The 115,343-nt window shown below is 66.5% G+C and carries 96 protein-coding genes and 3 tRNA genes (2 of these 99 cut by a window edge); 61 read left to right on the top strand and 38 right to left on the bottom strand.

Annotation, left to right across the window (positions count from 1 at the left end; all coding sequences use genetic code 11):
- Positions 1 to 1,171: the 5' portion of a CocE/NonD family hydrolase gene (locus tag VZC37_RS16460; protein ID WP_431309431.1), read on the bottom strand. 815 nt of this gene lie to the left of the window's left edge; 1,171 of the gene's 1,986 nt are visible here — the first part of the coding sequence; its start codon is at positions 1,169 to 1,171; the stop codon falls past the left edge of the window.
- Between the two features lie 195 nt (positions 1,172 to 1,366).
- A complete protein-coding gene (locus VZC37_RS16455) occupies positions 1,367 to 2,014 on the bottom strand; it encodes a YqgE/AlgH family protein (RefSeq protein WP_330433635.1) in 648 nt (215 codons plus the stop codon).
- A 51-nt stretch (positions 2,015 to 2,065) separates the two neighbouring features.
- On the opposite strand from VZC37_RS16455, the gene VZC37_RS16450 reads away from it, so the two are divergent.
- Complete coding sequence (locus VZC37_RS16450) at positions 2,066 to 3,397, top strand: MFS transporter (protein WP_330433634.1); 1,332 nt, start codon at positions 2,066 to 2,068, stop codon at positions 3,395 to 3,397.
- Here VZC37_RS16450 and VZC37_RS16445 read toward each other — a convergent pair.
- The 3 genes from VZC37_RS16445 to VZC37_RS16435 form a co-directional block, all read right to left on the bottom strand.
- Positions 3,357 to 3,947, bottom strand: a complete 591-nt coding sequence (locus VZC37_RS16445) for a hypothetical protein (RefSeq protein WP_330433633.1) — start codon at positions 3,945 to 3,947, stop codon at positions 3,357 to 3,359. The genes VZC37_RS16450 and VZC37_RS16445 overlap by 41 nt on opposite strands.
- Before the next feature lie 65 nt (positions 3,948 to 4,012).
- On the bottom strand, positions 4,013 to 4,327 hold the full coding sequence (locus VZC37_RS16440; protein WP_431309425.1) for a hypothetical protein: 315 nt from the start codon (positions 4,325 to 4,327) through the stop codon (positions 4,013 to 4,015).
- A 190-nt stretch (positions 4,328 to 4,517) separates the two neighbouring features.
- A complete protein-coding gene (locus VZC37_RS16435) occupies positions 4,518 to 6,272 on the bottom strand; it encodes a hypothetical protein (protein WP_330433632.1) in 1,755 nt (584 codons plus the stop codon).
- A gap of 664 nt (positions 6,273 to 6,936) precedes the next feature.
- Between VZC37_RS16435 and VZC37_RS16430 the strand changes: the two genes are divergently transcribed.
- From VZC37_RS16430 to VZC37_RS16415, 4 genes are all read left to right on the top strand, one after another.
- Positions 6,937 to 7,260 (top strand): hypothetical protein, encoded by a 324-nt coding sequence (locus VZC37_RS16430; RefSeq protein ID WP_330433631.1) that lies wholly within the window; start codon positions 6,937 to 6,939, stop codon positions 7,258 to 7,260.
- A gap of 257 nt (positions 7,261 to 7,517) precedes the next feature.
- Positions 7,518 to 8,801, top strand: coding sequence for a pentapeptide repeat-containing protein (locus tag VZC37_RS16425; protein WP_330433796.1), 1,284 nt, complete (start codon positions 7,518 to 7,520; stop codon positions 8,799 to 8,801).
- 72 nt (positions 8,802 to 8,873) lie between these two features.
- Positions 8,874 to 9,584, top strand: coding sequence for an 8-oxoguanine DNA glycosylase OGG fold protein (locus VZC37_RS16420; protein ID WP_330433630.1), 711 nt, complete (start codon positions 8,874 to 8,876; stop codon positions 9,582 to 9,584).
- Entirely contained in the window at positions 9,581 to 10,024 is a 444-nt protein-coding gene (locus VZC37_RS16415; RefSeq protein WP_330433629.1) for a DUF8453 domain-containing protein, read from the top strand. The genes VZC37_RS16420 and VZC37_RS16415 overlap by 4 nt, the downstream gene beginning before the upstream one ends.
- A gap of 304 nt (positions 10,025 to 10,328) precedes the next feature.
- Here the strand turns inward: VZC37_RS16415 and VZC37_RS16410 are convergent, their stop codons facing one another.
- Positions 10,329 to 11,039, bottom strand: coding sequence for a DUF2510 domain-containing protein (locus tag VZC37_RS16410; RefSeq protein WP_330433628.1), 711 nt, complete (start codon positions 11,037 to 11,039; stop codon positions 10,329 to 10,331).
- A gap of 189 nt (positions 11,040 to 11,228) precedes the next feature.
- On the opposite strand from VZC37_RS16410, the gene VZC37_RS16405 reads away from it, so the two are divergent.
- Positions 11,229 to 11,534 carry a hypothetical protein gene (locus VZC37_RS16405; protein WP_330433627.1) on the top strand — a complete coding sequence of 102 codons (306 nt, stop codon included), beginning with the start codon at positions 11,229 to 11,231 and terminating at the stop codon, positions 11,532 to 11,534.
- Positions 11,535 to 11,545: 11 nt separating this feature from the next.
- A complete protein-coding gene (locus VZC37_RS16400; protein WP_330433626.1) occupies positions 11,546 to 12,637 on the top strand; it encodes an aminotransferase class V-fold PLP-dependent enzyme in 1,092 nt (363 codons plus the stop codon).
- 39 nt (positions 12,638 to 12,676) lie between these two features.
- Here VZC37_RS16400 and VZC37_RS16395 read toward each other — a convergent pair whose 3' ends face one another.
- Together VZC37_RS16395 and VZC37_RS16390 are read right to left on the bottom strand one after the other, a co-directional pair.
- Positions 12,677 to 14,212, bottom strand: a complete 1,536-nt coding sequence (locus tag VZC37_RS16395; RefSeq protein WP_330433625.1) for a glycerol-3-phosphate dehydrogenase/oxidase — start codon at positions 14,210 to 14,212, stop codon at positions 12,677 to 12,679.
- On the bottom strand, positions 14,209 to 14,817 hold the full coding sequence (locus tag VZC37_RS16390) for a TetR/AcrR family transcriptional regulator (protein ID WP_330433624.1): 609 nt from the start codon (positions 14,815 to 14,817) through the stop codon (positions 14,209 to 14,211). Before VZC37_RS16390 ends, VZC37_RS16395 begins: the two co-directional genes overlap by 4 nt.
- 20 nt (positions 14,818 to 14,837) lie before the next feature.
- Between VZC37_RS16390 and VZC37_RS16385 the strand changes: the two genes are divergently transcribed.
- Complete coding sequence (locus VZC37_RS16385) at positions 14,838 to 15,791, top strand: diacylglycerol/lipid kinase family protein (RefSeq protein ID WP_330433623.1); 954 nt, start codon at positions 14,838 to 14,840, stop codon at positions 15,789 to 15,791.
- A 139-nt stretch (positions 15,792 to 15,930) separates the two neighbouring features.
- Here the strand turns inward: VZC37_RS16385 and VZC37_RS16380 are convergent, their stop codons facing one another.
- Entirely contained in the window at positions 15,931 to 17,364 is a 1,434-nt protein-coding gene (locus tag VZC37_RS16380; RefSeq protein ID WP_330433622.1) for a CCA tRNA nucleotidyltransferase, read from the bottom strand.
- 145 nt (positions 17,365 to 17,509) lie between these two features.
- Here VZC37_RS16380 and VZC37_RS16375 point away from each other — a divergent pair, with 145 nt between their 5' ends.
- The 3 genes from VZC37_RS16375 to murJ are packed head-to-tail and all read left to right on the top strand — an operon-like array spanning position 17,510 to position 25,330.
- Positions 17,510 to 18,673, top strand: coding sequence for an NUDIX hydrolase (locus tag VZC37_RS16375; RefSeq protein ID WP_330433621.1), 1,164 nt, complete (start codon positions 17,510 to 17,512; stop codon positions 18,671 to 18,673).
- A complete protein-coding gene (locus tag VZC37_RS16370) occupies positions 18,666 to 21,479 on the top strand; it encodes a hypothetical protein (protein ID WP_330433620.1) in 2,814 nt (937 codons plus the stop codon). Before VZC37_RS16375 ends, VZC37_RS16370 begins: the two co-directional genes overlap by 8 nt.
- Complete coding sequence (murJ, locus tag VZC37_RS16365) at positions 21,476 to 25,330, top strand: murein biosynthesis integral membrane protein MurJ (protein WP_330433619.1); 3,855 nt, start codon at positions 21,476 to 21,478, stop codon at positions 25,328 to 25,330. Before VZC37_RS16370 ends, murJ begins: the two co-directional genes overlap by 4 nt.
- Here murJ and VZC37_RS16360 read toward each other — a convergent pair.
- Positions 25,268 to 26,302, bottom strand: a complete 1,035-nt coding sequence (locus VZC37_RS16360; protein WP_330433618.1) for a sterol desaturase family protein — start codon at positions 26,300 to 26,302, stop codon at positions 25,268 to 25,270. The two genes, murJ and VZC37_RS16360, sit on opposite strands and share 63 nt — an antisense overlap.
- 118 nt (positions 26,303 to 26,420) lie before the next feature.
- On the opposite strand from VZC37_RS16360, the gene VZC37_RS16355 reads away from it, so the two are divergent.
- The 6 genes from VZC37_RS16355 to VZC37_RS16330 all read left to right on the top strand — a co-directional run bounded on the left by VZC37_RS16355 (position 26,421) and on the right by VZC37_RS16330 (position 31,619).
- Positions 26,421 to 27,122: a TetR/AcrR family transcriptional regulator gene (locus VZC37_RS16355; RefSeq protein ID WP_330433617.1), complete on the top strand. Its 702-nt coding sequence runs from the start codon at positions 26,421 to 26,423 to the stop codon at positions 27,120 to 27,122.
- 93 nt (positions 27,123 to 27,215) lie between these two features.
- The gene (gene sigM, locus VZC37_RS16350; protein ID WP_330433616.1) at positions 27,216 to 27,776 is read left to right on the top strand and encodes an RNA polymerase sigma factor SigM; all 561 of its coding nucleotides are present in this window, start codon (positions 27,216 to 27,218) and stop codon (positions 27,774 to 27,776) included.
- Between the two features lie 148 nt (positions 27,777 to 27,924).
- The gene (locus VZC37_RS16345) at positions 27,925 to 28,689 is read left to right on the top strand and encodes an anti-sigma factor (RefSeq protein ID WP_330433615.1); all 765 of its coding nucleotides are present in this window, start codon (positions 27,925 to 27,927) and stop codon (positions 28,687 to 28,689) included.
- 143 nt (positions 28,690 to 28,832) lie between these two features.
- Entirely contained in the window at positions 28,833 to 29,825 is a 993-nt protein-coding gene (gene trxB / locus VZC37_RS16340) for a thioredoxin-disulfide reductase (RefSeq protein ID WP_330433614.1), read from the top strand.
- Positions 29,826 to 29,885: 60 nt separating this feature from the next.
- On the top strand, positions 29,886 to 30,224 hold the full coding sequence (gene trxA, locus VZC37_RS16335; RefSeq protein ID WP_330433613.1) for a thioredoxin: 339 nt from the start codon (positions 29,886 to 29,888) through the stop codon (positions 30,222 to 30,224).
- Between the two features lie 216 nt (positions 30,225 to 30,440).
- Positions 30,441 to 31,619: an N-acetylmuramoyl-L-alanine amidase gene (locus VZC37_RS16330; protein ID WP_330433612.1), complete on the top strand. Its 1,179-nt coding sequence runs from the start codon at positions 30,441 to 30,443 to the stop codon at positions 31,617 to 31,619.
- 65 nt (positions 31,620 to 31,684) lie between these two features.
- Here the strand turns inward: VZC37_RS16330 and VZC37_RS16325 are convergent, their stop codons facing one another.
- The 9 genes from VZC37_RS16325 to rpmH all read right to left on the bottom strand — a co-directional run bounded on the left by VZC37_RS16325 (position 31,685) and on the right by rpmH (position 38,870).
- Positions 31,685 to 32,515 carry a hypothetical protein gene (locus VZC37_RS16325; RefSeq protein WP_330433611.1) on the bottom strand — a complete coding sequence of 277 codons (831 nt, stop codon included), beginning with the start codon at positions 32,513 to 32,515 and terminating at the stop codon, positions 31,685 to 31,687.
- A gap of 140 nt (positions 32,516 to 32,655) precedes the next feature.
- The gene (locus tag VZC37_RS16320; protein WP_330433610.1) at positions 32,656 to 33,705 is read right to left on the bottom strand and encodes a ParB/RepB/Spo0J family partition protein; all 1,050 of its coding nucleotides are present in this window, start codon (positions 33,703 to 33,705) and stop codon (positions 32,656 to 32,658) included.
- A gap of 82 nt (positions 33,706 to 33,787) precedes the next feature.
- Positions 33,788 to 34,735 (bottom strand): ParA family protein, encoded by a 948-nt coding sequence (locus VZC37_RS16315; protein WP_330433609.1) that lies wholly within the window; start codon positions 34,733 to 34,735, stop codon positions 33,788 to 33,790.
- A gap of 146 nt (positions 34,736 to 34,881) precedes the next feature.
- A complete protein-coding gene (gene rsmG, locus VZC37_RS16310) occupies positions 34,882 to 35,613 on the bottom strand; it encodes a 16S rRNA (guanine(527)-N(7))-methyltransferase RsmG (RefSeq protein ID WP_330433608.1) in 732 nt (243 codons plus the stop codon).
- A gap of 178 nt (positions 35,614 to 35,791) precedes the next feature.
- Positions 35,792 to 36,478 (bottom strand): Jag family protein, encoded by a 687-nt coding sequence (locus VZC37_RS16305; protein ID WP_330433607.1) that lies wholly within the window; start codon positions 36,476 to 36,478, stop codon positions 35,792 to 35,794.
- A gap of 117 nt (positions 36,479 to 36,595) precedes the next feature.
- Complete coding sequence (gene yidC / locus VZC37_RS16300; RefSeq protein WP_330433606.1) at positions 36,596 to 37,903, bottom strand: membrane protein insertase YidC; 1,308 nt, start codon at positions 37,901 to 37,903, stop codon at positions 36,596 to 36,598.
- A gap of 3 nt (positions 37,904 to 37,906) precedes the next feature.
- Complete coding sequence (gene yidD / locus VZC37_RS16295; protein WP_330433605.1) at positions 37,907 to 38,254, bottom strand: membrane protein insertion efficiency factor YidD; 348 nt, start codon at positions 38,252 to 38,254, stop codon at positions 37,907 to 37,909.
- Positions 38,251 to 38,673, bottom strand: a complete 423-nt coding sequence (gene rnpA / locus VZC37_RS16290) for a ribonuclease P protein component (protein ID WP_330433604.1) — start codon at positions 38,671 to 38,673, stop codon at positions 38,251 to 38,253. Before rnpA ends, yidD begins: the two co-directional genes overlap by 4 nt.
- A gap of 53 nt (positions 38,674 to 38,726) precedes the next feature.
- A complete protein-coding gene (rpmH, locus tag VZC37_RS16285; protein WP_330433603.1) occupies positions 38,727 to 38,870 on the bottom strand; it encodes a 50S ribosomal protein L34 in 144 nt (47 codons plus the stop codon).
- Positions 38,871 to 39,409: 539 nt separating this feature from the next.
- Between rpmH and dnaA the strand changes: the two genes are divergently transcribed.
- From dnaA to VZC37_RS16235, 10 genes are all read left to right on the top strand, one after another.
- Positions 39,410 to 40,927, top strand: coding sequence for a chromosomal replication initiator protein DnaA (gene dnaA, locus VZC37_RS16280; RefSeq protein WP_330433793.1), 1,518 nt, complete (start codon positions 39,410 to 39,412; stop codon positions 40,925 to 40,927).
- A 536-nt stretch (positions 40,928 to 41,463) separates the two neighbouring features.
- On the top strand, positions 41,464 to 42,627 hold the full coding sequence (dnaN, locus tag VZC37_RS16275; RefSeq protein ID WP_330433602.1) for a DNA polymerase III subunit beta: 1,164 nt from the start codon (positions 41,464 to 41,466) through the stop codon (positions 42,625 to 42,627).
- 68 nt (positions 42,628 to 42,695) lie between these two features.
- The gene (gene gnd, locus VZC37_RS16270; RefSeq protein WP_330433601.1) at positions 42,696 to 43,619 is read left to right on the top strand and encodes a phosphogluconate dehydrogenase (NAD(+)-dependent, decarboxylating); all 924 of its coding nucleotides are present in this window, start codon (positions 42,696 to 42,698) and stop codon (positions 43,617 to 43,619) included.
- A gap of 1 nt (position 43,620) precedes the next feature.
- A complete protein-coding gene (gene recF / locus VZC37_RS16265) occupies positions 43,621 to 44,805 on the top strand; it encodes a DNA replication/repair protein RecF (protein ID WP_330433600.1) in 1,185 nt (394 codons plus the stop codon).
- On the top strand, positions 44,802 to 45,377 hold the full coding sequence (locus VZC37_RS16260; protein WP_330433599.1) for a DUF721 family protein: 576 nt from the start codon (positions 44,802 to 44,804) through the stop codon (positions 45,375 to 45,377). The genes recF and VZC37_RS16260 overlap by 4 nt, the downstream gene beginning before the upstream one ends.
- A 346-nt stretch (positions 45,378 to 45,723) precedes the next feature.
- A complete protein-coding gene (gyrB, locus tag VZC37_RS16255; RefSeq protein ID WP_330433598.1) occupies positions 45,724 to 47,802 on the top strand; it encodes a DNA topoisomerase (ATP-hydrolyzing) subunit B in 2,079 nt (692 codons plus the stop codon).
- A 139-nt stretch (positions 47,803 to 47,941) separates the two neighbouring features.
- On the top strand, positions 47,942 to 50,428 hold the full coding sequence (gyrA, locus tag VZC37_RS16250; RefSeq protein WP_330433597.1) for a DNA gyrase subunit A: 2,487 nt from the start codon (positions 47,942 to 47,944) through the stop codon (positions 50,426 to 50,428).
- An 86-nt stretch (positions 50,429 to 50,514) separates the two neighbouring features.
- On the top strand, positions 50,515 to 51,348 hold the full coding sequence (locus VZC37_RS16245; protein ID WP_330433596.1) for a DUF3566 domain-containing protein: 834 nt from the start codon (positions 50,515 to 50,517) through the stop codon (positions 51,346 to 51,348).
- Positions 51,349 to 51,412: 64 nt separating this feature from the next.
- Positions 51,413 to 51,489, top strand: a tRNA-Ile gene (locus VZC37_RS16240).
- Positions 51,490 to 51,496: 7 nt separating this feature from the next.
- Positions 51,497 to 51,572, top strand: a tRNA-Ala gene (locus VZC37_RS16235).
- A 70-nt stretch (positions 51,573 to 51,642) separates the two neighbouring features.
- Here VZC37_RS16235 and VZC37_RS16230 read toward each other — a convergent pair.
- Positions 51,643 to 52,089: an ABZJ_00895 family protein gene (locus tag VZC37_RS16230; RefSeq protein WP_330433595.1), complete on the bottom strand. Its 447-nt coding sequence runs from the start codon at positions 52,087 to 52,089 to the stop codon at positions 51,643 to 51,645.
- A 153-nt stretch (positions 52,090 to 52,242) separates the two neighbouring features.
- Here VZC37_RS16230 and VZC37_RS16225 point away from each other — a divergent pair, with 153 nt between their 5' ends.
- The 4 genes from VZC37_RS16225 (at position 52,243) to VZC37_RS16210 (ending at position 56,956) form a co-directional block, all read left to right on the top strand.
- A complete protein-coding gene (locus VZC37_RS16225) occupies positions 52,243 to 52,749 on the top strand; it encodes an enoyl-CoA hydratase (protein WP_330433594.1) in 507 nt (168 codons plus the stop codon).
- Positions 52,750 to 54,108: 1,359 nt separating this feature from the next.
- On the top strand, positions 54,109 to 54,786 hold the full coding sequence (locus tag VZC37_RS16220; protein WP_330433593.1) for a DUF8176 domain-containing protein: 678 nt from the start codon (positions 54,109 to 54,111) through the stop codon (positions 54,784 to 54,786).
- 67 nt (positions 54,787 to 54,853) lie between these two features.
- A complete protein-coding gene (locus VZC37_RS16215; protein WP_330433592.1) occupies positions 54,854 to 56,125 on the top strand; it encodes a hypothetical protein in 1,272 nt (423 codons plus the stop codon).
- A gap of 111 nt (positions 56,126 to 56,236) precedes the next feature.
- The gene (locus tag VZC37_RS16210; RefSeq protein WP_330433591.1) at positions 56,237 to 56,956 is read left to right on the top strand and encodes a hypothetical protein; all 720 of its coding nucleotides are present in this window, start codon (positions 56,237 to 56,239) and stop codon (positions 56,954 to 56,956) included.
- Between the two features lie 615 nt (positions 56,957 to 57,571).
- Here VZC37_RS16210 and VZC37_RS16205 read toward each other — a convergent pair.
- Both VZC37_RS16205 and VZC37_RS16200 read right to left on the bottom strand, forming a co-directional pair.
- Positions 57,572 to 58,072 (bottom strand): DUF4190 domain-containing protein, encoded by a 501-nt coding sequence (locus VZC37_RS16205; RefSeq protein WP_330433590.1) that lies wholly within the window; start codon positions 58,070 to 58,072, stop codon positions 57,572 to 57,574.
- A 667-nt stretch (positions 58,073 to 58,739) separates the two neighbouring features.
- Entirely contained in the window at positions 58,740 to 58,922 is a 183-nt protein-coding gene (locus VZC37_RS16200; protein ID WP_330433589.1) for a hypothetical protein, read from the bottom strand.
- Positions 58,923 to 59,046: 124 nt separating this feature from the next.
- Between VZC37_RS16200 and VZC37_RS16195 the strand changes: the two genes are divergently transcribed.
- Both VZC37_RS16195 and VZC37_RS16190 read left to right on the top strand, forming a co-directional pair.
- Entirely contained in the window at positions 59,047 to 59,568 is a 522-nt protein-coding gene (locus VZC37_RS16195; protein WP_431309243.1) for a peptidylprolyl isomerase, read from the top strand.
- Entirely contained in the window at positions 59,565 to 60,512 is a 948-nt protein-coding gene (locus VZC37_RS16190) for a rhomboid family intramembrane serine protease (protein ID WP_431309430.1), read from the top strand. Before VZC37_RS16195 ends, VZC37_RS16190 begins: the two co-directional genes overlap by 4 nt.
- Before the next feature lie 6 nt (positions 60,513 to 60,518).
- On the opposite strand, the gene VZC37_RS16185 is transcribed toward VZC37_RS16190, so the two are convergent.
- Entirely contained in the window at positions 60,519 to 61,025 is a 507-nt protein-coding gene (locus VZC37_RS16185) for a PH domain-containing protein (RefSeq protein WP_330433586.1), read from the bottom strand.
- Between the two features lie 100 nt (positions 61,026 to 61,125).
- Positions 61,126 to 61,416 (bottom strand): cell division protein CrgA, encoded by a 291-nt coding sequence (crgA, locus tag VZC37_RS16180; protein ID WP_330433585.1) that lies wholly within the window; start codon positions 61,414 to 61,416, stop codon positions 61,126 to 61,128.
- 211 nt (positions 61,417 to 61,627) lie between these two features.
- Between crgA and VZC37_RS16175 the strand changes: the two genes are divergently transcribed.
- Positions 61,628 to 62,311 (top strand): aminodeoxychorismate/anthranilate synthase component II, encoded by a 684-nt coding sequence (locus VZC37_RS16175; protein ID WP_330433584.1) that lies wholly within the window; start codon positions 61,628 to 61,630, stop codon positions 62,309 to 62,311.
- A 10-nt stretch (positions 62,312 to 62,321) separates the two neighbouring features.
- Here the strand turns inward: VZC37_RS16175 and pknB are convergent, their stop codons facing one another.
- The 7 genes from pknB to VZC37_RS16140 all read right to left on the bottom strand — a co-directional run bounded on the left by pknB (position 62,322) and on the right by VZC37_RS16140 (position 71,984).
- Positions 62,322 to 64,247 carry a Stk1 family PASTA domain-containing Ser/Thr kinase gene (gene pknB, locus VZC37_RS16170; protein WP_330433583.1) on the bottom strand — a complete coding sequence of 642 codons (1,926 nt, stop codon included), beginning with the start codon at positions 64,245 to 64,247 and terminating at the stop codon, positions 62,322 to 62,324.
- An 86-nt stretch (positions 64,248 to 64,333) separates the two neighbouring features.
- Positions 64,334 to 65,743, bottom strand: a complete 1,410-nt coding sequence (locus tag VZC37_RS16165) for a serine/threonine-protein kinase (protein ID WP_330433582.1) — start codon at positions 65,741 to 65,743, stop codon at positions 64,334 to 64,336.
- Complete coding sequence (locus tag VZC37_RS16160; protein ID WP_330433581.1) at positions 65,743 to 67,248, bottom strand: penicillin-binding protein 2; 1,506 nt, start codon at positions 67,246 to 67,248, stop codon at positions 65,743 to 65,745. Before VZC37_RS16160 ends, VZC37_RS16165 begins: the two co-directional genes overlap by 1 nt.
- Positions 67,245 to 68,675 carry an FtsW/RodA/SpoVE family cell cycle protein gene (locus VZC37_RS16155; protein WP_330433580.1) on the bottom strand — a complete coding sequence of 477 codons (1,431 nt, stop codon included), beginning with the start codon at positions 68,673 to 68,675 and terminating at the stop codon, positions 67,245 to 67,247. Before VZC37_RS16155 ends, VZC37_RS16160 begins: the two co-directional genes overlap by 4 nt.
- Positions 68,676 to 70,118 (bottom strand): PP2C family protein-serine/threonine phosphatase, encoded by a 1,443-nt coding sequence (locus VZC37_RS16150; protein ID WP_330433579.1) that lies wholly within the window; start codon positions 70,116 to 70,118, stop codon positions 68,676 to 68,678.
- Entirely contained in the window at positions 70,115 to 70,582 is a 468-nt protein-coding gene (locus VZC37_RS16145; protein ID WP_330433578.1) for an FHA domain-containing protein FhaB/FipA, read from the bottom strand. Before VZC37_RS16145 ends, VZC37_RS16150 begins: the two co-directional genes overlap by 4 nt.
- Before the next feature lie 178 nt (positions 70,583 to 70,760).
- The gene (locus VZC37_RS16140; protein ID WP_330433577.1) at positions 70,761 to 71,984 is read right to left on the bottom strand and encodes an FhaA domain-containing protein; all 1,224 of its coding nucleotides are present in this window, start codon (positions 71,982 to 71,984) and stop codon (positions 70,761 to 70,763) included.
- A 455-nt stretch (positions 71,985 to 72,439) separates the two neighbouring features.
- Here VZC37_RS16140 and VZC37_RS16135 point away from each other — a divergent pair.
- Positions 72,440 to 72,525, top strand: a tRNA-Leu gene (locus tag VZC37_RS16135).
- Positions 72,526 to 72,733: 208 nt separating this feature from the next.
- Positions 72,734 to 74,203: an APC family permease gene (locus VZC37_RS16130; protein WP_330433576.1), complete on the top strand. Its 1,470-nt coding sequence runs from the start codon at positions 72,734 to 72,736 to the stop codon at positions 74,201 to 74,203.
- A gap of 14 nt (positions 74,204 to 74,217) precedes the next feature.
- Here VZC37_RS16130 and VZC37_RS16125 read toward each other — a convergent pair whose 3' ends face one another.
- Together VZC37_RS16125 and VZC37_RS16120 are read right to left on the bottom strand one after the other, a co-directional pair.
- Entirely contained in the window at positions 74,218 to 75,243 is a 1,026-nt protein-coding gene (locus VZC37_RS16125; protein WP_330433575.1) for a GAF domain-containing protein, read from the bottom strand.
- Between the two features lie 4 nt (positions 75,244 to 75,247).
- Entirely contained in the window at positions 75,248 to 76,633 is a 1,386-nt protein-coding gene (locus tag VZC37_RS16120) for a cytochrome P450 (RefSeq protein ID WP_330433574.1), read from the bottom strand.
- Between the two features lie 342 nt (positions 76,634 to 76,975).
- On the opposite strand from VZC37_RS16120, the gene sigM (VZC37_RS16115) reads away from it, so the two are divergent.
- From sigM (VZC37_RS16115) to VZC37_RS16095, 5 genes are all read left to right on the top strand, one after another.
- Positions 76,976 to 77,512: an RNA polymerase sigma factor SigM gene (gene sigM, locus VZC37_RS16115; RefSeq protein WP_330433792.1), complete on the top strand. Its 537-nt coding sequence runs from the start codon at positions 76,976 to 76,978 to the stop codon at positions 77,510 to 77,512.
- Between the two features lie 195 nt (positions 77,513 to 77,707).
- The gene (locus tag VZC37_RS16110; RefSeq protein ID WP_330433573.1) at positions 77,708 to 78,415 is read left to right on the top strand and encodes a hypothetical protein; all 708 of its coding nucleotides are present in this window, start codon (positions 77,708 to 77,710) and stop codon (positions 78,413 to 78,415) included.
- A gap of 235 nt (positions 78,416 to 78,650) precedes the next feature.
- Positions 78,651 to 79,463, top strand: coding sequence for an SDR family oxidoreductase (locus tag VZC37_RS16105; RefSeq protein ID WP_330433572.1), 813 nt, complete (start codon positions 78,651 to 78,653; stop codon positions 79,461 to 79,463).
- 38 nt (positions 79,464 to 79,501) lie between these two features.
- Complete coding sequence (locus VZC37_RS16100; protein WP_330433571.1) at positions 79,502 to 80,764, top strand: acyl-CoA dehydrogenase family protein; 1,263 nt, start codon at positions 79,502 to 79,504, stop codon at positions 80,762 to 80,764.
- Positions 80,761 to 81,366, top strand: coding sequence for a TetR/AcrR family transcriptional regulator (locus VZC37_RS16095; protein ID WP_330433570.1), 606 nt, complete (start codon positions 80,761 to 80,763; stop codon positions 81,364 to 81,366). The genes VZC37_RS16100 and VZC37_RS16095 overlap by 4 nt, the downstream gene beginning before the upstream one ends.
- A 529-nt stretch (positions 81,367 to 81,895) precedes the next feature.
- On the opposite strand, the gene VZC37_RS16090 is transcribed toward VZC37_RS16095, so the two are convergent.
- The gene (locus VZC37_RS16090) at positions 81,896 to 82,855 is read right to left on the bottom strand and encodes a phosphotriesterase family protein (protein WP_330433569.1); all 960 of its coding nucleotides are present in this window, start codon (positions 82,853 to 82,855) and stop codon (positions 81,896 to 81,898) included.
- 121 nt (positions 82,856 to 82,976) lie between these two features.
- Here VZC37_RS16090 and VZC37_RS16085 point away from each other — a divergent pair, with 121 nt between their 5' ends.
- Both VZC37_RS16085 and VZC37_RS16080 read left to right on the top strand, forming a co-directional pair.
- Positions 82,977 to 84,311 (top strand): sulfatase family protein, encoded by a 1,335-nt coding sequence (locus tag VZC37_RS16085; protein ID WP_330433568.1) that lies wholly within the window; start codon positions 82,977 to 82,979, stop codon positions 84,309 to 84,311.
- 145 nt (positions 84,312 to 84,456) lie between these two features.
- Entirely contained in the window at positions 84,457 to 84,903 is a 447-nt protein-coding gene (locus tag VZC37_RS16080) for a histidine phosphatase family protein (RefSeq protein ID WP_431309424.1), read from the top strand.
- Positions 84,904 to 84,925: 22 nt separating this feature from the next.
- Here VZC37_RS16080 and VZC37_RS16075 read toward each other — a convergent pair whose 3' ends face one another.
- Positions 84,926 to 85,570 (bottom strand): TetR/AcrR family transcriptional regulator, encoded by a 645-nt coding sequence (locus tag VZC37_RS16075; RefSeq protein ID WP_330433567.1) that lies wholly within the window; start codon positions 85,568 to 85,570, stop codon positions 84,926 to 84,928.
- 103 nt (positions 85,571 to 85,673) lie between these two features.
- Between VZC37_RS16075 and VZC37_RS16070 the strand changes: the two genes are divergently transcribed.
- Positions 85,674 to 87,089 carry an NAD(P)/FAD-dependent oxidoreductase gene (locus tag VZC37_RS16070; protein ID WP_330433566.1) on the top strand — a complete coding sequence of 472 codons (1,416 nt, stop codon included), beginning with the start codon at positions 85,674 to 85,676 and terminating at the stop codon, positions 87,087 to 87,089.
- Positions 87,090 to 87,285: 196 nt separating this feature from the next.
- Complete coding sequence (locus VZC37_RS16065) at positions 87,286 to 88,386, top strand: transporter substrate-binding protein (protein WP_330433565.1); 1,101 nt, start codon at positions 87,286 to 87,288, stop codon at positions 88,384 to 88,386.
- On the opposite strand, the gene VZC37_RS16060 is transcribed toward VZC37_RS16065, so the two are convergent.
- Positions 88,357 to 89,871, bottom strand: a complete 1,515-nt coding sequence (locus VZC37_RS16060) for a helix-turn-helix domain-containing protein (RefSeq protein ID WP_330433564.1) — start codon at positions 89,869 to 89,871, stop codon at positions 88,357 to 88,359. The two genes, VZC37_RS16065 and VZC37_RS16060, sit on opposite strands and share 30 nt — an antisense overlap.
- Before the next feature lie 337 nt (positions 89,872 to 90,208).
- On the opposite strand from VZC37_RS16060, the gene VZC37_RS16055 reads away from it, so the two are divergent.
- The 12 genes from VZC37_RS16055 to VZC37_RS16000 all read left to right on the top strand — a co-directional run bounded on the left by VZC37_RS16055 (position 90,209) and on the right by VZC37_RS16000 (position 105,333).
- A complete protein-coding gene (locus VZC37_RS16055) occupies positions 90,209 to 92,257 on the top strand; it encodes a hydantoinase/oxoprolinase family protein (RefSeq protein WP_330433563.1) in 2,049 nt (682 codons plus the stop codon).
- A gap of 34 nt (positions 92,258 to 92,291) precedes the next feature.
- Positions 92,292 to 94,304, top strand: a complete 2,013-nt coding sequence (locus tag VZC37_RS16050) for a hydantoinase B/oxoprolinase family protein (RefSeq protein WP_330433562.1) — start codon at positions 92,292 to 92,294, stop codon at positions 94,302 to 94,304.
- Positions 94,305 to 94,415: 111 nt separating this feature from the next.
- Positions 94,416 to 96,032: a purine-cytosine permease family protein gene (locus tag VZC37_RS16045; RefSeq protein WP_330433561.1), complete on the top strand. Its 1,617-nt coding sequence runs from the start codon at positions 94,416 to 94,418 to the stop codon at positions 96,030 to 96,032.
- Between the two features lie 344 nt (positions 96,033 to 96,376).
- The gene (locus VZC37_RS16040; protein WP_330433560.1) at positions 96,377 to 96,901 is read left to right on the top strand and encodes an MSMEG_0572/Sll0783 family nitrogen starvation response protein; all 525 of its coding nucleotides are present in this window, start codon (positions 96,377 to 96,379) and stop codon (positions 96,899 to 96,901) included.
- Between the two features lie 19 nt (positions 96,902 to 96,920).
- Positions 96,921 to 97,820 (top strand): carbon-nitrogen hydrolase family protein, encoded by a 900-nt coding sequence (locus tag VZC37_RS16035; protein ID WP_330433559.1) that lies wholly within the window; start codon positions 96,921 to 96,923, stop codon positions 97,818 to 97,820.
- The gene (locus VZC37_RS16030) at positions 97,813 to 98,127 is read left to right on the top strand and encodes an MSMEG_0570 family nitrogen starvation response protein (protein WP_330433558.1); all 315 of its coding nucleotides are present in this window, start codon (positions 97,813 to 97,815) and stop codon (positions 98,125 to 98,127) included. Before VZC37_RS16035 ends, VZC37_RS16030 begins: the two co-directional genes overlap by 8 nt.
- The gene (locus VZC37_RS16025) at positions 98,124 to 99,401 is read left to right on the top strand and encodes an MSMEG_0569 family flavin-dependent oxidoreductase (RefSeq protein WP_330433557.1); all 1,278 of its coding nucleotides are present in this window, start codon (positions 98,124 to 98,126) and stop codon (positions 99,399 to 99,401) included. The genes VZC37_RS16030 and VZC37_RS16025 overlap by 4 nt, the downstream gene beginning before the upstream one ends.
- Before the next feature lie 8 nt (positions 99,402 to 99,409).
- Positions 99,410 to 100,882 (top strand): AMP-binding protein, encoded by a 1,473-nt coding sequence (locus VZC37_RS16020; RefSeq protein ID WP_330433556.1) that lies wholly within the window; start codon positions 99,410 to 99,412, stop codon positions 100,880 to 100,882.
- Positions 100,879 to 101,934: an MSMEG_0568 family radical SAM protein gene (locus VZC37_RS16015; RefSeq protein ID WP_330433555.1), complete on the top strand. Its 1,056-nt coding sequence runs from the start codon at positions 100,879 to 100,881 to the stop codon at positions 101,932 to 101,934. The genes VZC37_RS16020 and VZC37_RS16015 overlap by 4 nt, the downstream gene beginning before the upstream one ends.
- Before the next feature lie 4 nt (positions 101,935 to 101,938).
- Positions 101,939 to 103,375, top strand: coding sequence for an MSMEG_0567/sll0787 family protein (locus VZC37_RS16010; RefSeq protein WP_330433554.1), 1,437 nt, complete (start codon positions 101,939 to 101,941; stop codon positions 103,373 to 103,375).
- Positions 103,376 to 103,390: 15 nt separating this feature from the next.
- Entirely contained in the window at positions 103,391 to 104,224 is an 834-nt protein-coding gene (locus VZC37_RS16005; protein ID WP_330433553.1) for a carbon-nitrogen hydrolase family protein, read from the top strand.
- 2 nt (positions 104,225 to 104,226) lie between these two features.
- Positions 104,227 to 105,333, top strand: coding sequence for an MSMEG_0565 family glycosyltransferase (locus VZC37_RS16000; RefSeq protein WP_330433789.1), 1,107 nt, complete (start codon positions 104,227 to 104,229; stop codon positions 105,331 to 105,333).
- 265 nt (positions 105,334 to 105,598) lie between these two features.
- On the opposite strand, the gene VZC37_RS15995 is transcribed toward VZC37_RS16000, so the two are convergent.
- Positions 105,599 to 106,783 (bottom strand): alkaline phosphatase family protein, encoded by a 1,185-nt coding sequence (locus VZC37_RS15995; protein WP_330433552.1) that lies wholly within the window; start codon positions 106,781 to 106,783, stop codon positions 105,599 to 105,601.
- A gap of 81 nt (positions 106,784 to 106,864) precedes the next feature.
- Here VZC37_RS15995 and VZC37_RS15990 point away from each other — a divergent pair, with 81 nt between their 5' ends.
- Positions 106,865 to 110,251 carry a DEAD/DEAH box helicase gene (locus tag VZC37_RS15990; protein WP_330433551.1) on the top strand — a complete coding sequence of 1,129 codons (3,387 nt, stop codon included), beginning with the start codon at positions 106,865 to 106,867 and terminating at the stop codon, positions 110,249 to 110,251.
- Between the two features lie 608 nt (positions 110,252 to 110,859).
- Here the strand turns inward: VZC37_RS15990 and VZC37_RS15985 are convergent.
- The gene (locus tag VZC37_RS15985; protein WP_330433550.1) at positions 110,860 to 112,605 is read right to left on the bottom strand and encodes a SulP family inorganic anion transporter; all 1,746 of its coding nucleotides are present in this window, start codon (positions 112,603 to 112,605) and stop codon (positions 110,860 to 110,862) included.
- 153 nt (positions 112,606 to 112,758) lie between these two features.
- Here VZC37_RS15985 and VZC37_RS15980 point away from each other — a divergent pair, with 153 nt between their 5' ends.
- The 3 genes from VZC37_RS15980 to VZC37_RS15970 form a co-directional block, all read left to right on the top strand.
- Positions 112,759 to 113,937, top strand: a complete 1,179-nt coding sequence (locus tag VZC37_RS15980; RefSeq protein ID WP_330433549.1) for a low temperature requirement protein A — start codon at positions 112,759 to 112,761, stop codon at positions 113,935 to 113,937.
- A gap of 136 nt (positions 113,938 to 114,073) precedes the next feature.
- The gene (locus tag VZC37_RS15975) at positions 114,074 to 114,877 is read left to right on the top strand and encodes a Mesocentin (RefSeq protein ID WP_431309429.1); all 804 of its coding nucleotides are present in this window, start codon (positions 114,074 to 114,076) and stop codon (positions 114,875 to 114,877) included.
- 78 nt (positions 114,878 to 114,955) lie between these two features.
- Positions 114,956 to 115,343 carry the beginning of an alpha/beta hydrolase family protein gene (locus tag VZC37_RS15970; protein ID WP_330433547.1) on the top strand. 563 nt of this gene lie beyond the right edge of the window, so only the first 388 of its 951 coding nucleotides appear in the window; it begins with the start codon at positions 114,956 to 114,958; its stop codon lies beyond the right edge, outside the window.

The following is a 115,343-nucleotide window of genomic DNA, read 5'->3' as shown; positions in this document are numbered from 1 at the left end:
ACTTGTCGAACCAGGCTTTCTGCAGGACGTCGAGGCGCGGTGGTGCACCGGCCCGGCCCTGAGCGCCGCCGATGGTGAGGTGATAGCCGTCGCCCATGATGAGCTGTTTGCGGCCGGGAGGCAGCGGGATCTTGTCGTACATCCGGACCTCGCTGTTGGTGAAGAGGTCGAACCAGCCGCCGTAGATGAAGGTCGGGGTGGTGATGCGTTCGGCCCGATCCAGCCATGCGGTGCGTGGTTCCGATCCCGACCGCAGGAGTTTCTCCATCTCGGGCGGCACCGACGGGATGTCCGGGGTGAGCAACGCCGCGAACAGTTCCGGGTAGAAGGTGAACGGGTCGGAGATGCGGTCGGCGAGCCACTTCCAATCGAAGGTGCCGTTCAGCATGGACGCGACATTGGGCACCATCTTGGTGGTGTTGACCAGGGTCAGCCACATCGGCAGGAATCCGACACCGAGCGCACCGCCGGGCGCGACGATGTCGCGGATCAGGTCCCCGCCGGGTTCGACCGGGAAGATCGCCTCGAGTGCCTCCGGGTTCTTGTTGGCCGCCTGGATCTGGTTGATGGCCGAGTAGGAGACCCCGGACATCCCGACCTTGCCGTTCGAAAAGCCTTGTTGCGCAGCCCAGTCGATCACCTCGACGGTGTCGCGCTGTTCTCGGCTCTGGAACACGTCCCACGTGCCCTGGGAGAAGCCGGTGCCGCGGACGTCGACCACCACCTGGGTGTACCCGCTCCGGACGAGGTCTTCATCGACCAGGAACGTGCGCGCCCCGCCGTCGGTGAGGCCGCCGGTGAAGTGCGAGATGTCGGCGATGTCGCGGATCGGTGCGGCGATCTGACCGATCCCGTTGACGAGCTGCGTGAGGAACGGCCCGAGCACCGGGTTCTGGGTGGCGGCGGAGCCCACAGCGGTGATGAGTTTGGTGTACGGCGTCATGTTGACGATGACCGGATGCTTCTTCGCCGTCGCGCGGCCGGCCTGATCGGCGGGCCGATACACGTTGGCGCGCAACACTGTTCCGTCACTCATCCGGATCGGCACGTCCCAGGTGACCGCCACGCCCGGATAGGGCTGGGGTCCGTCGTGGGAGGCCACCCATCGAGCTGCCGGTGCGCCACCACTCGGCGGCGGCGCCGCGCCCGCGGTCGCCGGAACCAACACCATCAACACACCGAGGGCCGCGATCACCGCAGCCCGCGCCACGGCTCCCGCCCGCATTACTGTTCCCGCCCGCACGTCGCCGAACCCCCCGTTCAGATGTGACCCCAGCCGAGTTGACCAACCGAGTTGGCCAAGCGACCGAAAGGTAACAGAAAGGTGTGCGCTATGTCACCGTTCGTACAACGGTGGGTGTGCGTCTCAGTTGCGGCTGATGTCGATCGGGTGCGTCGCGAGCAGCGGCGTCGGCCATGTCTGGCGTCGGAGCACCGCACCCCACAGGTCGGTGGTGGTCGGCGCGAGCAGATCCTTGGCGAGCGCGGAGGCGAGGATCCAGCTGTTCTGTTCGAGCTCGCCGTCGAGCTGACCGACACCCCACCCCGAGTAGCCGGCGAACACCCGCACGCCGTCGAGCACCGCGGAGAGCTCTTCGGGGTCGGCGTCGAGATCGACGAGCACGACACGGCCGTCCACCGGGCGCAGGGCCTCGAAGCCGGTGATGTCGGCGCCGAGTTTCACCACTCCGAGACAGAGAGCGGCGTCCTGTTTGACCGGACCTCCGACGAAGAGGGCCCGCGGGGATGCGGACAGATCGGCCCACTGCGGCAGCAGATTGTGCACGGCCGTTTGGCTCATGCGGTTGAGGACGACCCCGAGGCTGCCGGCGTCATTGTGCTCCATGACGTAGATGACGGTGCGGGCGAACGTCGGCTCGAGCAGATCGGTCGCGGCGAGAAGCAGTGTCCCGGGCCGGACGCGGCGCGCGGCGGGCGCATCGCGAGGCGAGCCCTCGGCCCCCTCGGAGTAGAACTCGGGGGTCGGTTCCTCTGACTCGTCGCCGGCGGCCACCCCCTCATCATGGCATGGCGGGCGGGTCGAGGTCGGTACTCTGAATCAGTGATGTCTGGGTCGCCCCATGCGACCCCCGGTCTACGGGGGTTCATTCGTTCACTGGGCCATTCACCCGGCCTCGGACGACTGCTCGCGGTGCGCCTGACCAGCCAGATCACCGATGGTGTTTTCCAGGCTGCGCTGTTCGCGTCCATCCTGTTCAACCCCGAGCGACACGCCGATCCGTTGGCCGTCGCCGGTGGCCTCGCGGTGCTGTTGTTGCCGTACTCGCTCATCGGCCCGTTCGCCGGCGCGCTGCTCGATCACTGGGACCGCCGCAATGTCCTCATGTACGCCAACGTGATTCGGGCCGGACTGATCGCTCTGGTCGCCGTGTGTATCGCGGCAGGCGCCAGCGAGACCGTGGTGCTGATCGGTGCGCTCGCCGTGACCGGCGCCAGTCGGTTCGTCGCATCGGGGCTCTCGGCGTCGTTGCCGCATGTCGCGCACCGCGACGTGATCGTGGCGACCAACGCGTTGTTCACCACCCTCGGGGCCGGGATGCTCGCGGTGGGCGCCGGCATCGCGGCGGTGCTGCGCGCGATCTTCGGTCCGGACAACTCCGGCAGTGCGTTCACCACCCTGGGCGGCGTCGTGATCGCGTTGATCGCCGCGACGATCGCGCACGGGTTCGGCCGTCTGCAGCTCGGTCCCGACGAGCCCGACGATCCCGGACGGTCGGCGGTGCACGCGATCACGGTCGGTCTGGGTCACGGTGCGCGGGCGGTGGCGCACTCGCGCACAGTGTCGGCGGCGTTGTCGGCGATCGGCGCGCATCGGCTGGTGTTCGGGATCAACACCTTGATGCTGCTCGTGTTGAGCAAACAGGCCGGGCTCGGCGACGGCCTCTTCGGTGTCACTGTGGTCGCCGGCTTCACGGCGGGCGGCGCGTTCCTCGCCGCGGTGGTGACGCCGATCTCGGTGGAGCGGTACGGCCGGCGGCCGACGTTGGTCGCGGCGATGCTGATCGGTGCGGTCGCCGAGCTCTCGCTGATCACCTTCAATCCGGTGGTGTTCTGCATCGGCGCCTTCGTGCTGGGTCTCATCGGTCAGATGGCGAAACTGTGCGGCGACGTCGCGATGCAGGTCGACATCGGCGACATGGTGCGCGGACAGGTGTTCTCGGTGCAGGACGCCGTGTTCAACATCGCCTACGTGGGTGCGGTGACCCTCGCGGCCGTTGCCATCCCGCCGGACGGGCGATCGGTGGGACTGCTCGTCTTCGGTGTGGTCCTGTATCTCGTCGGCGCGGTGGTCGTGCGGGTCGTGCACACCCCGCCGCACCACGGCCCGCTGGCCGTCACCGACCCTCGAATCGAGGCGACCGGGCATCAAAGCTGACGTCGGCGCGGCCGTCGCCGTCGGAATCGACGAGCACCCGATCGAACCGCCCGTCGCCGTCGGAGTCCACGTAGAGACGTTCGGCCACGGGGACACCGCCGCGGCGCGTACCGACGAGTTCGATGTCGTCGGTTCCGTCGCCGTCGAGATCTGAGGCCACGACGATAGTGTCGGCGGCCTCGGGCGGTTGGGGCGGCTCGGGTGGTGGTGCCGGATCCACGACACGGCCCGGACGCGGAGGTGGTTCGTCGCGGTCGGGATCGTTGCGGTCCGGTTCGGACCGTGCCGCCGGCTCACCCCACACGCCGCTCCCGTCGTCGCCGTAGAAGTCGTCGGGTCGTCCGTCGTCGTCGCGGTCGAGTGCCACGGTGTCGGCGATGCCGTCGGCGTCGGTGTCCCACATGGCGTCGTCACGGCGGCCGTCGCCGTCGAAGTCGAGTGTCACCGCGTCGAGTCGTCCGTCATGGTCGACGTCGGTGTCGGGCGCCGACACCCACGAGGTGGTTGCGCCGTCCCCGGTCCCGAACAGGTACTCGATGGGGTCGTCCATGCGGTTTGGACGCAGCGCTACCGTCGCAGGTTCCACCCGCCGGTTCTGGGGCCCCGCCGTCGGGCTCAGTGGTGGCGGTGGCCGGGCAGGTGATCGGATTCGATCGTCATCTTCGGCCACGGCGGCTGACGCAGCACCGCGGCCGAGCCCAGCGCGGCGGCGATCAGACCGGTGATGACGCCGATCATGGCCACCCGGCCCGAATCCACCACCGGGGTCCACGTGGTGGTGCCGTCGGTGATGGTGAGCGCGCCGACCGTCACCGGCGCACCGCGGAAGCCGCGGCGCGACACCGGAATCATCGTGGTGCGCTCGTCGATGACCATGGGCTCACCGAGAAACCGGCCGCGGCCGACCTCGGGGGCGGGTGGAACCGACATCGGGTCTCCTTGTCGTCGGGGGACTTCGGGCTCGGTCCCGGGCGGCCGGGATCGATCCGTGCAGATCAAGTATCGGCACCTCGGCGCGATCGCCGGGTCGACGTCCTCCTTATTGGGTGAGAGGGAGATCAGCATTGCATGGGCTGTTCGGTAATACAGCGTGGCGACTTCTCCCGACGCGCGACGGCGCTTATGTGTCAACCGCTTCCGGATTGGGGTCGGTGGTGTCACCGATGCTGGAGGAGTCCACCCAGACTCTGTGAGCGTCTCCGACGGTGAGAACGCGCGTGGCTTTACTGGATGAGTCGTACGGTCTGAGGATGACGGCGGAACCGTCGACAGAGTCGACGGTCGCATCGAGAAAGGATGCGACCAGGCCGAGATCGTGCTCGCTGTCGTCGAGCGTGACGGTGAGCGGGGTAGTGACGGCGACGTTGATGCGTGCACCCGGTATGAGCGCGGGACCGTCGACGGCATCGACGGTGAAGCCGAAGGGCGCCCAGGTCGCTGTGGCGGGCCTGCCTTGCAGCAGCGTCGCGGCCTCGAAGAGGCGTTTGAGATCGGGTGTGGAGACTTCTGCGGGCATGCGGAGTAGATCGGTGCAGTGCTGCTGAATGATGCTCAACGCGCTAACGACCCTAGCTGTGAGATGTAAATCGGAGTCGCGGGCGTGCTGCAAAGGTGTGCCGAAGCCGTATCGGCGGGGACCGTGGCTCGGGCTGATACCGATACAGACGTCACGCTCCAGTGCATCCATGAACGCGAAGGAGTCGATGAGATCGGCCGGAAGTCGCCCGCTGACGTCCCAACTCATGCTGATTCGGGCGTCAATCTCGTCGACTCCCGGCATGTGCCTAACCTCGAGCGTGAACAGTTCGGCGTCATCGGCCCACACGGTTCGGAGCCCTCCGCGGACGCCCGTACTCGACTCGGTTCGATGCAGTAGCAGTTCAGCAACAACTGCGCCGCCCGGATCACGGGCACCGATGATGAGTCTCGGAGGCGAGTCTTGCTCACCGCCCTCAGACGAACTGGCTCCAATGCGGATCTCGGCGCTGTCCACAACGCCACCCAGGTTCCCCGGCATATCCAGCTCGGCTGACGCCGCGTCGGCCGGAATATGAACATCAGTTCCGAAATCGAGGAACTGCTCAAAGCTCTGAGCGAGTTCGGGATTGCCCGCGGTGTTGACCCGCACCCTTGTGGTGACAGGCCGCTCGTCGAGGGCGGCCAGAAATTTAGCGTAGACCTTGATATGGAGCCATAGAGGGCCTTGCTGCTCAGCGGCCACGGCGACGAGCCAAGGCTCCTCCGTCATCACGGGCGGACCGTCAGAGGTCTCAAAGTGGTAGCGGAAGTGCGGGTCATTGTTAGCGGCGCGTGCGAGGGTTCTGATGCGTTCGCCAACGTCGCTGGGCTGCAGCCGTTGATCAGGCGTGGCGGTCCCGTCGCCACGGATGATGGCAGTGAGGTCGGCGAGCTGTTCAACTAGGCGGTCCTTGCCTCCGTTGAGGTAGTAGTCGACAAGGTCAGGGTGGCGACCGGCGAGAATATCAAGCTGAGTGAGGCCCATCCACGACCACGACGTGATCATCAGTGACGTGACCACCTCAGCGATCTGCGCGAAGTAGCCGGGGCTAGGGTCGCGTGGAGTCACCAGATGCCACTCGGTGATCTCCCACCCTTCCGAGGTGGCTGTATCTGCAACGCTGTTGAGCGATTTCCTCACCTGACGAAACTCGGTGTTATTGAACTTTAGCGCAAAGTTCTTGACTTGAAACACTTTTCGGCGCGCTTCGCCGTCTGGTACGAATATGTCGATACCACCATCTGGCCCCGGCGTGAACTTCTGCCCTGTCGGGTTGTCAGCGCAAACGAGCATCGCGACGGTGTGCTCCAGTTCGCCACTGTCGAGTCGTGACCAAGGGATCCGCGCAGTTGACATGACTCTTTGTACCGCAACAGGACAGGGAGCGAGAAGCGCGGGATGATGCCAACCCGGCCATCGATGTCGGATAGCCGCGAGAACTCAATAGATTTCAATCCGCATTGTGTTACTTGGGACGAAGTATGTTCCTGCACAACGCATTCGGGCAGAGAACTATGATCCTGTCAAATATCGGTTTACATCCACGCGGCAAGTATTATTTGACACCCTTGCGAGTGACAGCGAAGGTGAGACTGTGACACCCAACCTGGGACACTCCCTCGCCGGCATCGTCGATGACTACAAGCAGCGCTCCGGGCTGTCGGATGCGCCGATCGCAACCAAGTTCGGCATGAGCCGGATGATTTTTTGAATCTGTGGCGCAGAAAGATTCGCGCACTGCCGAGCCACGGCAACCTGGTCGCGGTTGCTCAGGTGACTGGCACGTCGTATCGGGCCGTGTTTGATGCCGCGCTGGCCGACTGCGGATACCTCGCCACTCCCCCGCCGGGGGACGAGGTGTTGCTGGACGGGATCGTGGCGATGTCCCGCACTTCGGCGGCCTGTTGGGGCGCTCGGTGACACCATCAGAAGCAGCACGCCTCAAGACCGCGTGGCAAGCCGGCAGGCCACGCACTCTGAACTCCATCGCCGACGCCCTCGACCCCCAGGACGGCATCCGATGAGCAGTCTCGACGCGCCACTCAACGATCTGCACGACCAACTCGAGGCACTGCAGCGCACGGTCCTCAGTCTGGAGCGCGACTATCGCGCACTGGCTGAGCGCGACGACCTTGCCGTCTACGATCTCGGTGACGAGATGACACCCGGAGAGTGCATCGCTCGCATCAGCGGGCGCTGGCGGCGCTACGCCGCAGCATCAACGATGCCGAAACAAGGCGCTCGGAGGCGAAGGAAGTCGCTTCACGCCTTTCCATCGTTCATCGCCAATAGGCCACGCAGCCATGAACGTAACAGAAATGTCGCCTCGAAACCGGTGGCGTGACCTGCACCTACATCGAGTAATCTTGGGGACCGAATTGGTCGAGCACAACAGCCCGATTGCCGACATCCTTCAGCCGTCCACAACAAGGCCATGATTTATTGCTTCCGCAAGATCAGTCCAGGCGCAGAACCCAGCTGATTGTTCCGTTCATCGACCAGGGGACTGATCGGCCGGACCGGGCCGCATAGTCGAACACAGACACTCGGTCACGGCACAGAACGCGATGGACGCCGTCAGAACGCCTAATCTGCTTGACTGTGGAAGCCGAAAGAGCTGCAGACGACGCCGCCGCTGCAGGCAGCAACGCGACGCCCAAGGGACCCGACCTGACTGGCGCCGACTTGGCTGGTAGGAATCTCAGGCAAGCGGAGCTAGCCCACGCGCTCATGTACGGCGCAACACTCGCCGGCGCAGACCTAACGGGGGCTCAACTGCGCCACGCAGATTTGCGGTACGCGAATCTGACAGAATGCAACCTCGCGAGTGATCCCCATAGGAGGGCAGACCTCACTCACGCAAGGCTGCGCGGTGCGGAACTCATACGCGCTAATCTCGAGGGTGCAGACCTCTCCGACGCCGATCTGAACCTCGCCAACCTGACCGGCGGCATATTTGACCACGCAATAATGCGTCGTGCATCATTTTTCTCCGCAAATCTCAGCGATGCGCGCTTCGTCGGCACATACATGCCTCAGGCATACCTGGCCGGCGCGAACCTAGCCGACGCAAACTTCGCGGGCGCCGACCTCACGGGAGCCAATCTGGTTGGCGCGAACCTAGTTGGTGCGAATCTGGCATCGACGAACCTCTCTTTCGCCGACCTTACTCGCGCGAATCTGGCGGGCGTCGACCTGACGGCCACAAAACTCACTGGCGTGAAAGCAACCACCGCTGCCTACCCCGTGGCAATTTTAGAGATTTCCGTTGATATGGAGGCCGATGCCGACCCGGAGAGTCTGGCCTATATCCTCCACGCCATCGCCACTCTCTGCGAACTCGTGTCATCGCTATACGGTTTCCTGCCGACGTCGGACACCCAGACTCCAGATCAGATCGAAATCGTCACCTCGAGGATGACCTACGGAAGTCCCCTGGTCACCTGGCTGATAGAGAACTGGCACTACATCGCAGGTACAGGTGGGCTCGGCGTCGCGGCTCACCAAGTTAGACGCGATGTACTCAAGGGTAAAGACAGTAGGCTTTTCAATTTGAGTAAGTTGATTGGCCGCAAGACAGAGCGTGTCGCATGGAACGAAGTTCGTGATACGGCTAATCGCGAAGAGATTTTGCGCCTCACGTCCGCAATCGCCAAGCACAATGCGGACGTAGCCGAACACCAAGCTAGATATGTGGAAGCAGTACTTAAAATTGACGCAATGACTAAAAGTGACGCCACTGATAGTCTCTTTCAACAGCTGGAGGCCATCGATGTTGGGACACGGGAAGAGATTAGACGCGCCGTCGAGGCACTAACGCCCCTGATAAATCGAGGAATTGAGATCCGAGCGCTGAGACTGGAGCCCGATGCTGAACAACAGTGATGAGGAAGCTGGCGAGCGTTCCTCCAGATGATCGTCACCTGCCCTTATCCCTAGACGTGAGGAGCCGCGAGTGTGTCAGTCACCGACCTGAGCACGGTGCAGTTGCCGGCGGCCGCTCGTGCATGGGTGGCCAGCGCTGACCCGGCGACCGCCATTGTTGAGCATCGAGTGACTGTCGCGCGCCAATGGTGGGTGACTGAGTTGGCTGCGCACGGTTTCGGCGATGCGATCCTGAGCGACTCACTGACTCGCGGGGATGTGTTCTCGCTCGCAGGTCATGCGCTTAAGTCCCCCGAGGCGGCGTTGGTGCTGCTGTGGAATGCCCTGGCGTGGGGTAGCGGAACGAAGAACCGCAACAACAGAACCCGTGTGACGTCCATCGCCGCCGATCCACACGCCGCAGGTGAACTACTTCAAGAGGCAATGCGGTTGAGTCGGACCGATCCCGAATCCGCATACGAGATGCTCTATCCGCGAAACGTCCCCGCGATTCGTGGCCTTGGTCCCGCCTTCTTTACCAAAGTCCTGTACTTCGCCGGAGGGGGTGCACCCGACCACCCCTGCCTGATCCTCGACGAGCGCGTTGCTCGCTCCTTGCGAGCGGCGGGCTGGCAGTCACTTCCCATCAAGAACTGGCTGCCCTCGGCATATCGTCGCTACGTCGATCTGGTTGACCGGTGGAGCCGCGAGTACGACATCCCACGTCCCGACCTCATCGAACGATGGCTGTTCGATGAGGCCGGTCGAGAGTCCGGACAGATCGAGCCGATAAGCAGAGAGTGAAGGAAGCAACACTGATGGAGTCTGTATTGCCGTGGGTCACTGCCATTGGCGCCGGTGTGACAGCGCGGGCGACCGTGGGGCTCGCTCTTGTCGCCGCGGCGACTCTCGGCGGCGCGCAGACGCAGTTACAACTGCTGCGTGAGCAGGCGGTGCGCGAAGGCCGCCCCTACGTCGTTGCGGAGGTTGTCCCTGGACTCCACGGCGCCGGCTTCACCGATCTGGTTGTCGCGAACACTGGGCGAACGATCGCTCACGACGTGACTGTTGACGTTGGACCGCTGACGAAACGCAACGGCGATGATCACATCAGCGATGCGCTGCACCGATATCTGTCGACACCCCGCACGCTGGCCCCAGGAGCTCGTCACCGGGTCATGTGGCGCATGGAGCCACACAGCCGAATGAGCGAAGCCGGACCGGAGCAGACCGTGCAGGCGTGATCGGAACAGTCTCGTATCGAGACGACGAGAAGCGCACGTACAAAGAAAGCTACGAGCTGTCGGTCGACACGATTATCGATGCGATGCCAGTCCCGACCGAGGGGCCGAAGGTCACCAGCAATTCGCGGACGAGTACAGATACAGACCTAGCGAACATCGACCGCGCTATCCGCACCCTCAACCAGCATGTTGGCGAGCTACGGCGATAGCAGCGCCCAGCTTGCCGCAACCGACCATCTCCCCTCGTGGAACGACCATGGTTGGCATCGAGGCGCTCGCAGCGCGGCGATGTCACTGTCATGACTCAGCCTGTCGTGCCGTACTGCTCGATGATGTTCACCTCGACTTCCGGGGCGGTCATGCTTCCACCCATGGTGGTGTCGTAGGTGACTGAGCCGGTGATCTCGACCCACATTGTCACGAGGTCGTCTTCGACGATCTCCGAGAACGAGGCGAGTCCGGCATTGGCAACGGTGTTGACGTCCATGTCGTACCACTCGACCTGCTGGCCATCGGTCTGCACACGGATCGCGCTCGAGCCCATCGCGGAGTCAGCCTGCACGACGTAGCCGTAGACAACGTACTTTTCGCCGATGTGTGCATCCGGGTTCTTCACGACCAGCTGCCAGGTGCGCGAATCAGTCTGCTGATAGCTCGACTTGTCGAGTTGCGCTGCCCGCTGCTGGGATTCACGGGAGGCCTCGGCTTCCAAGGCCGCTGAGTTCGCCCGTTCCTGTGCCTCTTGCTCGGCCGGCGAGAGCGTCTCAACGGGGACCAGTGTCGTCCCGGTGCTCGACGTGTCCGCTGAGTCGTCCTCGGACTCGTCACCGACGACTGACCCGACCACACCGATCACCACCAAGATGGCCAGGACGCCGAGCAACCACTTCCAGTTGTTCGACTTCTTGGTCTCCACTCGGCGGGTCTGTGCGGTCCACTGATGTCCGTCCCAGTAGCGGATGGTCTTCGGAACTTGCGGGTCCGGATACCATCCGGGCGGGTGGGGCTGCGTCATCGGGCCTTGCGCTCCTGTTCACAGAATCAATGCATGTGACTATCTCGCATGAGCTATTACCCGTTACCACCAGATCCGTCTGTAGCCCGAACGTTCTAGTGGCAGGACGGCCGCCATCGGTTCTGAACCGGCGTGGTCACCGAGGCTGTCTCTGGACTGGTCGTATACGACTTGCTCGACGCTGCCCGCTTGGTCGCGGCCACACCGCGTGTTGCGGTGCGGGTGGACTTCTTCCGGGTGCGTGTTGGTGGCGGCGACGGCGCCGGCGCCTCGAACAGGGCGGGTCCGCTCACGCGGTACTCGTTGCGGACTCGGTCGGCGCTGAATGTGGTGGTGGGTGAGGTGCTCCTCGACGACGACACCCTCGCGACATGGCAGCGCGACCCGGTGCTCTCGGTGCTGGGCTCGTTGTGGCAGCTGATGGGTCCAGACCGCGTCGCTGCCATCAGCACGGAGCATCGGGGTGTATGTCGGGCACCTCCGGACGACCGGTAGGTTCAGGGTCTATGTACGTGAGCGAACTGGGTGAACAATGGCGCCGCTCCCGCCTCCGCCCGGAAGTCGTCCACCTCGACTCCGCGGCCGCCGGCCGATCGTCCAACGCCGTCATCGGGACGATCTCGGCACACCTGTGGCGGGAGACCGAACGCGGGTCGTACATCGCGGCCGAGGATCGCGTCGAGGAGATCGCCCGCGACAAGCGGGATCTCGCCTCCCTCATCGGCCACACCGCCGACGAACTCGCGTTCCGGGAGAGTGCCCGCGCCGCACTGCGCGCACTGCTCACCTACTGGAATCTGCCGATCTCCACCACCGTGTGGGTGGCCAAGAACGAGTTCGGCCCCAACCTCGTCGAGTTCGAACGCCGCGGCTTCGCCGTGCGTCCCCTGCCCGACGCCGACATCGCCGGCCACGTCGACACCGACGCGCTCGAGAACATGCTGCAGTTCGAGCAACCGGACTTCATCCACATCTGCCACATCGGCGCGATGTCAGGAATCGTCCAGCCCGTCACCCGGATCGTGGAGATCGCGCACGCCGCGGGGGTTCCCGTCGTCGTCGACATGGCGCAGACCGCCGGGCACACCCCGACGGTGACCGGCGCCGACGTCGTCTACGGCACCAGCCGCAAGTGGCTGGCGGGTCCACGCGGGGTCGGGTTCGTCGCGGTCCGCAAGGATGCGCTGCGGCCGGTGGAGATCGAGAGTTCGGAGGCGTTCGTCGCCGGCCGCCTCGGACTCGGCATGGCGGTGTCGGAGGTGCTGGGCATCGGCCAGCAACGTGTCTTCCGGGAGCTCGCACTGATCGGTCGAGCCACCCGCGAACGCCTCGACGGCATCGGCAGCTGGGAGGTTCTCGAACCCGTCGACGAGCCGTCGGCGATCACCACCCTGGCCCCGCCGCCGGGCTGGCAGCCATCCGACGTCGCGGCCGCCCGCGCGAAGCTGCTCTCCCTCGGCATCCTGGTGACCTGCGCCGACTCGTGGCGTGCACCGTTGACCACCGAGCAGTCGCTGCTCCGGGTCAGCCCGCACCTCGACGTCGAGCGCGAAGACCTCGACAAACTCGCCGACGCGCTGCGGACGATGGGCTACTGACCTGCGCAGGAGTGACCGGCAGCTCCGTCGGAGACGGGATCAGTGAGCGCCGAACTTCTCCACGATCTCGGTGACGGCCTGCCGCGCCCGGTCCGCGTCGTCGCGGACCAGACCGATCCGCGTCCGCCGGTCGAGCACGTCGTCGACGCACAGCGCACCCTCGTGGGTGACCGCGAACTCCACCTCCGCGCGGGTGACGTCGAGGTCGTCGGCGATCGGTTCCAGCGGCCGGTCCACCATCGCCGACGACATGACCTTGGCCGCTTCCGACCCGAACCGGCTCACCATCGACGACGGCAATCCCGCTCGACGGCCCTTCCCCGTCGCGCCGATCAGCGGGGTGCTGGTGGTGATGCACGAGCCCGCCTCGAGTCCGCCCGCACGCACCGCGGCGTCGACGGCGTCCTCGGCCATCCGCCGGTAGGTTGTCAGCTTGCCGCCGAGGACACCGACGAGGGTCCCGTCGTTCACCTGAATCCGGTGCCGTCGCGACAGATCGGCGAGACTGCCTGAATCCGTTGCGTTCTCGTCGTCGGAGTCCACGAGCGGTCGCAGACCGGCGAAGGTGCCGATGATGTCGTCGCGTGTCAAGGGCCGGTCGAGGGCCACGTTGATCGCATCGAGCAGGTATTCCACTTCGTCGTCGGACGCCTGCGGGACATCCGGGATCGGCCCGGGCGCGTCCACATCGGTGAGACCGACGAACACCCGTCCGAGTGGTTCCGGAAGCGCAAACACGAAGCGCGACAACGACCCGGCCACCGGCACGGTGAGCGCACCGGCCGGATTGCCGAAACGCTCGGCGTCGAAGATCAGGTGGGTGCCACGGCTCGGCCGGACACGCAGTGTCTGGTCGACGTCGCCGGCCCACACACCCGTCGCATTGACGACGGTCCGGGCGGACACCGTCAGCGTCTCCCCCGTGCAGCTGTCGGTGAGTCGCGCTCCGGTGCCGGTCACCTGATCGGCGCGGGTGTAGGTGCAGATCGACGCGCCGAACGCCGCAGCGGTCCGCGCGACCGCGACGACGAGACGGGCATCGTCGACGAGTTGTCCGTCGGAATGCGCGAAGGCTCCGCGAAGACCGCGCCGCGACGTCTGCGGGCACAACGCCAAAGTCTCGTCGACCGAGAGCCGGCGGGGACCCGGCAGCACGTCGGTTGGGGTGCGCGCGGCGCGGCGCAGAACGTCGCCGGCGCGGAGACCCGTGCGGATCAACGCGGTGGTGGCCCGCGATCCGTGATCCGGCACCACCTGCGACAGCGGCCGGATCAGGTGCGGGGCAATGGTCGTCATGAGATGGTGTCGCTCGACCGCGCTCTCATAGGCGATCGGGAACCGGCCACCGGCCAGGTACCGCAGACCGCCGTGCACCAGTTTGCTGCTCCACCGCGACGTACCGAACGCCAGGTCATGCGACTCCACCAGCGCGACACGCAAACCCCGCGTCGCCGCGTCGAGCGCCACCCCGGCACCGGTGATCCCGCCGCCGATGACCAGCATGTCGAGCGGGCGCTCCTGCTCCGCGAGGTCGGCGAGCCACCGCCGACGATGGGCGGCGTCGATGACGGTCATCCGGGAATCGACGGCAGGTCGCCGTCCGGCCGACGCAGATACGACGACAACGCGTAGTGCAGTTCCCGGCTCCAGTCGTCTCCGAGGATCGACTCGACCAGGGCGCGCGACTGGATGGACGTCTGCGTGATCAGCAGCACCATCGCCGCCAGCTTCTCCGGCTCGCCGTCGCGGACCTGCCCGCGGCGCTGGCCGTGCGCGATCGCGTCGGCGAGGATCGCCAGGACACCCTGCTGACTGGTGCCGAGGCGGTCGAAGACGTACGGCGTCATGAACTCGCGCTGGGAGCGCCACAACGCCGCGACCAGTTCGTCGTCGCGCAGGGCCGCGGCCACCCGGACCACCAGATCCACGGTCGCGTCGAACTCGGCGGTCCGCAGCGGGGTGACGTCGGTGACCGCGGTGACAATGCCCATGACCTCGCGGGTGAGCAGTGCGCGGGTGATCTCCGACATGTCCGGCCAGCGCCGATACACGGTGGGCCGGCTGACTCCTGCCTCGCGGGCGACCTCGGCCAGGGTCACCTTGCGCCCGCCACTACGGATCAGGCAGGCGCGGGCCGCGTCCAATACCTGATCACCGATGTCCGCTTTACAGATTGACATGATGTGTAACATCGTAACCTATGGCAGCCCCGCCCCCCGACCGTCACGCGGATAGCGTGCGGGTCAGCCATGTCACCGTGCTGGCCAATCCGCACGCGCGGCATGGCGCGGGACGGTCCATCGCGGACACGGCCGTCGCCGAATTCGCGGCTCGCGGGGTGCAGGCCACGGTCGTGATCGGCCGGGATGCGCAGGACGCCGCCGAGCAGGCCGGCAAAGAGGCCCGCGGTGACTGCGACGGGATCGTCGTGGTCGGCGGGGACGGCACCATACGGCTCGCGATCGAGGCGACCTTCGGTACAGGCAAACCGCTCGGGATCATACCGGCCGGTTCCGGCAATGACGTGGCCCGCAATCTGGACATCCCGCGCGACGACGTCGCCGCCGCGGTCGAGGTGATCGTCGCGGGTTGCACGCGGTCGGTCGACCTCGGCCGGGTCACGTTCCCGGACGGACAGTGTGCGCTGTTCTCCACGGTCGCCGCGACCGGTTTCGACGCGTCGGTGACCGCCCGCGCGGTCGAGATGTCGTGGCCCAACGGTCAGGCGCGCTACACGCTCGCCGCCCTGCGCGAACTTATCGGGCTGCGGTCGCGGCACTACGAGATCCGCGTGGACGACCTCGAGGTCGACGACGACCTGGTGTTCGCGGCCATCGGCAACACCACCTCCTACGGCGGCGGCATGCAGATCACCCCGGCCGCGTCGATGACCGACGGTCTGATGGACCTCACCCTGGGCCGCCGACCCTCACGACTTGCCCGGCTGACCGTCGCCCGCGTGTTCCCCAAGGTGTTCAGCGGCCGCCACGTCGATCATCCGATGGTCCGCACGATGCGCGGCAAGGAGATCGAACTCTATTGCGACCCACCGGCTCTCGTGTCCATCGACGGCGACGTCGTGGGCGAGTTGCCGGCGGTGTTCGAGGTGACGCCCGGCGCGGCGACGTTCTTCGCGCCCACCCCCGGCCGCTGAGGAGCGAGCTTGCGAGCGGCACCGCCCTGAGTAGCGAGCTTGCGAGCGTATCGAAGGGTCACGAAGGGCCCTCACGTGGGCGGCCCTTCGTGACACCCCTCCGCAAGCTCCGGGGTTCCTCAGGGACCAGGTTGGGGGCCTACTGTTGCGCCCACCACTCGCGCAGCGCCTCCTCGGCTTCGTCCCGCGACAAAGGGCCCCGGTCGAGACGCAACTCCTTGAGATAGCGCCATGCCTGGCCGACCTTCGGTCCCGGCGGCAGATCGAGGAGCTCCATGATCGCGTTGCCGTCGAGATCGGGTCGGACCCGTTCGAGATCCTCGGCGGCCTGCAGATCCGCGATCCGGTGCTCGAGGTGGTCGTAGTTCTCCTGCAGCCGACGGGCGCGGCGGCGGTTACGGGTGGTGCAGTCCGCGCGCACCAACTTGTGCAGCCGATCGAGCAGTGGCCCGGCGTCAGTGACGTACCGCCGGACCGCGGAATCGGTCCAGGCACCGTCGCCGTACCCGTGGAACCGCAGATGCAGGAACACCAACTGCGACACGTCGTCGACGACCGCCTTGGGATACTTCAGGGCCCGCATCCGCCGACGCACCATCTTGGCGCCGACGACCTCATGGTGATGGAAGCTGACGCCGCCGCCGGGCTCGTGCCGTCGGGTCGCCGGTTTGCCGATGTCGTGCAGCAGCGCCGCCCACCGCAGCACCAGGTCGGGATCGCCGTCCTCGAGATCGACCGCCTGCCGCAGCACCGTCAGCGAGTGCTGATACACGTCCTTGTGCTGATGGTGTTCGTCGATGGTCAGCTTCATCCCGGGCACCTCGGGCAGGACGCGCTCGGCGAGACCGGTGTCGACCATGACGTCGATCGCCTCGAGGGGATGCTCCCCGAGGATCATCTTGTCGAGTTCGGCGCGCACCCGTTCGGCGGTGATCCGATCGATCTGTTCGGACATCGCGGTGATGGCATCGAACACGCGGGGCGCCACCCGGAAGCCGAGCTGGGATACGAACCGGACGGCCCGCAGCATCCGCAGCGGGTCGTCGTTGAACGACTCCTGCGGGGTGGCGGGGGTGTCGATCACGCCGGCGAGCAGCGCGGTGAGCCCGTCGAGCGGATCGATGAAGTCGGCGGCGCCGTCCGGGCCGATCCGAACCGCCATCGCGTTGATGGTGAAGTCCCGACGCACCAGGTCGTCGTCGAGGGAGTCGCCGAACACCACCTCGGGGTTGCGGCCGACCCGGTCGTAGGAGTCGGCCCGGAACGTGGTGATCTCGACGGTCGCGTCGCCTTTTCGGGCGCTGACCGTGCCGAACGCGATTCCGGTGTCCCACTGCGCGTCGGCCCAGGAGGCCATCAGCGCGGTGACCTGATCGGGTCGGGCGTCGGTGGTGAAGTCGAGATCGCCGCCGAGCCGGCCGAGCACCGCGTCCCGCACCGATCCGCCGACCAGATACAGCTCGTGGCCGGCCTCGGCGAACACCGCTCCGAGCGAACCGAGCACGTCGGACAGACCACGCAGGGTCACCGCCGCGCCGGCCAGCAGGCGGGTACGGCGTTCCGGGTCGGTCACGGCAAGTCAGCCTACCGTCGCGGCATCCTCACCCCGCAATCCTGGTGAAACGGCGCACACACCGACGACCATCCGCACCGACACCACCGCCGCAGCGCGGCCCATCCAGGCAAACGGCAGGTGGCCAACGGCTAGCATCGGAAACGTGTCCGCCGACCCCTCCACCGACCCCTCTGACGTCTCCGCCGACGTCACGGCGGGTGCGCGCGGTCCGAGGGATCCCGAGCGGAACCAGGCGCAACAGGATTCCGAGCGGGTGTCGAACCCTTCTTCCCGGCGGCAGGTGACACCGGGCGACCTGGCGCGCGCGAACTCACGCGGCACCGCGACGGCCACCGATGACCCGAGTGGGACGGGTCGTCGCGGGCGGCGGGGCCGCCGTCGCCGGGGACGCCGACCGCCGCATTCCAACAGCACCGAGACCCCGCACGACGAGGGCAAGTCCGCCGACCGCGCTGACGGCCCCAATCCCGGCCAGATGCCGAAGCGGGCGGGCGGCGGTGGACACGTCGAGGAGGAGCTGCATCCGACCCACACCCGGGTGTCGCCGCCCAAGCCGTCCGACCTCGTCGCGGTCACCGCGAAGATCACGAAGACCGGTCTGACCCACACCGTCAGCGCCGACGCGACCACGTCGGCGACGAAGTCGAAGAACCGCCGCCGCAACGGCAAGGGCGTCAACGGCGGCCAGGAACGCCTGCGCACCGTCCGCGAGACGTCGGCGGGTGGCCTCGTCATCTCCGATCTCGATCTCCCGGCCGCCGAACTGTGCGCCGCCCTGATCGGCCGGATGGACCGGCGGGGACGGATGATGTGGTCACTGCCCAAGGGCCACATCGAGACCGGCGAGACGGCCGAACAGACCGCGATCCGCGAGGTGGCCGAGGAGACCGGCATCCGCGGCACCGTCGTGGCACCGCTCGGCAAGATCGACTACTGGTTCGTCAGCGAGGGCAAACGCATCCACAAGACGGTGCACCACTATCTCCTGCGCAGCATCGGTGGCGAGCTGTCGGACGCCGACTACGAGGTCAGCGAGGTGGCGTGGGTGCCGCTCGACGAGTTGCCCCGAAAGCTCACGTACTCTGACGAGCGGCGACTGGCCCGGATGGCCCGCGGCGTCATCGCCGACCTCGCCGCCGACCCCAATCGGTTGGCCCAATCCGAGGCCGAGAGCATTCGCACCGAACCCAACGCCTATGAGAGAGCCGCAGCCGCACGCAATCAGCGCCGCAACGAACCGTTGCCCCCGGCGCGGTCGCGTCGGCGTCGGCGGCGGTCGCGCCGTCCGCCGGCCGGCGATGCCTGACCCGCGGCGCGTCCGCCTCTGGTCTCGTCTGCGTCGCTCGGCACCCACCTGGGTGGCGATCCTCGCCGTCGTCGGCCTGTGCGCACTGGCCGGGAATCCGGCCGCCGGGCTCGCGGACGCCGCGCCGGTGTCCGACGACGTCGGCGACGACTCGGAGGGCTTCCTGCGCCTGTCGATCGACGAGATCACCCCGTCGATCGTCACCAGCAGCGGTGGCGCCGACGTCACCGTGACCGGGCGATTGGAGAACATCGGCGACCGGATGCTGCAGAACCTGTCTATCCGCGTCGAACGGGGCGAGGCGATCGACGACGCGGCCGGGTTGCGCAGCAGCCTCGCGGTGCGGCCGGTGCCGGTCAGCGCGGCCACCGCGTTCCGGCCGCTGGCCGACGAACTCGGCCCCGGTGACACCGACACGTTCAGCTTCACCACCCGTCTGTCGGCCGTAGACGGCCTGAACATCCAGCGCACCGGCGTCTTCCCGATCAACGTCAACGTCAACGGTCTCCCCGACTACGGCAACCCGGCCAAGCTCGCGCAGTCCCGCACCCTGCTGCCGGTGCTGTCACTGCCGCCCGACCCGACCCGCGCCGAGCAGTACGTCGATCCGAGCACCGACGTCGACGGCGCAAACATCGACAACGATCTCGGCGCCGACGGATCGGTGTCCGCGGACCTGTCGAGTCCGGCACAGCTGACCATGTTGTGGCCGTTGGCCGCTCCGCCGCAGCTCACCCCGGGTGTGCTCGGCGGCAACACCGAACCGGTCCGTCTGGTCGGCGAGGATCTCGCCCGGTCCCTGTCTGCCGGCGGCCGGCTCAACACCCTGCTGGCGGCCGCGGCATCGGTGGCCGGCGAGCCCACCGACGGCGACGACGACACAGGCGACGACGGGGCAGGCGACGACCCCGGTGCATCGGAGACGGCGCCGGCGAGTCCCCCGGCATCGTCGCCGACCGAGTCGGCATCCCCCTCCCCCGGTTCCGCGCCCTCCTCCGGCTCCGCAGTGCCCACGCCGGACGAAGCCGCGCCCGCCGCCGGCCAACAGTCCCGGCTCGCCCAGAGCATGTGCCTGGCCGTCGATCCCGACCTGCTGGTGACGGTGCGCGCGATGTCACTGGGCTACGTCGTCTCCGACGACCCACTGGACCCGACGTCGCCGACCACACCGGGCACCGGTCAGCCGGCCGCCCTGCAGTGGCTGACCGAGCTGCGTGAGCTGGCCGCCGGGATGTGTGTGGTGGCCCTGCCGTTCGCCCAGGCCGACCTGACGTCGCTGTCCCGCGTCGGTGACAGCGGGCTGACCGCGGCCGCGCTATCCAGCCCCGCCGACATCGTCGACGCGGTGCTCGGTGTGCGCAGCGTGCGCGGTCTGGCCGTGCCCGCGCTCGGCACCGTTGACGCCACGGGTGCCGAGGTCCTCCAGGACGCGTCGGTGGGCAAGGCGGTCACCTCCACCAGCAGCGTCGAAGCCGAACGCCCGAACGCCGCGGGCGGCTACCAGGTCGGCGACCTCACGGTGCAGACCACGGAGGCACCCGTCACCGCGGCGCTCGCAGCCCTCGGAGCCAACCCGCAGACCACTCCCCTGACCCCCGCCGACGAAGAGGTGTCGTTCGTCGGAGAGTCTGACGCGGCCCGCCGGCAGAGCGCGGTCGCCGCCCTCGCCTACCCGGCGATCGACGCGCCCGGCGACACCACCCCCAGCAGCAACGGCAACAACAACGGCGACGCCACCGCGGGACGCGGCGAGTTCGTGGTGCCGCCGACCTACTGGGCGCCGTCGGCCGACGACACGAACGCCCTGTTCACCACCGCGACGCTGCTGCTCGAATCGGGTGCGGCCACGCCCGCTCCGCTGGCCGACGTCGTCACCCGGCTCGACGAGACCACCACCCCCGCCCGGCTCGTGCGGCCATCCGGCATCGGTCCGCTCTCCGCGCTCGGCATGTCCGTCACCGATCCGGTCGCCGCCGAGATCGAAGAACACGCCGCGCTGTCCTTCCAGCTGCAGGCATCGCTGATGAGCTCCGCCGACGTCGCCGCGACCCCGGAACGGTATGTGGCGCCGCTTCGTGAGGACATGCTGCGCGCGATCCGCACACCCGACACCACCTCCCCCGCCCTGCGCGCCGAGTTGCGTGGTCAGCGCGCGGCCCGGCTCACCGCGGTGGACGCCACGCTGCAACGGATGCGCAATGCGGTCACCATCCTCGATCCGGGCGGCCGCTACACCCTGGCGTCGGAACGCAGCCCGCTGCTGCTCGTGGTCCGCAACGACCTGTCCCTGCCGATCCGGGTACGGATCGACGTCGACGCGCCACCCGAGCTCGACGTCGGCGACCTCGGGGTCATCGAGATCCCGGCGCGCGGCACCCGCCAGATCCAATTGCCCACCCGCGCGGAGACATCGGAGGAGGCGATCACCGTGACGATCGGGCTGACCACATCCAGCGGCATCTCCGTCGGTTCGCCGATCCGGTTGTCGGTGAATGCCAACGCCTACGGCAAGCCGCTGTTCTGGGTGACGATCGCTGCCGGTGTCGCCCTGGTCCTGCTGGTCGCGCGCAGGCTGTGGCATCGTTTCCGCGGCGAGCCGGATCCCGCCGACCAGGACCGGCCCGATCCCGACGAACACGACCGGCTGCTCGCCCGCGCCACGTATCAGGAGCGGCGGCGCAACCTGGAGGCCGAGAACATCCCGTACGACGACCCCGACCCACTCGACGCCGGCAGCGGTGTCGACGCCGGGACCGAGGACCAGGAACCCACGACGACGAGCACGAGCGACGGGGACCGGCGATGAACCGGCCGGGTCCTCCGCCGCCGCGCCGCGCCCAGCCCCGCCGGATCCCGGCGGGCGGGATGCCGCCGGGGCGGACGCAACCGGGTTCGCCGGCGCGGCCTGATGGCCGCGGACCTGATCCCCGCAGACCTGATCCCCGCGGGGGCACCGACCTCGACGACTCGCCCACCGGCCTCGAGCGCGACTCCGACGCCAGCATCCTCAAGACCAGCGGTTCCATCGCGCTCGCAACGCTGACCAGCCGCATCACCGGCTTCATCCGCACCGTCCTGGTGCTGGCGATGCTCGGTCCGGCGATCGCGTCGGCGTTCCAGGCCGCCTACGTGCTGCCCAGCATGATCGCCGAGGTGGTTCTCGGGGCGGTGCTCACCGCCATCGTGATCCCGGTGCTGGCGCGCGCCGAGGCCGAGGACGCCGACGGCGGCAAGTCGTTCATCAACCGCATCTTCACCCTGTCGGTGGCCACACTCGGCGTCGCGACCATCATCGCGCTGATCGCGGCGCCCCTGCTCACCTTCCTCAACGTCGGCGACGGCGACGTCAACCGCGACCTCACGACCGCGCTGGCCTACCTACTGCTGCCGGAGATCCTCTTCTACGGCCTGTCGGCCCTGTTCATGGCGATCCTGAACATGAAGGGCTTCTTCAAACCCGGTGCCTGGGCGCCGGTGCTCAACAACATCATCCAGATCGCCACCCTGGTGCTGTACGCGATCATGCCCGGAGAGATCACCCTCAACCCGGTGCGTATGACCGACCCGCAGCTGCTCGTGCTCGGTATCGGCACCACCCTGGGTGTGGTGGTGCAGGCCGCGATCCTGCTGCCCTGGCTCAAGCGCGCGGGGGTGCGGCTGCGCTTCGAGTGGGGTCTCGACGCCCGACTGCGCCGCTTCGGCAACATGGCGCTGGCCATCGTCCTGTACGTGGCCATCCTGCAGGTCGGGATGGTCATCACCTACCGCATCGCCGCCCATGCGGATGCGTCCGGCATCAGTGTCTACGCCACCCACTGGCAGCTGCTGCAGCTGCCGTACGGCGTGCTCGGCGTGACGATCCTGACCGCGATCATGCCGCGACTGTCGCGCAACGCGACCGCCAACGACGACGACGCGGTGGTCGCGGACCTGTCGCTGGCCACCCGCCTGACAATGGTCGCGCTGGTCCCGATCGTCGCGTACATGACCTTCTTCGGACCCGCCATCGGCATCGCGGTGTTCAACTTCGGCCGATTCGACGCCGATACCGCCTCGCAGCTCGGTTCGGTGCTCGCGTGGGGCGCGTTCACCCTCATCCCGTACTCGATGACGCTGGTCCAGCTCCGGGTGTTCTACGCGCGCGAGGACGCCTGGACCCCGACCGCGATGGTCCTGGGCATCACGGTGGTCAAGGTGGCCGCGTCGCTGCTGGGCCCGGTGCTGTTCTCCGACCCCGAACTCGTGGTGCGATGGCTGGCGCTGTCGAACGGTCTCGGCTACCTCGTCGGCGCCATCGTCGGCCACTTCCTGCTGCGCAAACGACTCGACGGCGCACGACTGACCGACGTGTCGCGCACCACGGTCGTCACCCTGGTCGTGTCGGTGGGCGTCACCGGCATCGTGTGGCTGGTCTCCGAGCTGTCCGGACTGCACCTGCTGAGCACCGACGTGGGCAAGATCGGGTCGCTGGTCTACCTGGGCCTGACCGCCGTCGTCGCACTCGGCGTCACCTACGCCGGCCTGGCCGCCGCCCGCCTCCCCGATGTCGTCTCGATCGGGACCACCGTGCGCCGCGTCCTGGGCAGATTCATCCCTGCCTTGGCGCCTCCTGAGACGCCGGTAAGAGAATCCACTCCAACGATCACGGTTGCGTTTCCGCAGACGTCCACCGACGAATCGCTCCCGTACTCTGGTCAAGTACAGGTGCTCCGGAGATTCGACCGGGGCACTGCCACATGGCAGTCGTACTCGGTTCACAGCGGTGGAGCCGCGCGCCTTCGCGATGGTGGCGAGATGCGGATCCACGCGCCCCGCGACATGCGCTATCGCAGGAGAGGAGTTCGGCGCGTGAGTGACAACGAGATCGGGACCACGCAGGACACCGAGATCATCCCGGACTCCCCGTCCGACAAGGGTGGTTCGGTCAGCGTCGACGATCGGTCCGTGCCGACGCAGTCGCAGACCCCGGCGTCGAAGGCCACTGACCAATCCGCCTCCGAGGCCACGTCGGCCGACGCCGAAAAGTCCGGTGCGGCAACGCAATCTGCGCAGACCGCACCACCGGCCTCCCCCACCGGCCCGGCGGGGTCGTCGACGCCCCGACCGCGCGGACCGCGCCTGGTACCGGGCGCCGCCGTCGCCGGCGGACGGTATCGCCTGCTCGAACATCACGGCGGGACCCGTGGACTGCAGTTCTGGCGCGCCCTCGACATCAACCTGGACCGTGAGGTGGCGCTGACCTTCGTCGACGCCGACCAGCTCGCCGCACCGCCGCGGCGTGGCGAGACGGCCAAGGTCACCGACGACGGACCCCAGGGAGTTCTGTCCCGAACCCTTCGCCTCGGACAGATCTCGTCGGCCGGGGTCGCACGCGTCCTCGACGTCGTGCGCGGCTCGTCCGGCGGCATCGTCGTCAGCGAGTGGGTGCCCGGGTCGTCGCTCACCGAGGTGGCCCGCTCTGAGCCCTCCCCGATCGGTGCGGCCCGCGCCGTACGTGCGCTGGCCGCGGCCGCCGAGGCCACGCACCGATCCGGTGGCGCGTTGTCCATCGATCACCCCGATCGCATCCGCATCAGCACCGACGGCAACGCGGTCCTCGCGTTCCCCGGCACCCTCGCGGGCGACGACAAGTCCACGGACGTCCGGGGACTCGGCGCGGTGCTCTACGCGTTGTTGATGGCCCGGTGGCCACTGGACGGACGGACCGGTTCCCGGCTGGTGACCACCGCCGACACCACCGAACCGGTGGGCGGGCTGCGGATCGCCGAACCCGGCGAGGACGGCAACCCGGTCGAACCGCGTGCGGTGCGCCCGGACACGCCGTTCGAGATCTCCGCGGTCGCCGCCCGCGCCCTGGACGGTCGTCGTGGCATCCGCACCGCGGGAACGGTGCAGCACGTGCTCGACCAGGCCACCGTGCTCGACCTCAACACCGACATGTTGCCGGTGATCGAGACCGGCGAGGCACCGATCGCGATGAGTCCCCCGGCGACGCGCACCTCATCGACCGAGTCCGAGCCGACCGGTCGGCGCAACACCGCGCTGATGGCCGGCGCGGGCCTGCTCGCGCTGTTCGTGATCATCGCCGTCGTGGTGTGGGCGACCAACATCTTCGGCGGCGACGACGGCTCGTCCGACATCGACTCCATCCTGCCGACGACTTCCGAGCCGGCCGCCCCGACCGAACAGAACCAGGGTGCGCCGCCACCCGCGGCACCGGCGCCGATCCCGCTGCGTGGAGTGAGCGTGCTCGACTTCTCCAGTCAGCCACCGGACAGTTCGGCCAATGTCGCGAACGTGATCAGCGGGACCGCTCCCCCGTGGAGCACCGCCACCTATCGGGGCTCACCGGATTTCGGCGGCCTGAAAGACGGACTCGGGTTGATGTTCGACGTCGGCGGTGAGCAGGCCGTCCGTACGGTGACGATCCGCACGCCCACACCCGGTTTCGCGGTGTCGCTGCGGACCGCGTCGTCGGCGCAACCCACCTTTGCCGACACGACCGAGGTGGCCACCGGTCAGGTGTCGCAACCGACCACCACCATCACCATCCCCGAACCCCAGGCGAGCCCGTTCCTGATGATCTGGCTGACGTCACTGCCCGCCTCCGGCGGAGGATTCCAGGCGCAGATCGGTCAGGTCTCGATGGCGGGCTGATCGCCCGCTGACCCCGCCGACGGAACCCTGTTTTTCGCCGACAGCACCCGATTTCGCGCCGACAGAACCCGGATCCGCACCCTCCGGCGCCCATCCGGGTGGTCCGAACACGAATCCGAGGCGCTGACGTAATCCCTTGGCGCCACGCACATCTCGTGCGATGGCTGCATACTCGTGGGTTTGCAGGTGCCAGATGTTGTAGGTGTCGACCGGAGTGGTCAGTCCGTAGGTCGGACGATGTTCCTCCGCGGCGAAGCTGCCGAAGATCCGATCCCAGATGATCAATGTGCCGCCGTAGTTGCGGTCCAGGTAGTCGCGGTCACTGCCGTGATGGACACGGTGGTGTGACGGCGTGTTGAAGACGAATTCGATGGGACGCCAGAGCCTGTCGATGTGTTCGGTGTGAATCCAGAACTGATACACCAGATTCAGCGAGTACGCGATGAAGACCAGCACGGGTGGCACGCCCAGCAGGGGGAGTGGCAGCCACATGAGGATCCCGGCGCTGTTGTTCCACTTCTGCCGGAGCGCGGTGGTGAAGTTGAAGTACTCGCTGGAGTGATGGGCCTGATGGGTGGCCCAGACCAGACGGACCCGGTGGGCCAAGCGGTGTTCCCAGTAGAACAGGAAGTCGAGTCCGACGATGGCGATGACCCATGTGTACCAGGCATCGGCGGGCAGTTGCCACGGTGCCACGTACGCGAAGATCGCTGCGTATGCCAAGAGTGCCAACGCTTTCCAGCCCGTGCTGGTTCCGATCGACACGATTCCCATCAGCAGACTCGCGCGTGAATCCCTCGGGTTGTAGGTGCCGGGATCTGCCGGAATCCGTTGTGCCCGTTGCGAAGGACGCTCTTGGTCGGTGTGGTCCAGGCGCCACGCGGCCCACCATTCGAGCCCGACCATCACGACGAAGAAGGGGATGGCGAGGACCGTCGGCTCACGCATCGCCTCCGGGAGGAGATCGATCATGGAGACTCCTGACTCGTGCCATTATCTGACATGCGCGCGTGTCAGATAACTGAATGTCTGACACGGTAGCGTGTCAGATGATCAGCTGTAAAGGGTGCCGACACGAGGAGCCGTCCTGATGAGCAGCGCCGAGGGTCGTCGCTACGGTGGCGCCGACGCCGACCAACGTCGTGACCGGCGACGCGCGGAGCTGATCGTGGCCGGCCTGGAACTGTTCGGCACGGAGGGCTTCGCCAACGTCTCGGTGAAGCGGATCTGTGACCACGCCGGGCTCACCCAGCGCTACTTCTACGAGTCCTTCCGCGACAGGTTCGCGCTGTTGGCGGCCGTCTACGACGACTGTGTGGCATTCGCCCGCGACGCCACGATCAGCGCCGGCGCCGAATTCGTCGCGGGCGACAGGGGAGAGGGGACCCGAGAGGCGGGCATCGCGGCGGACGACGCGGCAGCCGTCGCCCGGGCGACCCTCGGCGCCTTCGTGCGCACCCTGGCCGACAACCCGACGCGCGCCCGGGTGATGCTCGTCGAGGTCGTCGGCGTGAGTCCGGACATCGAGCGGCAACGACTGGCGGCGATCCACCGGTGGGCCGATCTCATCCTGTCTCTCGCGTTGGGGGAGCGGTCGGCCGATCGGTCGCAGCGGCTGACCGCGATCGGGCTCGTCGGGGCCGTCACCCAGCTCCTGGTCGATTGGTATACCAGCACGGCGGGGGAGTTCGCACCCGGCGATGTCACCGAGAGCGATCTGTTCGAGCTCGACGCGATTCTCGACGTCAGTGTCGACCTGTTCGTCGCGGCATACCGGAATCTTCTCGGGTGACGTCGATCCACAGGGTTGTCGGTGTCCCCAGATCTGTGGACAACGCGCAGGTCAATGGCACATCGGGAGTTCATGTCCGTTAACCTTCATCGCATGCCTCGGGGGAGCATCGACGCGCGCAGCGACGAGGATCTGCTGCTCGCACACGTGCACGGAGACCCGGGGGCATTCTCCACGTTGGTGGAACGTCACCACGCATATCTCTGGTCGGTCGCATGTCGTACGAGCGACAACCCCGATGACGCGGCGGACGCGCTGCAGGATGCGCTGATGAACGCCCACCGGATGGCCGAGCAGTTCCGATCCGACGCGAAGGTCACCAGTTGGCTGCACCGGATCGTCGTCAACGCGTGTCTCGACCGCATTCGCCGCAACCGTGTCCGCCTGTCCGTGCCGATTCCCGAGTTCGACGTCGCGCCACTGGCCGACGACCGGGACCAGATGGCGGCCGTCGACCTGTCGGTGTCCATCGGCCGCGCCCTGGATGCACTGCCACCTGATCAGCGTGCGGCCGTCGTGGCCGTCGACGTCGAGGGACTCTCGGTCAAGGAGGCCGCGGAACGGCTCGGCGTCCCGATCGGCACCATCAAGAGCCGCTGCGCCCGCGGTCGGCTCCGTCTGGCGCAGTCCCTCGGTCATCTCCGGAACTCCTGATCACACCGGCCCCACGTCCATCGTCCCGATCACATCCGATCCCGATGGAACCGGACCGTGGCCCGGTGCGTCCTAGAGTGGACGAGCACGATCACCGCCCCCGACCAGGGGGCTGATCGGATGGCCAGAGAAGTGGGAGAGTGGAGCGATGGTCCCGCCGGGAGCAGACAACGACCGCAGTGACGCGTCGCGCCTCCCGCAGCCCCCGTTCTCCGTCGACCTGCTCGCCGATCTGCACGCGGACGCCCTGCCACCCGACGTCGCCGACCACGTCCGATCTCATCTGCCCGACGATCCACATGCCCGGTCGGTGCTGGCGGCGCTCGACCGCACGACCGCAGTGCTCCGCGACGCCCCGCCCGACCCGGTTTCCCTTCCCCCGGCGGTGGCCGCGAGAACGACCGACACCCTCGACCGGATCAGCGCCGACGTCGCCGCCGCGGGCGGGCACACGGCGGTGCCACTGACGCGCCCGGATCGGGGAGACGCGAAGCGCTCTCGCCGCCTCGCGGTCGCCGGGCTGGTGGGTGCCGCCACGGTCGCCGTGGTGGTGGCGGTGTCCGTCGGCCTCTTCCGCTCACCAGCCCCACAGGAGCCCGCCCAGCAGGCGCAGCCGACCGCCCCGTCGGCGACCTCCGGGCCAGGGGAGCGGATGGCGATGCTGTCGGTCCTCGGTCGCGACGACGCGGCCCCGTTCGGTTCCGAGGCGGAGCTGCGACGCTGTACCGCCGCGAACGACGTGCCCGAGGGTACGGCCGTGGTGGGTTCGGGTCCCGTCACGCTGCGCGATCGGCCGGCCGCGGTGATCCTGCTGGCCACCGGTGTCGCCGGCGTGTTCGATGCGCTGGTCGTGGGCCCCGACTGCACCACCGGCAATCCCTCGACCATCTCGCGCACTCTGATCGGCAACTGACCCCGTCGGGCAGATAGATGTGACGCGTCCGGCACGCCCGCGACCGCGGGGAACATCTGCCTTTACCCTGATGTTGACAGAGCCGAGAACCTAGAGACGCGGCAGCACACCCCGACGACCCGCGTCGTCGACACGGAGGACGGATGACCCACGCAGACGGCCAGCAGATTCACGACCTGATCATCATCGGATCGGGTCCCGCCGGCTACACCGCAGCGATCTACGCGGCACGCGCCGAGCTCGCACCGATCGTCTTCGAGGGCACCCAGTTCGGTGGCGCCCTCATGACGACCACCGAGGTCGAGAACTTCCCGGGCTTCCAGAACGGAATCCAAGGGCCGGCGCTGATGGACGAGATGCGCGAGCAGGCCATCCGCTTCGGCGCCGACCTGCGCATGGAAGACGTCGACACCGTCCGGCTCGAAGGCCCCGTCAAGGAGGTCGAGGTCGGCGGTGAGGTGTTCCGCGCCCGCGCCGTGATCCTCGCGATGGGCGCCGCCGCCCGTTACCTAGGCGTCGAGAACGAGCAGGAGCTCCTCGGACGCGGAGTGTCGGCATGTGCCACCTGCGACGGCTTCTTCTTCAAGGACCAGGACATCGCGGTCATCGGCGGCGGCGACTCGGCGATGGAGGAGGCGACATTCCTCACCAAGTTCGCGCGCAGCGTCACGCTGATCCACCGTCGCGACGAATTCCGTGCGTCGAAGATCATGCTCGAACGCGCCCGCGCCAACGACAAGATCCGATTCGTCACCAATTCGGCAGTGACCTCGGTGGTCGGCGACGGATCGGTCACCGCCCTCGGCTTGACCGACACCGTCTCCGGTGACACCAGCACGCTCGAGGTGACCGGCATGTTCGTCGCGATCGGCCACGATCCGCGCAGTGAGCTGGTCAAAGGTCAGATCGACCTCGACGCGGAGGGCTACGTGCAGGTCGACGGCCGCACCACCTACACCTCGGTGCCCGGGGTGTTCGCCTGCGGCGACCTCGTCGACCACACCTACCGGCAGGCCATCACGGCCGCCGGCAGCGGGTGCTCGGCCGCGATCGACGCCGAACGCTGGCTCGCCGACCAGGGCCTGGCCGCGCCGTCGGTCGAGAGCGACATGTACGTCGTCGACGCCACCGCCTGACAGCCTGCCTGCCTGCCTGATCTCACAATCACCCATCCGAGAAGTCCATAGGAGGACACCATGGGAGCAAACACCGTCGCCGTCACCGACGCCACCTTCGCCGACGAGGTCCTCGGCTCCGACAAGCCCGTGCTCGTCGACTTCTGGGCGACCTGGTGCGGCCCGTGCCGCATGGTCGCGCCCGTGCTGGAGGAGATCGCCCGGGATCATGGCGACAAGCTGACCGTCGCCAAGCTCGACGTCGACGAGAATCCGGCCGTCGCGCGTGACTTCAAGATCATGTCGATCCCGACCATGATCCTGTTCGAGGGCGGCAAGCCCTCCAAGACGATCGTCGGTGCCAAGGGCAAGGCCGCGCTGCTGCGCGAGCTCGACGACGTCGTCGGATCTCCCGCATAAATCAGCGACCAGGGAAGACGACGTTCCGCCCGCGGCGGCAGTCATCCCGTCAACCGATGATGGCGCCCCGAGCGGCGCCATCATTTGGTCGTGCCGTCACGACCTGAAAGAATGCCTGGTGTTTGCGCCGGTGCGCGGTGAGCACCGACCGGGGGGACGCTGACACCCATGCCGAGACCCGTGCCACGACCGCACCGAACGAACGAGGAGTTGCCGATGCCGCTGTTCCGCCGCGGGGATCATGGCTCGGCTGTCGCCGAGATCCGCAACATTCTCGTCGGGCTCGGGCTGCTCACGTCCACCCCCGCCCCGGACAGTCTCTCCGGCACGATCAGTGGTTGGCATCCGCCCGAGGCGGTGTTCGACGACGCCTGTGATCGCGCCGTGCGCGCGTTCCAGCAACAGCGCGGGCTCATCGTCGACGGCATCGTCGGCCCGGCGACCTATCGGGTGCTGCGCGAGGCCTCCTACCAGCTGGGCGCCCGGGTTCTGCTGTACCGGCTGTCCGCACCGATGGTCGGCGACGATGTCGCCACGCTCCAGGGTCGCCTCCAGAACCTCGGCTACTACACGGGTCTCGTCGACGGCACGTTCGGAGAGACCACCCACAACGCGGTGTGCCTGTACCAGAGTGAGTTCGGCCTGTCCTCGGACGGCATCTGCGGTCCGTCCACCCTGCGATCGCTGGAACGTCTCGGTACCCGCGTCACCGGCGGGTCGCCGCACGCCATCCGCGAGGAGGAGCACGTCCGTCGGTCCGGTAAGCAGCTGGCCGGCAAACGCATCCTGATCGACCCGGGTTCCGGTGGGCTACATGAACTCTCGACCGGCGCCCGCGCCGAGACGGAGTCCGCGGTGCTCTGGGATCTCGGGGCGCGGCTCGAAGGCCGGATGTCCGCGGCCGGGATGGAGACGTTCCTGTCGCACGACGGTCGTGGCCGTCCCGGCGACGAGGAACGCGCCCGGGTCGCGAACATGGTGGGCGCCGACCTCATGGTCTCGCTCCGATGTGGCCACTACCCGAACGAGCGCGCGCATGGTGTCACCTCGTTCTACTTCGGCAACTCGCACGGTTCGTTCTCCACGATCGGCCGCAATCTCGCCGGCTTCGTCCAACGTGAGATCGTCGCGCGCACCCCACTCACCGACTGCCGCACACACGAGCGGACCTGGGATGTCTTGCGCCTCACCAGAATGCCGGTGGCACTCATCGACGTCGGCTACATCACCAACTCGAATGACGTGGCCACCCTCGACGACGCGCAGATGCGGGATGTCATCGCCGAGGCGATTCTCGTCGCGGTGAAGCGGCTCTACCTGCTCGGCGAGGACGACCGTCCCACCGGCTCGTTCACCTTCGCCGAACTTCTTGCCGCCGAGCGTCTTTCGAGCTGAATCTCAGTAATTTCTTCCGGCGCTGTCGGATTCGGTGGTGTCGGATTCGGCTCTGCCGGACGCGCCTAGCGCCGACCCACCGGAACAGCTGCTTCGCGTTCCCGGCCAGCCAGATCGAGTGCGGCCATCACCACCAGCTTCTCGAGGGCGTGTTCCACCTCGTGCTTCCAGCCCAGACCTTCGTCGAGCTCGAGCCGGAACCGCGGGAAGCGCGGATGGGACGCGACGACGTCGAATCCGGAGTCCTTCAGGAAGTCCGCGTCGATGATGCACTGCAGACACAGACCCTGCTGCGGGCTGTCGTGCATGGTGCGAGAGATCTCGACGATCGCCTCGTCGGCCCACTGCCGCATCTCACTCGTCATCGTCTCGAGCGCACCCAGGTCCGCGACGTCGTCCGGGTGCGCAGCCGGTGCCGGCCCCGCCGTTCCGGTCTCGGTCTCACCCGGGACCCGCACCACGCCGAACGCCTCGATGGCCCGGACGCCGCGACGTACCAGATCGGTGACGACCGAGTCGAGCAGAATCGGTGCCGCCTCCTCGAATCCTGGCTCGGTGCGGATGGAGGTCAGCAGGACCGCGTCCGCACTGACCGGCGAGGTGGGGAAGAGGGTCGACCGCGGCACTCGTCGCGGCGGCGCATAGAACGCGTTCCCCACGACGTGACCGGTCTGGCCATCGACCGCGACCTGCGCGCAGGTGCCCCATTCGAGCATGACCCCGGAGATCCACGCCTCCTTGTCGAACTCGCTCTCGAAGGACCCGAAGTCGCCGAAGATGCTCTTCTCGGTGTCGCGGGTCGACGCCGGATCGACCTCCCAGAAAACGCATCGCCGCGTGTGCAGCGGCAGTGTGTCGAAGGATTCGAGATCGAGCCGGGTCACCGCGAGGTTCATGCCGTCGGCCTCGGTCCGCGGTCGCGCGAAGCGTCGAAAGTGATGTCCGACAAAGGGTTTCGTACTTTCACTGTCGTCCTCGCTGGTGAAGTGTCACTGTGACGTAACGTGCGGGTACCTGGTGTGCGCCGATCAGCCCGTCATCCGGCCTTCCCGGGGTCGATCACGCCGACGATCCGCTCGAGGTCGTCCACCGATCCGAACTCCACCACGACTTTGCCCTTTCGCTTCCCGAGACTGACTGTAACCCTCGTGTCCAGTCGATCGGACAGCCGTTCGGCGACGTCCTGGAGTCCGGGCATCTGCATCGGCTTGCGCTTCGCCGGTCCGGCGGGGGAGCCGGGCCGGTCGTCACCGCGGTTGGCCAGGGTCACCGCTTCTTCGGTGGCTCGTACCGACATGCCTTCGGCGACGATCCGGGCGGCCAGTGCCTCCTGAGCGTCGCTCCCGGTCTCGAGGGACAGCAGGGCTCGCGCATGGCCGGCGGACAGCACCCCGGCGGCGACGCGGCGCTGGACCGGGATCGGCAGCTTCAGCAGCCGGATCATGTTGGTGATGAGTGGTCGGGACCGGCCCAGGCGGTTGGCCAGTTCCTCGTGGGTGACGCCGAACTCGTCCAACAGTTGCTGATAGGCGGCCGCTTCTTCGAGTGGATTCAACTGCGCGCGGTGAATGTTCTCCAGCAGCGCGTCGCGAAGCAGATCGGCGTCCGCTGTCTCCCGCACGATCGACGGGATGGTGTCGAAGCCGGCTTCCTTGCTGGCCCGCCACCGGCGTTCGCCCATCACGAGTTGGTACCGGATGCCGTCGTCTGTCGGCGTGGGGAGTGGTCGCACCACGATGGGCTGCATCAGCCCGAACTCCTTGATGGAGTGCACCAACTCGGCGAACGCTTCCTCATCGAACACCGAGCGCGGCTGCTTCGGGTTCGGCTGGATCTGCGACGGCGGGATCTCGCGATACACGGCCCCGACGTCATCGGACACGACTGCTTCGGTCACGCCGTCCACGTCAGCCGGCGTCGACGACGGATCGTCGACCGCGACACCCCGGCCGATCACGACGTCCGCGGCAGCCGCACCCAGTCGCGGGCCCGTCGGCCCGGCGCCCTCCGGGGGACCGGTCGGGATCAGAGCGGCCAGTCCTCGGCCGAGGCCGCCTCGACGCTGTGCGGAATCTCGCTGACTCACTGTTGTCCTCTCCCGATGTTTCCCGTGAAACCGCTTCCCCTGAAACCGTCTCCCGTGACCTTGTTTCCCGTGAAACCGGCGGTCATGCCGACACAGCCCGCAGCGCGATCTCCCGCGATGCGTCCAGGTAGCTCATCGCGCCGCGTGAACCCGGGTCGTATTCGATGATGGTCATCCCGTAGCCGGGCGCTTCCGACACCTTGACGCTGCGCGGGATGATCGTATTGAGAACTGTCTCGCCGAAGTGCCGGCGAACCTCCTCGGCCACCTGATCCGCGAGTTTGGTGCGTCCGTCGTACATAGTGAGAACCACCGTCGACACGTGGAGTCCCGGGTTCAGATGCGCCTGCACCAGCTCGATGTTGCGGAGTAGCTGACCCACACCCTCCAGCGCGTAGTACTCGCACTGGATCGGAATCAACACCTCTTTCGCGGCGACCATGGCGTTGACCGTCAGCAGACCCAGCGACGGGGGACAGTCGATCAGCACGTAGTCGATGCCGAGTTCGGTCAGTACGTTCTCGTCGATGGCGTTGCGGAGACGGTTCTCGCGCGCGACCAGAGACACGAGTTCGATCTCGGCGCCGGCCAGGTCGAGTGTCGCGGGGACACAGAAGAGCTTGTCATTGTTGGGGCTGCGCTGGATCGTCTCCTTCAGCGACACCTCGCCCAGGAGCATCTCGTACACCGACGCGAGATCGGGGACCCGGTGATCGATGCCCAGCGCGGTGCTGGCATTTCCCTGGGGGTCGAGATCGATGACGAGCACGCCCAGTCCGTGCAAGGCGAGACCGGCCGCGATGTTCACCGTGGTCGTGGTCTTGCCGACGCCACCCTTCTGATTGGCGATCGTGATGATGCGCGGCGATGACGGCCGGGGGAGCTCACCGGCGCCGCCCGGAGTCAGCACCTGACTCGCTCGAGCAGCTGCGGCCGCAATCGGGGTGTCGTCGTACCCGGGGACCGATGTGGGGGAGGAGCTCCCACCGATGGACGTTTCACGTGAAACACTTCGGTCCTGTTCGACCACGCCTGGACTCCTTCGCCCGACTACGAATCCTCCGACACCGCCATCCGTCGCATCCGAGGCTGAGGACTCCGCGACATCGACGGCCACCGATCGATCATCGGTCTGACGTCCATTCTGCGCCCTCCGCGGACTCCACACCAATCCGATCACCTCTTCCTCTTCGACGCGCCCGCGCGTCGCTTCGACGCGCCGGACGTACCTCGTTTCGTCCCGACGACGACGGTCGTCGGAACCTCCAACGCCTCGACACCGCACTGTTTCACGTGAAGGTCGACGATCCCCAGGCGCCGCGCGGCGTCACCGTCGCGGGCGATCTCCTCTTCGGCAGACGACCCCTTGATCGCGATCAGTCGACCCCCATCCGCGATCAGGGGAGCGGACCACTTCGTCAATCGCTCGAGCGGCGCCACCGCTCGCGAGGTCACCACGTCGGCGCCGCCGACTTCTCCGCGGATCGACTTCTCCTCCGCGCGTCCCCGGATCACCCGGACATCCAGCTCCAGTTCGTCGACGATCCGTTGGAGGAAGTCGCTTCGCCGCAGCAGCGGCTCCACCAGAGTGATGCGGAGATCCGGACGCGCGAGAGCGAGCGGAATCCCCGGCAGCCCGGCCCCGCTACCGATGTCGACGACGCTCACCGACGGCGGCATCGCCTCACCGATGACCGCGCAGTTGAGTATGTGGCGTTCCCAGAGGCGGGGGACCTCGCGAGGCCCGATGAGTCCCAGCACGACTCCGTCTGTGGCAAGCGACGCGCAGTACGCCTCAGCCCGATCGACGGTTGCGCCAAACAGTCGTGACGCAACGTCCGGTGCCTCCGGTGGAGAGTCGTCCGCGCCGGGCACTCCAGCGTCACCGTCCCGTTTCACGTGAAACATCCTTTCACTGCGTCGGTGTCAGCTGCCCATCCCGCGCCGTGTTTCACGTGAAACCAGGTGTCGCCGTTTCACGTGAAACAGTCGTCGCGAAGCTAACTACAGGCGTGTAATTCTCCCGCCAGAAACAACAAAGTCCCGGCCACGGGCCGGGACTCTGCTGATGATATCGGGAGGTACGTCAGGCGCTCGGGAGGACCACCACGCGACGCTTCGGCTCCGCGCCTTCACTCTCGCTCACGACGCCATCGACCGCAGCCACAGCGTCATGGACGATCTTCCGCTCGAACGGAGTCATCGGATCCAGCTCCTCGCGGACACCAGACTTGACCACACGCTCGGCCACTTCGGTTCCGAGCCGGGCAAGCCGATCACGGCGATCCGCACGCCAGCGGGCGACATCCAGCATCAGGCGGCTACGGACACCGGTCGACTGCTGCACGGCCAGACGGGTCAGCTCCTGCAGCGCGTCGAGCACCTCACCCTTCCGCCCGACGAGCCGGTCGAGATCGTTGCCACCGTCGATGCTCACCACAGCGCGGTCACCGTCGACGTCGAGATCGATGTCCCCGTCGAAGTCCAGCACGTCGAGAAGCTGCTCGAGGTAGTCGCCGGCGATCTCACCCTCTTCGACGAGACGATCCTCCTCGTCGGCCTCGGAGCCCTCGTCATCGGAATCCGTATCCGCATCCGCGTCTTCGGCGACGGAGTCGTCCTCGGCCGATCCCGTGCTGTCCGAATCCGCAGCGGCGGGGTCGGTCCCGTCCGTCACGGTCGCTGCCGTCCCGGCTTCGGTCGCCTCACCGGCCGCCGGGTCGGCGACGTCCTGGATCTCGCGCTCGTCGTGCGCGGCGGTCTCTGCTGTCATCTCACATTCCACCTAACTGTGCTTCTCATCCAACGTCTGTCACACACTCGTCGGGGCTGGGGGAGTGGCCACCCGCTCTGCTGTCCCAGAGGAACAACTGCCTGCGATCCCTCGCGGTCAATGCCGTCCGCCGGGACGGCCGCCCTTCTTCCGTCGCGACGCACCCTTGCGGTTCTTGGCCGCGACATGCGCGGTACCCGATTTCTGGGCCGACGGTTTCGCGCCCGGCGCCGGCTTCTGGCCGGCCGGAGGGGACTGCGGGTTGGCAGTGGTTTCACCGGACTCCGAGGTGACCTCATCGGCGACGTCGGTCTCCGCCGCCTCAGATTCGGTCACATCAGTGCTCGGTGACGCGGTGCTCGCGGCGGCCTTGGATCGGTCCATGCCCAGCAGCCGCTGAAGTCCGGCGAAGGGACCGGCCGGTGCGGTGGCCACCGCCGTCGACGACGCAGCGGTGTCGTCGACCTCGTCCACGGCCTCCGTCGTATCCGACGGCTTCTTCGCGCGATCGGGACGCACACCGGGTTTGGGCGCGTTCGCCTTGAGCTTCTCCTGCTTCGCCAGTTTGGCGGCTTCCTCTTCCTTCTCGATGCGGCCGAACACGATGTGCTGCTGACCGTAGGTCCAGAGGTTGTTGCTCATCCAGTACAGGAGGATCGCCACGGGGAAGAAGGCACCGGTCACCAGGATGCCGAGCGGGAAGATGTAGAGCGCCAGCATGTTCATCATGCGGGTCTGCGGATTCTCCAGAGCCGCTTCCGGCTGCCGAGCGACCGACGCACGGGAGTTCATGTGCGTGGCGATCGAGGCGATGATCATCATCGGGACCACCACGATGACGATCTGGGTGCGGGTGAAGTCGATGGGCGATCCGGGCTCCACGAACGCCTGGAACTCCGAGACCGGCTCGGTGATGTACGACGACAGCGGGACCCCGAACAGACGCGCGTCGAGGAAGTTCTGCACGAGTTCCGGACTGAACGCGTAGTTGCCGACCGCTCGGGTCTCTTCGGCCGTCATGCCGGGCTGCCCGAAGCCGGTTGCCATCCGGTTGAACGACCGCAGCACGTGGAACAGGCCGATGAAGACCGGGATCTGCAGCAGCATCGGCAGGCAGCCGAGCAGCGGGTTGAACCCGTGCTCCTTCTGCAGCTTCTGCATCTCCTCGGTCATCTTGACCCGGTCTTTGGCGTACTTCTTACGAATCGCCTGCAGCTGCGGGTTGATCTCCTGCATCTTCTTCGTGGTGCGGATCTGTCGCACGAAGGGCTTGTAGAGGATCGCGCGCAGCGTGAACACGAGGAACACCACCGACAGCGCCCATGCCACGCCGTCGCCGCCTGGGGAGTCCGGCGTGAGATGGCTGAACAGCCAATGCCAGACCCACATGATCCAGGAGACCGGGTAGTAGATGAAGTTCAGCACGGGTCAGTTACCCCTAACCTCTGACGGTGTCGGTTCGTCGACAGTTCGATCACTGGTGATGAAGAGTTGGCGGAACCCGCGCTCGGGAACCGGGTCATAGCCTGGCTTGTGCCAGGGGCCGCACTTGAGCAGCCGGAGCACCGACAGCCACCCGCCGTAGAAGAAGCCGTGTCGGGTCAGGGCCTCCACGGCGTAGGCCGAACATGTCGGCTCGAAGCGACAGGTCGGCAGGCGCATCGGCGAGATGAAGGTGCGGTAGAGCTCGATCAAGAAGACGATCGCCCGGCGGGGCAGCAGATGGAGCCGGCGGGACAAAGTCATCGCGTCGTCGGCGTCTTCGGTCGAGCTCATCGAAGGATCCGATCCTCGGTGTTCGCGAACGCGTCACGCACCCGGCGGCGCTCGAGCGCCTCGACGAGTTGACTCGCGAGCTCGGGACTGTCGCAGTCCGCCGCGGATGGCCGGGCCCGCACGACCATCATGGTCTCGGTGATCGGGAACCGGTCGCGGCTGGTCGCGAACGCGGCCCGCAGTCGTCGCGCGACGCGGTGACGCACGACGGCATTGCCCACCGCCTTGCTGACGATGAGACCGAGCCAGGGGCCGCCGAAGACGGCCACGCCGGTGTTGCGCGGATCCCCGGGGTCGGTCGGGACCGTACTGAGGGGGAGCACATGGACGACGAGGTCACGTGTCGTCACCCGCACACCGGCTCTCAGCGTGCGATCGAAGTCGGACCCACGTGAGATCCGATGCGCTGCAGCCACCATCGATACGAATGACCGGCGGTGGTCACGCCACCGCCGGTGACATCGCAGTCGACTCAGGCCGTGAGCTTCGCGCGGCCCTTGGTGCGGCGACCGTTGACGATTGCCCGTCCGGCGCGCGTACGCATGCGCAGGCGGAAACCGTGGACGCGTGCGCGGCGACGGTTGTTGGGCTGGAAGGTCCGCTTTCCCTTGGCCATGGGTGACTCCTTGTGCTCATGTGTGATCTCACGCCGACAGCACGCGCGAACCACATCCATCTTGGTGGTCTGCTGATCCCGGTGCGGTGCCGAACTGACGTCGGGTGGATGACCTGGGCCATCACGCAAATCCGTCACCTGGATGACCAGTCGAGACTACTGAGTACGCCCCCGCAAATCAAACGAGCGGATACCGAGCCCGATCATGGTGACGCCGACCACATCGGCAGCCGTCACCGGCGGTTTCCGGCGCCGCCCGTGCGGGCCGACCGGCGGGTTGTCACTCCGATGATCGTAATCCGCCGATTCACTTTGTCGGGGGCGCTGCACTCTGTTAACTTCGGCGCAGACTCAACGGCGCAGATTCGACACTGGAGACGATTCAGTGGACCCTCTTCCGGCCGCCATATCTCGAGCTACCCCCAGATCTGTACACAGCTGTGGACAACCATGTGGACAACTCGGCGCACGTGCGGCAGGGTGGCATGCTCATGACCGACGCTGGTCGTTGGTTCCGGCAGCAGGAGGGGCGCAGCACCGTGGTGAGTGACCGTGATTCGTTCGGTGAGGTCTGGCAGAGCGTGGTCGCCGAACTCAACGACGATGCCTCCGCTCACCACCACGAGCCGCTGACCCGCCAGCAGAAGGCGTGGCTCTCCCTCGTCCAGCCGTTGACCCTCGCCGAGGGCTTCGCTCTTCTCACCGTTCCCACGCCGCTGGTGCAGGAGCAGATCGAACGTAATCTGCGTGACACGATCCGCTCGGCGCTGAGTCGACATCTCGGTCAGCCGGTGGATCTCGGTGTCCGGATTGCCACCCCGATGGTGGAGGATCCCGTGCCCGAGGCACCGGCACCGGTCACGTCCCATCATTACGATCCGACCGTCGCCGCCGTCCCGACGAGCGCGCCGACCCCGGCGACCGCACCGACCGGATTCGACGGCCGCGCCGACCGCCCGGCGCCGTCCGACGCGTCGGACTGGTCGACCTACTTCGCCGAGCGGCCCACCGCCGGGCAATCACCGTCGAGCGCCAACCTCAGCCCGAAGTACACGTTCGACACCTTCGTCATCGGCGCCTCCAACCGGTTCGCGCATGCGTCGGCGGTTGCCGTCGCCGAGGCTCCCGCCCGCGCCTACAACCCGTTGTTCATCTGGGGGGAATCCGGCCTGGGCAAGACGCATCTGCTGCATGCCGCCGGCCACTACGCGCAGCGGCTGTTCCCCGGCATGCGGGTGAAGTATGTGTCCACCGAGGAGTTCACGAACGACTTCATCAACTCGCTGCGTGACGACCGCCGGGTGGCGTTCAAGCGCCGTTACCGCGACGTCGACGTGCTGCTGGTGGACGACATCCAGTTCCTGATCGGCAAGGAAGGTATCCAGGAAGAGTTCTTCCACACCTTCAACACGTTGCACAACGCCAGCAAGCAGATCGTCGTCTCGTCGGATAGACCGCCGAAACAGCTTGCCACCCTTGAAGATCGGCTTCGCACCCGATTCGAGTGGGGCTTGATCACCGACGTCCAGCCGCCGGATCTCGAAACCCGGATCGCCATCCTGCGCAAGAAGGCGCAGATGGACAACATCGCGGTCCCCGACGACGTCCTCGAGTTGATCGCGTCGAAGATCGAACGCAACATTCGCGAGCTCGAGGGTGCGCTGATCCGGGTGACGGCATTCGCGTCGCTCAACAACGCCGAGCTCGACAAGGCGCTCGCCGAGGTGGTGCTGCAGGCGCTGCTGCCCAACTCCGGCACCCTGGAGGTCAGCGCCGCAAGCATCCTGGCGATCACCGCCGAGTACTTCGACATCTCGGTGGAAGAGCTGCGGGGGCCCGGCAAGACCCGCTCCATCGCGCAGGCCCGGCAGATCTCCATGTACCTGTGTCGTGAGCTGACCGACCTCTCGCTGCCGAAGATCGGTGAGACGTTCGACCGCGACCACACGACGGTCATGTACGCCGAGCGCAAGATCCGCAAGGAGATGGCCGAGCGACGCAAGGTCTACGACCACGTCCAGGAACTCACCGCCCGCATCAAGCAGCGCGCGGTCTGACGGTCCCTTCGACCCGAAACCGTCAACTCTCAACTCGAACCACAGGGTTTGTCACCCCGGGATCCCAGGGATCCCGGGTTCGTCGTGCGCCGAATCGGTTCATCACCAGCTGTGGATAAACCTCGGGATAACGGTGGACCGCGTGTGCACCGACCGTGGACAGAGACCGAACAGTCCGCTCGCCGCCCACAAGGCGGCGGATCCCCTCACGTGTTGTCCACGAACCATCCACACGTGGCGACGGCGGATGACCTGCACGGAAACGCTGTGGTGCACAGATCCACAGCCCCTATGACTGAGATGGATCCCTCTCTAAAGAGAATCTTTCAAAAGAAGACCTTGTGCACAGTGAGCGCGGACCGTCCGTCCGACGTCGTGTCGCCGACCGCGCACTTCGCCCCCATTCGCTCCCCGTCTGGCAGGCTCGTTCTACAGTTGGAATCCCATCTGGAAATCCCACCGATCCTCAGAATGTGCTCGGCGGTCGAAGGTGGGTGTGGCGAGAGCAGCTGAACAGAGAAGGGCAACCACCCAGCATGAAGTTCCGTGTCGCGCGTGACGAGTTCGCAGAATCAGTTGCCTGGGTCGCCCGTAGCCTGCCGGCCCGTCCGCCCGTCCCAGTGCTCGGATGTGTGGTTCTGACGGCCGACGAGGGCCTCGAGGTGTCCGGGTTCGACTACGAGGTCTCGGCCCAGGAATCGATCGCCGCCGAGATCGCCGAACCCGGCAAGGTCCTGGTCTCCGGGCGGCTGCTGGCCGACATCACCAAGGCGCTGCCCAACAAACCGGTCGACGTCAGCCTCGACGGTTCGCGGGTTGCCATCACGTGCGGCAGCGCGAAGTTCTCCCTGCCGACCATGCCGGTGGAGGATTACCCCGAGCTCCCGGAGTCGCCGGCGGTGACCGGCACCATCCCCGCCCAGGTGTTCGCCGAGGCGATCGGCCAGGTCGCCGTCGCCGCCGGCCGCGACGACACCCTGCCGATGCTCACCGGCGTGCGGGTCGAGATCGAGGACAACCGCGTGGTCCTCGCCGCGACCGACCGGTTCCGCCTCGCGGTACGTGAACTCGAATGGCAGCCCACCGGCGCCGGCACGACCGGCGCAGTGCTGGTCCCGGCCAAGACGCTGTCGGAGAGCGCCAAGACCGCGGGCACCGGCACCGGCGAGATCTCCCTGGCGTTCGGCACCGGGTCGGGAATCGGCGGCGAAGGGATCCTGGGCATCCTCGGTGAGACCAAACGCACCACCACCCGACTGCTCGATGCGGAGTTCCCGAAATTCCGTCAGCTGCTGCCGGCCAGCCACACCGCGGTCGCCACCATCGACAGCGCGCCGCTGCTCGACGCGATCAAGCGTGTCGCGCTCGTCGCCGAACGTGGGGCCCAGGTGCGCATGGAGTTCAGCGAGGGTCTGCTCGTGCTCACCGCCGGTGGCGACGAGGCCGGCAAGGCCGAGGAGGAGCTGCCGGTGCAGTTCCACGGCGAGCCACTCACCATCGCGTTCAACCCCGGCTACCTGCAGGACGGTCTCTCGGCGATCGGTGTGCCGACCGTCGACTTCGGATTCACCACCCCCAGCCGGCCCGCGGTGCTGCGCCCGTCCAGCGGTGAGGAACCGGTCGCCGACGAATCCGGCGCCTTCGTCGCCCCCGACAGCGTGTTCACCTACCTGCTGATGCCGGTGCGTCTACCGGGCTGAGGCCCGCGCTCGGCACGACCCGACCCACGAAATCGGCGAATCTGCACCAACCGACCGAAGGAACGTGAATGCAACTCGGGCTCGTCGGCCTCGGAAAGATGGGCGCGAACATGCGCACCCGCATCCAAGAGGCCGGGCACCAGGTGGTCGGTTACGATCCGCGACCCGAGGTCTCCGACGTGGGATCCCTCGCGGAGATGGTGGCCGCGCTCGACGCGCCGCGCGCGGTGTGGGTGATGGTGCCCTCCGGGGATCCGACCCGCAGCACCATCACCCAACTGGCCGGGGTCCTGGAATCCGGCGACATCGTCATTGACGGCGGCAACTCGAAGTACACAGATGACCTGCCCCACTCACAGTTGTTGGCGGAGAAGGGCATCGGCTACCTCGACTGCGGCGTCTCCGGCGGAGTGTGGGGATTGCGCAACGGATATGGCCTGATGGTCGGCGGCAGCGACGGTGACGTCGCCCAGGTCATGCCGATCTTCGACGCCCTGCGGCCACCGGGTGAACGGGCGGACGGTTTCGTGCACGCCGGCCCGGTCGGCGCCGGACATTACGCCAAGATGGTGCACAACGGCGTCGAGTACGGGTTGATGCATGCCTACGGCGAGGGCTACGAATTGCTCAGCGCCGAACCGCTGATCACCGATGTCGAGGGCACGTTGCGGGCCTGGACACAAGGGACCGTGGTGCGGTCGTGGCTGCTCGAACTGCTGGTCCGCGCACTCGAAGAGGACCCGGGTCTGTCCGAGATATCGGACTATACAACCGATTCCGGTGAAGGCCGCTGGACGGTCGAAGAGGCGATCCGGCATTCGGTGCCCGCCAATGTCATCTCCGCGGCCCTGTTCGCGCGCTTCGCGTCCCGCCAGGACGAGGGCTCACCGGCACTGAAAGCCGTGTCCGCGCTGCGCAATCAGTTCGGCGGGCACTCGGTTCGTGACACCGCCGGCCGGTCGGTCGGCGAGTCCGGAACCCCGTCCACCTGACGTGTTCGTTCGCGAGTTGGCACTGCGCGACTTCCGTTCGTGGCGGGAGATCGATCTGACCCTGCGCCCCGGACCGACGATCTTCGTGGGCCGCAACGGTTTCGGCAAGACGAATCTGCTCGAGGCGGTGAACTATCTCGCGACCCTGCGGTCGCATCGGGTGAGTACCGATGCACCGCTGGTGCACAGCGGCACATCCTCGGCGAGTGTCACCGGGACCGTCGAGAATGTCGGCCGCGAACTGACCGTGCAGGTGCAGATCAATGCCGAGGGCGCCAACAAGGCCACGGTCAATGGCAGTCCGGCACGTCGGGCCCGCGACATCCTCGGCATCCTGCGTGCGGTGATGTTCGCGCCGGAGGACCTGCTATTGGTCCGCGGTGATCCGTCCGACCGCCGACGATTCATCGACGAACTGGTCGCGCAACGCGGACCCCGTTGGGCCGCAGCCCGTTCCGACTACGATCGAGTGCTGCGTCAGCGGTCGGCGCTGCTCAAGACCGCCGGGGCCGCGTTGCGGCGAGGTGGGTCGGACGCCGACTCGGTGATCAGCACGCTCGATGTCTGGGATGGTCAGCTCGCCGATCTCGGTGGTCAGGTGACCGCCGCCCGCATCGAGGTCCTCAACGACCTGCGGCCGCACGTGACCGAGTCGTATGCGTCGATCGCCCCACACTCGCGGCCGGCGACGATGCGGTATCGAGCGGCGGCCGGGCCGGAGATCGCCGTGGAGTCCGTCGACGCGTCCGACATCACCGAGATCCTGCTGGGGCGACTCGCCGAGCTGCGGAGCAAGGAGATCGACCGCGGTGTGAGCCTGGTCGGACCGCACCGCGACGACATCGACATCGTCTTGGGTGACGAAATCGCCAAAGGCTTCGCCAGCCATGGCGAGTCCTGGTCATTGGCGCTCGCGCTGCGACTGGGATCCGTGGAACTGGTGCGTGCCGAGGGGATCGAACCGGTCATCATGCTCGACGACGTGTTCGCCGAACTCGACGCGCAGCGCCGTGCCCAGCTCGTCGCGTTCACCGAGTCCGCCGAACAGTTGCTGGTCACCGCGGCGGTCCCCGACGACATCCCCGACACGATCGGCGGTGCGCGTGTGAGTGTCGGCGTCGTGGAGGACAATGGGCAACGGCACTCCGTGGTCAGTGATCTCATGCCAGGGGAGGACGCGGGATGAGCGATTCGGAACCGGCCGGGCGTCCGGCAGAACCATCGTCTGGCCATTCGTCCGGTCATTCGTCCGGCTATGAACTGGCCCGACGTGCGCTCGAGGAGGCCCGCGCCGCAGCCCGCGCCGAGGGCAAGTCGGTCGGTCAGGGCAGGTCGTCGCCGGTCACGGATCGTCGTCGGACGACCGTGCGCCGCCGCAGCTGGTCCGGGTCCGGCCCGGACTCCCGGGATCCGCAACCGCTCGGTCGGCTCGCGGGGAGCCTGGCGCGCGACCGAGGCTGGCAGTCGCAGATCGGGCAGGGCACGGTGTTCGGGCTCTGGGATCAGATCGTCGGACCCGACGTCGCCGCGCATGCGAGGCCAACCGCATTGCACGACAACGTGTTACACATCGCGGCCGAATCGACCGCCTGGGCGACGCAGCTTCGGTACATGCAGGGGCAGATCCTCGCGAAGATCGCCGCGGCGGCCGGCGACGGCATGGTCACCAGTCTGCGGATCACCGGACCGAAGCAGCCGTCGTGGCGCAAGGGCCCCCGGCATGTGCCCGGTCGCGGGCCGCGCGACACCTACGGGTGACGGGGACGGTGTTCGCCGGACAGGTTCCACGGAAGGGTCTGCGGTAGCGAGCCAGCGTTCGCCAGACGGCAGAATCCGGTCCCGGCCACAAGTGGACCGGCATCGAACGAAAAAAATCGATCTGTGAGGTTGTTAGCGGCCCCGGATGACCGTTTCTGGTCGGGTGAGGCAGTAGTATGGATGCAGTTGTCCCGACAGGGGTGGACATCGACCGGGTTGCATGCCCGGGATGCATACCGATCTCGTCCGCGCGACCACGCGGATGGGGCAGGCGTGTGTCCATGGGTCGTGTGTCCGGTTCCGTCCTGTCGGTTTCACCGAGACAGAACAGGAGCGGACGCACCTCGTGGCCGACACCAACGACACCAACGGGTCCGACAGCGCTGCGGCGAAGAAGGCCCGGAAGTCCAAGAAACCGGGCGAGTACAGCGCGGATTCGATCAGCATCCTGGAAGGTCTCGAGGCGGTCCGCAAGCGGCCCGGCATGTACATCGGTTCCACCGGTGAGCGTGGCCTCCATCACCTGATCTGGGAGGTCGTCGACAACTCGGTCGACGAGGCGATGGCCGGCTACGCCAGCAAGGTGGAGGTCACGCTCCTCGAGGACGGTGGCGTCCAGGTCGTCGACGACGGTCGCGGCATCCCCACTGACATGCACAAGACCGGCAGCCCGACCGTCGAGGTCGTCATGACGCAGTTGCATGCCGGCGGCAAGTTCGATTCCGACGCCTATGCGGTGTCCGGTGGTCTGCACGGTGTCGGCATCTCCGTGGTGAACGCGTTGTCGACACGTGTCGAGCTGGAGATCAACTACGGCGGCTTCCACTGGGAGCAGGAGTACAACAACGCCAAGCCCAGTCCGCTGGAAAAGGGTGACGCCACCCGCAAAACCGGTACCACCGTGCGGTTCTGGCCGGATTCCTCGATCTTCGAGACCACCACGTTCAGCGCCGAGACGGTGGCGCGCCGCCTGCAGGAGATGGCGTTCCTGAACAAGGGCCTCACCATCACGCTCACCGACAACCGGCTCAGTGACGAGGCCGCGGTCGCCGAGGCGGAGATGGATCCCGAGGGTGACGACGCCGCGGAGACCATCAAGTCCGAAGAGGAGAAGGCGCAGAAGGCCGCGAAGGTCCGCACCCGCACCTATCACTACCCGGACGGGCTGGTCGACTACATCAAGCACCTCAACCGGACAAAGAACGCCATCCACAACTCGGTGGTCGGCTTCACCGCCAAGGGCACCGGCCACGAGGTGGAGATCGCGATGCAGTGGAACGCCGGCTATTCCGAGTCGGTGCACACGTTCGCCAACACCATCAACACCCATGAGGGCGGCACCCACGAAGAGGGCTTCCGCGCGGCGCTCACCAGCACCGTCAACAAGTACGCCTACGACAAGAAGTTGTTGAAGGAGAAGGACGGCAAACTCACCGGCGACGATATCCGTGAGGGTCTGGCCGCGGTCATCTCGGTCAAGGTGGGTGACCCGCAGTTCGAGGGTCAGACCAAGACGAAGCTCGGCAACACCGAGGTGAAGAGCTTCGTGCAGAAGACCTGCAACGAGCATCTCGCGCACTGGTTCGAGTCCAACCCGGCCGAGGCCAAGATCATCATCAAGAAGGCGGTCGATTCCGCGCAGGCCCGCATGGCCGCCCGCAAGGCGCGAGAACTGGTGCGCCGCAAGACCGCAACAGACATCGGTGGACTCCCCGGCAAGCTGGCCGACTGCCGCAGCAACGACCCCACCAAGTGCGAGGTCTACATCGTGGAGGGCGACTCGGCCGGCGGTAGCGCCAAGTCGGGACGCGACTCCATGTACCAGGCGATCCTGCCGATCCGCGGCAAGATCATCAACGTCGAGAAGGCCCGCATCGACCGGGTGCTCAAGAACACCGAGGTCCAGTCGATCATCACGGCGTTCGGCACCGGCATCCACGACGAGTTCGATCTCGCCAAGCTGCGCTATCACAAGATCGTGCTGATGGCCGACGCCGATGTGGACGGCCAGCACATCGCGACGCTGCTGCTGACCTTGTTGTTCCGGTTCATGCGGCCGCTCATCGAGCACGGTCACGTCTACCTGGCGCAGCCGCCGCTGTACAAACTCAAGTGGCAGAAGAGCGAACCGGAGTTCGCCTACTCCGACCGCGAACGGGACGGCCTGCTCGAGGCCGGTCGCGCCGCCGGCAAGAAGATCAACACCGACGACGGTATCCAGCGTTACAAGGGTCTCGGCGAGATGAACGCCAAGGAACTGTGGGAGACCACCATGGACCCGGCCGTGCGCGTCCTGCGGCAGGTCACCCTCGACGACGCCGCGGCCGCCGACGAACTGTTCTCGATCCTGATGGGCGAAGACGTCGCCGCACGCCGCAGCTTCATCGCCCGCAACGCCAAAGATGTTCGCTTCCTCGACGTCTGACCCTCTTATCGCTGGTTGAGGTGCGAGGAGCGCCAGCGACGAGCCTCGAAACCTCCGCTGCCGATTCCCCGGGTGGTTGAGGTACGAGCCTCGAAACCACCACGACCCGCCCGCCGACAGTCTGAACGAAAGAGATCCCATGACTGACACCACACTGCCCCCCGCCGGGGGAGAGGGCGACCGCATCGAACCGGTCGACCTCGGCCAGGAGATGCAGAACAGCTACATCGACTACGCGATGAGTGTCATCGTGGGTCGTGCGCTGCCGGAGGTGCGGGACGGCCTCAAGCCGGTGCACCGCCGACTGCTCTACGCGTCGTTCGACGCCGGTTTCCGCCCCGACCGCAGTTACGTGAAGTCGGCGAAACCCGTTGCGGAGACGATGGGTAACTACCATCCGCACGGCGACAGCGCGATCTACGACGCCCTGGTGCGCCTCGCGCAGCCGTGGTCGATGCGGTATCCGCTGATCGACGGACAGGGCAACTTCGGGTCGCGCGGCAACGACGGCGCGGCCGCCATGCGTTACACCGAGGCCCGGCTGACGCCGTTGGCGATGGAGATGTTGCGGGACATCGACAAGGAGACCGTCGATTTCATCCCCAACTACGACGGCAAGACCAACGAACCGACGGTGCTGCCGTCGCGGATCCCGAACCTGCTGATCAACGGATCCGGCGGCATCGCGGTCGGTATGGCCACCAACATCCCGCCGCACAACCTCAACGAGGTTGCCGCCGCGGTGTTCTGGGCGCTGGAGCATCCCGACGCCGACGACGAGTCGTTGCTCAACGCCTGCATGGAGGCGATCAAGGGTCCCGATTTCCCCACGGCCGCACTGATTGTCGGGAGCCAGGGCATCAAGGATGCCTACACCACCGGCCGTGGCAGCATCCGGATGCGCAGCGTGGTCGACATCCAGGAGAACAAGGGCACCACACAGCTCGTGGTGACCGAGCTGCCGTATCAGGTCAATCCCGACAACCTGATCCAGTCGGTTGCCGAGCAGGTGAACGAAGGAAAACTCAAGGGCATCAGCCGGATCGAGGATCAGTCCTCGGATCGCGCGGGCCTGCGCATCGTCATCACTCTGCGTCGCGACGCGGTCGCCAAAGTGGTGCTGAACAACCTGTACAAGCACAGCCAGCTGCAGACCAGTTTCGGTGCCAACATGCTGTCCATCGTCGACGGTGTGCCCCGCACGTTGCGGTTGGATCAGATGATCCGGTACTACGTGGCGCACCAGATCGACGTGATCGTCCGTCGCACACGGTATCTGCTGCGCAAGGCCGAGGAACGCGCCCACGTGTTGCGCGGTCTGGTCAAGGCGCTCGACGCCCTCGATGAGGTGATCGCGCTGATCCGCTCGTCGGCCAACACCGAGGCCGCGCGCACCGGGTTGATGGATCTTCTCGACATCGACGAGATCCAGGCCGACGCCATCCTGGCGATGCAGCTGCGTCGTCTGTCGGCGTTGGAGCGACAGAAGATCATCGACGAGCTGGCCGAGATCGAACGTGAGATCGCCGACTACAAGGACATCCTCGACAAGCCGGAGCGGCAGCGCGCGATCGTTCGGGACGAGCTCACCGAGGTCGTCGAGAAGTACGGCGACGAGCGTCGCACCAAGATCATCGCCGCCGACGGCGACGTCAGCGACGAGGACCTCATCGCGCGCGAAGAGGTGGTCGTCACCATCACCGAGACCGGCTACGCCAAGCGCACCCGCTCGGATCTGTACCGCAGTCAGCGTCGCGGCGGCAAGGGAGTGCAGGGCGCCGGCCTCAAGCAGGACGACATCGTCAAGCACTTCTTCGTCAGTTCCACCCATGACTGGATCTTGTTCTTCACCACCAAGGGCCGGGTGTATCGCGCCAAGGCGTACGAGCTGCCCGAGGCCAACCGCACCGCGCGCGGTCAGCACGTCGCGAACCTGCTGGCCTTCCAGCCGGAGGAGCGGATCGCGCAGGTCATCCAGCTCAAGACCTACGAGGATGCGCCGTACCTGGTGCTGGCCACCCGCAACGGTCTGGTGAAGAAGTCCAAGCTGGTCGACTTCGACTCCAACCGGTCCGGCGGCATCGCCGCGATCAACCTGCGCGGCGAGGACGAGCTCGTCGGGGCGCAGCTGTGCAGTGCCGACGACGACCTGCTGCTGGTGTCGCAGAAGGGGCAGTCGATCCGGTTCCACGCCGACGACGAGGCGCTGCGCCCGATGGGCCGCCAGACCTCCGGTGTGCAGGGCATGCGCTTCAACGGCGACGACCTGTTGCTGTCCCTCAACGTGGTCCGCGACGGCACCTATCTGCTTGTTGCGACGTCGGGCGGCTACGCCAAGCGCACGGGCATGGACGACTACCCGGTCCAGGGCCGCGGCGGCAAGGGTGTGCTGACGATCCAGCACGACCGTCGACGTGGCGAGTTGATCGGTGCGCTCATCGTCGACGACGACTCGGAGCTGTATGCCATCACCTCGGGTGGCGGCGTCATCCGAACGGGTGCGAAACAGGTCCGCAAGGCCGGCCGTCAGACCAAGGGCGTGCGCCTGATGAACCTGGACGAGGGCACCACCGTCATCGCCATTGCGCGCAATGCGGACGAGCCGGACGAAGAACCCGCCACGTAGGCCAGGATTGCGGCCAGTGGTGACCGGGATCGGCCACTGCTAGCGGTTAGTGTGGGTCATACGACCACCGAATGAGGGATGTGCCAGTGAGCTCACCGAACACACCGGACGACAAGAAGCCGAGCAACGGGGACTCCGGTCCCCACGCGGCCTCGGGTCCGGGGCAGCAGGGGACTGCTCCCGGTGGCCTGGTGCCGCCGTGGCAACGCGGGCCGAACGGGGCGGGTCACCAGTCGGATGCACCCAACGGGTCGGCGCGCCAGCCCGGTCCGCCGCCGCGAGGGATCGTCACCGCGGCGGCGAGCATGGCCGGCCAGCAGGCACCGATCACCAAGCTCGACGATCCGCGTGAAGCGGGTGCCTCGCGTGGCGGTACGACCACCAAGACCGACACCCACGGTGAGAAGTTCGTCGAGTCGCCGACGCGCAACATCGACCGCGACGACCTGCCGGCCGAGAAGCTGCCCAATCTCGACGCGATCCATCACGTGAACGATCCCGCGCCTGCACCGGCTCCCGCGCCGCAGCGGTCGGCACCCGCCGAGATCGGTGCTCGGCCGCTTCGGGCGGCGGTGCAGCTGCGTCGGATCGATCCGTGGGCGACGTTCAAGGTCGCGGCCGTGTTGTCGGTGGCCGGGTTCCTCATCTGGATGATCTCCATCGCCGTGCTGTATCTGATTCTCGACGGCATGGGTGTGTGGGATCAGGTCAACAGCTCGTTCGGCACGTTGGTGACCGCCGACGGCTCCACCAGTGAGGGCGACATCATCGGTGCCGGCACCGTGTTCGGCTGGGCGACGCTGATCGGTGCGATCAACGCCATCCTGCTCACTGCTCTGGCCACCGTCGGCGCCTACATCTACAACTTGTGCGCCGATCTCGTGGGTGGTGCCGAGGTGACTCTCGCCGACCTGGACTGAGGGGCTCTGACCACCCGTTTTGCTCCTGCGACCCCCGGTCGGGTAATCTCTCACTTCGGTTCACGGGCCTATAGCTCAGGCGGTTAGAGCGCTTCGCTGATAACGAAGAGGTCGGAGGTTCAAGTCCTCCTAGGCCCACCACGAACCCGGGGCCTTAGCTCAGTTGGTAGAGCGCCGCCTTTGCAAGGCGGATGTCAGGAGTTCGAATCTCCTAGGCTCCACCACCTCGTCTCAATCACACCACCTTGCTTGGAGAAGCAAGGTGGTGTTGTGCATTCGGGGTGGTGCTGTCACTCAGCCTTGGCGTTCGAGTTTCCGTTCCCGGCTTGCGAGCATCCGTTTGGTCATCGGGCCGTAACCGAACCAGATCAACAGGTAGTTCAGCGCGAAGCCGACCGCCAGAATCCCGATGGTCAGCGGCCACCCCAGCGAGTCCTCGACCTCAGTTGTCAGATCGGGTATCGCGACCACCATGACTGCCAGGGTGATCGCGGCGAGAACGATCGAGATCGCGAACGACCCGTAGATGAGTGCGCTCTTCTCCGCCTTCGACGGCAGGCGCTCATGATCCGCGACGAACCGGTCGCCGGCCAACATCGCTGCGAGCATCGGCACGATCACCGATGCGCCTGAGCCGATGTCGATGAACTCACCGATCGCACCGACGATCAGCGCGAGCACGGCGTAGGACCCGGCGAACCAACCCAAGTACTTGCCCAGCGACATGGCGGTGATCGACATGGCGGTGATGATGTCAGCTCCCGAAGACGTTGTCCCGCTTCGATGACCTGGGTCGGCTGTCTTGTCATTCGCGTAGTCGACCCTGCCGTCGTGCATGCGGTTTGCGATCCCGCGCCGAGCGTGTATTAAGTTTGACGGGTTGTTGACGATTCGATGGGGGTCTCGATCATCGTGCGTAAGCTGTTCTCGGCGTTGCTCGCCGTTGTCGTGGGAGCGTTGACGCTTCTGGGGGTTGGTGCCGTGTCGGCGGAGCCGCAGTTGCCGCGAATAGCGCTGTACAGCGATAATTTCGGCACCGTCGGCAATCACGCGGGCTGCCGTGGAGCGATGCATGTGGGTGTTGTGGCGCCAAAAGGAACTCGCGGCAAGATCCGGATCACGGTCACGTCTCACGGCTTCACGGGTGACGGAGTCGGTTGGCGAAGCAATCCGCGCTGTCGGATTCTGCTGTCGTTCAATGAGATCAGTCCGAATCACCCCCTCAGTCGGGAGACTTTCCACTCCGTTTCCTTCGGTCCTCGTCCGGGGCAGAAGTTCGTGAAAGAGATCAATTCAGGTTCAGGACCCGCCGGCTTTGGAGTTGCGACGTACGTGCCTGATCAGCCCGTGCGCGTTCCGGTCCCGTACGGCGGAGTCAGCTTCCTTACTGTTGTTCCGTAATACCGATCCCGACTTGGGTCCGACGGACCGGACCGAATGAGCTGACTCTTGGACGTCCCGAATCGGCACCAAGCGGTTGCTGGACTTAACAGCGGTCATGTTGGCGGATCCCCAAGGGCGTTGTCCCGCTTCGATGACCTGGGGCGGCTGTCGTGTCATTCGCGTAGTCGACCCCGCCGTCGTGCATGCGGTTTGCGATCCCGCGCCGAGCGTGTATTAAGTTTGACGGGTTGTTGACGATTCGATGGGGGTCTCGATCATCATGCGTAAGCTTGCTGGGCTGCTTTTCGCGGCGGTCGTTGGAAGTGCTTTGACATTCTCGGGTGCCGGTAGTGCAGCTGCGGATGCGCCGATACCGATGGTGTGGACCATCGCGGGCGACAACTTCGGCACATTCGGGGATCACGACTATTGCCGCGGGGCCTTGCACGTTGCGTTCACAGCGCCCAGAGGCAAACCTGGCCACGTCCGGACGACGGTTACTTCGCACGGTTTCACGGGAAACGGACCCGGATGGCAGCGAAACCCCAAGTGCCGAGTGACGCTGGTTATTACGCAGATAACCCCCACCTCGTTCTACAAGAAGACCTACGTTCCAGTGTCGTTCGGAAAGAAGCCCGGTCAGCGGGTTTCGCGAATCCTTGATACGGGATCGGGGCCCGCAGTCATCGGGGTCGCGGGATATGCGTACGGAACCGGCGGCAACCAGGCGCAGTCGTACGGTGTCGAGTCGCGGATGTGGGTTCCCTGACGATCGAGCACGTCCGCCGAGTGGTCGCGGTTGCCGGCTGAGACCAGGAGTCATCCGATCGAATGAAATGATCAACCATTCGAACGTCTGGAGTGCTCCTCACCCAGCAGACGCGGTGAACCCGATGGCACACTCCGCATGTGGACGATTATGAGATCGGAACCACGATCCGCTATCGTGCAGCAAGCATTGTCGGGGTGAGGATAGTGATGCGTGTTATCGGGGGTCGATGGGACCCGGGGGTCGAAGCCAGCGACCGTGACCAGCCTGTTTGTGCGCACTTCAGCCATGGGACGCTGCCGAGTATCTAGCCGCTCGCGACGCACCGCCGCAATTCCGTTCGTGCCCTCACCCCTACACGTCGGACCTGGCGCTGCGTTCGGGTGTTCCTCTCCTCTCCGACGTGCAGTCGACGGGAGAACCCAATGACCGGACCTCACAATTGGCTTGATGACGTGCCATCCTGGCCCGCGGGCCAAGGCTTTCCTGCGAATGAGCTCGCCCGCGAACTGACGGCAGCCAAAGTCGTCGGAGCGGATCGGTCAGACTCGTCTACGCCAGCGGTGGAGGTGGCATCCCCGCCCATTCAGCAATGGTCTGAATCCTCTATGCCAGAGGGCGAGTGGGCAGCCACGACCCAGGACGAGTTCGAAACAGAACCGGCAGAAGGCGACCCGTTCGAACAGATGCGGGTCCGTGCGGTCAAGCCGAAGGACACGCAGGAGAGCTTCTTCGCGAAACACCGAGTGGCGCTGATCGGATCGGCGGCCATCGTCCTGGTGATGGCGATCGGCGGCGCAGTGACAATCGGCCTGGTCTCCGGTCGCGGCCAGGAGTCGGGCGTCGCAGACAATCCGGCTGTCGCGGCACAGTCCACCCCTTCAGAGTCCACGAGTGCGGCGCCATCGGCTGCCGACTGTTCGGCATCCTCGGACGGCTCGGTGACGACCGGCAACGGACCGGGTGACCAGCAGTCGGGTCCCGGCGCGATCTTGGCTTTCAACTACGGCTATTACGTCACTCGCTCAGCGCGCGAAGCGCGGGAAGCGGCGCTGCCGAACGCGGTGAACACCGAGGACGATCTGCAGAACTTCATCGACACCCAAGTTGCGCGCGGCACAGAGCATTGCCTCGAGATCACCGAGCTCGAGCCGGGGACCTATGCCGTGGATCTGACCGAGACACCGCCCGGTCCCGGCGCCGAATCCGTGGTGTACCCACAGATCATCACAACCGTCGAACGCGACGGCCAGACATACATCGCTTCCATCAAGAAGCGGGAGTAGCGGACGAATCGTCCAGCCTGACAACGAATCCAAACTGGATTCAACCTACAAGGGGGAGTAGACAACCATGGCCAACCCGCCAGAACGAGGACGCCACCACAAGAGTTGCGAGCGGCGCGCACCGTTCCGCAAGACGATGACCACCGCGGCACTCGCGGCCACCATTGCCACCGGACTCGGTGCGGGTGCGGCATACGCAGTACCCGAGCAGGGCGGGACCAGTCCCAGCGTGCCCGAACAGGGCGGCATCACGCCCGAGGCCGACGTTCCCGAGCAGGGGGGCACCTCGCCGACACAAGACGTCGCGCCGGTGAACGTCCCAGGGCCGGGCGCCATCCCGGCACCGCCGCAGGAGGCTCCGTACCAGCCATACGTTGCGCCGAGCACCTACACGGCGCCCAGCACGAATACCGGACCCAGCACCTACGAGAACGCCTACAACCCGATTCCGGAACAGCCGTTGACGGCGCCCAAGCCGGTGGCGCCGGTGCGTCCGATCGCCCCGCCGCCGGAGAAGATCCGTGTCGGCAACTTCATCACGGACATTCCGGAAGGCATGTCCGATCGTGATGTCAACTCGCTCAACGCGTGGGCCGCGTACGGTGAGTCGAAGATCGCCCAAGGTTTGATCTCTGTTGGTGTGCCTGAAGATGAGGCCTCGCGGCAAGCTGCGTCGACGATCATCGGTGTTGCGACGGGTGGAACTGCCGGTGCGGCTGCGATGGCCGTACCGGGCGCAGTAGCAGGGGCGGCTGTCGGACTTCCCGTGGGAGCAATTGCAGGCACGATCTACAACGCCGTCGTGTTCTCATATCTCGTTGCGCCAACTGGCGGGGGCATCCTCGTTCCTGGTGCGCTCGCCGGTGCAGGAATCGGAGCGGGAGTCGGTGCTGTTGCCGGTGCCGCAGCAGGCGCCGCTACCGGCGCAGCGATCGGCGGAACGATCGGCGGCGCAGCCGCTTACACCCTCGGTGCCGGCGATCCGGGCGCGAACCCCGATGAGCCGTGGAAGCAGGACAAGCCGGAAGCCGAGCCGCTGCCGAACCCCGACGCGAACCAGTTCGAGCTGAAGCTCTCGCCCGAGGATGCGCAGAAGGCAGGTCTGCCGGCCGTCGAGTACGTCGTGAACTCGCGCGGCGACGTCCACGCATCGGTCAACGGCGTGGAGGCGAACTGGTCGGTGGAGCAGGCCCTCGCGCCGTATGGGCTGCTCGGCGGCGCCGGCCCGCAGGCCGAGAAGTCCGCACAGCAGGCGACCAAGCAGCGCACCGATCAGGCCAAGAACTCGGTTCCGGGCCTGGAGGTGGCGTGGCCGCAGGAGACGGCTCCCGCGAACTGATTTCGGGGAGTCATTCACCATAGACTGGCTGTGGCCCGCTGACCGGCGGGTCACAGCCAGCACGGTCCCGGGTACGCGCCTGACGGGACGAGACCGACTTCGGAAGTGACGATGAGCGAGGACATGCAGGGACACGGTGGTCCCGTCTCACCACCGTCGACCAACGAGCGCAGTGTGGTGGTCTGTGGGACGGCCGGGGGAGTGGGAACCTCGGTCATATCCGCCCTCCTGGCCGAATACCGCGCTGCCACCTCGCTGGGGGGCGCCTCGTGGTGGGTCGACGCCGCAGGCAACGACGGTGACCTTCACCAGAGACTGCGCGCCACCGGCGATGAAGCGCTGCTGCGCACCGCAGCGGGGACAGGACTCCTACCGGCCCCCGAGGCCGCTATCACCGACGTCGTGGTCCATGCCTGGCGGTTCGGAGCGGTTCCGGTCGTCGATGCGGGTGCTCGTCCACTGACCGTCCTGCCTGAGCTTTGCGAGCCCGAACTGGCTGATGTCACACCAGTTCTCGTCGTCGGGCCTCGACCCGACCTGCTCAACCGGTCACGTGAGGTGTTCAGCGAGTGGGAGCATGCCGGGCTACTGCGACGCACCATCGTGGTGATCTGTTGCCAGGTACCGACTCTGAATCATCAGGCGCTGACCGGCATGCTCACCGACGCTGTCACGGGTGCGGTTTCCGGAGTAGTCGGGCTGGACTATGAGCCCGTCCTCGGGGAGGGAACATCCCTTGATGGCGCTGCCCAACAACGTCTTACCGCTGGCACATGGAGTGCACTTCAGCAGATCGCCATTCGGACACAGAGATCGGTCAGCCGAGGTTAGCTCCGACGCTAGAGATCACGGAACGATCAGGTAGCTGGAGATACCAAAGCTCAGTCCCTGACCGCCGAAGGACAAAGCATGGGGGCCGGGACCCGGGTAGAGGGTGAGTCGTACAGGCTTTCCGCCGCGTGGTCCAGCGTTTACGGCGCGGATCGAGTGGCGATCGAATCGAAAGCCATCGATCACAGCGTTTACGTACACCTTGCACGAAGGATTCTTGGACCAAGTCGGACCATCTCCGTGGAACGCGCGGGGCGTGTACGTCACGAACGCTTTACCGGATTGCCGCGGATCGACCTTGATACTTACGTGCACTGCGCCGCGGCAGTTGCTGTGATTTCCGATAGCCCAGAACTCTTCACTGTACTGGTTAATTCGTGGTGCTTCGTAGGGCCTCGCAGACGCAGATCCAATTCCCAGAATTGTGGCTGACACCATGACCGTAATAGCCAGAAACGCCAAGCAACTTCGCTTCGCCAACGTAGGTCCCTCCCCGATGAGATATGCGTGGCACACGTCACGCAGGACATAGGCTAGTGCACGAAGACAGTGGAAACGAATTGCGCCCTATCCAGCCGTCACACTAAATCTCGCGGACGACCAAGGTGGAGATCTCTACGCCCCTTGCCCCGAGATCCAGAAGTACGTCAGCAACCCGAGCACGATCACCGCGATGTACAACCAACCGATCCAGATGGCAACGCGCGCAAAAGATTCGCCGAGTTCGCGGGTGCGGGCGATCTCGCCCCGAGCGCGATAGCCCAGGTAGAGACCGATCGGCGAGGTGATCCCCAGGATCGACAGCACAAGCGCCCAGATCGCAGTTCTGTTGGTACCGCGCGACTTCGCGGGCCGCGACGACCGGGCGGTGGCGGGCTGACTCCGCGTGGGCACCTGTTCCTCCGGGACGTCGTCGATGGTGGGGTTGTCGTCGGTCTTGATGCTGGAGTACGCCTGCGGACGTTCGGCCGGAGCGTCGAACTTCTCGGTGCGCTCCGGGACGTCGAGGGGACGGAAGTCGTCGGCGTCCGTGGAGGGCGCCGGCCGGACCTCGGTGGCGGCGTCTGTTGCCGACTCGCCCTGGCGCGTGGCCTGGGCGGCCACTTCCGCAGCCACCGCTGGCGACACCGTGCGGGTCGGAAGATCTCCGGGTGGCAACACGCGTGACGACGGCGGCCGGGGCGGACCCGTCTGCGGCCCGCCATGCGGAGGCGGTGGACCCGGACGGCCCGCGCCAGGAGGCGGTGGGGGAGGCCGGTGTCCCGGAGGCGGCCGATAGCCCGGTGGCGGAGGTCCACCGCGGTAGGGCGGCGGACCGTTGCGACCCGCGGGGCCGGTGTTCCACGGCGGCAGGCCGCCGGCGGGACCGGGACCTGGGCGACCACCGGGTGCGGGGCCAGGCCCGTTGGGACCTCGCGGCGGTACGTTCCGTGGCGCCCCGCCGGTCGGCGGGCCACCCGGTTGCGGAGGTCGTGGACCGTAACGACCCGAGGGGGGTGCTTGTGGTGCGCCCCGGTCGGATCTGGGCGGCTCCGACCGACTCTGGGGCTGGCGGGCACCCGGTGCCGTCACCGGCGCGGTCGGCGGACGCTCCCACGGCGCCGCCACCGAGGGACTCGGGGGCGCCGCATCACCGGCCGGACCGGCCGGGCTGTCATCCGGCTCGGGCGTAGGCCGTGAGTTGTCGTCGGAGGTCACTGTTCCAAATTACCGTTGTTGTCGGTTTGCCGACCGTGTGGTGGCCGATGTGGCCGCCGCCGCGATTGCCTGATTCATCACACCGTCACGACGCCACGGCGCCGGGGTCCTCGCCGTCGCCGACCACGGTGAGGTCTTCGACTCGCGGCACCGTCGCCGACACCGGCGGGGGTTCGCGGCGCGACCTGCGGACGACGACCGCGGTGATCCCGCTCGCGAACACCGCAGCCACCGCCGACACCCCGGCCCACACGTACTTCTTCGACATGCCTAACAGCGTGCCAGCCTTCCCGACCGCCTGTCACCTCGGAGTGACGGACAGGCCCGTGGTTTGCGCCGGTACAGGCCCATGGCCGGGTCCCGCCGGCGCCAGAAGTGGTTGGATGGAGGACGTGACTACTCAGAAGCAGACCGCGACCCTGCACACGAATCGCGGCGACATCGTTGTCGAACTGTTCGGCAATCACGCACCCAAGACGGTCGCGAACTTCACCGGCCTCGCCGACGGCTCCAAGGACTACAGCCAGCCGAACGCATCCGGTGGCGACAGCGGACCGTTCTACGACGGCTCGGTGTTCCACCGCGTCATCGAGGGCTTCATGATCCAGGGCGGCGACCCGACGGGTACCGGCCGCGGCGGCCCGGGCTACCAGTTCGCCGACGAATTCCATCCCGAACTGCAGTTCGATCGCCCCTACCTGCTCGCCATGGCGAACGCCGGACCCGGCACCAACGGCTCGCAGTTCTTCATCACCGTCGGACCGACCCCGCACCTGAACCGCCGGCACACGATCTTCGGTGAGGTCACCGACCCGAAGTCGCAGCAGGTCGTCGACGCCATCGCCACCACCTCGACCGATCGCGCCGACCGCCCGCTCGACGAGGTGGTCATCGAGAAGATCGAAATCAACTGACCGGCCCGCAGTACCCCGGTCCTCCGCACACCGCCGGTCCGCCGGCGGTGTGCTTCCGGCATCCCGACCGTCCCACCGGACTGGCCTGCAGCCGGTGCGGACGGCCGGCGTGCCCGGAGTGTCTGCGGCCCGCTGCCGTCGGCCAGCACTGCGTTGAATGCCTGCGCAACGACGGCGTCCAACGCTCGGTGGCGGCGCCGACCTTCGGCGATCGGGGCATCCGCCCGATGGTCGCCAAACCGATGGTCGGGCCGCGGCCCTATGCGACGTACACGCTCATCGCGCTCAACCTGGCGATCTTCGCGCTGTGTGCGATGCAGGCCGGCGGCTTCGACATGCTGCAGTCGCCGCTGTTCCTCGATTGGGCGCTGGTCAAGCCATTGGTCGCCGACGGCGAGTACTGGCGACTCCTCACCGCGGGCTTCCTGCATTTCTCCATCACGCACGTCGCGGTGAACATGCTGTCGCTGTTCATCCTGGGTCGTGACCTCGAGCTCGCGATCGGCATCCCGCGCTACCTCGGCGTCTACATGACCGCCCTGCTCGGCGGCAGCGCTGCGGTGATGGCCTTCGGACCCGACGTCTCGATCAACGCCGGCGCATCCGGTGCCATCTACGGACTGATGGGTGCGGTTCTTGTGGTCGTGCTGAAGGCACGGGCCTCACCGACCCCGGTCATCTCGATCATCGTGCTCAACCTGGTCCTGTCGATCACGGTGCCCAACATCTCCCTGCTCGCCCACGTGGGCGGCCTGGTGTTCGGCGCCGCCGCCACCGCCGCGATCATCTTCCTGCCGCAGTGGCTGCTGACGCCCGAACGGCGCACCGCAGCCGCATCGGCGCGGGTCGGATGGTTCGCCATCGCCGCGCTCGTCGTCATGGCGCTCGCGGTCAGTGTCGTGGTGGGCATGTCCTACGGCGGCATCCGGGTGTACGTGGGCTGACCGCCCTCATTTCCGCAGGTCCTCCACCACGAACCCGGCCCGTCGTAGTTTTTCGGTGACCGTCGCGAGGTCGGCGCCCAGATCCCACCGGCTGAACACCACGAGACGCGTGTCGTCGCGCAGCGAGTCGGCCGGAGGGGTCGGGGCGGCGTCGTCGTGGAGGAAGTCGAACTCCAGCTGACCGGTGCGCCGCCCGATCCGGCGGAAGTCGAGGAGCCGGATGCGGTCGATCCGATCCCGCGGATACGTGTGCGAACCGCCGATGGTGCGGACGAAAATCGCGGGCTGACCGTCCGCCGCGGTCGCGATCGCCAGACGCGGACGCACGGTCAACGCGTAAGCGGAGAACGCGAGCAGCAGCAGCCCAGCGGCGCCCATCAGAACCAACCCGGCCGGGTCGCCGGCCACGAAGACGGCGGCGACCAGCAGGAACACACCACCGATTCCCAGGGCAGCGCCGGCCGGGCGCGGCGTCGCCCACTCGTGTGTGGACAAGTCGGCAAAGTTATCCACAGGTGTTACTCACAGTGGGGATGACTTACACACATGTGATTTCCACAGTGTGGATGAATCACACACGTGTGAGCAGACGGAAATGACAGCGCCGGCCGCGTCAGCGCCACCGCATCGTCATCAGCAGGCCGACCACCATCAGTGCGAATCCGATGAGGAAGTTCCAGGGGCCGAGCTCGTACATCCAGTTGAGGATCTCGCCTTCGGCGCCCAGCGCAGTCGGGGTCGCGACCAGGTAGAACACGATCAGCCAGGCCAGGCCCAACAGCATCAGACCGAGCATGAGCCACACGTAGATGTTGCTCGACGGCCCGGCTTTCACCTTCACCGGAGTCCGGCTGGCCGGGTTGATGGTGTAGTCGGTCTTCTTCCGGACTTTTGACTTCGGCATGACTTCCTCTGTAGTGCTGAACAGCTCGTCGGGCTGTCTGTCGGGCGCGACGGTACCGGGATGATCCGCCAGGCGGCGGTCCGTCGCTCGCAAAAGGTGTTCCTCTACGGTATCTCACCTGGTCGCCGACCCGGCAACGCCGCGTTCCGCCACTTCATGGACCGGGAAATCCCGTGGACCGGCCCGATGGGCCTCGGGGTAGCCTGACGGGGTGAATCAGCCGTCTGTGCAGCAGAGATCCGGGGCCGCGGCGGGCCGCATCCTCGTCATCGACAACTACGACAGCTTCGTCTACAACCTGGTCCAGTATCTGGGCCAGCTCGGTGTCGAGGCCGTGGTCTGGCGCAACGACGATCCGCAGCTCACCGACCCCGCCGCAGCCGTCGACGGATTCGACGGCGTGCTGCTCAGCCCGGGGCCGGGCACCCCGCAGCGCGCGGGCGTGACCATCCCGATGGTCGGGGTGGCGCGGCAGACGGGGATGCCGCTGCTCGGGGTGTGCCTCGGTCATCAGGCGATCGGCGCGGCGTTCGGCGGCACCGTCGACCGCGCGCCCGAGCTGCTGCACGGCAAGACATCGCAGGTGATGCACGACGGCCTCGGCGTCCTGGCCGGCCTACCCAGCCCGTTCACCGCCACCCGCTATCACTCACTGACCGTGGTACCCGAGACCATCCCCGACGAACTCGTCGTCACCGGCCGGACCGAGTCGGGCATCGTGATGGCGATGGCGCACCGCGAGCTTCCCATCCACGGCGTGCAATTCCACCCGGAGAGCGTCCTCACGCAGGGCGGACACCGGATGCTGGCCAACTGGCTAGCGGTGTGCGGCGTCGATATCCCCGAGTCACGGGTGGACGTGCTCGAAGCCGAGATGGCGGCCGCCCTCGGCTGATCCAGCGGCGTCAGCCGGGCAGCAGGCTGGCCTGACCGACCACGATCGACACCGACTCGTCCTTGCGTACGCGTGACCCCGGCTCCGGGGTCTGGCCGATGACCCGGCCGTCGTCGGGGCTGGTGATCGGCACGTTGCGGTTGGTGCGGGTCAGCGTGTTGTCCTCCCAGCCGGCCGCGACCAGACGCGCCCGGGCCTGCTGCGGCGTCTGGCCCCGCAGGTTCGGCATCACGAAGAGATTGCCGCGCGACACCACGATCTGCACCGTCGAACCCTGTTCCACCGTCGCGCCGGCCTCCGGAGAACTGCTCACGACCTGACCGGCCGGCAGTTGCGAGTCGCCGGCGACGGCCACCACCTCCAAGCCGATCTGCTCGAGCACGGTGCGGGCCGCCTCCTCGGTCTGCCCGGTGACGTCGGGGACGGTGACCTCCTTCGGCCCGTTGCCGATGTGGACCACGACCGCCCCGTTCACCGGGGCCTCGGTGCCCACCGGGGGTGTCGTCCCGGTGACCCGGTCCAGCAGCTCCGGGGTGGAGTCGACCCGGTCGGTGCGGACGTTGGAGAACCCGAGGACGCGCAGCGCCTCGGTGGCCTCGTCGGGTGACTGACCGCGCAGGTCGGGCATCGGATGGCGCTGCGGTCCGGATGACACATACAGCGTGATCTCGGAACCTTCGGTGGCCAGCACGTTCTCCGCCGGGGCCGACCGCGTCGCCGATCCCTCGGCGACCTCCAGGCTGGGTTCCTCGAGTTCGGTGACCGTGAAACCGGCCTCCCGCAGGCTGTCGCGCGCCTCGGCCGACGGCATCCCGACGACGGCGGGCACCGGAATCTGCCGGGCGGTCTCCGACCCCCACGGCGACCACAACAGCAGTCCCGTCACCAACGCCGCGACCAGGGCGATCGCGCCGACGACGAGGCCGCGGACCCGGCGCCGCTGCGGCGGATCCACATCGTCGGTGTCCTCGCGACGGTGCGACCCACCAGACGGCACCACCCGGCGCGGACCGGAGTCGGTCAACGAGCGGCGGGAGGTGCTGTCGATGAACTCGGTGCGGTCCTCGTCGGACATCAGCATCGGGGCCGAGGGTTTGCCGCCGGCGAGCACCTTGATCAGATCCGACCGCAGGTCCGCCGCAGACTGATACCGGTTGGCGGGGTTCTTGCTCATCGCCTTGAGGACCACCGAGTCCAGCTCCCGCGGGATCTCGGTGCGGATCGACGACGGCCACTCCGGATCCTCGTGCACGTGCTGATGGGCGACGGCGACCGGCGAGTCCCCGGTGAACGGCGGCTGACCGGTGAGCAGTTCGAACAGCACGCAGCCCATCGAGTAGATGTCGCTGCGCGGATCGACCTTGATGCCGCGCGCCTGCTCCGGCGACAGGTACTGCGCGGTACCCATGACCGCCGACGTCTGCGTCATCGTCGACGTGGTGTCGCTCATGGCCCGGGCGATGCCGAAGTCCATCACCTTCACCGCGCCGGCCTTGTCGATCATCACGTTCGCCGGCTTCATGTCGCGGTGCACGATGCCGTTGCGGTGGGAGAAGTCCATCGCCGCAGCCACATCCGCCATCCAGGTCATGGCCTGACGCGGCGACACCGGACCATTGGATCGCAGCACGTCGCGCAGCGTGTCACCGTCGACGTACTCCATCACGATGAACGGCAACGGGCCGTCCTCGGTCTCGGCCTCCCCGGTGTCGAAGACCTGCACGATCGTCGGATGGTTCAGTTTGGCGGCGTTCTGCGCCTCGCGGCGGAAGCGCAGATAAAAGGTGGGGTCGCGGGCCAGGTCGGCGCGCAGCACCTTGATCGCCACATCACGGTGCAGTCGGAGATCCCGGGCGAAATGGACCTCCGACATACCACCGAACCCGAGCGTCTCGCCGAGTTCGTAGCGATCGGAGAGATGGTGCGGCGTCGACATCACCTTGCGCTCACCATCTTTCGCAGCTCCGATCCGGTGCACCGCCCAGTAGCGGGCACCCCTGGATCGTCCTCACAACCGACACCTCATCCATTATCGCCATCTGTGCGGCTGGACAGCCCGGGGATCGTGAACGACGGGAACACCGGCTGCTCCGCGGTCGGCGCACCCGGATCGGTGGTGTCCGGCGGGGTGTCGGTGACGGTCGGTTCCTCGGTGGTCGGCTCCGGCGTCGGCTCCGTGGTGGTGGGCCGTTCCCGCGTCGTGGTCTCCGGTTCGGGTTCGGGCTCCACCTGCTCCTCGGTCGTCTCCGGGGCGGCCGTGGTGGTCTCGGTGATCGTGGTGGTCGACGACGTCGCGGGTGCCTCCGGCGACGACGAGTCGAGGTTCAGCAACCAGTAGCCGATCAGCACGAGCGCTGCGAGCAGCAACGCGCCGGCGACCCCGGCGAGCACCTTCTGCCCGGTGGTCCAGCTGTTGTCGTCGGCCGGCGGCATCGGACGGCTCGGCGGACGGCTGGTGGTGCGCGCGGTCGACGGCTGCGTCGACGACCCGGTCATCGCGCGGGTCTGCGACGGACGCATCGCGGCTGCCGCAGCGGCTCCGCCGACGGCACCGGCCGCCGCGGCACCCGCGATCAGGCCGGGACGCGGCGGACGATGCCCGGCGCGCACCGCGGCGACCGCGTCGGCGAACTCGCCGCCGTTGGCGTAGCGCTGCTTCGGGTCCTTGGCCATCGTCGTGTCGATGAGCTCGCGCACGTTGCCCGGAACGGTGTTCGGCAGCGGCGGCGGCGTCTCCCGGATGTGCTTCATCGCGACGGTGATCGCCCCGTCGCCGAGGAACGGACGTCGACCGGTCAGCGCCTCGTAGCCGACGACGCCGAGTGAGTACACGTCCGACGCGGCGGTCGCCTCGTCGCCGGTGGCCTGCTCCGGGGAGATGTACTGCGCGGTGCCCATCACCATGCCGGTCTGGGTGACCGGCGCCGAGTCGACCGCCTTGGCGATGCCGAAGTCGGTGATCTTGACCTGCCCGGTGGGCGTGATCAGGATGTTGCCTGGCTTCACGTCGCGGTGCACCAGCCCTTGGGTGTGCGCGGCCTGCAACGCCCGCCCGGTCTGCTCGAGCATGTCGAGGGTGTTGGTCAACGACAGTCGACCCATCCGGGAGATGACCGAGTTCAGCGGTTCACCGTCGACGAGCTCCATCACCAGGTAGGCCAGTGGTTCGCCGCCGCCGCGGTCGGGCGTCTCGCCGTAGTCGAAGACGTTGGCGATGCCGGGGTGATTGAGCTTGGCGGTGGTCTGCGCCTCGGTCCGGAACCGTGCGGTGAACTCCGGGTCGTGGGTGTACTCGGCTTTGAGTACCTTCACCGCCACCCGCCGATTGAGTCGGGCGTCGAGGGCTTCCCACACCTGACCCATGCCACCGGTCGCGATCAGACGCATCAGCCGGTAGCGGTCGGCGATGGTGGTGCCGCTCTGCAACGTCATCAGCTTGCACCTCCCACCACTGCATTGATCACGGCGCGTCCGATCGGCGCCGCGACGGTCCCGCCGGTTGATGCGGGACCCGGATCTCCGTTCTCCACCACAACGGCGACCGCCACCTGAGCGTTCGATGACGGTCCGAACGCGATGTACCAGGAGAACGGGGTCTCCGATTCCACGTCGGAGCTCGACGAGTGTTCGGCGGTGCCGGTCTTCGACGCGATCGACACCGGTCCGCCGGCGCCCTGGGTGTTGCGTTCGGAATCGATCATCATCGAGGTCAGCGTCGCCGCCTGGTCGGAGCTGATCGGCTCGTTGATCGTGGCCGGTTGTGTCGTATGCAGGGTACGCAGGTCTGCCGCCTGCAGCCGATCGACGAGGTAGGGCTGCATGCGGACGCCGCCGTTGGCGACGGACGCCGCGACCATCGCCATCTGCATCGGCGTCACCCGCACGTCGCGCTGGCCGATGGACGCCTGGCCGAGTGCGGCGAGATCGGGGATCGCGCCGACCGTCGACTGCGACACCGGTAGCGGCGTGTCGGGCTGCTCTTCGTCGAGGCCGAAGCGGTTGGCGGTCTCACTGAACACGGTGATCGGGTCCCTCATCTTGCTCGTCGTCAGGTCGACGAAGGCCGTGTTGCAGGAGTACTGGAACGCCTGCGAGAGCGTCACGGTACCGCCCGACGACCCGGGGCAGGTCTGGCCGCCGTAGTTGCTCAGCGGCGTGACCGTGTCGGGCAGGGTGATCTCGGGCGCGGCGGTGAGCCGGATGTCGGGGTTCACGCCGTCGCGCAGGGCGGCCGCGGTCGTGACCACCTTGAACGTCGACCCGGGTGGGTAGAGCTGGTTGATGGCCCGGTTGAGCATCGGATTGTTGATGTCGCCCGGCTGATTCCATGTCGCCCAGCTGCGCTCACGGACCTCCTGGTCGTGGCTGGCGAGGCGGTTCGGGTCGTAGCTCGGCGACGACGCCATCGCCAGGATCTTGCCGGTGTTGGGCTGCAACGCGACCACCGCGCCGCGGCATCCGCCCTGGCAGCCGTTGCGCAGACCGTCGTAGGCCACCCGCTGCAGCCGCGGCATGATCGTGCTGACCACGTTGCCGCCCCGGGGATCGCGGCCGGCGAACATGTCGGTGAACCGCTGGCCGAACAGGCGGTCGTCGTTGCCGTTGAGGATCGAGTTCTCGTACAGCTCCAGACCGGTGCTGCCGTACTGGAACGAGTAGTAGCCGGTGACCGGCGCGAACGCCTCGGCGCCGTTCGGTGGGTAGGTGCGCAGGAACCGCAGACGACCGTCGGTCGGCACCGACACGGCCACCACCGAACCGCCGCCGGCGGTGATCGCGCCGCGCTGCCGGGAGTATTCGTCGAGCAGCACCCGGTTGTTGCGGGGATCCGAGCGCAGTTCGTCGGCCTTGAACACCTGCACGTAGGTGGCGTTGGCCAGTAGCGCGACGACCATCACGATCACCGCGATCGACACCCGTTCGATCTGTTTGTTCATCGGCGCACCGCCTGGGTCGGCAGCGATTCGATGCTCTTGGGCGGCGGTCGGCGCCGGGTCGGGTCGGGTTCGCGTGCGGCGTTGGAGATTCGGATGAGCAGTGCCACCAGGATGTAGTTGGCCAGCAGTGACGACCCGCCGTAGGAGAGGAACGGGGTGGTGAGGCCGGTCAGCGGGATCAGCTTGGTGACGCCGCCGACGACGACGAAGATCTGCACCGCGATGGTGAACGAGAGTCCCGTCGCGAGGAGTTTGCCGAAGCTGTCACGGACCGCGACCCCGGTGCGCAGCCCGCGCATCACGAAGATCATGTACAGCACCAGCACCGCGGCGAGCCCGGTGAGGCCGAGTTCCTCACCGACGGTGGCGATGATGAAGTCGGTGTTGGCGAACGGCACGATGTTCGGTCGCCCGGAACCCAGCCCGGTGCCGAACAGTCCGCCGGTGGCCAGCCCGAACAGGCTCTGCCCGATCTGGTAGCCGGAACCGTCGAAGTCGCTGAAGGGATCCCGCCAGATCTCCACACGGACCTGCAGGTGACCGAAGATCTGGTAGGCGATGAACGCGCCGACGACGAACAGCGAGACGCCGAGCACGAGCCAGCTGGCGCGTCCGGTCGCGACGTAGACCATGGTGAGGATGGTCGAGAAGATCAGCAGTGAGCTACCGAGATCCGACGAGTAGGTCAGCACGGCGATCGACACGAACCACGCCGCCAGCAGCGGTCCGAGGTCGCGGGCGCGTGGGAAGTCCATGCCCAGGAAGTGTTTTCCCGCGGTGGTGAACAGATCACGCTTGGACACCAGGAACGCCGCGGTGAAGATGATGATCAGAATCTTGGCGAACTCGCTGGGCTGGATCGAGAAGAACGGCAGGATGATCCAGTTCTTGGAGCCGTTGATCTCCGACATCGACGACGGCAGCACCGCCGGGATGATCAGCAGGACAAGGCCGGCCAGGCCCAGCGTGTAGGCGTACCGCGACAGTGTCCGGTGATCGCGGATGAAGATCAGCACCGCCGAGAACGCGATGATGCCCAGCACCGCCCACAGCAGTTGCTGGTCGGCGTTGTTGGTGACATCGGTGGTGTTGATCGATTCACCGGTCGCGCCGGTGCCGAGGTCGAGGCGGTGGATCAACACCAGACCGAGCCCGTTGAGGACGGCGACCACCGGCAGCAGGATCGGGTCGGCGTGCGGTGCGTACCGGCGCACCACCAGATGCGCGACCGCGAACAGCGCGGTGTAGGCGAGGACGTACTTCGCGAGATCCCAGGTGATGGTCTGTTCCTGGGCGGACTGCACGATCAGCAGTGCCACCGTCACCAGCCCGATGGCGAAACCGAGCAGCAGCATCTCGGCGGTGCGGCCGGTCTGTTCGGGTGGTTGGCGCGGTGGTGCGTGGAGGGTCGCAGACGGTTCACTCATCTAGTGGCCCCGACAGATCTTGTTGCCGTCGTTGTCGTATTGCGGTGACGTCGAGGTCGACTCGGTGGTGGTGACCGGCGCCGGATTGCTGGCCGGTGCGGGGCTGGGTTCGGGCTGTCCGGGGCGGGGTGCCGGCGACGGTTCGGGTGCCGGCGCCGGCAGCGGCTCCGGGCACAGCGGGAGGAACGTCAACTGCTCGACGCGGTCCTCGGCGTCGGCGAGCGGCATGTTGCGGATCGAATTGCCTTCCACCGCATTACGGTCGAGTTCGGCGAGATCCGAGGTCTGTAGCGGGGTGCAGGTGTCCGAGGACTGGTACTCCACGAACTCCACCTGCGGTTGCTCCTGGTCGAGACCGGTGACGCAGACCGTCTGGTTGGCCGAACTCAGGTCGACGAACAGCACCTTGTCCGGCGACCCCTGATAGATCACCACTTCGCTGTTCTCGGCGCCGACGAAGTAGCTGTTGCGCACCATCGCCCTCGTCACGAAGAAGCCGGCGATGAGCAGTGCGACGACGGCCAGCGCGGTGCCGGCGAACACCCAGCGGCGCCACGGCCGGTGCGGCGGCGGGCTGTCGTCGTCGGCCATGATGGTGGGTCGCTGCGGCTTCTCCGCAGGTGGCCGCAGCGCCGCTGCGCGTCCGGCCGCGGTTGCCGGGTTGGGCGTGTAGTCGTCGTCATCGCCGGCGGCTCCGCCGACGATAGGCCGCGAATCGCCGTACTCGGTGTCGACGACGTCGGCGACGATCACGGTGACGTTGTCGGGACCGCCGCCACGCAGCGCGAGTTCGATGAGCCGGTCGGCACATTCCTTGTGGTCGGCGATCGATCCGAGGGTGTCGGCGAGGGTCTCCTCGCTGACCACGTCGGACAGTCCGTCGCTGCACAGCATGTAGCGATCACCGGCGCGGGCCTCGCGGATGGTGAGGGTGGGTTCCACCTCTTGGCCGGTCAAAGCACGCATGATCAGCGACCGCTGCGGATGGGTGTGTGCCTGTTCGGCGGTGATGCGTCCCTCGTCGACGAGGGTCTGCACGAACGTGTCGTCGCGGGTGATCTGGGTGAGCTGGCCGTCGCGGTACAGGTAGCCGCGCGAGTCGCCGATGTGACACAGGCCGATCCGGCTGCCCGCGAACAGGATCGCGGTGAGCGTGGTGCCCATGCCCTCGAGCTCGGGAGCGTGCTCGACCTGGGCGGCGATCGCCGAGTTGCCGTTGTGGGTGGCCCGGTCGAGCTGGGCGAGCAGGTCGCCGCCGGGCTCGTCGTCGTCGAGGTTGCGCAGCGCCTGGATCACCAGTTGGCTGGCGACCTCCCCGGCGGCGTGTCCACCCATGCCGTCGGCGAGTGCGAGCAACCGCGCCCCGGCATAGACGGAGTCCTCGTTGTTGGAGCGGACCAGACCTCGGTCGCTTCGCGCGATATAGCGCAGTACCAAGGTCACGGGCGCAGCTCGATCACGGTCTTGCCGATACGGATCGGCGTGTTGATCGGGACACGCGCTGCCGTGGTCACCTTCGACCGATCCAGATAGGTGCCGTTCGTGGATCCGAGATCCTCGACGTACCAGTCGTCTCCGCGGCGCGACAGCCGGGCGTGTCGCTCAGAGGCGTAGTCGTCGGTCAGGACCAGGGTCGAGTCGTCGGCACGCCCGAGCAGCACCGGCTGGGTACCGAGGGTGATGCGGGTGTTGGCGAGAGTGCCCTGCGTGACGACCAGGTAGCGCGCAGATCCGCGCGCCGCCCGTGTGTTGGACCGGTCGCGCTTGTCGGCCCTCGTGTGTCGCGTCAGACGGTTGCCGCCGGCCGATGCGATGTCGGCGCGCAGGGTCCGGATGACGGCGTACACGAACAGCCAGAGCAGCAGCAGGAACCCGATTCGGGTCAGCTGCAGCACCAAGCCCTGCATTAAGTGTTCACCTCCAGCGCCATCACTTCTCGGCCCGCTCGTTCCACCCCGGGCGCCGGTCGTAGAAACGGACCCGACTGCATCTTATGGGCAGACTGAGGTTTCGCCGGCATCGAGATGTGACAGTTCAGTATCAACGCCCGGTCTCGCTGTGAGAGACCGGGTGAATGACAGGTGACTACTGGAACCGGACGGTGATGTCGGAGTGGCCGACGCGGATACGGTCGCCGTCGGCGAGTTCCCAGCTGCTCACCTGCAGGTCGTTGACTGTGGTGCCGTTGGTCGAATTCAGGTCGGTCAGCATCGCGACGCTGCCGTCCCAACGGATCTCCACATGCCGGCGGGACACGCCGGTGTCCGGGAGACGGAACTGGGCGTCCTGGCCGCGGCCGATGATGTTGGAGCCCTCCCGTAGCTGGAAGGTGCGGTTGCTACCGTCCTCGAGGAGCAGCGTGATCGCGGCGGGCGCGTAGCCGGCCGGGCGGCCGTAGCCCTGGTCGTAGCCACCCTGGCCATAACCGTAGGCGGGCTGGCCGTAGCCCTGCTGGTAATCGCCCTGCTGGTAGTCGTAGCCGCCCTGCGCATACCCCTGGTCGGCGTAACCCTGGTCGTAACCGCCCTGCTGGTAGCCCTGGTTGTAGCCGGGCTGGCCGTAGCCCTGGTCATACCCCTGCGCGTAGCCCTGGTCGGCGTAACCCTGCTGTGCGTAAGCGGGGTCGTAGCCCTGGTCGTACCCGGGCTGGCCGTAGCCCTGCTGTGCGTACGCCGGGTCGTAGCCCTGCTGCTCGTAGCCCTGCGGGTAGCCGGCCTGCTGGTAGTCGGCTTGCTGGTAGTCCGCTCGCTGGTAGTCATAGCCACCCTGCTGGCCACCCTGGTCATACGCCGGGTCACTGCCCCTGCGCTGGTCGTATCCGGGGTTGTTGGTCATTTGTGGGGCTCCTACTTGTCGGTGTGCACTTCCTGGGTGCTGTTCTGCGTGTGCGCGCGGCGCCGGTTCTTGCGGGCCGGGCGACATCGGTCGGGGTCGGACATCCGGGTTCACCGCACCGTGGGCACGGAAGATACCGGTGTGCAAAGACGGTGACTCGTCGAACTCTACGACGACCCGCCCGTAGGTCTGCCAACCGTTGTCGGCGATGAAGTTCTCCAGGTGCTTGGAGAAGGTCTTGCGATTGAGCTCGTAATCGGCCGCGACGTGCTTGTAGTCGGTGGAGCTGAACGCCAGGGAGTAGCTGTTCGGCGCCAGGATCGCACCGTCACCGAGATCCCGGAGACCTTCCTGTGCCTCGCGCTGGAGGCCGTTCTCGATCTCCTGGGGAGCCACCTGGCCCCCGAAGACTCGCGCGAAGCCGTCGTCGACAGCTCCCTCGAGCTTGCGTTCGATACGCTGCAAAATACCCACCGGCGACCCTCCCTTCGCGGCGTCGTGCACACGGTCGTGGCGTGTCGCCGTGCGTATGGCCTTGATAGATGATACCGATTCTGCCCTTTGAGCCCGGGTTGACGTCAATGCAGCAACGTCCGCAACATCAGTCTCACCGATGTCGTGGGGTTCACCCTACCCGCCACATGGCCCCTGACCAGCGCATACCCGTGTATTTCCGATCACGAATGGGTACATTTACCTCGGCAAACGTGCGCCCCGATCCGTCGACTGTGCCCCCTTTCGCGTCGACTGGGCGCCGTTTCCTGTCGACTGTGCGCCGTTTCCCGTCGACTGGGTGCCGTTCCGCGTCGACTGTGCGCCGTTTCGTGTCGACTGGGTGCCAGATCCCGTCCACTGGGCACCCGACCAATGCGTTTTGCTTCCGCACCCCCGCCCTTGCTATCGTCTTCCAGTCTCACGCGGACAGCCACGGGCGAGTGGCGGAATGGCAGACGCGCTGGCTTCAGGTGCCAGTGTCCTTCGGGACGTGGGGGTTCAAGTCCCCCTTCGCCCACCACGAGCAGTTCAGCTCACAGCGGTACATCAGGTCAGGTTGCGGAATGCGCCTGGCCTTTTGTTTTGTCACGATGTATCGCTGATTCGGGTCGGTGTCGGAACACCTGCCCGTCAATTCTTTTGTCGGACAGCGCCATACGGCAGGTGACTGGGTACCGAAGCGACTAGCTTTGAATGCGTCCCCAACCGTAACCGGGAAGGTGCTCGCAGTGGAGAGAAAAGCAAACGCTGGCCCCGATGACACCTCGCTTCTGAAAGTACTGGGCAACTGGGACGTGTTGGCTCTCGGTTTCGGTGCGATGATCGGCTTCGGCTGGGTCGTTCTCACGGGCGAATGGATCGATTCCGCAGGCACGCTCGGGGCCGTGCTGGCGATGGCTGCCGGCGGTGTGATCATGGCCGTGGTCGGACTGACTTATGCCGAACTCACCGCGGCCATGCCAAAGGCCGGCGGTGAGCACAACTTCTTGCTTCGCGGTATGGGTCCGAGATGGTCGTTCGTGGGCTCCTGGGGCATTGTCGGCGGCTATGTGACGATCGTGGCGTTCGAAGCGGTGGCTCTGCCCAGAACCGCGCTGTACATCTTCCCGGGACTCGAACAGATCCAGTTGTGGGAGATTGCGGGCAGCCAGGTCTATCTGACCTGGGCATTGGTCGGCTCGGTCGCAGCGGTCATCATCACCGCCATCAACATCCTCGGGGTCAAACTCGCGAGCGTGGCGCAGACCTTCGTCGTCGTGTTCTTACTGGTCATCGCTCTGATGCTCATCGTCGGAGCGTTCACGGGCGGGTCTGTGGACAACATGCAGCCGCTGTTCACCGGCGGCGTGTCCGGGTTCTTCGCGGTGATCGTGGTGGTGCCGTTCCTGTTCGTCGGGTTCGATGTCATCCCGCAATCCGCAGAGGAAGTGAACGTTCCGGCCCGACAGATCGGACGTCTGGTCGTCATAGCGGTGATTCTTGCGACGATCTTCTACCTGATCATCATCGTCACGACTTCGTCGGCGATGCCCGGCAGCGAGCTGGTCGAGACGGATATTGCCACCGCTGATGCGGTCGGCGCACTGTTCGGCAGTGACGCGATGGCCAACGTTCTGATCGCAGGCGGCATAGCCGGAATCCTGACCTCGTGGAACTCTCTACTCCTCGGCGCGTCACGACTGATGTACTCGATGGCACGTTCCGGAATGCTGCCTGCGTGGTTCGGGAAGTTGCATCCGAGATTCCGCACTCCGGTCAACGCGCTGCTGTTCATCGGTGCCCTGTCGTTCATCGCTCCGTTCTTCGGGGAGGCGATGCTCGGGTGGCTCGTCGACTCCGGATCACCCAGCATCGTGATCGCCTACCTGCTGGTGTCCATCGTGTTCGTGATCCTGCGCCGGCGGGAACCGAACATGGATCGCCCGCTGTGGGTCGGCGGAAATGGCAAGGGCGGACTGGTGATCGGCTGCGCCGCTGTCGTACTCTGCGTCGGGCTGTTGAGCCTCTACCTGCCGGGCATGCCGGCGTTTCTCGACGTTCAGCCGTGGATTCTGTTCGCGGCGTGGTGGTTGCTCGGCGCGCTGTTCCTGTTCCGCATCCCCACGGGCGTACCGCCGGGCGAGGACGCCGAAGAACGGTTGCTGGATGCGCTGCGGACTCGTCGCGCATCGACCGGTAACGACGACTCGACAGGCTGATAGCCGGCGCCGACCTACCCCTGGCCCACCCGCTCGAACCGAGCGACATGCATCAGACTTCCCACTGCTCCGGGATAGCGCCGCAGGGTGAGGCGAACGCGAACCCACTCCCCGTCGGCGCCCAGCAGTTCCACGTCGATCGGGATCTCCATCGCGTCGTCGCCGGCCATCAACGCTTCACGTGCCCGGAGAAACTCCCCGAAGTCCGACGGGTTGACCAGATTTCCGGGGATCGATGAATGGCTGTGTTCCACAGCGGATTCCGCGATGTAGCGCGGGCGCGGTGAGATCCAGTACATCAGGACCGGAACCACGTCCGACGGGTCCGTCGGGCTGGTGCGGTAGGCCACCAGGACCGTGCTGGGGCCGTCGTCGGGGTGTCCGAGCTTCAGCGCCGCGAGCGGGGCGATCTGCGGTTCCTCGGTGTCGGTGACGTCGTGGAACATGCCGCGCACCTCGGTGCCGTCCGGGCCGGCATTGCTGCGGGCAACCCCGCGCCACGCCATCAGGTGCGAATCGTCATGCAAGACAGTCAGACGTCCCTGGAAATGCGTGCGCGATCCGTCGTTCATGCACAGCTCGGCCAGTTCGTTCAGCGCGTCGAACTGCACCACCTTGCGCAGGAACTGGCCGGGATCCCGGGTGTCGCCGAAGCCATCCGGGCTGATCGACGACATCATGTACGACTCCAGGGTGTGTCGGGCCACCAGCGAATCGACGTCCCAGTTGACCGACGCGATGGCCCGTGCCGGAGAAGGGGTTTCGTCGGCCGGCCCGATCCAGGTCTTGATGCCGTAGACGTCGCCCTCGAAGCCCAACACCGGCCGCATCACCACCCGCCGCGGCCCCATCCGGCCGGCGACGATCTGGTCGAGTTCATCGCCGGTTGCGCGGACCTGTGCGACGAGCTCGTCGATACCGGTGATGCCGTCGGAGCGCTGCACGGTGCGCAGCGACGCCCAGTCTCGCTGCTGGCCATCGGTGAACACGATCGACGCCGACGGTTCGGGACAGAACGTCTCGATCAGATACCAGGGCATCCCGTCACCGCCGGGGAGTCGCGACGATGCTGAACGGCTCCGGTCTCAAGGTGGCCCGTTCCCGCATGGACAGTGCCGCAGCGGGTTCGGCCAGGTGCAGCCGGAACCGCGAGATGAGCGCACCGAGCAGCAGCGTCGTCTCGTGGAGCGCGAACTGGCGTCCGATGCAGGAGCGCGGACCGGTTCCCCACGGCGCGAAGTACTTCTCCGAGCTGGCGGTGAGCCGTTCACCGACGAACCGGTCGGCCCGGAAGGTGTGGGCGTCGTCGCCCCACACCTCCGGGTCCCGTTGCGCGGCAAGGGACAGGACGAACACGCCCCGGCCGGCGGGTATCCGGTAGCCGCCCAGGTCCTGGTCGGTCCGCGCGACTCGGAAGAACCCCGGCGCCGGTGGCCACAGGCGGAGGCATTCGTTGATGAAGGCCTTGATGCGGCGGAGTTTGACGACCTCGTCGTAACTGAACTCGGGGCCGCCGGCCAGTTCGGTGGCAGCGAGATCGTCGGCCACGTCCGGATTCGCGGCGAGTTCGTACAGGGCGACTTCCATCAAGGCCGCCGTGGTCTCGTGGCCGGCCGCGAGGAAGGTCAGCACCTGATCGCGCACGTTGTCCAGCGGCAGCGTGGCACCGGTCTCGGGGTCGGGAGTGCTCAGCATGAGCCCGAGCAGGTCGGAGGTGTCGACATCGCCCGCCCGCTGGCGGTCCTCGATGATGGTTTCCACGTATCGGCGGGCGGTCGCGACGTCGCGGTGGCGGCCGGGCGCACTGAGCATCTCTCGAATCGGCCCGATGACCGGTAGATCGTTGGTCGACTCGCTCGCCCACGTCAGCGCGCGGCCGAGCGCCCCGAGGAACTCCTCGGTTCCCGTCACCGCCTGACCGGTGTCGCCCAGCAGGCCCATCCGTTGGGAGAACCCGGCTCGGCCGATCACCTCGAGGGTGGCGGCGGTCATGTCCTGATGCACGTCGACCGTCGGGTGCTTCGTCCATTGGGCCGACAGGTCGGCTGCGACGCTGGACATCGCGTCGTGATAGGCCCGCATGGCGGCCTGGGAGAAACCCGGTGTGAGGATGCGCCGCGCCTGACCCCACAGCGGGTCCTTCGTCTTCGCGGTGAACAGACCGGCGCCCGCCACCTCCCGCAGCTTCGCCAGGGGCCCGACGAGCGCTCGGCCCCAGTTCCGTTCGTCGAGGGTCTGGCTGGCCAGTTTCGCGCCGCCGACCACGATGAGCCGCTCACCCAACAGCAGGCGTTGAAAGATCGGTCCCAGTTCGCGAGTCAATTCGGTCTCGTGCTGGGTGGGCTTGTGGCGATCGACCGACGTCACGTCGCCGAGGACGGGGATGCGCCCGGCAGGGTGTGGCAGTTCGCTGAGCTGCTTTGTCGTCACGACAGCACAGTGTTCCAGACGACGTGTTCCAGACGGCGAGGACGGACCCAGGTCGCGGACGTCTCCCTCGACGCCGTTCGGCCGCGACGGGGACGCGCTCGGCAGGATGACGTCACCTCCCGCTGCTAGCATCGATCGCACAACGCGCGCCTCTCGAGGTGGATGTTCCCGCGGCTCCGGATGTCCGAGCCCGGTCGCGAAACAGGGTCCTGACACGGGCCGGCCCATCTTCGGCCGGCTTGATCGGGCATGTTTTTGCGAGGTGGCAGCGTGGTGATCTCTACATCGTCGGTCGACGAGGTGGCCCGGATGAGGCTGCGGCTCGGCCCGGCCGGCAGATGGATGGAGTCCGACGAACGTCCCGACAGCGAACTGCTGGCGGCCCATGTCGCCGGCGACCGCAGCGCATTCGGCACCTTGATCCGACGTCACGAACGCTACCTGTGGGCGGTCGCCCACCGAACGACGGGCGATCCCGACGATGCTGCCGATGCAATGCAGAACGCCCTGTTCAGTGCCCACCGCAACGCGCATCGTTTCCGCGGAGACGCGCAGGTTCGGACGTGGTTGCATCGGCTGGTCGTCAACGCGGGTCTCGACCGGCTGCGCCGGCGCGGGCGGGTGACGATGCCGCTGCCCAGCGGGGACATGCCCGCGCCGTCGTCGGGAATCGATCACGACGACCGCATCGACATCTCCAGTGCGTTGGCCGCGTTGCCTGCGCATCAGCGGGCCGCGATCGTTGCGGTCGACATCGAAGGCCTCAGCGTCGCCGACGCCGCCGATCGGCTCGGAGTCGCCCCGGGAACCATCAAGAGCCGCTGTGCACGCGGCCGCGCGGCGTTGGCGGTCACGCTGGGTCATCTGCGATCGGCCTGAACGGTGAATCAACGATGGTGAAAGTGGATGAATCGACTTACTCGGCTTGATTCGCCCGCGACACGCTGGACGACGAATTGTAGAGGTATTCCGCAGATTGAAAGTTCATCCTTTTGAGTGAATATGCAGTCGATAACGATTGACACGGTGTGGACGCAAATGCCAACTCGATCAATTCACGGAGGTGAATTTTCGATGCGTCGCTTCGCCCGCACCGCCACTGTGGCCACCGCACTGGGGGCCGCCGCGATGATTTCTCCCGCCGTCGCGACTGCCGCCCCGGACACCGGAAGTCTCGGTGGGGGGCAGTGCGCAGAGATCTCGGCCGAGAACCAGCCCAACGGCTGGGGCAACACCGCCCCAGACGAACAGGGCCAGGCCGGCACCTACTCGACAGACAACGTCCTCGACACGGACGGATCCCTGGAGCTCAAGACCGACGCGCAGAACCCGCGCAAAGCGTCCTACCACTCGGCCGGACGGGTGAAGTTCTCCGAGATCGTGGACACCCCGCTCATCTTCCAGAGCAAGGGCGGCAACGCCAACTGGCAGATCCGTTCCACCGGAGCCGACACCGGAGAGGGCAACGGATTCGTCACGTTTGTGTGGAGCGCGAACGCGGAGGCCGCAGGTGAGCGCAACGCGACCAACTCGGACCAGTGGTGGGCCACGCGAGACCTCGGCGAGGACTTGCCACGAGGCACGCGGGGCACGCTGCAAGAACTGTCCGCCGCCGCGGGTGCGAACACCGTGGTCGACGACTATGGCATCTCGAGTCAGCCCGGGTCGGCCGGCGACACGGTCCACGTCGACAATGTGACATTCAACGGGTGCACCACCAACTTCGCCAAGACCGCACCCAATGCCGGTTTCGGATCTCTGGATAACGTCCTGCCATTCTGAATACGCTGGCCAACAACGAGCCAATTTTAGGATGCGGGCCCCGATTTCGGGGCCCGCATCATTCATGAACGAATTGTCGGATTCATCCTTTTCTGCGATACGTGCGAAGAATGCGATGAACCACCATGGTGGACAACCAAAAACTTGAACCTGAACGCGGATTCAAGTAGCTTCTGAACTGAACTCGACGCGACTCGACATCGAGTCGCGACCGTCCACGACGAGGGATGTGGTGATGGAGCTCGACGGCAAGGTGGCCATCGTGACCGGAGGCGGCGGCGGTATCGGTGCCGCACTGGCGCAGGCTCTTGTCGACCGCGATGTGCGTGTGGTGATCACCGACGTGGTGGCCGACGGTCTCGATCGGGTCGAAGCGGCGCTCGGCGAGGAGGGTTCGGGCGCGGTGGCCACGATCGTCGGCGACGCCGCCTCGCCCGACCACATCGACCGCTCGATCGCACTCGCCGAGTCGCGTTTCGGGCCGGTCGACCTCTACTTCGCCAACGCCGGTATCAGCGGCGCACCCGGCTTGGCAGCGACCGACGACGAGTGGTCGCAGGTCATCGACGTCAACCTGATGGGTCATATCTGTGCGGCCCGACGCCTGGTGCCGGAGTGGGTGCAACGCGGCGGTGGGTACTTCGTGTCGACGGCGTCGGCGGCCGGACTGCTCACCCAACTCGGCTCGGCCACGTACTCGGTCACCAAGCACGCCGCGGTCGGTTTCGCCGAATGGTTGAACGTCACCTACGGCGACCGGGGCGTGCGGGCGAGCTGCCTCTGTCCGATGGGCGTGGACACGAAACTCCTCCGGCCCGACGACACCCCCATCGACGACGAAGCGCTCCTCATGCAGCGCGCCGTCGAGACTGCCGGCCGGGTGCTGACGCCCGCCGAGGTCGCGGGCGTCGTCATGGACGCCATCGACGACGAACGCTTCCTCATCCTCCCCCACCCGGAAGTCCTGGAGATGTACCGGCACAAGGGCGCCGACTACGACCGGTGGCTGAAAGGCATGCGCCGCTACCAGCAGAGCCTGATCTCGTGAACCGCGGGAACCGACCGACAATCAGCAAGGAGAGCCCGATGGATCTGTTCACCCCGTCCGAACGCGCCGAGAAGTACCGCACGCAGCTCCTCGAATTCATGGACGCGCACATCTATCCGAACGAGGCGGTCTACGCCCAGCAGATGGCCGAGTCCGACAACCCGCACGCCACCCCGCCGATCCTGCTGGAGCTCAAGCAGAAGGCCAAGGATGCGGGCCTGTGGAATCTCTTCCATCCGCATCCCGAATGGGGACCGGGACTGTCGAACCTCGAGTACGCGCCGCTCGCCGAGATCATGGGCCGCGTCGGGTTCGCCTCGGAGGTGTTCAACTGCAACGCCCCCGACACCGGCAACATGGAGGTCTTCACGCTGTTCGGCAACGACGAGCACAAGGAGCGCTACCTCCAGCCGCTGCTCGACGGTGAGATCGCGTCGGCCTTCGCGATGACCGAGCCCGGCGTCGCGAGCTCGGATGCCACCAACGTGGAACTGTCGATGGTCCGGGATGGCGACGAATACGTCCTCAACGGCCGAAAGTGGTTCGCCTCCAACGTGATGCGCCCAGACTGCAAAGTGCTCATCGTGATGGGCAAGACAGATCCGTCCGCACCCATCCACCGACAGCAGTCGATGATGGTGGTCCCGACCGACGCACCAGGCCTGACCATCGTCCGCAACCTGCCCGTGTTCGGCTACGTCGACCGGGAAGGGCACGGCGAACTGATCTTCGACGACGTGCGGGTGCCCGTCACCGACGTCCTCAAGGGTGAGGGCGAGGGATTCGCCATCAGCCAGGCCCGGCTCGGACCCGGCCGCATCCATCACTGCATGCGTGTCATCGGGGTGGCCGAACGCGCGCTGGAACTCATGTGTGCCCGGGCGTCCACCCGCGTCACGTTCGGCAAACCGATCGCCGAGCGCTCGAACATCCAGGACTGGATCGCCGAGGCCCGCATCGACATCGAGATGGTCCGGCTGCTCACCCTCAAGGCCGCCCACATGATGGACACGGTCGGCAACAAGGAGGCCGCAACCGAGATCGCGGCCATCAAGGTCGCCGCCCCCAACATCGCACTGAAGATCATCGACCGCGCCATCCAGGTGCACGGCGGCGGCGGCGTCACCGACGACTTCCCCCTCGCGATGGCCTACGCGCACATCCGGACGCTGCGGCTCGCCGACGGCCCGGACGAGGTGCACAAGCGGGCCATCGCCCGGCGCGAACTGCGTCCGTACCGGGATGCCGCAGCCGCGGCGAAAGAGGCAGGCGCGTCGGATCGGTCCCTCATATCGCGATGACCCGACCGCTGACCGCACGGGGAGAACGCACCCGGGCCGGGTTGGTCGTCGCCGCGCGGACGGTGTTCGAGCGGGACGGGTTCACCGATGCCCGCCTCACCGACATCACCGCCGAGGCCGGCTGCGCGACCGGGTCGTTCTACACCTACTTCGACTCCAAGGAGGACATCCTCGACGCCGTGCTGGCCGCGGCGCAGGAGGAGATGCTGCATCCAGGTCTGCACCACGGCGAGACCGGGAGAAGTGAGACGGATCCGATCGCGACCATCGAGGCCGCCAACCGGGCCTACTTCGAGGCCTATCGACGGAACGCCCGGTTGATGATGGTGCGCGAACAGGTCGCCGGTGTGAGTCCGGAGTTCCGGGCGAAACGACTGCACCGCGGGCAGGTCTTCGTCGAGCGGAACGCCAAGAGCATCAAGGAACTACAGGATGCCGGGCACGCGGATCCCGACCTCGATCCGCTGCTGGCGGCCGGTGCGCTGTCCGGGATGGTGTCGCGGATGGCGTATCAGGCGTTCGGGGTCGCCGACACCGACGATCTGGAAACGCTGGTATTCACTGCCACCCGGTTGTGGGTGAATGCACTGGGGCTGCGGTGACGCACAGATTCACACGCCGATATCCGCAATAAGGCCTGAGCAACGCTCAGCCCACCCGGCGCTGAACGGACGCTGATCGGGGGGGACCTGAAATCAGCGTCAGAGTGCGCGGGTGGGCCGAGCGAGTGTTCTCACAGGAACAGTCCCAGCGCGAGCTGAAGCAGTCCGCTGACGAAGTCTCCGAAGATTTCGATCATTTACAACACACCTCCCTTGGTTCTCTCATCCCGACCTTGACAAAGCAGGTCGCACACCGCTTTTCAGCGATGTGGACGTCCGACCCCGGGGGCCGGAAACCTGGGAATCGCCGTGGTCTCGACGATCATCATGAGGGTTGTCGGCGTGGGTTCTGAAAGTGTTACACCACACCGTAGGGTTTGGTTCTAATGAGAGTCTACGGTGCCGAACTGGCAATCGGGCAGAGTTCACCAAGGAAATACGTTCTATGGATGAAAAATTGTTCCAACGGAATCCATCCATTAATTGAGAACCATTGTTTCCACAATTCGGTGGAAACGGGACTGCACCTTTACTCGAAGTAGCGGCGCGGGACGTCGACCAGCATCGACTCGATGTCCTTGTCGCTCACTCCGCGTTCCCGCAGCGCCGGCAACACGTCCTCACTGATGTGGCGATAGTTCCACTTGGGTACCGCGGCCAGCTTGGCGTCGTGGTCGAACCAGTCGATGAAGCACGACGCATCGTGCGCGAGGCCCATGCGGTCGGCGTATCCGCGTTCGCACAGCGTGACGACGGTGTTGATCCGGTCCTCGAAGGGCAGCAGGACGTCGAGGCCGAAGCGGTCCATGCCGAGGATCGATCCGGCGTCGGCCAGCTGCATGAGGTAGTCGAGATCGGTGGTGTCGCCCGAGTGTCCGATGACGACCTTGGTCAGGTCGACGCCCTCTTCTTTCAGCACCTGTTGGGCCACCACACCGGACTGGGTGTGCGGATTCGTGTGAACGGTGATCGGCGCACCGGTCTGCACATGCGCCTGCCCGACCGCCCGCATCACCCGCTCCACCCCGGGCGTGAGGCCCTGGACCTCGATGGCGCATTTGAGGAAGGCGGCCTTCACGCCGGTGTCGGCGATGCCCTCCGTGAGATCCCGGACGAACAACTCGACGAGAGGCTCGGGAACGTCGAACAAGAGGCCCGGTCCGGTGTAGTGGAACTGGAACGGGATGTCGTTGTAGGTGTAGAGGCCGGTCGCAACCACCAGGTTCAGGTCGATCTGCTCGGCGATGCGTTGAATCCGCGGGATGTACCGGCCCAATCCGAGCACGGTCGGGTCCAGGATGGTGTCGACCCCGAGCCCCTTCAACTCCCGTAGATCCCGGACCGCCTCGGCGATCTTCTCCTCTTCGTCCCAGTCGTACTGGTAGTTCTCGCGGAACTCCTCGCCGAGGACGAAGACGTGTTCGTGGATGAGCACGCTCCCCAGGTCGGCGGAGTCGACCGGGCCGGTGACGGTGTTGACGGTGCTCATCGATTCTTCCCAACTGTCGGATTGTGATGTGGATCACTCTCGAACGCTAAGGGAGGGTGCAGTCCAGTTCAAGCGAATCCGGCAGACCGCACGGACCGGAGGATCGTTGCATGATGGAGCCATGTCGACCGCGCAATCGCTGGGCGCCACCACCGACACCGGCAACAGTGCCGCCCCGCGGGAGAACGTGATCCTGATCCACTGTCACGACGTCGGCCGCCATCTCGCCTGCTACGGCGCCACCGGCGTGGAGAGTCCGCACCTCGACTCGCTCGCCGCGAACGGAATCCGGTTCACCGCAGCCCACTCCACGGCGCCGCTGTGTTCGCCGGCGCGAGGGTCGATCTTCACCGGCCGCTATCCGCACAGCAACGGACTCATCGGGCTCGCACACTACGGCTTCGAATACCGCGACGGCGTCCGGACCCTGCCGGCTCTGCTCACTGATGTCGGCTACCGGACTGCGCTGTTCGGGATACAGCACGAGAGCGCGGACCCCGGCAGCCTCGGCTTCGACACCGTCGATGTGGCGGAAACGTCGTGCGACCCCGTCATCGAACGTGCCGGGGCGTGGCTAGCCGACCACGTCCACGTCTCCGACGAACGCCCGTTCTTCCTCACCGCCGGGTTCTTCGAGGCCCATCGCCCCTATCCGTCGGATCAGTACCCGCCCGCCGACCCGGCCACTGTCACCGTCCCCGCCTTCCTGCCCGACTCCGAGGACGTACGCGACGACCTCGCCGCGCTGCAGGGCAGCATCGCGCGTGCCGACGCCGCGGTCGGGCGCCTCCTCGATGTCGTCACCGATCTCGGGCTCGACGAGTCGACCTGGATCATCTTTTTCACCGACCACGGACTCGCGTTTCCGCGTGCCAAATCGACGCTGTACGAGACGGGTACCGGGATCGCGCTGATCGCCCGGCCCCCACGCCGACGGAACGTCTTGCCCCGCTCCTACGACGACCTGTTCTCCGGAGTCGACCTCACCCCCACGATCCTCGAGTTGCTTTCCGTGCCGGTGCCCGACCGGATCGACGGGGTCTCGCACGCCGAGCCGCTCCTCACCGAGGTCGAAACACCGGCCCGCACCGAGGTTTTCACCGAGAAGACCTACCACGACGCCTTCGACCCGATCCGAGCCGTTCGCACCAAGGAGTTCAGCTACATCGAGAACTTCACCGACCGGCCGACACTGCTCCTCCCCCTCGACATCGCCGACAGCCCGTCAGCACGATCGGTCGACCACGCCACAGCCGACGCACCGCGACCCCGGTACGAGCTCTATGACCTGCTCGACGATCCCGGGGAGCGCACCAACCTCGCCGACGACCCCACCCACGCCGAGACCCGCCACCTCCTCGCGGCGACGTTGGAGGACTGGCGATCGCGCACCGGCGACCTGATCCCGGAGGAGCACGAGGGCAACGCGGTGGCCGAGGGCTTCCGGGCCGGGTAGATACGTCCATGGAACTACTACTCATCCGGCATGCCCTGCCCAACCGGTTGTCCGACCCGGCCGGCGCCGACCCGGAACTCACCCCGGAGGGCGAAGACCAGGCGAAACGCTTGCGGCTGCGCTGGCCGACGGCCGCTACGGCACGGTGGACGTGGTGGTCAGCAGCCCCTCACGACGAGCGGTGGCGACCGCGTCCGCGGCCGCCGCGGCGCTCGCGGTGGAGATCGACCTCGACGACCGGCTCGTCGAACTCAGCCACGGCTGGACCACGTACGGGATCGCCCACACCTACACCGACCGCGCGACCTTGCTCCACGACATGAACTCCGGGCGGCTCGGCGACAACACCTTCGACCTCGACGCCTTCCGCTCCCGGGTCGTGACGGGCATCGAGTCGCTGGTGACCGAAGCAGACCGAGTCGTCGCCGTTGTGTGCCACGGCGGTGTGATCAATGCGTACCTGTCGCACGTCATCGGTGCCGAGAAGATGTTCTTCACCGAGCCCTACTACACGTCGGTGTCCCGCGTCCTGGCGTTGCCCGACGGATATCGACAAGTGCTGTCCATCAACGAGATCGACCATCTGCGCTGACCACCATCGGACAGTTTCGGGCTCAACTCACCCCGGGCTCGGCGGCGATGGTCAGCCAGATCGTCCGCGACAGCGCGGCCACCACACGGTCGTCGGAGGTCACGTCGGCACCCGAACCGAGAATGTGCTGGGTGATGCTTCGCTCCACCATCCACGTCACCGCGGCCACGGATTCGTCGGTCACCGCCGAGTCGATCCGTCCCAACTCGCGCCACCGCTGCACCCGCCCGCACGCGAAGTCGATGAACCGGTGAACGCGGCCGAACCAGAACTCCGCGACCTCCGCGTCATAGGCCGCCGCCTCACCCAACGCCCGCATCAGCGGCCAGTGCTTGCGGAACTCGGCCACCATCGCGCCGATCGCCCGTTCCACCCCGCCCACACCGGCATCGAGTGACGCATCGTCGGCGAACCATGATGTCGGGGCGGCGAAGAACTCTGCAGATGCGACGTCGGCGACCTGGATCAGCACCTGACTCTTGTTCGGGAAGTACTGGTAGAAGTTGGTCCGCGACAGGCCGGACTGTTCGGCGATCCGCTGCACCGGGAGTTCGGTGAACCGTTCGCCCGTACCGAGCAGATCCTCCACCGCCCCGAGTACCCGCTCGGTCACCTCCGCCCGGCGCTGCATGGCGTGCCCCGCTTGCGATCTGGTCACCGATCCCATGCGGCCGATGCTACGCCACCCTTGACACCCCGTGTGTACAGGCATAACGTCGGCCTGACACCGTGTCGGACTGCGTGTCGGGGATCGGTCGGAGGGAGCGTGGATGGGCTCAGCCGTCGAGCAGTTCGACGCGGTCATCGTCGGTGCACGGATTGCGGGGTCGGCCACCGCGATCGCGCTCGCCGAGCGGGGCCTCCGCGTCCTCGCGATCGATTCCGCACGATTCCCGTCGGACACCTTGTCCACGCACCTGCTGTGGCCGACCACCATGGCCGAGATCCAGACGCTCGGCGCACTGCCGGCCGTCGAGGCGATCGGCGCTCCACGGATGCCCCTCGCCGAAGCCATCCTCGACGACATCGGATGGCGCACCACTTACTCGCCGGTCGCCGGCATCGACTTCGCGATGTGTGTGCGCCGCACCCACCTCGACGACGCGCTTGCCCGGACAGCACGTTCCGCAGGGGCTGAGGTCCGCGAACGTTGCACGGCCACCGACCTCATCCGTATCGACGGACGAGTTGCCGGCGTCCGCTACACCGACGATGACGGCAAGAGCCACGAAGTCCGGGCGCCGATCGTGGTCGGCGCGGACGGGCGCAAGAGTTTCGTCGCCCGGCAGGTGGGCGCCGACTCGCCGACCCTGGTCGCACCGAGTGGCCGGGCCTGCTTCTACGCCTACTGGTCGGACTCACGAACCGATCTGCGCCACATCGCATCCCAATGGCGGGTCGGTCAGCTGTTGGGCACGGCTTTTCCCTGTGACGGCGGCGATCTGCTGTGTCTGCTGCAGCCGCCGGTGGAACTGGCGCCGCAGTTCAAAGGTCGGAAGGCTCACGACGCGTACCTGGACGGGGTGGCCGCGTTGCCCGGGCTGGCTCGACGACTCGACGACTGCGAACTCGCGTCGCGGGTGCGTGCCTGCACCGGGATCGAGTCGTACTTCCGGCGTTCGAGCGGCCCCGGTTGGGCATTGCCCGGCGACGCCGGACATTTCAAGGATCCGGTGACCGCGCAGGGAATCCGAGACGGACTGCGCTACGGTCGGCTGCTCGGCGAAGCGCTCGCACCGTTGTTGGGCGCCCGGACGGGCGTCGACCCCGCCGCGGTGGACCGGGCGACCGCCGCGTGGGCCGACCAGCGTGAACGCGACTGCATCGACGTGTACCACTGGACCAACTTCCTCGCGTCGGGCCTACCGCCGTCGCCATTGGAGTACGAGCTGTACCGCCAGGCGCGTGAAGCGCCCGACTATGCGGCGGTGCTCTCCGACATCTACAACCGCGTCCAACCGCCGGCCTCGATGATGCCCGTGAAGACGGTGGCCGGTTCGGTCGTACGGGCACTCCGCCGTCCCGACGTGTCCCTGGGTGACGTCGCCGGCGACCTCCGGTCCCAGCAGAAGCGGATGCTCGCCGACTGGATGGAGAAGCGCCGATTCCTGCGCGAACGTACAAAAGACAAAGGCGCTCCGGCTATCTCAGTCACCGAACCGGAACCCCTCTCGCTGGTCGAGTAGTCCGAGGCGCCCCCCTTTCGTTGGTCGAGTAGTCCGAGGCGCTAGCCGAGGACGTATCGAGACCCTCGCCAACCGTGTACTGCATCCCGCCGATCGTTATAAGAGCGGCCCATTGTCACGGGTTCGGGCGGTCCGCGGCGAACCTCCTCCAGTGGCATAGTTATCACCAGGCGTCGCCACAGGGAAGGAGCGAGATGTGAAGCTGGGACTGCTCTACTCGCTCAGCGGCGCGCAGGCCGCGATGGAGCGGTCCATCCTCGATGGCGCGCTGTTGGCTGTGCACGAGATCAACGCCGCAGGTGGGGTGGCGGGCTCAGACCTCGATGTGGCGGTTTTCGACGATCGCTCGGAGGTGTCGTCGACAGCGAAAGGTGTTGACCATTTATGCCGCGTCGAAAACGTCGACGTGATAGTCGGCGGCTACACTTCGGCGACGCGACTGGCATTGATCCCCGCGATTCACGCTAACCGGACACTTCTGATGTACCCCACGTACTTCGAAGGTGAGGAGGCAGATCCGCGGGTGTTCTACTGTGGCGCCGCCCCCAACCAGTACATCGCGGACTACCTCAGCTGGATTGTCGGAAGCCTCGGCCATCGGGTGTATGTTGTCGGCTCTGACTACATCTACCCGCGAGTACTCGCCGAATCGATTCGGCGACTCGGTGATCACCTCGGCGTGGAGACCGTCGGCAACTGGTACGCGCCTCTCGGGGAGACGAGTTTCGGTGCGGTCCTCGACGACATCCGCCGCGCCAACCCGCAGGTCATCATCAGTAATCTTGTCGGAATCGACTCGACGGTGGCCTTTTACACGCAGTACCAGGAAGCCGGCTTTCGGCCCGGGGCTATGCCGATCGCTGCGACGGTTACTACCGAAATCGACCTTGCCCACATGTCTACGACCGCCAGCAACGGCCATTTCATGGTTGGCACTTACTTTTCCGACCTCGATACCGAGGTCAACGACGGTTACCGACGCGCTCTCCAAGAGGTGAGAGGCCAACAATGGAGCCACGCGGCGCAGGTAGGGGCATATAACGCGGTTCACGGGGTCGCGTTGGCCGCCGAGCAAGCGCCGACGACAGAGTTTGATGATCTTGCGCGGGCGCTGATTGGCATTCGGTTCGACGGCAATCCCGAGGGCTTGCCGTTCTACTTCCGCGCGAATCACTACAGTGCGCATCCAGCGTATGTCGGTCGTGCGGTGGATGGTCGCTACCAGGTGATCGGTGAGTTTCCGGCGCGCGCTCCCGAGCCGTGGTGGTCAGGGAGTAGGCCGCTCATCGCGTTGTGATTCGCGGACGCAAAGTGCGAGGTAGTAGTCGGACCGGTCTGCCGTCGACTGAAAGCCTCGTCCTGTGAGTCTTTCTACTCTCGACAGCCTGTAGCGGAGCGTGTTGATGTGAATCCCGAGTTCGTTTGCCGTTGCACCCCAATGACAGTCGAGCGCCATGAAGGTGCGCAGACTCTCGAGGAGACTTGTACCCTTCTCTGCGTCGTACTCGATGACTGGATGCAGCAGCGAGCGCTCGAGCGCTGTCGAGAGTTTTGAGCTCGAGTTCAGAAGTGTTGCGGCGAGCGGAACGGGGAGTGCGATCTGCGGAACCTCGGTGAGGGCAGCGCGGGCTTGCCTCTCGGCGAGTTGCCGAGCATTGATGAGACCGCGCATCAGATCGTCACTCGTGCGGAGTACGTACGAGCTGACACCGACTTCTATCGAGTGTCCATGGATACGGCCGAAGACCTCGGTCATGGCGACGATTCGGTCGTCGAACACGTTGTTGGCCAGCGGGTTCTCAAGTTCGGCGTCGCCGGTTCTGACCAGGGCATAGGCGATCCCATCGTGAAACGAAGCGACACAGGCGCTCCCACTCAACAGGCCGAGGTCACGGAGGGCCCCAACGATGAGATCTGGGATACCTGCAGACTCGCCGGTCACAGTTGCAGCGACAGCTCGGACACGGTCACCGGGCAGCAAACCGAACGATGCGACCCACGGGTCCAGAGCCGCCGACGGGACCTGTGTGCGGGTCAATTCTCGGATCAAGGCTGTCTCGAGGTCGCCGCGGGTGGCGCGGTGTACCCGTATGGCACTGATGGTGTCATCGAGCACTCCAATCAGATTCCGGACGCGTTCCGGCGCGAGTGCGCGACGGTTCGGATTGACCATTGCGACGATGTGGCCGGATCTCGGCAACCGCAATCGGAGGGCAGAACTCTTGCTCGAAATGGCATCAAGTGGCGTAGTGGCGAGTGCGAGAACCTTCTCCAAGAGATCGAAATCCACCATCGTCGAGTTGGTTACGATGCATCCGTCCAGCACAAGCCATACGGTCGTGCCGGTCGCATGTGCGAAGCTCTCGATAGCGTCGGCGATTGATGGCATCATGGCGTCACCGGTGCCCGGCGATTCAGGTTTGACGGCCGGCTCGACGAGCGCGGTCACATCAGTGATGGTGGACGACCGGGGCAGCATGAAGACCGGAAGCGACTGTTGGACACACGCTCCGACGAACTCAGCCGAAAGGTGTTCATCATCGGTGTCGACGATGACGGCGACGGCACCGCGTGATCTGAGAGCCAGCGGAAGGTTCTGGGGGTTGGGCAACGCCGTCCAAGCTGACGTTGACACGTACACGAGGCTGCCCTCGTGTATGGCAGAAGCTGGCGAGCTGACCTCATGAACCGCGGAGATCTCTTCTCGGTGAACCTTGCCCGCAGGTGAGGGTGTGAGGGTCAGGAGACCGGCACGGTCGACGAGGTCGCCCACCGTGGCCATGCACACTCCTTCCCGCGAGACGTCAGTGACGTCAGGGTCAATTATCGGTCGGACGACGATGCGGGTCCACCCGAGATGCGAGCAGCACGTGATCGACACGATCCGAACTGTTTCGACTACGTGACAACACGTTGCCAGACGGTGTCGGAAACCTGTCCGTTACGCGCGTCCGCATGGGCATCTCCGCAGGTCGTGGGTACCTCCACATGCTGAGGGTGTTTCAACGTCCAGCCCTCGGTGGGTGGTCGTTGGCTGATGAGCCAATTGTCCGGGTGGTGGCCCCGAGGGTTTCGTACTCGTCGTACCGACAACTACGCACGGAAGCCTGAGATACGACATGACCCAAGCGATCAGTCGGCCGGACAAGGTCCGGACCGCCGTCGACATCGGCGGAACCTTCACCGACGTATTCATCCAGCGCGGCGACGGTGAGATCCTCACAGCCAAATACCCCACGCAGACCAACCCGATCGAGGGTGTGCTCGCTGGGATGAAGCAGGCCGGCGTCAGCTGGCAGGACGTCGAGTTCTTCTCGCACGGCACGACGATCGCAACCAACGCCCTGATCACCCGCAAGTTCCCGAAGATCGCGTTGGTGACCACCGAAGGATTCCGAGACGTCATCGAGATTCGTCGTGGCGACCGTGAATCGTGGGACCCGTACCAGGAAGTGGCGCCGCCGTTCGTCGCGCGGCGCAATCGGCTGACCGTTTCCGAGCGCGTCGGCTATGACGGCACAGTACTCGAACCACTGGACGAGGCCGGTGCTCGCGAAGTGGCCCGCATCCTGCGCCGCCGCGGAATCGAAACCGTAGCTGTATGTTTCATCAACTCCTTCACGAATCCGGCGCATGAGGTGCGGATGGCCGAGATCCTGTCGGAGGAACTGCCAGGGGTCGCGATCACCACTTCGAGCGACGTGCTTCCGGAGATCTTCGAATACGAACGGTTCTCCACGACAGTCGCCAACGCCGCGCTGGTCCCCATCATCGGACCCTACGCCCGCACCCTAGAGGGCCGTCTCGCCGAGAACGGCTACGACAACGACGTGCTGCTGCTTCACTCAGGTGGCGGCGTAATGACGCCGTCGATGGCCGAGAAGTACGGTGCGCGACTTGCTGCCTCCGGCATTGCCGCCGGTGCAATCGCCAGCAGGCACATTGCTCGGCAGTGCGGATACGAGAACTCCATCGGTTTCGACATGGGTGGTACCTCCACGGACGTCTCGCTCACCGACAACGGCGTTCTGGGCACCACGAACACGTGGAGCGTCGAATTCGGGTATCCCATCTGCTTCCCCAGCATCGAGGTGCTGACGATCGGAGCCGGTGGCGGCTCCATCGCCTGGCTCGACGACGCCGGGTCCTTGCGCAACGGTCCCCAGTCGGCTGGCTCGGAACCCGGCCCGGCCTGCTATGGCGCATCGGAGCTTGCCACGAACACTGACGCCAACCTGGTCCTCGGGACGGTGGGTAAGAAGCTGGCCGGCGGGGTCAAGGAGCTCGACGAGAAGCGTGCTCACGCAGCCATCGAAAAGATAGCCGCACCACTGGGTCTCGAGGTCGAAGCAGCGGCGCAGTCGATCATCAAGGTTGCCAACGCCAACATGGCCGACGCGATCCGGCTGATCTCGATCCGCAAGGGACACGATCCGCGCGACTTCGCCCTCGTCGGGTTCGGTGGTGCCGGTCCCCTGCACGCGGCGTACCTTGGCAAGGACCTCGGTATCCCGACGGTCATCATCCCGCCGCATCCGGGCGTTACGTCGGCGATGGGCTGCATGCTCGTCGACATCCAGCACGACATCACCAAGATGTACCTGGCAGACACTGCCGACGCCGACCTCGCTCATCTCGCGGACTCGTTCACAGAACTGCAGGAGGAGGGCCGTGCTCGCCTCGAAGCCGAGCACGTGGCCCCCGAGGACATGGCATTCGAGTACTACCTCGACATGAGGTACCTGGGCCAGTGGCGGGCAATCGCCGTGCCGGTGACGATGCCGCTGACGAATCTCGATGATGTGGTCGCCACCTTCCACGCCACCCACCTCAAAGAGCACAACTTCTCCGCCGAGGACACCGGCGTGGAAATCTACCGGATCTCGGTTCGCGCCATTGGTCTGACACCGCGCGCCGACGCAGTGCCGGCCGAGCTCATCGACCCCGTCGGATTCAACCCGGAGCCGGTTGAGGTGCGCGACGTGCTGTTCCCCGACGAGGTCGCCCGTGTGCAGACCCCGGTCTACGACCGCTCGACTCTCCCGGCCGGTGCGGTGATCTCGGGTCCGTGCATCGTTGACCAACTCGACTCCACCACTGTGGTTCCGCCGCAGACCACTGCGACGGTCGACGAGTGGGGCAACCTCATCCTGACCACCGCTCAGTGACCACCCATCGACTCTGATACACGAGGTAACCACCATGGCAACATCATTGGACCCAGTGACCTTCGAGGTCCTGAAGAACGCGTTCATCAACACGGTCGACCAGATGGCTGAGCAGATCCTTCGGACCTGCTACTCGTTCGTCATCTACTCGCGTGACTTTTCCTCCGCGCTCTGCGATACCGAGGGCAACACGGTGATGCAGGGCACCGGCGACATCGCCGCGCACGTCGGCACGTTGCACTACACGGCCAAGGCCGTCATCCGGCAGTTCGAAGGGGACATCCACCCCGGTGACGTCTTCGTCATCAACGATGTCTACGAGGGCGGCAGCCACTTCAACGACACCCGAATCATCCGGCCGATCTACTACGAGGGTGAACTGCTCGGTTACGCCCAGGCCAATGGACACTGGGCCGACGTGGGCGGTGCCACACCGGGATCGTTCAACGTCAAGGCCCTCGATCACATGGGGGAGGGTCTGCGAATCCCGCCGACCCGCCTGTGGAGCCAGGACGAGTTTCTCGAGGACGTCGCCTATCTGATTGCGAAGAACACCCGCAACCCGCGCGACATCATCGGTGACATGCAGGCACAGGCTGAGTCCACGCGTGTCGCCGAGCGCGAGATCCAGCGACTGTGCGACAAGTACGGCGTCGAGACCATCAAGACGGCGATGGCCGAGGTGCAGGACTACGTTGAGGATCTCACCCGCGCCAAGATCGCTGAGCTTCCCGATGGAGTCTGGTACACCGAGGATTACATCGACCAGGACCCCGCGCTCGGCGAGGGGCTGATCCCGATCACGATGCGCATGACCATCGACGGCGACACGGTGCACTATGACCTGAGTGATTCGCACGCGTCCATTTCGTCGATGCTCAACGCCGGCTTCGGTGGGTCATTCGCCGGGATCGTCGCCGGTACCAAGATGCAGTTCCCCGATATTCCGCTGAACTCGGGCTTCTACCGGGTCGTCACTGCCGACCTGGGACCGATCGGGACTGTTGTGAACGCAGAGTGGCCGCGGCCGTGCGCCGGATTCTGTTCCGGGCCTTTCGAAAAGATCATGAACTCCGTCTTCGAGATTTGGTCGGACATCCAGCCCCACCGTGCGATGGCATGCGCCTTCAATCTCGAGTACCTCCTGGTCGGCGGCAAAGATCAGCGTCTCGAAGGAAGCCCGAACTTCATGTGGTACGACTGGATGATGGGCGGCTGGGGCGCCCGCAATGGCGCCGACGGCTACAACGCATCCGCACCGATATTCGGAGTGCAGTACGGCACACAGCCTTTCGAAGGCCAGGAACGGCTTGCCCCGGTACTCACCACCTGTCACGACCTGGTGCCCGACTCGGGCGGCCCAGGTAAGACCCGTGGCGGCCTCGGTGCGAAGAAGGGCGGAAAGCTCTGGGCCAGTGACAATACCGTCATGTCCTACTGCTGCGACCGCGAGCGTTCGGTGACCTGGGGGCTGTGGGGCGGTTTGCCGTCGATCCCGCACGGCGTATGGCTCAACAAGGGCACCGACGACGAGAAGTATCTCGGTTCCATCTTCGCTGCTGTCCCGATCAAGTCCGGCGACGAGTTCACGCGGCCGTCGGCCGGCGGAGGCGGTCTTGGCGACCCGCTGATGCGCGAGGTCGAGTCGGTACTCGAAGACGTGATCGACGGGTATGTGACCATCGGTCGGGCCGAGAAGGACTATGGCGTGGTGATCAAGGAGATCGATCCCGAGGTGTTCGAGTACGAGATCGATGCCGAGGCCACTTGCCGTGCGCGCCAGTATATCCGCGACAACCGGAACGACTGGATGCAACGCGACCCGCAGGCCGTGGCCGAGGAGTACAAGTCAGGACTGGTCAATGAGATGGACTGTGTCCGACAGTACGGCGTGATACTCGATTGGGGCAGTGGCGAGGTACTGGCCGAGACGACCGCGCAGTTCCGCGCAATGCTCGAGCGCCGCACCATTGTTCACTGGACGAATGATCCGACTGTGGACTTTGTCCCTGGCACTTTGACGGTGTCAGAACCGGCCACGGTCTGATCTCGGCCAACCACATCAACCCTTACTAGCAATACCACCCAACGGCGGGTCGTGGCAGTGATGCCACCGGCCCGCCGTTGCGCTTTTCATCCGAGACGACAGGAAGACATCATGACGATCGAAGCGTCCGCGACGCGTTCCGGAGGAATCCCACCTCTGGCCGTCACATTTACCGACGACCCGCACGTCCTCGCCCGCGCCGCTGCGGAGGACTACTCGCTGCACATTGTTCCGCGTTCGTGGCGCACTTCGCGAACCTCTGTGTCGATGGCCTGGTTCGGGCTGATGAGTGCCATGTTCTTCGTGGTGGTCGGCGCCACCGTGGCACTGGCGGTCGGAACCATCGACTCATTGATCGGGATTGGCCTGTCGGTGGTCGCCTACGGGGTGATCAACGCCATCGTGGCGAGATTCGCCAACGAGACGGGCACCAGCGTGTCGCAGTTCTCCCGGGTGCTGTTCGGACGTGCCGGGTCGGCGTTCGCGGCGGCGTTGTTCGGCATCACGATCGCGTACTACGTTGTGGCGGAGGGCTCCATCGTCGCTTCGGCGCTGCACGCCTACTTCGGGGTGTTGCCGATGGCGTTCTGGTCACTGGTCGTGGTCCTCTACCAGGCTCCGCTGGCGTGGCGAGGTGTCACCACCTGGCTGGACCGTCTCAATGGCTACCTGCTCCCGATCTACATCGTCGGTCTGGTCGGATCGGTCGTCTGGGCGATCGCGGAGTACGGATACAGCAATGACTGGTTGACCCATGCCCCTGAATCCGCGGCCGATCTGGGCGTGCCCGGCTGGTGGTACGCGTTCGTCATCTACATGGGAGTCTGGGTAGTGACGATGATGGCGTGGGATTACGCCCGGTTCGGACGACCCGAGGACGCGACTTTCAATGCCCAGGTCAGCTTCGGAACGCCGTTCTATGTCGTCACCCTGCTGATCAATGCCGCGGTCGGCATGTTCCTTGCGCAGACAATTGCCATCTCGGGCGCGTTGTCAGAGGAGTCGGCCATCCTGGGCATCGTCGGGATGATGGGGTTCTGGGGACTTCTGTGGGTCTTCGTGAGCCAGACTCGCGTGAACAGCGGAAACTTCTATCTGTCGTCCACCAACTTCCAGAACTTCTTCGCCCGTACCGTGAAGTTCTCCATGCCCCGCACCTTCTGGGTCATGGTGGTCGCAGTTCTCGTCTACCTGATGATGCTGACCAACGTGCTTTCGTGGATCACCACCTCGCTGCAGTACCAGGGTGTGCTCATCGTCGGTTGGGTCGCCATCGCACTGGCACACATCGGCTGGATGCGGCTGAAGAAGATGCCCGCGGACTCGCTCGAGTTCCGACCGGGCCGCGTTCCGGCGGTCAACCCCGCCGGCGTGGGTGCCTGGGGTGTTGCGTCGGTTGTCGGCGTCATCATGGTGGCGGTCGGCGGTCCGGTGGGCGCGGTGTGGGCACCACCGGTGTCATTCTTGATCGCGGGCGCCATCTACTGTGTGGCCCTGGCGTTCCGTCGTGACGGTTGGTTCACCATGATCCGTCCGCACGATCCTCGGAACGAGGTCGACGACATGTGGGAAGCGCGCGTCCAGTGCCATCGGTGCGAGGACAGCTACATCGCCTACGAGATGGACAGGGATCCCTCGGCTGACCACCAGCCGATCTGCTTGGCGTGTGCTTCGGACGATCTGGAGTTCCAGCGCGCTGCCGACCGCGAGGCCGCGGCCCTGCGCTGACAACGAAGACAACAACGTGGCCCGGGTCGAATCGACTCGGGCCACGTTGTTGTGGTTCCGCGGGCCCGTCGTGAAGCAGTCACGGAACGAGGGTCTCGATACACCCTCGGCTAGCGCCTCGGGTTACTCGACCAACGAGAACCGGCCCATGTTAACGAAACCGGCGCCGCAATTATTCTCCCGGAAACCACCGCGCAATAGATCGGGCGTGAACTGAATGTCGTAGCCGCCCGACGGCCACACACCACGATCCTCGGATCGAATCCTCTTGTGAGGCAGCGTCGCCTCGACTTCCATCCTGTTGTCGACGGCCCGAACCGTCGCGCCCCATTCTAGGAGACCACGTGTCCTCTTTCGACGAGACCATCACCGAGAATATCGCGAAGTCGCTCGGTGAGATCCCGCACCCCTCGCTGCCGAAGGGCTCCAACATCTACGGCGGAACCAAGATCTTCCCCGACTATCAGGCCGAGGACGGCGAAACCTACTTCACCCTGGTGCACGGCATCGCCCACGAATCGTCGGTCTCCTTCGTCGCCGTCCTGCAGGCGACCCGCGCCCTGCGCAAGGGATTCGAATCCGCGATCTACTTCTACGGTCCCGGCGCCATCAATTGCCTTGCCACGCGTGGCTTTCCGAAGACAGGTGATTCCGGATTCCCGGGCGAGCAGAACATCAACGACTCGCTGGAGACCTTCATCTCCGAGGGTGGCACCGTGTTCTGCTGCCGCTTCGGTCTCGCGCTGCACGGCGGCCGCGAAGAGGACCTCATCGAAGGCGTGATCCCCGCCCACCCGCTCGATGTGCAGGACGCCATCATCCACTACGCGCGCAAGGGCGCGATCATCAACTCCACCTACATGGTGTGACCGACCTCGAGGCAATCTCATGACCACCATCGCTGCGGTCGCGGCCAATTTCACCCGCGACCTCGAGCAGAACTACGAGACGATCGCCGACTACGTCGCGCAGGCTCGCGAACGCGGCGTCGACTTCCTGGTGTTCCCGGAGGCGGCCATCGGCGGCTACCTGTCGTCGCTCGGCAACCACGGCGACACCGTCAAGAACACCACTCGTTCCATGCCCCCGGCCATCAGCTTGGACGGACCGGAAATCGCACGCGTGCAATCGATCATCGGTGACCTGGTCATCGCGATCGGGTTCTGCGAACTCTCCGACGACGGCGAGACCCGCTATAACGCCGCCGCCGTTCTCGACGGCACCCAGATCTACGGCAGCTACCGAAAGGTGCATCAGCCACTGGGTGAGAACATGTCGTATTCGTCGGGCACCGACTACGGCGTGTTCGACACCCCCGTAGGACGCGTCGGCCTCCAGATCTGTTACGACAAGGCCTTTCCCGAGGCCGCCCGAGTGATGGCTCTCGACGGCGCAGAGATCATCGCCAGCCTCTCTGCGTGGCCGGCGGCACGGACCGCCACCGCAGAGAACCTGCAGGAGGATCGCTGGACCTATCGGTTCAATCTCTTCGACACCGCGCGGGCGCTCGACAACCAGGTGTTCTGGATCGCCTCCAACCAGGCCGGCACCTTCGGGTCCCTGCGTTACGTCGGCAACGCCAAGATCGTCGACCCCGGCGGCAACATCCTGGACACCACCCTGCTCGACAGTGGGATGGCCGTCGCGGACGTCGACATAGCCGGCACCTTCACCGCCATGCGAGCCGGCATGTTCCACCTGCGGGACCGGCGGCCCGATGCGTACGGGGCGCTCACCGAGCTCGACGCGACCGGCACCGCCGGATGGCGGGACCTGTCCCATGCCTGAGATGACCGTCACCGTGCGGTGGCCCGACGGCCAAGTGCAGGAATGCTATTCACCGAGCCTGGTCATGCACGACCACCTCGACGTCGGGAACACCTATACCGTCGACGACTTCACCACCCGCGCCACCACCGCGCTGACGGAAGCCGCCGAACGGGTGCGGGCGAAGTTCGGCTTCGCCTGCACCTCGGCGGCCGCCACCGCCGACGACATCACCCGTGCCGCACAACGCTACGACGCCGACGCGCGCGTCGAGGTACTGCGCATGCACCCACCACTCCCCACCCCATCCCCACTGGAGATACCATGAGCGCCACCGCTCATCACCCCGTCGTGATCGTCGGCGCCGGCCAGGCCGGCCTCTCGGTCAGCTGGTACCTCGGACGCGCCGGCATCGACCACCTCGTCGTCGAATCCACGACACCCACCCACGCCTGGGCCGACTCGCGCTGGGACAACTTCACTCTCGTCACCCCCAACTGGCACTGTCGTCTGCCGGGATACACCTACGACGGCCCCGATCCCGACGGGTTCATGACCCGCGACGAAGTCGTCGCATGGTTGCATGGCTGGCTCGACACCTTCACGCCGCCGGTACGGTCGCACACCACGGTGACGCGGCTACGCCAGCTCGGCGACCGCGGTTTCGAGGTGACCCTCACCGGCTCGGACGGCGTCGACACCGTCACCTGTGATCAGGTCGTCGTCGCCACCGGCGGCTATCCGCTGCCGATCATCCCGCCGTACGCGTCGTCGATAGATCCGGCGGTCACGCAGATCCACTCGGAGCAGTACTTCAACCCCGAGCAGCTGCCCGACGGCGCGGTATTGGTGGTCGGGTCCGGTCAGTCCGGTGCGCAGATCGCCGAAGACCTCCACCTGGCCGGGCGGCAGGTCCACCTGGCGATCGGGAACGCACCACGAGTGGCGCGCTTCTACCGCGGGCGGGACTGCATGACCTGGCTCGCCGACATGGGGCTCTACGACACCCCCACCCAGGAGTACCCGGGAGGCAAAGCGGCACAGGAGAAGACCAACCACTATGTGACCGGCCGCGACGGTGGCCGCGACGTCGACCTGCGTCAGTTCGCATCCGAGGGTATGAGTTTGTACGGCACCCTCGTCGACGGCAAGGACTCCAGCCTGAGGTTCGCCCCCACGCTGACCGCCGCCCTCGACAAAGCCGACTCGGTGTACAACTCGATCTGCGCCGACATCGACCGGCACATCGAGAAGAACGGGATCGACGCACCGCCGCCGTCGCGCTACGAGGCCGTGTGGTCGCCGCCGACCGATCCCACCGAACTCGACCTGCAGGACGCAGGCATCACCAGCATCGTCTGGGCCATCGGCTTCCGCCCCGACTACCGGTGGATCGAGGCGAGCGCCTTCGACGGTGCGGGCCGGCCCATGCAAACCCGCGGCGTCACCCAGGTACCCGGACTGAGCTTCGTCGGGCTGCCGTGGATGCACACATGGGGGTCGGGCCGATTCCTGGGCATCGATCGCGACGCCCGCCACATCGCCGACACCATCGTCGAGACACTCGGCAGGACGCATCCGCGTCTCGCCGCGGTGCAGTAGGCGATGTCATGGCCCGCCAACCGATCTCGGCCGTCGTCGCGGACCGCGCTCGCACCGAGCCGGACGAGATCATCGTCCGCGACGCCGTCCGCGCCGCGACCGCCGCGGAGATCGACAGCCGCGCCAACCGGGTCGCTCGGCTGCTCGACGCTCGTGGTGTCCGCCGCGACGACCGGGTGGTGGTTGCACTTCCGAACGACATCTCGTTCGTGGTCGCGTGCGTCGCGATCTGGCGGGTGGGCGCCACCCCGATGCCGCTCTCACCCGACCTCTCCCACGACGACCGCGCAGCACTCGAGGACCTCGCGCGCCCAAGCGCTGCATTCGGTTCCCGCCCGCACCGCCCCGACGTCGCCTGGGTCGCCGAAGGACAGGCCGCCGGATTCTCCGCCGACCCGATGCGGGACCAGTGGGCGCACAGCTGGAAGGCGCCGACGTCGTCGGGGAGTACCGGGCGTCCGAAGGTCGTCGCCAGTACGGCACCGGCCCTGGTCGATCCGGCGGCGCCCATCGCGCCGTTCGTGCCGCAGCACGCAACCCAACTCGTGACATCTCCCTTGTGGCATTCGACGGCATTCACCTACGCCTTCCGCGGCCTCACCGCCGGACATCGCCTGGTCATCGAGCCGAGATTCGACGAACGCCGCTTCCTCGACGCCGTCGAACGCCATCGGATCACCTGGGCGGTGCTGGCCCCGCCCTCCATCCGCCGACTCCTACGCCTGCCCCAGGAGGTTAGCGACCGCCACGACGTGAGCTCGCTGGAATCCGTCCTCCACCTCGGGGGCCGCTGCCCCGTCCCGGACAAACACGCGCTGATCGAGTGGCTCGGCCCGCACCGCGTCACCGAGATATATGCCGGCAGTGAGTCGAACGGGCTCACCATGATTCGCGGCGACGAGTGGCTCCGGTACCCGGGGTCCGTCGGGCGGGCGGTCGGTGGCACCGAGATCCGCGTGGGGTCCGGCCCCGGTGACCTGGCGGCGTCCGGAACCGGCACCATCTGGATGCGCCGCGGCACCACCAGCGCCTACACGTACCTGGGCGGCCGGTCACTGCGGACTGCGGATGGCTGGGACACGTTGGGCGACATCGGGCATCTCACCGACGACGGATACCTGTACGTCCACGACCGCGCCGCTGACTCGATCCACCGTCACGGCACGCCGGTCTACCCCGCCGACATCGAGCAGATCTTTGAGCAGCATCCGGACGTGCGTGGTGCCGTCGCGGTCGGAGCGTCGAACGGCGACGGCGAGCCGTCCATCACGGTCCACCTCGACATCGCCGATGCCGACATCACCGTCGATGAGCTGAATCGTTTCGCCGCCCAACACCTCACCGGCGCCAACCACCCGGACCGGATCTGCCTGTCCCACCGCCCCCTCCGCAACGACGCGGGAAAGATCCGCCGACGTGCTCTCACCGGCTGCGGCCACGAGCCGTCGGCATCCCTGCAAGTGAACGGAGCACGCACGTGACCGTCTCCACCCGCGTGGACCTCGCCCTCCTCGGCATCCGGGGCACCCCGCCCGTCAACCGCACCGGCGGCGCCGGACCCACCGACGACGGCCACTTCCTGATCGACGGCCGGAGCGCCGCGATCCCGCGTAACCCGAACAGTCCGTTCGTGTTCGACGGAGACCGTGTGATGTATGACGGCGTCGACGCCGGCTTGCAGGTCGAGTCGATCGCCCGGCCGCGGTTCTACGACCTCACCACCGACGACGGCGTGCCGTTCGAGAAGATCGCCAAGCTGCACGGCGCCAACGTCCTCGCCACCACTGTCGTACAGACCTGCATCCGGTACCGCGAAGACCAGCGGTGCCGTTTCTGCTCCATCGAGGAGTCCCTGCGATCCGGGTCGACGGTCGCGGTCAAGAAGCCCGCGGACCTCGCCGCCGTCGCCCGCGCCGCCGTCGACCTCGACGGCATCACCCAGATGGTGATGACCACCGGCACCTCGGCCGGAACAGACCGGGGTGCCAAGCATCTCGCCCGCTGTGTCCGCGCGGTCAAGGCGGCGGTGCCGCACCTGCCGATCCAGGTGCAATGCGAACCGCCGGCGGATCTGGCCACCATCACCGACCTGCGTGACGCCGGCGCCGACGCCATCGGTATCCACGTCGAATCCCTCGACGACGATGTGCGACGTCGCTGGATGCCCGGCAAATCCACGGTGTCCCTCGACGAGTACCGCGCCGCGTGGCGCGAGGCGGTGCGGGTGTTTGGTCGTAACCAGGTGTCGACCTATCTGCTGGTCGGGCTCGGTGAGGATCCCGACGAGATGATCTCGGGTGCCAAGGAACTCGCCGATATGGGTGTCTACCCGTTCATCGTTCCGTTCCGTCCGCACGCCGGAACCCTTGCGGTCGATGTCGACAAGGCCACCGCTCCTGACCCCGCGATCGTGGAGAAGGTCAGCCGGGAGGTCGCCACCCACCTGCACCTGATCGGCATGTCCGCCGCAGAGCAGCGCGCCGGGTGCGCGGCGTGCGGAGCGTGCAGCGTCCTGCAGAACGTGGGAGGCTGACGCGATGCTCGACGGCACCACGATCCCCGCGCCGGCACGGACACGTCCCGGCGACCTGTCCATACTTTCCGGCGACCGCACAAACAGGCAGGCGCCCTTCATCATTCGTATCGCCGATGAGCTGGCTGCACTCTCGGCGTACTACGAGCTCCGGCACGCGGAGTTCGTCGAACGCCAGGCCTTGTTCCCGGGCAGCGACCGAGACGACACCGACGACGATCCTCGTACCGTGGTGCTGGTGGCGATGGCCCCGGACGGTTCGGTGGTCGGCGGCGTGCGTCTCGCGCCGCGCACCGTCGACGACATCGGCTGGTGGTCGGGCAGCCGGCTCGTCGTGGTCGACTCCGCCCACGCCGCAGGTGTCGGCGCGGCGCTGGTCCGCGCTGCCTGCGCTCACGCGGAATCACACGGTGTCCTGCGATTCGATGCAACCGTGCAGGACCGGTATGCACCGATGTTCCGGCGACTCGGCTGGCAGGATCGCGGGTGCGGACCCACGGTTTCCGGGCGCGCGCACCGCGAGATGCTGTGGCCGATTCACCGCATTCAGGCCACCGCCGACGCAACCAAGGCGATGCTCGCCGACGTCCTCGCACCCCTCACACAACAGGCAGGTGGCCTCGGACCCAACGGTTTCCGCGGCGACGACGGGGTGCCCGTCCCGGACTCGCAGGTCATCGCGGCATGCGACGCCATCGTCCCCGCGATGGTCGAGCGTGACCCCGAGTGGGCCGGATGGTGCTCGGTCCTGGTGAACATCAACGACCTCACCGCCATGGGCGCCAGACCCCTCGGACTGCTGGACGCCGTCGCGGCCCCCACCCGGTCGCATCTCACCCGCATCATCCGTGGTGTCGCCGCGGCCGCCGAGGCGTGGCGCACCCCGGTCCTCGGCGGGCACACTCAGGTCGGCGTGCACGCGTCGTTGTCGGTCACCGCCCTGGGCCGCACCGACCAACCGGTGGCGGCGGGCGGTGGACGTCCCGGCGACACAGTATCGCTGATCGCCGATCTCGGCGGTGGGTGGCGGCCCGGGTATCACGGACGGCAATGGGACAGCACCAGTTTCCGATCAGCCGACGAGCTCGCCGACATGGCCGGAACCATCGGCAGGGTGCGTCCGGCCGCGGCGAAGGACGTCAGCATGGCAGGTATCGCCGGCACGCTCGGCATGCTGGCCGAGGCGTCGGGCACCGGAGCCGAACTCGACGTCGCATCGATCCCGCGTCCGGCCGAGGCCGACATGGGCAACTGGCTCACCTGCTTTCCCGGCTACGCCATGCTGGTCACCGACCGTGACCCGGTCGACACCGGGCGCGGACCCACCACCTCTGCGCCCTGCGGACGCCTCACCCCCGAACCTGGCGTGCGGCTGCGCTGGCCGGACGGCACGATGACCGTGGCCGTTGCGTCCACGGTCACCGGACTGGGTGCCGCGTGAGTAGAGTCCGATGACATGACCACCGTCACGCTCGGCGCCCTGGCGGCGCACTTCGGACGAGACGTGGAGCGCGGTGTGTCCAAGGCGGTGGGCATCATCGACGCCGCCCGCCGCGACGGCGTCGATCTGCTGGTGTTTCCCGATGCCTCGATCGGCGGATACATCGGCGACCTGCGCCGACCCGATCCCGACGAGCTGCCGCCGACGTTGGAGCCCGACGGACCCGAGCTTGCGGCGATCGCGGCAGCGGCCGGTCCGATGACCGTGTGTATCGGGTATACCGAAGCGGCAGAGGGGAAGCGGTACAACACCGCGGTGTGCCTGTCCGGTGATGGAGTGCTCGGAACCCACCGCAAGGTGCATCAGCCGGCGGGGGAGTCCCTCGCCTACGCGGCGGGGGAGTCGTTCTGCGCCTTCGACACTCCCGTCGGGAAGCTCGGAATGCTGATCGACTACGACAAGACGTTCCCCGAATCCGCCCGCACACTCGCGCTCGACGGCGCGCGCATCATCGCCGCGCTCAACGCGTGGCCGGCCAGCGTCACCGACCGCGCCGCACGACTCCCCGCCGACCGGCAGTCGCGACTCTTCGACCTCTACGACTGTGCCCGCGCCGCCGAGAACCAGGTGTTCGTGGTGTCGTCGAACCTCACCGGCGTCACCGGTTCGCTGCGGTTCCTGGGGCAGGCCAAGGTCGTCGGGCCGGGCGGCGACATCCTCGCCAACACCCGATCCAAGGGCGGACTCGCCAAGGCCGACGTGGACGTCTACGCCGAGATCACCCGCGCCCGACGGGTCCTCAACCATCTGGCCGAACTGAAGACCGACACCTACCAGCCGGGGCGATGACCATGCGCATCGCCCTGCTCACCTACTCCACCAAACCGCGCGGCGGCGTCGTACACACCCTCAACCTGGCCGAGGCCCTCGCCCGCCACGGCGCCGACGTCACCGTGTGGAGTCTGGCACGCGGCGGCGACGCGGGATTCTTCCGGGACGTCGATCCCGCTGTCACCCAACGGCTTGTCATGTTCCCCGACCTCCCGGACGAGACGATCACCGACCGCATCGTCCGGTCCATCGCTGCGATGCGCGCTGCGTTCGACGCCGCCGACTACGACATCGTGCACGCGCAGGACTGCATCAGCGCCAACGCCGTCGGCACCTGCATCCGGACCATCCATCACCTCGATCAGTTCACCACGCCGATCCTCGTGGAGTGCCATGAGAAGGCCGTCGTCGACCCCTATGCGCGAGTCTGTGTGTCCCGCGCCGTCGCCGACGAGGTGCGCGCCGGGTGGGGACTCACACCCTCCGTCATCCCGAACGGGGTTGACTACCAACGCTTTCACGATGCCGCAGGTCCAGGAGCTGCGCACCTACGCAGACAGTGGCGCGAACGGCTCGGCCCGTACGTCCTCGCCGTCGGCGGCATCGAACCCCGCAAGGGCAGCATCGATCTGCTCGAGGCGTTCGCGCGAATGCGCACGCAGGCACCGGATCTGTCACTGGTGTTCGCCGGCGGTGAGACATTGTTCGACTACCGCGACTACCGGTCCCACTTCGAGCGGCGCCAAGCCGAACTCGGCGTCGAGCCGATCGTGCTCGGGCCAGTCCCCGACGACACGCTCCCGTCACTGGTCGCCGCCTGCGACGTCTTCGCCTTCCCGTCCACCAAAGAGGGATTCGGGCTGGCCGCGATGGAGGCGCTTGCCGCCGGACGTCCCGTCGTCGCACGCGAACTGCCGATCCTGCGAGAGGTATTCGGGGACACCGTCACCTATGCCGCCGATGTCGACGCACTCGCCGACGAGCTGCTGGCCGCCCGCACATCCGACCCACCCCGTCGCGAGGCCGGCCAGGCCCTCGCCCGGTCCCTCACCTGGGACGCCGCCGCCCGCGCCCACCTTGACTTCTACGCCGACCATCCTCAGCCATTCCACTCGCTGGTCGAGTAGTCCGAGGCGCTCCCTTCTACCGTTGGTCGAGTAGTCCGAGGCGCTAGCCGAGGACGTATCGAGACCTACCCCCTACCGCTGGTCGAGTAGTCCGAGGCGCTAGCCGAGGACGTATCGAGACCTCTTGGCGCTCTGCAGGTCTCGATACACCCTCGGCTAGCGCCTCGGGTTACTCGACCAGCGAGAAGTAGGTCGACCAGCGAGAAATGGGTCGACCAGCGAGGAGTGGATCAAAGAGCGGGGGAACGCCCGCCCAGCGCACGACTCACCCCCGCGCCACCAACACCGGCACCAACTGCTCCGCCGCCGTCCATGCCCCATGATGGCCGGCCATGTTCACCTCGATCTGCGGATCGGTGAGACTGCGCGTGAGGATGGTGGTGCCACGCGCGACCGCGACCAGGTCCCCGACTCGTTCGGCGACGACGTCGGTGACCTCTTCGCCGAACCACTCCTCGTCGAGCACCTGTTCGCGGGCCACAACGTGCGCGTGATCGCCGACGACGTCGGTCCAGAACGCCTGGACGGCGTCGCGCGCTCCGGGCCGCGTGTACACGTGCCGCACCCGCATCTCACCCGCGACGGCCTCCACGCCTTTCAGCATCTCGTCCGTCGTGTCGATGTCGATTCTGTTGTCCGCCTCGATCATTCCGTGGTCGCCGGTCACCACCAGAGCGGTGTCGTGGGGCAGGCCGGATACCAGGTCGGCCACCAGTCGGTCGACCACGCCCAGCGTCTTGACCCATTGCGGAGAGCCAGGTCCGAACAGATGTCCGGCCGCATCCAGATCTGGCCAGTACGCGTACACCAGTCGGTGGCCCGATCCCGGCTCCGCCAGTGTCTCGGTGATGCCCGCGAGGATCTCTGCCGGTTTCTGCGCGGGCCGATACGTCCCGTCCACCCGGAACGCGGCCCGGCTGAACCCGGATCCCCGATACAGCCCGGGCATCACGTACGTGACGTCGACGCCGCGCCCGGCCATCTCCGGGAGTAGACCAGCGAGCGGCTGAATCTCCTCCGGCACATAGGTGTCCAGCGCGGACCGCCCGTCCGATCGGTCAAGCGTCCATCGAAGTGCGTTGAGCAGTTGACGATTCGGTGCGCGGGTGGCGTCCCGATCGGTCCGGAAGGAGTATCCGATCACTCCGTGGGTTCCGCATGACGTCCCCGACATGAGGCTGGTGATGCTCGTCGCGGTGGTGGCGGGGAAGCCGGCCCGGATGATCGTCGACCGCAGCGAGGTGAGCGTCGGCGCCACGTCCGCGTGCCTCGCGAGCAGGCTGTCACCGAGCCCGTCGATCAGCAGCAGGACCACATCTTTGCTCGCGGGGATGGGCACCGCGGCGGACTGCTCTCCGTCGAACGCGGCGTCGATCGCCGGGAGGACGTCGGCGAGGGTCGCATAGCTGCTCCAGCTCCAGGGATGGAGTTCGTCGATCACTTCACTCACAGACGACACGTTAGCCACAGATTCTGTGCATAAGGTGTTGTGATCGCGAATCCTGTCCCTCGGCGGCCCTAACCTGTGGTCATGTCGGGCTATGAACCGCTCAGCGCCAGCGGCAGCGACCTTCTCCTCGAATTCGATGAGGCGACGTTGGATCGTGGGCTGGACTACGCCGACCAAGGACGAATCAAAGGTCTGAGCTGGTCTGATGATGAACTGGAGCTGTCCGGACGGTGCCGCGGATCTCGGCGCGAGACCTACCACGTCACCGTCGAGTTCACCCCGATCAACGGCAGTCGGACGCTGGAGTACACCGAATGCACCTGCCCGGTCGGGGTGTTCTGCAAACACGCCGTCGCGCTGATACTGACCGCCTTCGCGGCGGAGGCTGCGGATCCGTCGGGATCACCGCGCCATGGCCAGTCCCCGCAGATTGCCCAGTTACCCGCGCAATGGCGAACCACGCTCGGTGCGTTGGTGCCGCCTGCCGAGCACCGGGAGCCGCAGCCGATCGGCATCCTCGTCGAACTGCCGCCGACGAGCCGGTGGGCGCCGAACCCGACGCCTACAGTGCGGCTGGTGCGACGCGGCACGAGCCGGAAGTGGGTGAAGTCCGGCATCAACTGGCGGCTGGTGGCCGCCACCTCCACCGGGTTGGGGCGGTCGGTGGGCGGCGACGAATACGATCCCGAACAGCTGCGCGCCGTGGTCGCGATCGCCCGGGCCGTCATGAACTTCGACGTCAACCAGGACCACGGGTTGTCGCTCGGATGGGCACCCACCGACATCTGGCGGATGCTCGCCGATGCCCACGACGCCGGGGTCACCTTCGTGGCCGATCGCTCCACCGGCGCGAGTCGCATCGAACTGTTCGGTGGGGCACGGATGGCGTTGCTCATCCACCGTTCCGACGATGGCGTCATCGTCGCACCCACGGTGCAGGTCGACCACGAGGAGTGGAACCAATCGTCTGTCGGGTTGATCGGAACGCCCACACCGCACGGTGCGTTCACCGTGTCCGACGACGCCCTGCTGATGGGACCGTTCGAGGCGCCGGCCCATCGCGGCGCGCTCGACGAGCTCGTCAGGTCGGGCGGCATCGCCGTCCCGGACTCCGACATCGACGAGTTCGCCACCGAGCTGCTGCCGTCGCTGTCTGCGCACGTACCTGTCGACATCGTCGACGACGCGATCGCACCTCCGAGAATCGACGGACCCATCCCGCTACTGGTCATCCGTGTCGGTGACGACTCATCGTTAGTCGACTGGCGTATCCGCTATACGGTCAACGGCCGGGCGCGCGACTTCACCGACACCGAACCCGCCGCCGCCAACAACATCCGCGATGCCGACGGTGAAGACCGCGCCTGGAAAGCCTCGCGACCGGCGCTGGAACTGGTCGCCGCCCGCTGCTCCCGGTGGCTCCCCCAGGCGACCCGACTCGTCAACCAGATGTTCCGGAGCGGCCGCACTGTCGACGACGACCTCGACGCCGTCGTCGCCGAGGACACCGACACAGCTGTGCGTCAGGCAAGCCTCACGCTGCTGCGCAGCACCTTCACCTATTCGATGCTCGACACCGCGGTGCTCATCGGCGAACTCGTGCCCGAACTCGGCGACGACATCGCCGTCGAGATCACCGGTGACCCAGCCGATTTCCGGCCCGCCGAATCCGACCCGGAGATCGCGATCTCCGAAGAGGACACGCCGGTCGGCAACGACTGGCTAAACCTCGCCATCACGGTGAAGGTCGACAGCCACGACGTGCCGCTCGGTACCGTGATCCGCGCGATCGCCTCCCGGGCGACGCACCTGCTGCTCGACGACGGCACGTACTTCTCGCTCGACAACCCCGAGTTGCGGCGTCTCGCCGAACTCATCGGGGAGGCGCAGGATCTCGGTGAGGTGGAGAACGGGCTGGTCCGCCGCAACACCTACAACGCCACCCTGTGGGACGAGCTGCTCGGTCTCGGTGTGGTCGACGAGCAGCTCGCCGAATGGCATGCGCGGGTGCGCAAACTGGCGAACGCCACGCTGCCCGCCCCGAGCGGACCACCCGCCGGACTGCACGCCGAGCTCCGCGACTACCAGGCCGACGGCCTCGACTGGCTCCGGTTCCTGTGGCAGAACCGCCTCGGCGGCATCCTGGCCGACGACATGGGCCTCGGCAAAACCGTCCAGACCCTCGCATTGATCGCCGAGGCGTCGGCGGAAAACCCGACTGGCAGCTTCCTCGTCGTCGCGCCGACCAGCGTCGTCGGGAACTGGGTGAGCGAGGCCAACCGTTTCGTGCCGGGACTGCGGGCCGTCGCCGTCACCGCGACGGAGTCCAAGAGCGGCGTCAGCTTCGCCGAACAGATCGACGGTGCACACATCGTCGTCACGTCGTACACGCTGCTGCGCCTGCAGTTCGAGCAACTCAGCCGATTCCAGTGGACCGGTGCCATCTTCGACGAAGCGCAGTTCGTGAAGAACCACAACAGCAAGACGCACCAATGTGCGCGACGCCTCGGCGCCGAGATCAAGCTCGCGATCACCGGCACCCCGATGGAGAACAACCTGATGGAACTGTGGTCGCTGCTGTCGCTGACCGCGCCCGGCCTGTTCCCGTCCCCGAAGGTGTTCGGCGACTACTTCCGCAAACCCATCGAGTCCGGACAACACCCGGAACGGCTCGAACAATTGCGTCGTCGGATGCGGCCGGTGATGTTGCGGCGCACCAAGGATCAGGTGGTGGCCGACCTCCCGGCCAAGCAGGAGCAGGTGCTGGCCGTGGAACTCGCCGCCAAGCACGACAAGATCTATCAGACCCGGTTGAACCGCGAACGGCAACGGGTGCTCGGTTTGCTGGGCAACTGGGAGGAGAACCGTTTCGCGATCTTCCGGTCGTTGACGATGCTGCGTCAGCTCAGTCTCCACGCCGGCCTGGTGGAGGAGAAGCATCACGACGTCGCATCAGCCAAGATCGACTATCTCGCCGAACAGTTGCCCGAGTTGATCGCCGAAGGTCATGCGGCGCTGGTGTTCAGCCAGTTCACCGGTTTCCTGACGTTGATCGCGGAACGGCTGGACGACCTCGGGATCGGCTACAGCTACCTCGACGGATCGATGTCGGCGACGCAACGCAAGACGCAGATCGACACCTTCTCCGACGGCACCACCAAGGTCTTCCTGATCAGCCTCAAGGCCGGCGGATTCGGACTCAACCTGACCGAAGCGGACTACTGCTTCGTGTGCGACCCGTGGTGGAACCCCGCGGCGGAAGCCCAGGCGGTCGACCGCGCCCACCGTATCGGCCAGACCCGCCCCGTGACGGTCTACCGGCTGGTGTCAAAGGGGACCATCGAGGAGAAGGTCGTCGAGCTACAGGACACGAAGCGCAAGCTCTTCGACGCCGTCGTCGACGAAGGCGATCTCTTCGGAACGGTGATCAGCCCCGACGACGTCCGCGCCCTCGTCGCCCCCGACTGACCCCGCCCCAACCCACCCCCCCAAACCGCTCCCTGAGGAGCGTGCGAGCTTGCGAGCGCGCGTCACGAAGGGGCACCCCACACCCCCGAACAAACCCGCAACGTCGCCGCCCCAATCAGCCTGCGCGACAACCCGTACTCGAGCTCCACGAGATGATGCGCCGGCACATCGACCAAGCATTCCGCAACCTGCCGACGCCCGCGCGGAAGGTACACCCGAAGATGGTGAGGCCCGGGCGGCAACGGCAGCTCGATCCGGCCCCACCGTCCACGCAGCAGCTCATGACCGTTGACCACAACGTGCGCCCCCGCGGGCGGAACCGGAAGATGCGCCGCCGCGACCCGACACGTGATGGCCACCCCTTGGTGCAGCTGGCGCGGCGCACGGCCGTGTGGCCTCCGCGGAACCGCCGCAGCGACGTGCGGGCGCCGCGCCCACGCGCGCGTCAAGAGAGGCCGCCGGCCGAGCACCGCCGCGGGAACGGGTTCCGGCTGCCCGGACGATGGATACGGATCGGCGCTCATGACGCGCAGCACCGTACGACAGATACCGCGCAGAGCCGGGGAGGCCTGCCGACGTGTCGGTCGTGCAGACGACACGGTCTGGCATCAGGTCCCGTGACCCGGTCCCAGATCCCCTCGCCACATTCCGGTGATCTCGTCGACCTTCGCGCCCGTGGTGGGTGCGAAACGGGAGTCGTCGAAGCGGGGATGGCCATCCACGACCAACTGATATCGCGCGAGCTGTTCGCGGACGGGGTCTTTCATCTCGGCGAAGATGAGCGTGATCCCGTGCGAGGAAAGGTAGTCGTCGAGTTCGACGAGTTCGTCGACCGCGGTGGCGTCGATGTCGGTGATCGGTTCGGCGGCGAGTATCACCGTGTGCACTGCGCGGCCCGCAGCGTTCGCTCGCGTGACCTCCGAGCGGACGTAGTCGTCGAAGATGCCGCCGTTGGCGAAGAACAGCGGCGCGTCGAAGCGCAGGATCAGGATGCCCTCAATGCGTTCGGCACTCGGGTGACGGGTGATGTCGTGGTAGCCACGGACGCCCGACACCCGGCCCAGTTCGGCCCTATACGGGCGCCATGCCTGGTTCACGAAAGCGATGAACGACAACCCGATCGCCACCAGGATTCCCTGCAGCACACCCAACAGTGCGACGCCGAGGAATGCTGAGATGGACAAGGCACCCTCGACCCAGTTGACCCGGAACAACGCTGTCACGCCGCGGACATCGACCAACGAGATGGCCGCAGTGATGACCACGGCGGCCAGCGCCGACGACGGCAGGTACTCGGTGATGTTCGGCGCGACGAAGATGAACACCACGATCAGCAGCGCGCCCACGAGTGGTGCGAGTTGGGTTCTTGCGCCCGAGGATTCGGCAACCGGTGTGCGTGACGACGACGCCGAGATCGCGAAGCCGCTGAGGAATCCGGTGGCGATGTTCGCGGTGCCGATCGCCGCCATCTCCTGGCTGCCGTCGACGGTGGTGCCGGCCCGAGCCGCGAAGGTCCGCGACAACACGCTGGTGTCGGCGAACGCGATCAAGGCGATGCCGACGGCCGGGCCGATCAGGCTGATCGCATCATCGACGGTGACGCCGCCGAGCGCCGGGGTGGGCAGTCCGCGGGGCATCGCCCCGACCACCGGGATGTCATCGGACCATCCGAACACGGCGACGACGACGATCGCGCCGACCACCGCGATCAGCACACCTGGAAAGGTCTTGCGCCACAGCTTGAGCAGCAGGATGACGGTCAGGCACGCGACACCGATCGCGGAGGACAGCCCGTCGATCTCACCGTCGGCGATGCCACGGCCGAAGTCGATGATCTCGTCGAGCGCCGAATCACCCTCGGTCGAGAAACCGAGAAGTTTGGGCAGTTGGCTGAGCAGCACGACGAGGGCGATGCCGTTGAGGTAGCCGATTCGGATCGGTTTGGACAGCAGGTCGGTGACGAAGCCGAGCCGGAGCAGACCACCGATGACCAGCACGATGCCGACCTCGATGGCCAGCAGGCCGGCGAGGGCGACACGTTCTTCATCGAATGCGGCGAGCGGGATGATCGCGGCCGCGATGATCGGCGCGAGTGAGGAGTCGGGGCCCAGGACCAGGATGCGGGAGGGACCGACGATCGCGTAGGCGAGCAGCGGGATGATCGTGGCATAGAGGCCGGTCACCGGTGGTAGGCCGGCGACCTCGGCATAGCCCATGCCGGCCGGGATGAGCAGTGCGGTGAGGACGACACCCGCGACGAGATCGCCGCGCAGCCAGGATCGCTCGTAGGACTTCATGGTCGCGATCCCCGGCAGGTATCGGTCGATCCGCGTGGGCGGAGACGTGGACGCCATGGCAGGCATTATCACCTCGTGACGTGGCCACCACGGAACAACGCCTCGGTCACGTTGCGGGCGTGGCGGGGCCGAGCACACCGTCGACACGTCCGCGCGGGTGGCATGATGCGGTGGACCCGCCGTCGACGACCTGAGCCAGGAGGGTGGACGATGTCGCCTCGACTACACCTGAGCACCATGCGGCCGCGTGATCCGGAGGAACCCGGACGGAGCGCGACACCCCTTGAACTGTTCTTCGACCTCGTCTTCGTGGTCGCTGTGGCGACCGCGGCGGTGGAACTGCACCATGCGCTCACCGAGGACCACATCGCCGACGGTGTGCTCTCGTACGCGATGGTGTTTTTCGCCATCTGGTGGGCATGGATGAACTTCACGTGGTTCGCCACGTCCTTCGGCACCGACGACTGGCTCTATCGGGTCCTCACGTTCATTCAGATGGCCGGCGTGCTGGTCGTCGCCGCCGGCGTCGACGCCGCCTTCGCCGACCGCGACTTCGCGCTCGTGGTGGTCGGCTACGTCATCATGCGGTTCGCGATGGTTGCGCAATGGCTGCGAGCCTCCCGCGGTGCGGGTGAGCAGCGCCGAACGACGCAGGTCTACGCCGGCGGGATCGCTGTCGTGCAGGTGCTGTGGATTCTGGCGTTGTTCCTGCCGGATGGCACCGCGACGCTCGTCGGGTTTGCGATCCTGGTTGCCGCCGAACTCGCCGTGCCGGTGATCGCCGAAAGCCGGGGCAACACGTTCTGGCATCCCCACCACATCACCGAGCGCTACGGTCTGTTCACGCTGATCCTGTTGGGCGAAAGCCTGTTGGCGTCGTCGAACGCGATCATCGAGGCGTTGCACGAGGACGAGGAACTCGCCCCGCTGCTGTCCATTGCGGTGCTCGCGTTCATCGCGACGGCTGCCCTGTTCTGGATCTACTTCTGGCCGCCGCATCACCGCGCTATCGGCACCATGGGCCAGTCTTTCCGGTACGGGTACGTGCACTACTTCGTGTTCGCCGCCGCCGGCGCATTCTCCGCCGGCATCGAGGTGGAGATCGACGTGATCACCCACCACAGCGAGCTGAGCGAAACCCAGGCGGCGTTCACCGTCGCTGTCCCTGTCTCGATCTTCATTCTCGGCATGTGGTGGATCGCCATCCGCGCCAACGCCGATCGCGTCGTCAACACGGTCGTGCCGGTCGGAGCGGCACTCGTTCTGCTGGACCCGCTGCTGCCGGTGCCGGTGACGTTGACGACGGTGATCCTGGTGATCATCGTGGTGGTGCTGGTGGTGCGGCCGCCGGTGGAACAGGCGAGTGCGCAACTGCCGGAGCAGAAGTAGCGCCCCTTCGCGGTTCGGTCTCGAGTTACCGAAGTTCATCGTCAACGTCTTGCCGGAAACGCCCGGGAATGCTTTGATCACGAATGGCGCCGATTTCTGCCGCCACACTTTGCTCGCTTTTGCTGTGTGAAAGGTGCTGAGGGTGAAACGGTTTCTCGCGGGTCTCGCGGCTGTCTTCTCGCTGTGTCTGATCCTCGCCGGGTGTTCGGATTCGAGTGATTCCTCATCGGCGGACTCGTCGACGAGCGTGAATGCGGCGGCCGGTTCTTGGGACGCCGACGGCCAGCCGGTGAACGGTGGACCGCAGGGAGCAGACGGCTCCACCGGCAGCAACCTGACCAAGGACTACTGCGCGCACAACCAGGACCCGGCATGCCCCACCGGCAGCTATCTGGGCGTCCACGTGGCAGCACACGCCAAGAGCGGATCGTGGGATGCCAACGGCAACCCGGTGAACGGCGGCCCCACCGGCGCCGATGGTTCAACCGGTAATGGGCTGACCCAGGAGTACTGCGCTCGGAACGAGGATCCCGCCTGCCCGAAGGGCAGCTACGTGGGTCCGAACGCGATCAAGAATCCCGATGGCAGCCACTCGTATGTGAAGTGTGAGGGCACGGTCTGCACCAATCCCAACCACGGTGGCGGTGAAGGTACCGGCGCGTGGGATGCCAACGGCGCAGCGGTGAACGGCGGGCCCACGGGTGCCGACGGATCGACCGGCAACGGCCTCACCCAGGAATACTGCGCGCAGAACGAAGATCCGGCATGCCCGGTGGGAAGCTACGTGGGCGCGAACGCGATCCAGAGTCCCGACGGCGCCAACCGCTACGTGCCCTGTGAGGGAACGATCTGCACCAACCCGAACGAGGGCGGCGGTGGTGCCCCGGACACCGAGGACGCACCGGCGCCGGAGACCACCGAGACCGAAGGCGGCAGCTGACCCTCGTCTGCACAATCCACCGGCACGGGGTTGAATGATCCGGTGATCGGAAGTGCCCTCCCTGCAGGGAGAACATGCATGCGGCGGCGCCGGAGGCTGTCGGTTCTGGGGCTCGTCGCCGGCGTCGTGGTGTCGGCGGCGGCGTGCACGTCGGACGGAACCCCGGAACCGGCCGCAGCCCCGGCCGCAAGCGCCGCCGCAACCCTCGACGACGTGACGGTCACCCGCATCGAGTACCCGACCGTCGACGACGCCGACTCCGAACAGAACTGGGCCGACCTGTACCTCCCTGCCGGGCCTCAGCAGACAGACACCATCCCGCTCGTCGTCCTGATCCACGGCGGGTCCTGGCAGAGTCAACTCGGCGCAGACCTGTTCGATCCGCTCGCCCGTGACCTCGCCGCCCGCGGCATGGCGGTCTACAACGTCGAGTACCGCCGCGTCGGGTCCGGCGGTGGATGGCCGA

It is taken from the genome of Gordonia sesuvii (genome assembly GCF_036350415.1).
GTDB classification, from domain to species: domain Bacteria; phylum Actinomycetota; class Actinomycetes; order Mycobacteriales; family Mycobacteriaceae; genus Gordonia; species Gordonia sesuvii.
The sequence above is the reverse complement of the archived record's forward strand: the minus strand, read 5'-3'. Positions and strand labels throughout refer to the sequence as shown.

Coding starts and splice junctions, on each gene's coding strand:
- VZC37_RS16070 (WP_330433566.1), top strand. CDS start 85,674: ATGGGCTCAGCCGTCGAGCAGTTCGACGCGGTCATCGTCGGTGCACGG.
- VZC37_RS16355 (WP_330433617.1), top strand. CDS start 26,421: ATGAGCAGCGCCGAGGGTCGTCGCTACGGTGGCGCCGACGCCGACCAA.
- VZC37_RS15980 (WP_330433549.1), top strand. CDS start 112,759: ATGTCGCCTCGACTACACCTGAGCACCATGCGGCCGCGTGATCCGGAG.
- VZC37_RS16385 (WP_330433623.1), top strand. CDS start 14,838: ATGGCAGCCCCGCCCCCCGACCGTCACGCGGATAGCGTGCGGGTCAGC.
- VZC37_RS16010 (WP_330433554.1), top strand. CDS start 101,939: ATGCTCGACGGCACCACGATCCCCGCGCCGGCACGGACACGTCCCGGC.
- VZC37_RS16440 (WP_431309425.1), bottom strand. CDS start 4,327: ATGTCGGTTCCACCCGCCCCCGAGGTCGGCCGCGGCCGGTTTCTCGGT.
- pknB (WP_330433583.1), bottom strand. CDS start 64,247: ATGTCGACGCCGCACCATCTCTCCGATCGCTACGAACTCGGCGAGACG.
- VZC37_RS16370 (WP_330433620.1), top strand. CDS start 18,666: ATGCCTGACCCGCGGCGCGTCCGCCTCTGGTCTCGTCTGCGTCGCTCG.
- VZC37_RS16325 (WP_330433611.1), bottom strand. CDS start 32,515: ATGAACCTCGCGGTGACCCGGCTCGATCTCGAATCCTTCGACACACTG.
- rnpA (WP_330433604.1), bottom strand. CDS start 38,673: ATGGTGGCTGCAGCGCATCGGATCTCACGTGGGTCCGACTTCGATCGC.
- sigM (WP_330433616.1), top strand. CDS start 27,216: ATGCCTCGGGGGAGCATCGACGCGCGCAGCGACGAGGATCTGCTGCTC.
- VZC37_RS16390 (WP_330433624.1), bottom strand. CDS start 14,817: ATGTCAATCTGTAAAGCGGACATCGGTGATCAGGTATTGGACGCGGCC.
- dnaN (WP_330433602.1), top strand. CDS start 41,464: ATGAAGTTCCGTGTCGCGCGTGACGAGTTCGCAGAATCAGTTGCCTGG.
- VZC37_RS16030 (WP_330433558.1), top strand. CDS start 97,813: ATGCCTGAGATGACCGTCACCGTGCGGTGGCCCGACGGCCAAGTGCAG.
- VZC37_RS16215 (WP_330433592.1), top strand. CDS start 54,854: ATGGCCAACCCGCCAGAACGAGGACGCCACCACAAGAGTTGCGAGCGG.
- VZC37_RS16345 (WP_330433615.1), top strand. CDS start 27,925: ATGGTCCCGCCGGGAGCAGACAACGACCGCAGTGACGCGTCGCGCCTC.
- VZC37_RS16055 (WP_330433563.1), top strand. CDS start 90,209: ATGACCCAAGCGATCAGTCGGCCGGACAAGGTCCGGACCGCCGTCGAC.
- VZC37_RS16260 (WP_330433599.1), top strand. CDS start 44,802: ATGAGCGATTCGGAACCGGCCGGGCGTCCGGCAGAACCATCGTCTGGC.
- VZC37_RS16165 (WP_330433582.1), bottom strand. CDS start 65,743: ATGACGTTGCAGAGCGGCACCACCATCGCCGACCGCTACCGGCTGATG.
- VZC37_RS16095 (WP_330433570.1), top strand. CDS start 80,761: ATGACCCGACCGCTGACCGCACGGGGAGAACGCACCCGGGCCGGGTTG.
- VZC37_RS16125 (WP_330433575.1), bottom strand. CDS start 75,243: ATGCCCTGGTATCTGATCGAGACGTTCTGTCCCGAACCGTCGGCGTCG.
- sigM (WP_330433792.1), top strand. CDS start 76,976: ATGGAGTCCGACGAACGTCCCGACAGCGAACTGCTGGCGGCCCATGTC.
- murJ (WP_330433619.1), top strand. CDS start 21,476: ATGAACCGGCCGGGTCCTCCGCCGCCGCGCCGCGCCCAGCCCCGCCGG.
- VZC37_RS16410 (WP_330433628.1), bottom strand. CDS start 11,039: ATGACGCAGCCCCACCCGCCCGGATGGTATCCGGACCCGCAAGTTCCG.
- VZC37_RS16035 (WP_330433559.1), top strand. CDS start 96,921: ATGACCACCATCGCTGCGGTCGCGGCCAATTTCACCCGCGACCTCGAG.
- VZC37_RS16020 (WP_330433556.1), top strand. CDS start 99,410: ATGGCCCGCCAACCGATCTCGGCCGTCGTCGCGGACCGCGCTCGCACC.
- VZC37_RS16160 (WP_330433581.1), bottom strand. CDS start 67,248: ATGAACAAACAGATCGAACGGGTGTCGATCGCGGTGATCGTGATGGTC.
- trxB (WP_330433614.1), top strand. CDS start 28,833: ATGACCCACGCAGACGGCCAGCAGATTCACGACCTGATCATCATCGGA.
- VZC37_RS15985 (WP_330433550.1), bottom strand. CDS start 112,605: ATGGCGTCCACGTCTCCGCCCACGCGGATCGACCGATACCTGCCGGGG.
- VZC37_RS16090 (WP_330433569.1), bottom strand. CDS start 82,855: ATGAGCACCGTCAACACCGTCACCGGCCCGGTCGACTCCGCCGACCTG.
- rpmH (WP_330433603.1), bottom strand. CDS start 38,870: ATGGCCAAGGGAAAGCGGACCTTCCAGCCCAACAACCGTCGCCGCGCA.
- VZC37_RS16105 (WP_330433572.1), top strand. CDS start 78,651: ATGGAGCTCGACGGCAAGGTGGCCATCGTGACCGGAGGCGGCGGCGGT.
- yidD (WP_330433605.1), bottom strand. CDS start 38,254: ATGAGCTCGACCGAAGACGCCGACGACGCGATGACTTTGTCCCGCCGG.
- VZC37_RS16210 (WP_330433591.1), top strand. CDS start 56,237: ATGAGCGAGGACATGCAGGGACACGGTGGTCCCGTCTCACCACCGTCG.
- VZC37_RS16045 (WP_330433561.1), top strand. CDS start 94,416: ATGACGATCGAAGCGTCCGCGACGCGTTCCGGAGGAATCCCACCTCTG.
- VZC37_RS16075 (WP_330433567.1), bottom strand. CDS start 85,570: ATGGGATCGGTGACCAGATCGCAAGCGGGGCACGCCATGCAGCGCCGG.
- VZC37_RS16220 (WP_330433593.1), top strand. CDS start 54,109: ATGCCAGAGGGCGAGTGGGCAGCCACGACCCAGGACGAGTTCGAAACA.
- trxA (WP_330433613.1), top strand. CDS start 29,886: ATGGGAGCAAACACCGTCGCCGTCACCGACGCCACCTTCGCCGACGAG.
- VZC37_RS16085 (WP_330433568.1), top strand. CDS start 82,977: ATGTCGACCGCGCAATCGCTGGGCGCCACCACCGACACCGGCAACAGT.
- VZC37_RS16025 (WP_330433557.1), top strand. CDS start 98,124: ATGAGCGCCACCGCTCATCACCCCGTCGTGATCGTCGGCGCCGGCCAG.
- VZC37_RS16450 (WP_330433634.1), top strand. CDS start 2,066: ATGTCTGGGTCGCCCCATGCGACCCCCGGTCTACGGGGGTTCATTCGT.
- VZC37_RS16230 (WP_330433595.1), bottom strand. CDS start 52,089: ATGTCGATCACCGCCATGTCGCTGGGCAAGTACTTGGGTTGGTTCGCC.
- VZC37_RS15990 (WP_330433551.1), top strand. CDS start 106,865: ATGTCGGGCTATGAACCGCTCAGCGCCAGCGGCAGCGACCTTCTCCTC.
- VZC37_RS16100 (WP_330433571.1), top strand. CDS start 79,502: ATGGATCTGTTCACCCCGTCCGAACGCGCCGAGAAGTACCGCACGCAG.
- VZC37_RS16305 (WP_330433607.1), bottom strand. CDS start 36,478: ATGACAGCAGAGACCGCCGCGCACGACGAGCGCGAGATCCAGGACGTC.
- rsmG (WP_330433608.1), bottom strand. CDS start 35,613: ATGTTTCACGTGAAACGGGACGGTGACGCTGGAGTGCCCGGCGCGGAC.
- VZC37_RS16225 (WP_330433594.1), top strand. CDS start 52,243: ATGGGGGTCTCGATCATCGTGCGTAAGCTGTTCTCGGCGTTGCTCGCC.
- VZC37_RS16000 (WP_330433789.1), top strand. CDS start 104,227: ATGCGCATCGCCCTGCTCACCTACTCCACCAAACCGCGCGGCGGCGTC.
- VZC37_RS16430 (WP_330433631.1), top strand. CDS start 6,937: ATGAGCAGTCTCGACGCGCCACTCAACGATCTGCACGACCAACTCGAG.
- crgA (WP_330433585.1), bottom strand. CDS start 61,416: ATGCCGAAGTCAAAAGTCCGGAAGAAGACCGACTACACCATCAACCCG.
- gyrA (WP_330433597.1), top strand. CDS start 47,942: ATGACTGACACCACACTGCCCCCCGCCGGGGGAGAGGGCGACCGCATC.
- VZC37_RS16050 (WP_330433562.1), top strand. CDS start 92,292: ATGGCAACATCATTGGACCCAGTGACCTTCGAGGTCCTGAAGAACGCG.
- VZC37_RS16060 (WP_330433564.1), bottom strand. CDS start 89,871: ATGGCCACGGTGGGCGACCTCGTCGACCGTGCCGGTCTCCTGACCCTC.
- VZC37_RS16360 (WP_330433618.1), bottom strand. CDS start 26,302: ATGATCGATCTCCTCCCGGAGGCGATGCGTGAGCCGACGGTCCTCGCC.
- VZC37_RS16435 (WP_330433632.1), bottom strand. CDS start 6,272: ATGTCAACTGCGCGGATCCCTTGGTCACGACTCGACAGTGGCGAACTG.
- VZC37_RS16110 (WP_330433573.1), top strand. CDS start 77,708: ATGCGTCGCTTCGCCCGCACCGCCACTGTGGCCACCGCACTGGGGGCC.
- VZC37_RS16330 (WP_330433612.1), top strand. CDS start 30,441: ATGCCGCTGTTCCGCCGCGGGGATCATGGCTCGGCTGTCGCCGAGATC.
- VZC37_RS16155 (WP_330433580.1), bottom strand. CDS start 68,675: ATGAGTGAACCGTCTGCGACCCTCCACGCACCACCGCGCCAACCACCC.
- VZC37_RS16200 (WP_330433589.1), bottom strand. CDS start 58,922: ATGTCGAAGAAGTACGTGTGGGCCGGGGTGTCGGCGGTGGCTGCGGTG.
- VZC37_RS16445 (WP_330433633.1), bottom strand. CDS start 3,947: ATGGACGACCCCATCGAGTACCTGTTCGGGACCGGGGACGGCGCAACC.
- VZC37_RS16145 (WP_330433578.1), bottom strand. CDS start 70,582: ATGCAGGGCTTGGTGCTGCAGCTGACCCGAATCGGGTTCCTGCTGCTG.
- VZC37_RS16005 (WP_330433553.1), top strand. CDS start 103,391: ATGACCACCGTCACGCTCGGCGCCCTGGCGGCGCACTTCGGACGAGAC.
- VZC37_RS16395 (WP_330433625.1), bottom strand. CDS start 14,212: ATGACCGTCATCGACGCCGCCCATCGTCGGCGGTGGCTCGCCGACCTC.
- gnd (WP_330433601.1), top strand. CDS start 42,696: ATGCAACTCGGGCTCGTCGGCCTCGGAAAGATGGGCGCGAACATGCGC.
- VZC37_RS16400 (WP_330433626.1), top strand. CDS start 11,546: ATGTACGTGAGCGAACTGGGTGAACAATGGCGCCGCTCCCGCCTCCGC.